We start from the raw sequence: 115,343 nt of genomic DNA on the forward strand, positions 1-115,343 counted from the left end.
TATACATCGGACACAGCCCGCTCAGGCAGTCGACGGGCCGGAAGTCAGCCCCTTCCTCAGAAGGCTCAGGCCTCCGTCTCCTCCGAGTCGTCGTCCAGCAGGCTCTTCTGGAGTGCGAGCTTCTCGCCCGGGGCCAGCGTGCTCAGAATGCGCTCAAGGTCTTCCGTGGACGCGAACTCGACAGTGATCTTGCCCTTCTTCTGACCCAGATCGATCTTCACCCGGGTCTCGAACCGATCGGAAAGCCGGGTAGCGAGTTCGCCCAGCGCCGGAGAGGGCACGGAGCCGGCACGAGGGCCCTTGGACCGCGTCGAGGCCTTCGGATGCGACCCCATCAGGGTGACGATCTCTTCCACTGCTCGGACCGAGAGTCCCTCGGCCACGATCCGGTGAGCCAGCTTGTCCTGCTCCTCCGAGTCCTCGACGGAGAGCAGCGCCCGAGCGTGCCCCGCGGAGAGAACACCGGCGGCCACCCGACGCTGGACCGCCGGTGAGAGCTTCAGCAGGCGCAGCGTGTTGGAGACCTGGGGACGGGACCGACCGATACGGTCCGCCAGCTGGTCGTGCGTGCAGTTGAAGTCCTTGAGCAACTGGTCGTAGGCGAATGCCTCTTCCAGCGGGTTCAGCTGGGCACGGTGAAGGTTCTCCAGAAGCGCGTCCAGAAGCAGCTTCTCGTCGTCCGTCGCCCGCACGATCGCCGGGATCGCTTCCAGGTCGGCCTCATGGCAGGCTCGCCAGCGCCGCTCGCCCATGATCAGCTCGTAGCGAGCCGGCCCCACCTGCCGAACGACAATGGGCTGGAGAAGACCGACCTCCTTGATGGAGGTGACGAGTTCCTGGAGAAGATCCTCGTCGAAGACCTCGCGCGGCTGACGCGGGTTCGGAGTGATGGAGTCGAGAGGCAGCTCAGCGAAGTAGGCGCCGACGGGTGCGGCAGGCAGTTCCGCCGTGCCGATCGGCGACAGCTCCTCTGTTTCACGTGAAACAGGCTGGAGTGTCGCCACCTGCGAGGCTCCCACCCCACGCTCCGGGCTGAAGACGGATGGCACCGCCGATGCCGTGGATGGGGACGTTCCCGCTGCCGGAGCATCCTTCTCTCCTGTCGCAGCCGCTGGGATCAGTGCGGCGAGGCCACGGCCCAACCCCCTCCGTCGATCACTCACTGGATGCCCTCCACCACACTCGTATTGTTCTGAGCACCGATATGGGCGTGCGTCGGGTCGTACCCCACGCCCACGCCCCTCAGTGCGATTTCTCGTGCCGCCTCAAGATAGGAGAGGGCACCACTCGATCCTGGATCGTAGGTCAGCACCGTCTGCCCATAGCTCGGCGCCTCGGAGATACGGACCGAACGGGGAATGCTCGTCCGCAGCACCTCCTCACCGAAGTGGGTGCGCACCTCGTCGGCGACCTGGGAGGCCAGACGCGTCCGGCCGTCGTACATGGTGAGCAGGATGGTCGACACATGAAGGATGGGGTTGAGGTGCCCGCGTACCAGGTCGACATTGCGGAGCAGCTGACCAAGGCCCTCCAGCGCGTAGTACTCGCACTGGATCGGGATGAGCACCTCCTGGCCGGCGACCATCGCGTTCACCGTCAGCAGGCCGAGCGAGGGAGGGCAGTCGATGAGAATGTAGTCCAGCGGCTGCTCGTACGCCTGAATCGCTCGCTGCAGTCGACTTTCCCGTGCCACGAGGGAGACCAGCTCGATCTCCGCACCGGCGAGATCGATCGTGGCAGGAGCGCAGAAGAGGCCCTCTACGTCAGGAACGGGCTGGACGACTTCTGCCAGAGGCTTGCTGTCGATCAGCACGTCGTAGATGGAGGGCACCTCGGCGTGATGGTCGATCCCCAGCGCGGTGGACGCGTTGCCCTGGGGGTCGAGGTCGATCACCAGAACGCGGGCGCCGTGCAGAGCCAGTGAAGCGGCAAGGTTGACGGTCGTCGTGGTCTTGCCGACGCCACCCTTCTGGTTGGCGACGACCATGACTCTGGTCTGCTCGGGCCGAGGCAGGCCTTCGCCGGCCCGGCCCAGAGCCTCTACCGCCAGCTGGGCAGCACGACCGATGGGAGTGTCGTCCATCGGGGGCGGTGTTTCACGTGAAACATCTTCCCCCATCGACTCGGTACGGGGACCGGGGACCGGATCGGTCATCGGTCCCGCGATGTTGGCGTCGGACCGCAAGGATTCACTCTCCTCGACTTCAGGCTCGCAATGAACAGAGCCTCCCATGCCTTCGGGGTCGTGAACCAGTGAGGCCTGGTCTTCTGTGGAGAATTCCACCTCTGTGGAAAACTCCGTTACCCCTCCGAGTGACCCGAGAGGCTTCCGGTCGCGCGGTTCGGCCGCAGCGCGGCCCCGACTGATGATGCCGTGCAGCAGTGAGCGACGTTTCACGTGAAACACGATGCCCAGCGGCACAGGCCACGCTCGCGCGACACTCCGAGACGCGTAGGTTTGGCAGCTTGTGTGGAGTACGAGCGTCGTCAGGACGGATCAGCGAACGTCCTGGATCCCGTAGCTAGCGGCGTCGGCGGGCACGCCCTGTCCGGGCCGCCTTGGCCCTCTTCGCGGCGAAGCGCACGCCCCCCGGGCTCTCCCCGACCTCCACCCGGACCACCGTGGACAGAGGATCGACCACGCCCTCGCCGACGTGGAGGACCGAGGTCTCCACCGCGCCGAGCTTGCTCAGGGCCGAGGCAGCGCTCTTGAGCTCCTCCTCCGCGGTGTCGCCCTTGAGAGCGAGCATCTCTCCGTACGGACGCAGCAGCGGAATGCCCCAGGCGGCCAATCGGTCCAATGGAGCCACGGCCCGGGCCGTCACCACATGGACCGGCTGCAAGGTCCCGAGGACCTCTTCGGCTCGGCCGCGGACGACGGTCACATGGTCGAGGCCCAGGAGCTCGACGACCTCGGTCAGGAAGTTCGTGCGCCGCAGCAGTGGCTCCAGCAGCGTGATCTTCAGGTCCTCGCGGACGAGGGCCAGCGGAATGCCGGGCAGTCCGGCACCGGACCCGACATCGCACACCGTGACCCCCTCGGGCACGACCTCGGAGAGCACCGCGCAGTTCAGTAGATGCCTCTCCCACAGACGGGGCACCTCACGCGGGCCGATGAGCCCTCGCTGCACCCCCGCCTCGGCCAGGAGCTCGGCGTACCGGACCGCGTCCGCGTAGCGATCACCGAATACGTCGCGTGCCTGCTCGGGCGCAGGGGGGAGCTCCGCTGACTCCGTCACGGGGACCGTCCTTCCGTACCGCAAGAGCGCACTGGGCGCTGACATCAGAACAACAGGCTGACAAAGTTCGGCCCCGCCTGCGGGCAGACGGGGCCGGAAAACGTACGTACCGAATCAGGCGGGCAGCACGACGACGAAGCGCTGCGGCTCCTCGCCCTCGGACTCGCTGCGCAGGCCCGCCGACTTGACCGCGTCGTGGACGACCTTGCGCTCGAACGGGGTCATCGGCTTCAGCTTGACAGGCTCGCCGGTGCTCCTGGCCTCGGCCGCCGCCTTGGCGCCCAGCTCGGAGAGCTCGGCGCGCTTCTGGGCGCGGTAGCCCGCGATGTCCAGCATCAGACGGCTGCGGTCACCGGTCTCGCGGTGCACGGCCAGGCGCGTGAGCTCTTGAAGCGCCTCGAGCACCTCGCCCTCCCGGCCGACGAGCTTGTTCAGGTCGCGGCCACCGGAGTCGCTGATGATCGAGACAGAGGCACGGTCGGCCTCGACGTCCATGTCGATGTCGCCGTCGAGATCTGCGATGTCCAGCAGACCTTCCAGGTAGTCCGCCGCGATCTCACCCTCCTGCTCCAGGCGGGTCAGGGTGTCGCCACCCTCGGAGGCGGTGGAGGTGGTGCCTTCCGTCACGGGAGGAACTCCTTCTTACTTCTTGGACGGGGACTTGGGGCGCTGCTGGCCCTTGCGCTGACCGGACTGGGCCTTGCTGCGACCACCGGTGCCGGGCTTGGGCGAGGCCTTCTTGGCAGCGGCCGCCGGCTTGGCGTCCTCCGGCTGGTCGGACTTGCTCAGCGAGGTGGGCTCGGACTGCTCGTCGTCGTCGACGCTCTTCGCGCCGCCGGACTGACGCTGGGCCTTGCTCTGGCGCTTGGGCTGCTGGCGCTTGGGCGTGCCGGGCGTGGGCGTACCGTCCTCTGCCGTGACCGCGGCGGAGACCTCGCTCTTGACCACGGTGCCGTCGGTCTGGGCCGCGAGGCCCTCCTTGCCGAGGCCGGTGATGAACTTCCGCTCGTGCTCGTTGCGATCGCGGCCCTTGGCGACGATGGCCTTCACGATGGCGCGCTCGCGGCGGTTGCGGGTCTTGCCGTGCCGCGTGACGTGCTTGAAGAGGCGCTCCAGGTAGGCGGCCTGCGCCTTGGAACCCGGGGTCGGGTTGTTGTGGATGACGTACATCTGCTGGCCCATGGTCCACACGTTGGTGGTCAGCCAGTAGACGAGGACACCGACCGGGAAGTTGATACCGAAGACGGCGAACATGACCGGGAAGACGTACATCAGCATCTTCTGCTGCTGCATGAACGGCGTCTTCACCGTGGTGTCGACGTTCTTCGTCATCAACTGGCGCTGCGTGTAGAACTGCGAGCCCGACATCAGAACGATCATGACCGCAGTCACGATGCGGACCGTGGTCAACGAGGCGTCGAGTGCGGCGACGTCCGCGGAGCTGTCGGTGAACTTCGCGGCCAGCGGAGCACCGAAGATGTGCGCCTTCTGCGCGCTCTGCAGCAGGCTCTGGTTGATGACACCGATGGTGTCGTTGTTCGCGATGCTGTTGAGCACGTGATACAGGGCGAAGAAGAACGGGGACTGCGCCAGGATGGGAAGGCACGAGGAGAGCGGGTTGGTACCCGTCTCCTTGTACAGCTTCATCATCTCTTCGGACTGACGCTGTTTGTCGTTCTTGTAGCGCTCCTGGATCTTCTTCATCTCGGGCTGGAGCGTCTGCATCGCCCGGGTCGCCTTGATCTGCTTCACGAAGAGCGGGATCAGGCAGATACGGATCAGGATCACCAGGGACACGATGGACAGGCCCCAGGCCCACCCGGTGTCAGCGCCGAAGAGGGCGCCGTACACCTTGTGGAACTGGACGATGACCCAGGAGACAGGTGTCGTGATGAAGCTGAAGAGGCTGGCAATCGTGTCCACTAATCATGCTCCTTGGGCATGGGACGGGCTCTCGGCGGCCGGGCTCGAAGGAACGTGCCCCTCGGTGGCCGGTTCGGCGGCGGAGGACCCGCCCTTGCGTGCGCGCCACGTGCCACGCACCATCTCGTGCCACCGTGGACGCTTGCGCGGCGGGACGTGGTCCACACCGCCGAGCGACCACGGATTGCACCGCAGGATGCGCCAGGCGGTGAGTGCCGTTCCCTTGATCGCACCGTGCCGGTCGATGGCCGTGTAGCCGTAGTGGGAGCACGACGGGTAGTACTTGCACACCGGCCCGAGCAGTGGACTGATCGTCCACTGGTACAGCTTGATCAGCGCCAGCAGCGGGTACTTCATCGCGCGCCCCCTCCCAGCAGCCGCCCCAGGGCGGCATCCAGGTCTTGGGCCAGTTGTACGTGGTCGGCGTCACCCGCTCCGGGCAGCGCTCGTACTACTACCAGGCTACCGGGGGGCAACAGGGCGACTCGATCGCGCATCAGATGGCGAAGTCTGCGCTTCACCCTGTTACGGACGACCGAGCCACCGACGGCTTTGCTCACGACGAAACCCGCACGCGTCGGGGGAGCGCTCTCCCCAGGCGCGTGCGGGTCCGTGGCACCGCTACGTAGGTGAACGACGAGGAGTGGGCGGCCGGCCCGGCGTCCTCGTCGTACCGCGGTCGCGAAGTCCTCGCGCCGCCTCAGCCGATGCTCGGTAGGCAGCACGACGTCATGACCTGATCGGGATCAGGCGGACAGGCTGGCGCGACCCTTGCTGCGACGGTTCGCGAGAATCGCGCGACCGGCACGGGTACGCATCCGCAGGCGGAAGCCGTGGGTCTTGGCGCGACGACGGTTGTTCGGCTGGAAGGTGCGCTTGCTCACTCGGGGGCTCCAGAAAGAAATCGGTGTTTGCGGGTGCCGTCCTGGCTGTCACCGTGCGCCCACGAGTAGCTCGTATAAACGCCCGAGTGCACCGCTGTCCGATCACCTGACGCGATCTGTGCCCATCGGAGGCAGGCGGCAGCAGCCATCGACAACTCGACCTGGTTACGGTACGCGCGGCTACGCCATCCGGTCAAACCGGAGGTCGCAGGGAGACACTATCCACAGGCTGGGGACAACAACTTGAACCGTACCGGTCGCCGTGACTACCGTGACTGAACTCCGATTCGTTCCTTTTCCTTTGGCTGCTGGGACCCGACCCACCCATCAGCTCCTCGTCTCGAGTGCTCCACCCGAGTTCCGAACCGACCTGTCCCTGAACCACACGTTCGTGGGACCTGTGAGAGAGCGTGCCCTGTGGCTGACGTACCTGCCGATCTTGCCGCAGTGTGGCCACGAGTACTGGAGAAGCTCCTCGGTGAGGGCCATGGTCAGGGCGTCGAGGTGAAGGACGAGCGCTGGATCAAGCGCTGCCAGCCCCTCGCCCTGGTCGCGGACACGGCGCTTCTCGCCGTCCCGAACGAGTTCGCCAAGGGCGTACTGGAAGGCCGTCTCGCGCCGATCGTCAGCGAGACCCTGAGCCGGGAGTGCGGCCGCCCGATCCGTATCGCGATCACCGTCGACAGTTCCGTCGGCGAGCAGCCCCCGCCGGTCCAGCACCGCTTCGAGGAACCGGAGCCGCCTTCCGTCCCGGCCCAGAACCGCGACGGCTACGAGGGCAGGACCGCCTACGACGGCCAGGGCCGCGACGCGCGCGGTGGGTACGACAACCAGAACCCGTACGACAATCAGAACCCGTACGAGAAGCGGAACGGATACGACGGCCAGGCCCGCGCCCCCTACGAGGGGTACGGCCGTCACCGGGCCGAGGACCGTGGTCCCGGACGCGGCGAGCAGATGGGCGGCGGGCCCGGCGACCAGTTGCCGCCGCCCCGCTCGGAGCACCCCGCCGGCCGCTCGGACCAGCTTCCGACCGCGCGCCCCGCATATCCGTCCGAGTACCAGCGCCCCGAGCCGGGCGCCTGGCCGCGACCGTCACAGGACGACTACGGCTGGCAGCAGCAACGGCTCGGATTCCCGGAACGGGATCCGTACGCCTCGCCGTCGTCGGACTACCGCTCGCAGTCGAGCGACCGGCCGCCGTACGACCAGCACCGCGGCGACTACGACCGGCCGAACGCCGACTCCGACTATCGCCAGGACCGGCGTGAGCTTCCCGATCCGCCGCCTGGCTCCGGCCATGTCCACCGGGGCGGCCCGGCGAGCAGCGCGCCCGGCCCGCTGGCGGCGCAGCCCGCGCCGGCGTCCGGCCCCGGGGAGCCGACGGCACGCCTGAACCCGAAGTACCTCTTCGACACCTTCGTCATCGGTGCCTCGAACCGTTTCGCGCACGCGGCCGCGGTGGCCGTCGCCGAGGCTCCGGCCAAGGCGTACAACCCCCTCTTCATCTACGGGGAGTCCGGACTCGGCAAGACGCACCTGCTGCACGCGATCGGGCACTACGCGCGCAGCCTCTACCCGGGCACGCGGGTGCGGTACGTGAGCTCGGAGGAGTTCACCAACGAGTTCATCAACTCCATCCGCGACGGCAAGGGCGACAGCTTCCGCAAGCGGTACCGGGAGATGGACATCCTGCTCGTGGACGACATCCAGTTCCTGGCGGACAAGGAGTCGACGCAGGAGGAGTTCTTCCACACCTTCAATACGCTCCACAACGCGAACAAGCAGATCGTCCTCTCCAGCGACCGGCCGCCCAAGCAGCTGGTGACACTGGAGGACCGGCTGCGGAACCGTTTCGAGTGGGGTCTGATCACCGACGTCCAGCCGCCCGAGCTGGAGACGCGGATCGCGATCCTCCGCAAGAAGGCGGTGCAGGAACAGCTCAACGCCCCGCCGGAGGTGCTGGAGTTCATCGCGTCCCGCATCTCGCGCAACATCCGTGAGCTGGAGGGCGCGCTGATCCGGGTGACGGCGTTCGCGTCGCTCAACCGGCAGCCGGTGGACCTGGGGCTGACGGAGATCGTCCTCAAGGATCTGATCCCGGGCGGCGAGAACGCCTCCCCCGAGATCACGGCCACCGCGATCATGGGCGCTACGGCCGACTACTTCGGGCTCACGGTCGAGGACCTGTGCGGCACCTCGCGCGGCCGCGCCCTGGTGACCGCCCGGCAGATCGCCATGTACCTGTGCCGGGAGCTGACCGACCTGTCGCTGCCCAAGATCGGCGCGCAGTTCGGCAACCGTGACCACACCACCGTCATGCACGCCGACCGCAAGATCCGCGCACTGATGGCGGAGAGGCGCTCCATCTACAACCAGGTGACGGAGCTGACGAACCGCATCAAGAACGGCTGACACAGGGCCGTCGTACGACGCCGAGGGCGCCCCGGGACGAGTTCCCGAGGGCGCCTTCGGCGTTCCGAGGGGTCTCGGGCCGTCGCCGGGGGGTCTCGGGCCGTCGCCGGACCGACATCGGGTGTTCGAATACCAGCCGCGTTACGGCCTCCCTCCACAGATTCGGGAACTTTCTTCCGTCCACACCCTGGGGACCGGGAAGTTATGCAGATCGTGTCCACAGGGGCGACTGTTGAGGGATCATCAGGCCAGGTCAGTCCCCTGTGGATTCGTGGACGAAAGATGTCCACAGGCTGTGGACGAAGTGGTGATCCACAGACTGTGGACGGGGTTGTCCACCGACGGCCCACAGGCTGAGCCGTGTTGTCCCCAGTGATCGACGGCTTCTCCACATGCCTGTCCACTGTTCGGCAAGCCAACGCGCCTCCTCACTGTGTCGAGTGAAAGGCGTCACACGAAGTTGCCTGGTTGGGCTGTGGGAAAGACGGGTAAACCTGGGGACGCCGTTGGGGAGAAGTGCCCCGAGGCTGTGCACGGTGTGTGCAGAACTTTCCGTTCTCCACAGACACCCCCGGTTGTCCACCGCCTCCGCCCACAGGCCCGGTGGACAAAATTTGCCGTCTGAGCTGCGAAAACGGGGTTATCCACGGTTTCCACAGGCCCTACTACTACTCCCAACTAGAGAGAGCTGGGAATCCGTTTCGAAGTGGGTCCTGTGCACAACTCGCTCCGAGCTGCCTGACCGCGCCTCGTCACGACTTGACCCCGAGAGGCTCCGAGTGTCAGTGGTGTGCGTCAGACTGGTCCCCGGTGTCCTTCCCGTCACAGGGACCACCGACACCGAGACAGACGACGAAGCCAGGCAGGGCGAGAAGCGCCGGCAACAGCAGGAGGCGGCAACAGTGAAGATCCGGGTGGAACGCGACGTACTCGCGGAGGCCGTGGCCTGGGCGGCGCGCAGCCTCCCGGCCCGGCCGCCGGCGCCTGTCCTCGCCGGCCTCCTTCTGAAGGCCGAGGAAGGCCAGCTGAGCCTCTCCGGCTTCGACTACGAGGTCTCCGCCCGGGTCTCCGTGGAGGCGGAGGTCGACGAGGAGGGCACGGTGCTCGTCTCCGGCCGACTGCTCGCCGACATCTGCCGTGCCCTTCCCAACCGCCCGGTGGAGATCTCCACAGACGGTGTACGGGCCACGGTGGTCTGCGGCTCCTCGCGCTTCACACTCCACACACTGCCTGTGGAGGAATACCCGACCCTGCCGCAGATGCCGAACGCCACGGGCACCGTTCCCGGTGAGGTCTTCGCCTCCGCCGCCGCGCAGGTGGCCATCGCCGCCGGGCGCGACGACACGCTGCCCGTCCTCACCGGTGTGCGCATCGAGATCGAGGGCGACACGGTCACGCTGGCCTCCACCGACCGCTACCGCTTCGCGGTCCGCGAGTTCCTGTGGAAGCCGGAGAACCCCGAGGCGTCCGCGGTCGCCCTGGTGCCCGCCAAGACGCTCCTGGACACCGCCAAGGCCCTCACGAGCGGCGACAGCGTCATCCTGGCGCTCTCCGGTTCCGGCTCGGGCGAAGGCCTGATCGGCTTCGAGGGCGCGGGCCGGCGTACGACCACGCGGCTGCTGGAGGGCGACCTCCCGAAGTACCGCACGCTGTTCCCGACGGAGTTCAACAGCGTGGCCGTCATCGAGACCGCCCCCTTCGTCGAGGCCGTCAAGCGCGTCGCCCTGGTCGCCGAGCGGAACACCCCGGTGCGGCTGAGCTTCGAGCAGGGTGTGCTGATCCTGGAGGCCGGCTCCAGCGACGACGCACAGGCTGTGGAGAGGGTCGACGCCCAGCTGGAGGGTGACGACATCTCGATCGCCTTCAACCCGACGTTCCTGCTGGACGGCCTGAGCGCCATCGACTCCCCGGTCGCCCAGCTGTCGTTCACCACGTCCACCAAGCCCGCGCTGCTCAGCGGCAAGCCGGCGGTGGACGCTGAGGCGGACGAGGCCTACAAGTACCTGATCATGCCGGTGCGACTCAGCGGCTGACCGGCGGACACCGCCGACGGCTCGGCCGCGGCGGTGCCCCTACCGCCGCGGGCCGGGCGGAGCGGTGGGCACTCAGTGCGAAGCCGCAGGTCGGGGGCCACTTATGAGCGGGTATGCCCACAGGTGTGCGTGAGCGTCCGGGTCTAGGCTCGTGGGTGGGTACGCAAGTGCCCTCATGCCACGTCGCAACCTAAGGAACAACTGATGGAGCTCGGTCTCGTCGGCCTCGGCAAGATGGGCGGGAACATGCGCGAGCGGATCCGCCGCGCAGGCCACACCGTCATCGGATACGACCGGAACCCGGATCTCGCCGATGTCCACAGTCTCGAGGAGCTTGTGGGCAGGCTCAGCGGCCCGCGGGTCGTGTGGGTGATGGTCCCGGCCGGTGCGGCCACCCAGTCGACGGTCGACGAGCTGGCGGAGCTGCTCCAGCCCGGTGACGTCGTGGTGGACGGCGGCAACTCCCGCTGGACGGACGACGAGAAGCACGCCGAGGAGCTGGCCGCCAAGGGCATCGGCTTCGTCGACTGCGGTGTCTCCGGCGGTGTCTGGGGCCTGGAGAACGGCTACGCGCTGATGTACGGCGGTGACGCGGAGAATGTCGCCAAGGTGCAGCCGGTCTTCGACGCGCTGAAGCCCGAGGGCGACCTCGGGGCGGTGCACGCCGGCAAGGTCGGCGCCGGGCACTTCGCGAAGATGGTCCACAACGGCATCGAGTACGCGATGATGCAGGCGTACGCCGAGGGCTGGGAGCTGCTGGAGAAGGCCGACTCGGTGACGGACGTCCGTGAGGTCTTCCGTTCCTGGCAGGACGGCACGGTCATCCGTTCCTGGCTGCTCGACCTGGCGGTGAACGCCCTCGACGAGGACGAGCACCTGGACCGGCTCAAGGGCTACGCGCAGGACTCCGGCGAGGGCCGGTGGACCGTGGAGGCCGCCATCGACCACGCCGTGCCGTTGCCCGCGATCACGGCCTCGCTCTTCGCGCGGTTCGCGTCGCGCCAGGAGGACTCTCCGCAGATGAAGATGATCGCGGCGCTGCGGAACCAGTTCGGCGGGCACGCGGTCGAGACGAAGTAGCCCGCGGCACCGAAGAGGTAACGAACACCCGAACGTCGACGAGAAGTCGTCCACAGGGCCGCACGGTGGTCCACAACCCTGGGGGAGGTCGGCACCCGACCATGCACGTCACGCATCTGTCGCTGGCCGACTTCCGCTCGTACGCCCGGGTCGAGGTCCCGCTCGACCCGGGCGTCACCGCGTTCGTGGGTCCCAACGGGCAGGGCAAGACGAACCTGGTCGAGGCGGTCGGCTATCTCGCGACCCTGGGCAGCCACCGGGTGTCGTCGGACGCGCCCCTGGTCCGCATGGGCGCCGACCGCGCGGTGATCCGGGCCCAGGTGCGGCAGGGCGAGCGGCAGCAGCTGGTCGAGCTGGAGCTGAATCCCGGCCGGGCGAACCGCGCCCGCATCAACAGGTCGTCCCAGGTCAGGCCGCGCGACGTGCTCGGCATCGTGCGGACGGTGCTGTTCGCTCCGGAGGACCTGGCCCTGGTCAAGGGCGACCCGGGTGAGCGGCGGCGTTTCCTCGACGAGCTGATCACCGCGCGGACACCGCGCATGGCGGGCGTGCGCTCCGACTACGAGCGGGTGCTCAAGCAGCGCAACACGCTGCTCAAGTCGGCCGCGCTGGCCCGCAGGCACGGCGGCCGCACCATGGACCTGTCCACGCTCGACGTGTGGGACCAGCACCTCGCGCGCGTGGGCGCCGAACTGCTCGCCCAGCGCCTGGACCTGGTCGCCGCGATCCAGCCCCTCGCCGACAAGGCCTACGAGCAGCTGGCACCGGGGGGCGGGCCGGTGAGTCTGGAATACAAACCCTCCTCTCCCGGTCTCGTCGGCCACGCGCGCGAGGAGCTGTACGAGCAGCTGACGGCCGCCCTGGCCGAGAGTCGCAAGCAGGAGATCGAGCGGGGCGTCACCCTGGTGGGACCCCACCGGGACGATGTGAATCTCAAACTCGGTGAGCTGCCCGCCAAGGGGTACGCCTCGCACGGCGAGTCCTGGTCCTACGCCCTGGCGCTGCGGCTGGCCTCGTACGATCTGCTGCGGGCCGAGGGGAACGAGCCCGTGCTGATCCTCGACGACGTCTTCGCCGAGCTGGACACCCGTCGGCGGGAGCGGCTGGCGGAGCTGGTCGCGCCGGGCGAGCAGGTCCTGGTGACCGCCGCGGTCGACGACGACGTACCGGACGTACTGACAGGGACGCGGTACGTCGTGTCCGACGGGACGGTGGAGCGCGTATGAGCGGATCCGAGGGGATCCCGACACCGCCCGAGCCCTCCGGCGTGGACCTCGCGCGCGTGGCGCTGCGGGCCGCGAAGGAGGCCGCCCGCGCGCGTGGCGAGGCCACCCAGCAGAAGAAGCAGGCCAGGCGCGGCGGTGGACTGCGCTCCGGCGCCCGTGCCGACGGCCGTGATCCGATGCCGCTCGGTCCCGCCATCAACCGTCTGATCACCGAGCGGGGCTGGGAGACGCCGGCCGCCGTCGGCGGGGTCATGGGCCGGTGGCCGCAGATCGTCGGCGACGACCTGGCCCGACGATGCGTACCGGAGCGGTACGACGAGGACGAGCGGGTCCTGCACGTGCGGTGCGACTCGACGGCCTGGGCGACGAACGTGCGGCTGCTGGCTCCGCAACTGGTCGCCCGGCTCAACGAGGATCTCGGGCACGGCACCGTACAGCTGCTGAAGGTCCATGGTCCCGCCGGCTCCACCCGTCGCTACGGGCCCCTGCGGGCTCCGGGCAGTACCGGGCCCGGCGATACCTACGGGTGACCGTAGTCACATTTTCGGGTGCTCCCGCGCCCCTCACCGGGGGGTTCGCGCCGCCCTGTGAGCACCCGTGCGCTCCGGTGTGTGTCGTCGCGTGCGGTTGCGAACGTGGACGTGACCCGGGAGTAGCAAAGGGTTGACACCCGGAAGCGCTGAGTGCCGCTGTGAGCCTCTTGGAGCCCCGCTCCCCATATGGGGAGTCGGGAGAGACCGGTTCAGGGCGGCACATGCGGACTCAGGTACCGGCAAACCCCCATCACTGTCGGCGCTACCGGTAGACTGGAGAAGAATCCCGCCCCATACGTGGGGACGCTTCGGAAACACCGTTCACCCCAGACAAAGGCTTCCACCGCAACGCCGCAGCCGGCCCGGCAAACCCGCCGGGAGCCTGGCTTGTGCTGTGCCAGAAAGGGCGCTTCGTGGCCGATTCCGGCAACCCCAACGAGAACATCCTGTCCACCGAGGCCCCGGCCGGAGTCGCCGAGGCCTCGACCACGGCGTACGACGCCAGCGCCATCACCGTCCTCGAAGGCCTGGACGCGGTCCGCAAGCGGCCCGGTATGTACATCGGTTCCACCGGTGAGCGCGGACTTCACCACCTGGTGCAAGAGGTCGTCGACAACTCGGTCGACGAGGCACTGGCCGGCCACGCGGACACCATCGACGTCACGATCCTCGCCGACGGCGGCGTGCGGGTTGTCGACAACGGCCGTGGCATCCCGGTCGGCATCGTCCCCTCCGAGGGCAAGCCGGCCGTCGAGGTCGTGCTGACGGTCCTGCACGCGGGCGGCAAGTTCGGCGGCGGCGGTTACGCGGTCTCCGGCGGTCTGCACGGCGTGGGTGTCTCCGTCGTGAACGCCCTGTCGACCAGGGTGTCCGTCGAGATCAAGACCGATGGCCACCGCTGGACCCAGGACTACAAGTTGGGCGTCCCGACGGCCCCGCTTGCCCAGCACGAGGCCACGGACGAGCACGGCACCACGGTCACCTTCTGGGCCGACCCGGACATCTTCGAGACGACCGAGTACTCCTTCGAGACGCTCTCACGGCGCTTCCAGGAGATGGCGTTCCTCAACAAGGGTCTGCGGATCAACCTCGCCGACGAGCGCGAGTCGGCGAAGGCCACGGCCGGGGCGGACGAGGCGGGCGAGGACGAGAAGCACGAGGTCAAGAGCGTCTCGTACCACTACGAGGGCGGCATCGTCGACTTCGTGAAGTACCTCAACTCCCGCAAGGGGGACGTGGTGCACCCCACCGTGATCGACCTGGAGGCCGAGGACAAGGACAGGAGCCTGTCCCTCGAACTCGCGATGCAGTGGAACAGCGGTTACAGCGAGGGTGTCTACTCCTTCGCGAACATCATCCACACGCACGAGGGCGGTACGCACGAAGAGGGCTTCCGCGCGGCGCTGACGAACCTGGTCAACAAGTACGCGCGCGAGAAGAAGCTCCTGCGGGAGAAGGACGACAACCTCACGGGCGACGACATCCGCGAGGGCCTGACGGCGATCATCTCGGTGAAGCTGAGCGAGCCGCAGTTCGAGGGCCAGACCAAGACCAAGCTGGGCAACACCGAGGTGAAGACCTTCGTCCAGAAGGTCGTCTACGAGCACCTGAACGACTGGCTGGACCGCAACCCGGTCGAGGCGGCGGACATCGTCCGCAAGGGCATCCAGGCGGCCACCGCGCGCGTGGCGGCCCGCAAGGCCCGGGACCTCACCCGGCGCAAGGGCCTGCTGGAGACGGCGTCCCTGCCGGGCAAGCTCTCCGACTGCCAGTCGAACGACCCCATCAAGTGCGAGATCTTCATCGTCGAGGGTGACTCCGCCGGCGGCTCGGCCAAGTCCGGCCGGAACCCCGAGTACCAGGCGATCCTCCCGATCCGCGGCAAGATCCTCAACGTGGAGAAGGCCAGGATCGACAAGATCCTGCAGAACCAGGAGATCCAGGCGCTGATCTCGGCCTTCGGCACCGGAGTCCACGAGGACTTCGACATCGAGAAGCTGCGCTATCACAAGATCATCCTGATGGCGGACGCCGACGTCGACGGCCAGCACATCAACACCCTGCTGCTGACCTTCCTGTTCCGCTTCATGCGGCCGCTGGTCGAGGCCGGGCACGTGTTCCTGTCCCGCCCGCCGCTCTACAAGATCAAGTGGGGACGCGAGGACATCGAGTACGCGTACTCCGACCGCGAGCGCGACGCGCTGATCGAGATGGGTCGGCAGCGCGGCAAGCGCATCCGGGAGGACTCGATCCAGCGCTTCAAGGGCCTCGGCGAGATGAACGCCGAGGAACTGCGCATCACGACGATGGACCAGGAGCACCGCGTCCTCGGCCAGGTCACGCTCGACGACGCCGCCCAGGCCGACGACCTCTTCTCGGTCCTGATGGGCGAGGACGTCGAGGCCCGTCGCGCGTTCATCCAGCGCAACGCCAAGGACGTCCGCTTCCTCGACATCTGAGTCGGTCTCAGCTGACCGCACCAGGAAGGATCTTCACCGGCCATGGCCGACCAGAACACTCCAGTGACGCCCGAAGAGAGCGGCGAGACCGTTCAGCGTGTCGAGCCCGTCGGGCTCGAGACCGAGATGCAGCGCTCGTACCTCGACTACGCGATGTCCGTCATCGTGTCCCGCGCGCTGCCCGACGTGCGTGACGGTCTCAAGCCCGTCCACCGCCGTGTCCTGTACGCGATGTACGACGGCGGCTACCGGCCCGAGAAGGGCTTCTACAAGTGCGCCCGTGTCGTCGGCGACGTCATGGGCAACTACCACCCGCACGGTGACTCCTCGATCTACGACGCGCTGGTCCGCCTCGCGCAGCCGTGGTCGATGCGGATGCCGCTGGTGGACTCCAACGGCAACTTCGGTTCTCCGGGCAACGACCCGGCGGCGGCCATGCGCTACACCGAGTGCAAGATGGCGCCGCTGTCGATGGAGATGGTCCGTGACATCGACGAGGAGACCGTCGACTTCACGGACAACTACGACGGGCGCTCCCAGGAGCCGACCGTCCTGCCGGCCCGCTTCCCGAACTTGCTGATCAACGGCTCGGCCGGTATCGCGGTCGGCATGGCGACCAACATCCCGCCGCACAACCTCCGCGAGGTCGCGGCCGGCGCCCAGTGGTACCTGGAGAACCCCGAGGCCTCCCACGAGGAGCTCCTGGACGCGCTGATCGAGCGCATCAAGGGCCCCGACTTCCCGACCGGCGCCCTGGTGGTCGGCCGCAAGGGCATCGAGGAGGCGTACCGCACGGGCCGTGGCTCCATCACGATGCGCGCGGTCGTCGAGGTCGAGGAGATCCAGAACCGCCAGTGCCTGGTGGTCACGGAGCTGCCGTACCAGACCAACCCGGACAACCTCGCGCAGAAGATCGCCGACCTCGTGAAGGACGGCAAGATCGGCGGCATCGCGGACGTCCGTGACGAGACGTCGTCCCGCACGGGACAGCGTCTGGTCATCGTCCTGAAGCGCGACGCCGTCGCCAAGGTCGTGCTGAACAACCTGTACAAGCACACCGATCTGCAGACCAACTTCGGCGCCAACATGCTGGCGCTGGTCGACGGCGTGCCGCGCACCCTCTCCCTGGACGCGTTCATCCGCCACTGGGTGACGCACCAGATCGAGGTCATCGTCCGCCGTACGAAGTTCCGGCTGCGCAAGGCCGAGGAGCGGGCGCACATCCTGCGCGGCCTGCTGAAGGCCCTGGACGCCATCGACGAGGTCATCGCGCTGATCCGGCGCAGCGACACCGTCGACATCGCGCGCACGGGCCTGATGGACCTCCTGGAGATCGACGAGATCCAGGCCAACGCCATCCTCGAGATGCAGCTGCGCCGCCTCGCCGCCCTGGAACGCCAGAAGATCATCCAGGAGCACGACGAACTTCAGGCCAAGATCCGCGAGTACAACGAGATCCTCGCGTCCCCGGTCCGCCAGCGCGGCATCGTCAGCGCCGAACTCGCCGCGATCGTCGAGAAGTTCGGCGACGACCGCAAGACGATGCTGGTGCCCTACGACGGTGACATGTCCATCGAGGACCTCATCGCCGAGGAGGACATCGTCGTCACCGTCTCGCGCGGCGGTTACGTCAAGCGCACCAAGGCGGTCGACTACCGCGCCCAGAAGCGCGGCGGCAAGGGCGTACGCGGCACGAAGCTCAAGGAAGACGACATCGTCGACCACTTCTTCGTGTCCACGACCCACCACTGGCTGCTGTTCTTCACCAACAAGGGCCGTGTCTACCGGGCCAAGGCGTACGAGCTGCCGGACGCCGGACGTGACGCGCGTGGACAGCACGTCGCCAACCTGCTGGCCTTCCAGCCGGACGAGGCGATCGCCGAGATCCTCGCGATCCGCGACTACGAGGCCACGCCCTATCTGGTGCTCGCCACCAAGGGCGGTCTTGTGAAGAAGACGCCTCTGAAAGATTACGATTCGCCCCGTTCCGGTGGTGTCATCGCCATCAACCTCCGTGAGAAAGAGGACGGTTCGGACGATGAACTGATCGGAGCTGAACTTGTATCGGCAGAAGATGACATCCTTCTGATCAGCAAGAAGGCACAATCGATCCGCTTCACCGCGACGGACGAGGCACTGCGGCCCATGGGCCGTGCCACCTCGGGTGTCAAGGGCATGAGTTTCCGCGAGGGCGACGAGCTGCTCTCGATGAATGTTGTTCGACCCGGTACGTTCGTGTTCACTGCCACAGACGGCGGGTACGCGAAGCGGACCGGCGTCGACGAGTACCGCGTCCAGGGTCGCGGTGGCCTCGGTATCAAGGCCGCCAAGATCGTCGAGGACCGCGGTTCGCTCGTCGGCGCGCTGGTGGTCGAGGAGACCGACGAGATCCTCGCCATCACGCTGTCGGGCGGTGTGATTCGTACGCGAGTCAACGAGATCAGGGAAACCGGCCGTGACACCATGGGCGTCCAACTGATCAACCTGGGCAAGCGCGATGCCGTGGTCGGCATCGCTCGTAACGCCGAGGCGGGGCGGGAGGCGGAGGAGGTCGACGGCGACGAGGCCGTCGACGAGTCCGCCGAGGGTGCCGCGACGACCGGTACGGACGAGGGTGAGGCGCCCTCGTCCGAGTAGCACGAGGAGTGAGTCAGCGTGAGCGGAGCCACGGGCGCCGGGTCGTCCGGTACTTCGGCCGGCACTTCGACCGGGTCGGAGGCGGACGGCGGCGGCCGTGGCTCCGCCGCGCGTGCGATGGACACGCACACGACCCAGCTGAAAGCGATCAAGACGGGCGCGACGGACTCGGCCGCGCCCGCGCCGTCGGCCGAGAAGGCTGGATCCCAGGGGGGAACCGTGACGGACACACGTGGTCCGCAGGCCCAGCAGCCGGCGCCGGCGGGCCCGTCCACGCCCGCGGCCGGGTCCGCCCGCCCGGCTCCGCCGCAGCCCCAGCCTGCCGCCCAGGCGCAGTCCGGCGGCTCCGCGCTGCCGGGTGAGCGGCAGTCGCAGCAGCAGTCCGGCCCGTACCACCCGCCGCAGGCGTACCAGCCGGCGCCGGAGGGTTCGTCCCGCCAGCCGCGCACGGGGGCGCGCACGACGCCGCGTACACGCAAGGCACGGCTGAGAGTGGCCAAGGCCGACCCGTGGTCCGTGATGAAGGTCAGCTTCCTGCTCTCCATCGCCCTCGGCATCTGCACGGTCGTCGCGGCCGCGGTCCTGTGGATGGTCATGAACGCGATGGGCGTGTTCTCCTCGGTGGGCGCCACCATCTCCGAGGCCACCGGCTCGAACGAATCCAACGGTTTCGACCTGCAGTCGTTCCTGTCGCTGCCCAACGTGCTGGTCTTCACCACGATCATCGCGGTCATCGACGTCGTCCTCGCGACCGCCCTGGCCACCCTCGGCGCCTTCATCTACAACATCTCCGCGGGCTTCGTCGGCGGCATCGAGCTGACGCTCGCCGAGGACGAGTGAGCACGGCGACTCCCTAGGGACGGCTGACGGGAACGGTCTACGGGGACGGTGTCGAACACCGTCCCCGCCACGTTCCCCACCGCCTCGCGAGCCCCCTCCGGGTATCGATTTTGGGACTCCCCACGTCGTGCGCTAATCTTCAGGAGTCAGCGCGCGGGACACACACCGCAGAGCGCGGCGGGGCTATAGCTCAGTTGGTTAGAGCGCATCCCTGATAAGGATGAGGCCACAGGTTCAAATCCTGTTAGCCCCACCAGCCTGAAGACCCTCAACCGATAACGGTTGAGGGTCTTCGTCGTTCGAGACGCCGGCCGATGAGTGGTGACGCGGAAGCCCCCGGCCATGTCGGCCGGGGGCTTCCGTTGTTCTGTCGCGGTCGTTCTCTGTGGTCGTTCTCCGCGCGTGTTCTGTGTGCGTGTTCTGTGTGCTTGGGCTTGCGCCGTCTGCTTGTGCTGTCCGCTCGTGCTGCGAGGCGTCGTACGCAAGATCGCCACGGGGTGGTGCGTTCTGTTGCCTGGGTCGGATCAGCGCTGGAGGGGTGCGACGGGTCGCTCGGCCTGTGAGAGGGAGGGCTCCAGGACGGTGGCGTCCGTGGCTGCCGATTCGAGGAGCGCGCGGTGGCGGCAGGAGGGGGAGGAGCCGTGGGCCTCGGCGCGGATGCGTTGCTTCATCGTGGGAGGCAGGGCGCGGTCATGGGGCCGGGCCGGTAGGGACATCGCGGGTGTCGTCGTGGGGGCCGCGCAGTTGCGAGTGGTCCCGGTCTGCGGTACCGCGGCCGACGCCGTCGTCGTGATCAGTCCGAGCGCCGTGCACAGCGCCAGGACGGCGGTGACGATGGCGGTCCACAGCTTCATGACCTTGTTCTGGGCCACGGCCCCTCACTTTCGGGTTGGGCGATTTGCGTACTTTCCTCATGATGTGTATGTGGGCTCCGAAATCGTGTACCGACGCCCATGGCGCGTGGATCGTCGGATGAACACCACTCGGATGGGCGCAAGGGCCTCGCAAAGCTCCAGGGAGCCTGTATGCGGCCGCAGAGCTACGTAGGGGCCGCGGGAAGGCGCGGGGTGGGGTGGGCCGAGGGGTGCCCGCGGGGTTCGTCGCGGTGTGCGAGAGGTGGGGGACCTGTGTGATGAACCTGCGATCGGAACAGCTGAATCCGGTTGTACTGCGGTCTTCCCGGCGGCAGTTGAGGGGCGGACGCAGGTCACCGATCGGTATCGGTCGGTGTGTATAGTCGGGCGCCAGAGGTCCCCTACGTCAAGGAAAGACGAGGTCGCGCGGTGAAGAAGCTTCTCCTGGTCGCACTGGCCGCCATCGGCGGGCTCCTCGTGTACCGCCAGATCCAGGCGGATCGCGCCGAGCAGGACCTGTGGACGGAGGCTACTGACTCCGTGCCCACGGGTTCGTGAACATCGACATCAGTCTCAGAGCAGACCCCGGCCGCGCTCGCGGTCGGGGTTTTGTGTCGCCCGGGTGCATCGCCCCTCTCTTCGCGGACATTCGTGAGCATTTCGTCGTGGCCGGATTCGCGTAGGCGAACGATGTGATTGCCCAGGCGAAGCAGGGAGTCGAGCAGAGGCCGTTTTCGGCCGCTCCTTCCCAGGAACGAGGGCGCCGACGGGTACGGCCCGGCAGGATGGGCGCATTCACTCCAGGCTTTCTTCCGGGCGGTTCTTCCGGCCTTTCCTGCGGCCTTCGACTTCGGAGCCGCGACTTCGGTCTACGACGAGGGGTGGCGCGTGATGAGGCGGCGCACGGGCTGGTGGCGAACCGCGGCAGCCGTGGGAGCGGCCCTGTGCGCGGCGACCATGTCGGCCGGACCCGCGGCTGCCGCTGACGCGCCCGCTCCGTACGGCTATGCCGACGGTGCGAGGACGGTCGAGGGAGCCACGAGCAGCACGGGCGCCGTGCGGCTGGCGGCCGGCGGGACATACCGCAGCTCCATCGGGCCGGGCGGGAAGCTCTACTACCGCCTCGATCTCGGTGCCGCCGCCAACGCGTACGTCTCGGCCACGGTCGTACCCGACGCCGGAGCGGCGGTCGCCTCGGCGGACGGCATCAGGGTCTCTCTGCAGGACGCGGACGCCCATCGCTGCTCGTACGAGACCGCCCGCTTCGGTCCGACCCGCAGTGCGCACCCCGTCACCGCCTGGGCCTCGCGTGAGATCGGCAGCGACGAGTACATGTGTCAGGAGGCGGGGACGTACTACGTCGTCGTCGAACGGGTCGGCGGCGCGGTTTCTGGAAGCGATGCGGGGACGGGTCCGGGCTCGGCGTCCGGCTCGGCGTCCGGCTCGGTGTCGGGTTCGCCCTCGGCCGGCGCGTCGGAGGAATGGGGGCTGGAGCTCGGCTTCGTGTCGGAGCCCGCTGTGACGAAGGGGGGTTCGACGCGTGCTCCCGACAGCTTCGACTCCGCACCGCCCGAAAACCTGTCCGGCGACCCCGAGCGCCGAAGGGGCGGAAGCGGCTTCGCCACGGCGAGCCCGGTGGGGCAGGGCGTCTGGCAGGACGAGGCCGGCATCAGGGCCGGGGAGACGCTCTTCTACAAGGTGCCCGTCGGCTGGGGACAACAGCTCCACGTCACTGCCGAACTGGGCAGCACGACCGGCGGCGACGGGTACGTGGGCAACGCGTTCGTCCTGTCGCTCTACAACCCCGTACGTGGCTTCGTGGACGACAGAACCGCCAACTACGGGGGCGAACAACGGTCCACCGCCCTCGACCCGCTGCCGCCCGTCGCGTACGAGAACCGTTTCTCCCTCGACGACGAAGTGAGCGGGATGCGGTTCGCCGGCTGGTACTACCTGGCCCTGCACCTGGGGACATCGGTCGCCGACCGGTACGGCGACAAGCCCCTGGGGCTGACCCTGCGGGTGCGGCTGGGGGGCAAGGCCGAGGCCGGGCCGGGATATCTCGGCGCCTCCGAGCCTCGTGGCGTCTTCGAGGTCACCGCGGAGGACCGGGAGGCCGCGGAGAGCGGGGCCACGGGGGAGACCTTGGACGGTGCGGGGGACAGCGGTGGCCGAGAGGACGCGCAGACGTCCGACGGCGGGGAGGGTTCGGGCAACACCTCCGGAGGAAACCGCCGTCTCGCCATGACGGTGGTCGCGGCGGGTGGCATCGGTACGGGGAGCCTGCTGGTGTTCGGACTCGTGGTGTGGACTCTCGTGGCGCGCAGGCGGGCGTCCGCCGACGTGAGGACGGAGGCGGAGCGACCCAAGGCGAGCACGGCACCGCGGGGGCGGCACGGTGCGTCCCGGGGCTGGTGAGGCGCTCCGGGGGCCGTTCCGTGGGTCGTCCCGTGGGCTGTTCCGGGAGTGGCGGGGCGCTCAGTCGCGTCGCGGAGGCGGATCAGAGCTGGCCCAGGGCCCAGAAACCCACGGCGAAGCAGGCCAGCGCGAGCAGCAGGACCGGGAGGACCACCTTGAGGGGAGGACCCGGACGGCGTCGTGGAAGCGCCCTCGATCGCCGTGGAACCTGAGGCGGTCGAGCGGTGTATGAACCAGTAGAGGCGTAATCGTGCTGCTGCACCGCCGCGGTCGGGGCCTGAGCGAGGCCCAGCGGCGAGTGCGACTGGGGGGAGGGCACATGCGCGGGTTCGACGTTCTGCGCCGGGGCGACCTGCACGGGCGTCGCGGCAGAGGGAGTGGCCTGCTGCTCGTGGTGGTGCTCTGGGTAGCCCGGGTCGGTGCTGCGCTGCTGCTCCGCCTGTCGCAGCGGTGCGTGGGCGGTGAGTACCTGGGGCGGCGGCAGATGGAAACTGCCGGTGTCCGACATCGAGGACGCTCGCGGGGGCACGGGATCGCGTTCGGGCCGCGGGGGTACGGGGGTAGGGGGCGCCTCGGGCGATATGTGACCGGTCTGCGGCGGAGACGCCGGAGAGGCGGGGGGCGAGGAGGCGGCATTGTGAAACCGATGCTCGGTGCCGGTGCCGGTGCCGGTGCCGGACCCAGAAGTGGCGGAGTCGGTCTGGGGCGGAGCAGCCGCGGGCATGGGCGGCGGCGATATGGGTCCCGTGTGCCGGGGCTGGAGTCCGGAAGCTGTGGACGGTGCGGGTAGCGCGGTGCCTGAGCCGGGCGGGAGCGGCGGGCTCAGGAACGGCGGTGTGTAGGCCGGCGGATTGTGGGGTGGCGGCGGGGTCGCTTCGGCGCCGGATGGCAAGTTGCCACGCGTGGCCGGTCCTGGGGGCCAGGACGGAGACGCCGAGGACGAGGAGGACGGTGCAGCCGGATAGGGAGGTGCAGCAGCGGGCGGAAGGGAGACGGGTGCCGACGGGACGGCAGGCGCGGAAGGAGACGCAGGGATCTGTCGGCCGAGAGGGTTGGAAGAAGCAGCCGAATCCGCATCCGCGCCCGCGCCTGGGCCGGGAGTCGGTGAGGACGTACCACCGTCCCTCCCTGTAGCGCCGGTATCGGTACCTGTTCCGGTCTTGTCCAGTCCCGATGCCCTCTGTAGGGGTCCCTCGGGGACGAACCCTGCGGGCAGCGGGCCGAGTTGGTCGAATACCTCCACCACCTCGTCGTCGGGCCCAGGCTCGGGCAGGAGCTCGGTGGCCGCGGCGAGGGCCTTTCGGGCGCCCGTGGCGGTGCGGAAGCGGGAGTCGGGGTCGGGCTGGAGCAGCGTGGCGATGACCTGCCACAGAGGCTCGGGGACGCCTCGTGGGGCCTTCGGTGTGCCGTGGGCGGCGAAGTGTTCGATGAGGGCCTTGGAGTCGGGTTTCGCGCCTTCCAGGAGGTACAGGGCGACGAGGCCCACCGCGAAGAGGTCGGCCGGGAAATCCGGATCGGCACCGAGCATCTGCTCGGGAGCGAAGTAACCGGGCGTTCCCACCACGTAGTTGGTCTCGGTCAGGCGCGGTTCGCCCAGGCGCATGGCGATGCCGAAGTCGGACAGGCGCAGTCGGGGCCGGGCCGTGCCGGTGGCCTCCAGCAGCACGTTGGCGGGTTTGATGTCGCGGTGGATGATGCCCTCGGCGTGCACGGCGGCGAGGCCGGACAGCAGCTGATCGAGCAGGCCGCAGACGTAGACGGGCGGGAGGGGACCGTAGTCGTTGATGAGGTTGATCAGGGAGCCCCCGGCCACCAGGTCCATGGTGAACAGGACCTGGTCGTCGTCGGCGGCCCAGCTGGCGGGCGCGAGCACATGGGGATGGTCGATCCGGACGGCCTGCTCGCGGACGAAGCGCAGCAGGGCGTGCGCGTCACGCTGTTGCAGGACCTTGGCGGCCACATAGCGGCGGCGGCGGTGGTCCCAGGTGCGCCAGACCGCGCCGACTCCCCCGCGTCCGATCGGGTCGACCAGTTCGTACCGGCCGGCGAAGACCTCACCCATGGCTGTGCGTCGTTCCCCCTTCGGCTCCCCCGTGGCTGCCCGTCGACGGAGGACACGGCCATTCCGCCGCCCTCCGTAGAACCGGCTCGCACGTGCCCGGCCTTCTCCGGAGCTTGATTCCGCGCCTCTGTCTCCCTGCCGCCTTCCGCTGTGTCCACCGGCTCTCCTGGAGCCTACGTCCACGTCTCCAGGGCTCAAGAGGGCCCTACAGAACCCTCGTCCCCTTTTCGGCCTCGGCCCGGCCGCCGAACCCCCTTTCGGGGACCGGGCCTTGGGCTCAGCTCTGGTGGGACTGGTAGTGCGCCACCGCGTCCGAGGTGCGGCCCGCGCCGTACACCCGGAGGAACTCTGCCAGTTCCGGGTGGGTCGGGGCGAGGGTGTCCGCCGCCTCGATGATGTCGCCCGCTGCCGCCACGGAGCGAAGCAGCGACTGGATCTCGCGGACGACCCGCTTGACCGTGGGCGCCCCCGAACTCGTCGTCGACTGCGTGGTGTTGCTGAGCACCGATCCCCCCTGTGACTTCTTGATCTCGTCCATGCGCTCGGTCGCCTCGGCGGCACTGACGCTGCCGTCCGCGACCTGACCCGCCAGGTCCTGCAGCAACTGCACCCGCTGGACCACCGCCGGGTTGCCGATCTTGGCACGCTGACCGCTCATCAGCTGCGACAGCATCGGTGCGGACAGGCCCAGCACCCCCGCGAGACGGGCCTGGTTGAGCCCCAGGTCCTCGATGAGCCTACGGAAGAGCGCCCCCAGCGGCTCTCCGTACCAGTTCCGCTGCAGCTCCCGGGCTCTTGCGGTCGCTTCCTGCTGTGCGGCGTCCATTGCGTCTCCCCATCGCTTCCCCAAATACCGTGGTTCGCTGTAGCGAACCACGACGAGCATCTTACGGAGAGTGGTCGTCCACGGGGACCCCCAATCTTTTTGCGAGATCCCGGGGGTGACCCGGTACTCTGGTCTGCGAAGCCCCCCGGTGGTCGGTTGCTCCGGGTGGATGCTTCGCCTCCGGGGCCTTAGCTCAGTTGGTAGAGCGCTGTCTTTGCATGGCAGATGTCAGGGGTTCGACTCCCCTAGGCTCCACAGCGGATTGACCGGGCCGGATGTCGTAGGACATTCGGCCCGGTCTTTTTGTTGCCCTCCGTGAGGGGCTCGTCGGTGCTGTTCCGGGCGAGGGTCGTCGCGATCGCTATCTGTGCACTGAGCCGGGAAGGCGCCGCTGGAACGGGGTGACGCACGTCGGCGGGTGCTGGTGTGCGCATATGCGAAAACGGTGCTCTGCGTCACAAGCAGGTGCGGTGGAATGTGTGCCTCACCCTTTGCAACCGGATCAATACATTCCGGCCGACGGGTTCCTGGGTCGCCGACGCCAGGGATGTTTCACGTGAAACAGCCCTGTGGGGCAGAAGACCTGCAAGTCTTCTGCCCCACAGGGCTGTTGGACGGTGCCCCGCCAAACGGGCTTCCGGGCAGAGCCGGGCCACGAGGAAAGCGTCGTGGCCCGGCCGGTGGCCTGTGAAAAATGAAGTCGTCCGCCGGTACGTCGCCCGCCGGTCCTCAGGGGCGCTTGTCGCGGTCGGCGGCTTCCTCCTCGGCCTGCTTGGCCTGGACCTCCGGGTCGAGGACGGACTGACCGCTGCCGTCGACGGAGGACAGGCGACCGGAGTCGGAGACCTCGGTGGCGGCGGGCGGCTCGACCAGCCAGTCGGGGTTGGCCTGCTTGTCCCACCACTTCCATGCGGCGAAGGCGCCGCCGGCCAGAACGCCCATCACGGCCAGGCCCTTGACGGCGCGGCCGAGCCGTGCGCGGCGCTGCTGCCTGCGGACCAGCCTCTGGATCTGCTGGGGCGAGACCTGTCCACGCAGTGCGGCCAGCGCCGCGACGCTCCGGGCGGTGGCTTCCTCACGGACCGGGCCGGCGGCGGCCACGGCCTGCTCGATGCGGGGACGGGAGTAGTCGGCGGCCTGACGAGCCGCCTTACGGGTGCGGACGGCGGCTTCATGGGCTGCCTGATCGACTTTCGGCGGTACATGCGTGCGGGCCTGCTCAAGACGCGGGACGACCAGGGCGCCGTACTGGACGCGTGCCTGCTCCGCGGCCTGCGACACCTTCGGCGCGATCAGCACGCGTGCCTCGTGCGCGTAGTGCGAAGCCTTGTCCTTGGCTGTGTCGGCGTAGGGCGCCACCACTTCCGCGGCGTGCAGCACGCTGTCCTTTGCCGAGCCGGTCGCGGCGCGCACGCTCTCGATGCGGGTCACGGGATCCTCCTCCTCGGTGGCGTACGTAATTCGACTTTCCACCCTTTTGGGGATCATGCCTCTCGGAGCGATCCGGGGCATGTGCGGGCGGGCATCCGGGTCATGAGCGCTGACTCAGGCTGATCATCGAGCGGGAGCCGTTCTGAACCGGTCCGTGCAACAGAGTCGTGCAAGAGAGGATGAATACGGGACAACGGGAACTTGTCCACGACAGTGCCGACAATGCCACGGATCGCCGCGAAGCGCGCCGCTACCGGGGGTACTCGACCGGTTTTCCGCGTCCCTCCCCGTACGAGAGCGCGGGCGTCGGGGGACGCAAGGCGTCGTCCGTGCGAGGATCGAGGGAGTCACAAAGGACAACGGAAGGCAGATCGTGGCAGAGCAGCTGTACGCCACCCTGAAGACCAACCATGGCGACATCGAGGTACGGCTGCTGCCGAACCACGCGCCCAAGACGGTCCGTAACTTCGTCGAGCTCGCTCAGGGCGAGCGTGAGTGGACCAATCCGGCCACCGGCCAGAAGTCCACGGACAGGCTCTACGACGGCACGGTCTTCCACCGGGTGATCAGTGGATTCATGATCCAGGGCGGTGACCCGCTGGGCAACGGCACCGGTGGGCCCGGCTACCAGTTCGCGGACGAGTTCCACCCGGACCTCGCCTTCGACAAGCCGTACCTGCTGGCCATGGCCAACGCCGGTCCGGGCACCAACGGCTCGCAGTTCTTCATCACCGTCTCCCCGACGGCATGGCTGACCCGCAAGCACACCATCTTCGGTGAAGTGGTCGACGCGGCCAGCCAGAAGATCGTGGACGCCATCGCCGGCGCCCAGACGAACCCGCGCACCGACCGCCCGGTCAACGACGTCGTCATCGAGTCGGTCGTCGTCGAGACCCGCCAGGGCTGATTCCGTCGGCATTCACCGCGACGGCGGAACGCGCAGGGGTCGGGAGGCCGGAGCCGAAAGGTTCGCAAGGTCCCCGAAGGGAACCAATCGCCCCGCTCATCCGTAGGGATGGGCGGGGCGACGCGCTCCACACACGCGCAAGGGAGGGGACCCCGATGGACCAGGTGCCGAGCAGTCCGCAGGACGCGCAGAGCCTGCCCACCTGCTACCGGCACCCGGACCGCGAGACGGGCATCCGCTGCACCCGCTGTGAGCGTCCGATCTGCCCCGAGTGCATGGTGAGCGCCTCCGTGGGCTTCCAGTGCCCGGACTGCGTCCGCGGCGGCTCCGGCACCGGCCACGCGCCCTCCGCATCCGCCCCGCGCACCCTCGCGGGCGGCACCGTCGCCGCCGACCCCCGGCTCCTCACCAAGATCCTGATCGGCGCGAACCTGTTGCTCTTCCTGGTCCAACAGGCCGTGGGCGAGACCTTCGAAGACCGGTTCGACCTCCTCGGAAGGGCGTGGGACCCGGAGCTCGGTTCCTCGCTCCAGGGCGTCGCCGAAGGGCAGTGGTATCGGCTGGTGACGTCGATGTTCCTGCACGGCAGCGTCACCCACATCCTGTTCAACATGCTCAGCCTGTGGTGGATCGGCGGCCCTCTGGAGGCGGCTCTCGGCCGAGCCCGCTATCTGACGCTCTACTTCTGCTCCGGCCTCGCCGGCAGCGCGCTCACCTATCTGCTCGCAGCGCCGAACCAACCGTCGCTCGGTGCCTCCGGTGCCATCTTCGGCCTCTTCGGTGCGACAGGCGTACTCATGCGCCGTCTCAGGTACGACATGCGTCCGTTGATCATCCTGCTGGTGATCAACCTGATCTTCACCTTCAGCCCGATGTTCAACATCGCCTGGGAAGCCCACGTCGGCGGCCTCGTCGGCGGTGTGCTGATCGGTTACGCGATGGTGCACGCACCGCGTGAGCGGAGGGCACTGATCCAGTACGGCGCGTGTGCTCTGGTGCTCGCCGCCGTGGTGATCATGTCGGTGATCCGGACGGCACAGCTGACCTGAGGTGATGTCGGAACGTCACCGTTCCACCGCACCTCGGGCACCATGACGGCACTGTTGTCCACAGAACGTGGCGGATCTTGTGCATAGGGTGCGGGCACAGGTGTGCCCCCTGCCGCTCACCTGCGTTCCCGCAGGTCAGACAGGGGGCGAACACGTGCACGGAAGCCGGTAGGTCAGTCATACCGGCGTCAACGCCCGGTGAGTTATCCACAGATCGTCGTTCTTTTTCCCCACTGTGGAAAACACCTGTGGATAACTCGGTGGATAGCTCTGGGGAGAGCTACTTCCGCCGGGCGGAGACCGCTACTTCCACTGGGTCGAGACGCCGAATCCCGCGGCGATGAAGCCGAAGCCGACCACGATGTTCCAGTTGCCGAGCGCGTCGATCGGCAACGAGCCGTCGGTCACATAGAAAACCACGATCCAGGCCAGCCCGATGAGGAACATGGCCAGCATGACCGGAGCCACCCAGCCTCGGCTGTTCAGCTTGATGTTCGTGGCCTGCTTGGACGGCGGCGGCGTGTAGTCGGCCTTCTTGCGGATACGTGACTTCGGCACGAGGGTCTCTCCTGTCGATGCGCTGCGTGGCCGCGCAGGGAACTGTGGCGGGCTCCGGGGCAGCGTACAAGGGGACACAGAATGCTCCCCCGGGCGTCCGTTAGCGTAGTGCTTCCGTGGCGCCTAAGGAGATAAGGGTACGTTGAGCAATTCAGCCGACTCCCCCGAGGCCGGTTCCGGCACCTCCCCCGAGGCCGGGTCCGGCGGCTCACCCGGCACGGGCCCCGATCCCGCCGACCGGAACGACGCCCCCTCCCCCCGAGGCGGGTTCCGCCCCGTGCGCGTGCTCACCGTCGGCGTCTTCGCCCTGGCCGGGCTGATCTTCTTCACCAGCTTCGACACCGCCAAGGGCACCGACATCCGCACGGACGCTTCGCTGCTGAAGCTCTCCGACCTGATCCAGGAGCGCAGTCACAAGAACGGGCAGCTCGACGAGTCCAACGCGGTCCTCCGTGACGACGTCGAGGCGCTCGCCGAGCGCGACGACGGCAGCACCGAGGCCGAGGACGCCAAGCTCAAGGCCCTGGAGAAGAACGCCGGCACCCAGAAGCTCAGGGGCGAGGCCCTCACCGTCACCCTGAACGACGCCCCGCCGGACGCCACCGCCAAGCTTCCCGGCTACCCCGAGCCGCAGCCCGACTATCTGGTCATCCACCAGCAGGACCTGCAGGCCGTGGTGAACGCCCTGTGGCTGGGCGGCGCCGAGGGCATCAAGGTGATGGACCAGCGGCTGATCTCCACCAGCGCGGTCCGCTGCGTCGGCAACACCCTGATCCTCCAGGGCCGCGTCTACTCGCCTCCGTACAAGATCCAGGCGGTCGGTGACCCGGAGAAGCTGCAGAAGGCGCTCGCCGCGAGCGAGGCGATCCAGAACTACATGGTGTACGTCAACGTCTACGGGCTGGGCTGGAAGGTCACCGAGGACGGGCCGGTGACTCTGCCCGGGTACTCGGGCACAGTGGATCTGAAGTACGCCAAGCCCGTGGAGTGACGGCAGCCGGGGGACCCGTGTCGGTGCGCGTGATCGTGAGGACCGTCAGCGAACTCTGCATCACCGTCGGCACCCTGATCGTGCTGTTCGTCGTCTACGTGCTGTTCTGGACGGGCGTGAAGGCGGACACCGAGATGGACCGTCAGGTCGACCTGTTGCAGGACCAGTGGGCGAAGCAGCCGGTGAGGCCGACGTCCGGTCCGGGCGCCTCGGCGGCTCCGGAGCGGCCCGCCCCGTACACGGACGCCAAGCCCTTCGCGCTCATGTACATCCCCCGCCTCGGTTCCACGTGGAACAAGCCCGTCCTGGAGGGCACGAAGACGGACACTCTCGAAAAAGGGCTCGGGCACTACGCGAACACCACGCAGCTGGGGCAGAAGGGGAACTTCGCGGTCGCCGGCCACCGCCGCACCTACGGAGATCCCTTCAAAGATTTTCCCAAGCTGCGTCCCGGTGACGCGGTCGTCCTGTCCGACGGCGCGGACTGGTTCACGTACGTCATCGACAAGGGTCCCTTTCGGACATTGCCCACGGACGTCCAGGTCATCGACCCCGTGCCGACAAAATCCGGGTACACGCGCGCGGGGCGCTATCTGACGCTCACGACGTGCGACCCGGAGTGGGGACACAGCCACCGGCTCGTCGTCTGGGGCCATCTGGATTCCACACAGCCTGTGGAGTCAGGGAAACCGGAGGCACTACGCCGTTAGTCTGGTGGCGGTACGGCGTGAGTCCGGTGCCGTGGTGTGAAGGAAGGGACGGCATGTACGGCTGGATCTGGCGGCATCTGCCGGGTAACGCGTGGCTGAAGGCGCTGATCTCCCTCGTGCTGACCCTGGCCGTCGTCTATGTCCTCTTCCAGTACGTCTTTCCCTGGGCGGAGCCCCTGCTCCCCTTCAACGATGTGACGGTGAACGACCAGTGAGTGCCGCCCGACCCGCCCGGGTCCTCGTCGTCGACAACTACGACAGCTTCGTCTTCAACCTGGTCCAGTACCTCTACCAGCTGGGCGCCGAGTGCGAGGTGCTGCGCAACGACGAGGTGGCGACCGCCCACGCCCAGGACGGCTTCGACGGTGTGCTCCTGTCCCCCGGGCCCGGCACCCCCGAGGAGGCCGGCGTCTGCGTCGACATGGTCCGCCACTGCGCCGCGACCGGAGTGCCCGTCTTCGGCGTCTGCCTCGGCATGCAGTCCATGCAGGTGGCGTACGGCGGTGTCGTGAACCGCGCTCCCGAACTGCTGCACGGCAAGACCTCGCTGGTGGAGCACGAGGGCACGGGCGTCTTCGCGGGCCTGCCCACCCCCTTCACGGCGACCCGCTACCACTCCCTGGCCGCCGAGCCGACGACCGTACCGGCCGAACTGCAGGTCACCGCGCGTACCCACGACGGGATCATCATGGGCCTCAGGCACCGCGAACTGCCCGTCGAGGGCGTGCAGTTCCACCCCGAGTCGGTGCTCACCGAGCACGGCCACCGCATGCTCGCCAACTGGCTGGCGGAATGCGGCGACCAAGGGGCCGTGGCGCGGTCGACGGGGCTCGCCCCCGTGGTGGGCAGGGCCACGGCGTGACAGCACTGCGTCCCGAGCGCGAGAGTGCCCCCTACGGCGGCGAGGCCGCGTACGGGGGCGCCGAGTCGTTCGAGGCGGAGGCATTCGACCCCGGATCGTCCTACCGTGACACGGCCGAACCCCAGCAGTGGGCCGCCCAGCAGGCCCCTCCCTACGTCCAGGGCCAGGGCGACTGGTACGGGCAGCAGCCGTACACGGAGCCCTCGTTCGAGCCGTACGGGACCTACGAGCAGCGTCCGCAGGCTCCGTACGACGGCAGCTACGACGCCTATGCGCCGACTGGCGTCCAGGGGGAACTCCCGGCGGACACCGCCCAGGAGCACCCTCCGATCGACGAGGAGACCGTGGCGCTCCGGGTGGAGGAGGCCCGGCGGATAGCGGCGACGGCCGAGTCCATATCCCCCTCCGCCGTCACGGCCGGCCGTGCGGCCCGCCGTAAGGCCGCCAGACGGCACGGGAGGCACGGAGGCTCCCCGGGCGCCCACGGGGCTTCCAGGGCCGCTCAGGGGCCCGACCAGCCCTTAGACGCGGCCCCGCAGGCGTCGGCGCCCCTCTCCAGGATCGAGGCGCGGCGGGCGGCGCGGGCGCAGAAGCCCAGCGTGGGTGTGATCGCGAGCCGTGTCATCGGCGAGGTGTTCATCACCACGGGTGTGGTGATGCTGCTGTTCGTCACGTACCAGCTGTGGTGGTCGAACATCCGGGCCCACCAGCAGGCGGGCAGGGAGGCGACGAGCCTCCAGGAGGAGTGGAAGAGCGGGAAGCGCGCGCCGGGAGCCTTCGAGCCGGGGCAGGGCTTCGCCATCCTGCACATCCCGAAGCTGGACGTCGTCGTGCCGATCGCCGAGGGCATCAGCAAGTCGAAGGTGCTGGACCGCGGGATGGTCGGCCACTACGACGCGAACAGCATCAAGACGGCCATGCCCGAGGCCAAGACGGGCAACTTCGGCGTCGCCGGCCACCGCAACACCCATGGTGAACCGTTCCGCTACATCAACCGGCTGAAGCCGGGTGACCCCATCGTCGTGGAGACGCAGGACACGTACTACGTCTACGACATGGCCTCGATCCTGCCGGTGACACCGCCGTCGAACGTCAGCGTGCTCAACGCCGTGCCCCCGGGGTCGGGTTTCACCGAGCCGGGCCGGTACATCACTCTGACCACCTGCACGCCGGAGTTCACGAGCAAGTACCGCATGATCGTGTGGGGCAAGATGGTGGAGGAACGGCCGCGCAGCGAGGGGAAGCCCGACGCGCTCGTCCAGTAGGGGCTCGACCGAGGGCGGAAGAATAACTGTGGCAGTGACCACCGACGAGACCGAAGACAAGACGAGCGCGCCCGAGGCCGCGCCCCGCCGCCGTATGAGCCGGCTCGCCATGGCGGTCAGCGTCTTCGGTGAACTCCTCATCACAGCGGGCCTGGTGCTCGGACTGTTCGTCGTCTACTCGCTGTGGTGGACGAACGTCCTCGCCGACCGCGAGGCGGACAAGGAAGCGAACAAGGTTCGCGACAACTGGGCCGCGGAGAACGGCCCGGGCGCCCTGGACACCAAGGACGGCATCGGCTTCCTGCACGTCCCCGCCATGGACAACGGCGAGGTGCTGGTGAAGAAGGGCACCTCCGCCAAGATCCTCAACGGTGGTGTCGCCGGGTACTACACCGACCCCGTCAAGGCGACCCTCCCCAGTTCCGAGAAGGACGGCAACTTCACCCTCGCCGCCCACCGGGACGGCCACGGCGCGAAGTTCCACAACATCGACAAGCTCGGCAAGGGCGACGCGATCGTCTTCGAGACCCGCGACAACTGGTACGTCTACAAGGTCTACGACACCCTCACCGAGACCTCGAAGTACAACGTCAAGGTCCTGTCGAACATCCCCAAGGAGTCCGGCAGGAAGAAGGCCGGCAAGTACATCACCCTCACCACCTGCACGCCCGTCTACACGTCCCGGTACCGGTTCATCGTATGGGGCGAGCTGGAGCGCGTGGAGCGGGTGAACGCGGAACGCACCCTGCCGAAGGAACTGCGGTAGGCAGCTGTCCCGCCGACCGTCCGGCCGATACCCCATCGCGATGTTTCACGTGAAACGTCCGGTTTCACGTGAAACATCGCTGACAACGAAGAGTCCCGGCCCCCACAGAGGGGACCGGGACTCTTCGTTTGCGGAACCGAGGGGGCTAGCCGAAGAAGCCGCCGCCGTCGCCCCCGCCATTGTTGTTGTTTCCGTTGTTTCCGCCGAAGCCGACCGAGGCGAGGGTGATCGTCGTCTGGGCCGGGTCGGCGTCGTTGCCGCCGTCGGGGTCCTGGTCGGTGACGAGCGCGGTGTCGCTCTGGTCACTGCCGTTGGCGAACTGGATGTTGGTGAAGCCGGCCGCCTGCAGGATCTGCTTGGCCTGGCCCACGGTCCGTCCCACGACGTTCGGGACCTTGGCCTTCGGCTCCTCCTTCTCGGCCGCCTTGCCGATCTGGATGGTGACCGTGTCGCCCTTGTTCAGCTCGGAACCCGCCTCAGGGTTCGTCGCGACGACCTTCCCGACGAGGCTCTGGTCGTCGGTCTCGACCTCGGTGCAGGTACCGACCAGGTTGTTGGCCGCCATCTGGTTCTTGGCGGCGTCACAGCTCTGTCGGGCCACATCCGGGACGGTCTCCTTGTCCGGAGCCTTGGCGACCGTCAGCGTGACCGTGGAGCCCTTCTCGATCTTGCCGCCGTCAGGGTCCTGGCCGATCACGACCCCTGCCGTGCGGTCGGACTCCTCGTTCTTCCGCTCGACCTCGAAGCCCTTGTCTTCGAGCTGGGCCTTGGCCTCGTCGAACTTGATGCCCTGGACATCTGGGACCAAGACCTTCGGAGCGCCCGTCGAGATCACCAGGGCGATGGTGTCGCCCTTCTTGACCTTGGTGTCGGCCTTCGGTGTCTGGTCGCAGACGTTTCCGGTCTTCTCCTTCTCGCACTCGGCCTTGGTGACCGTCACGTTGAGGTCGACGTTCTCGGCCGACGCTCTCGCCTCGGCCTCCGTCTGGCCGACGAAGTTCGGCGCCTTGAGGGTGTCGTTGCCCGCGTCGTTCCCCGAGAACATCCACTGCCCGATGAGGACCGCGCCGATCAGCACCAGCACACCCGCGACCACCAGGAGGATCGTCGAGGTGTTGTTCTTCTTCTGCTGGCGGCGGCGGCCCTGGCGGTCGTCGTAACCGCCGTAGCCGTCGTCCGGGCCGACCGGAGGCAGCATCGTCGTGGCACCGGCGTCGGAACGCAGGGCCGTGGTCGGCTGGTCGTCGGGGTAGCCGCCGTAGCCGACCGAACCCATGGCAGCCGTGGCCGCGACGGGCTGGCCGTCGAGGCAGGCCTCGATGTCGGCGCGCATCTCGTCGGCGGACTGATAGCGGTAGTCCGGGTCCTTGACCAGGGCACGCAGAACGATGGCGTCCATCTCCGGCGTGATCTCCGGGTCGAAGACGCTCGGTGGCTGGGGCTCCTCCCGCACGTGCTGATAGGCGACCGCCACGGGGGAGTCACCGATGAACGGCGGGCGGACCGTCAGCAGCTCGTAGAGCAGACAGCCCGTCGAGTACAGGTCGGACCGGGCGTCCACCTGCTCGCCCTTGGCCTGTTCCGGGGAGAGGTACTGGGCGGTGCCGATGACCGCGGACGTCTGCGTCATCGTCATGCCGGAGTCGCCCATGGCGCGGGCGATGCCGAAGTCCATGACCTTGACCTGGCCGTTGCGCGTCAGCATGACGTTGGCCGGCTTGATGTCGCGGTGGACGATCTGGTTGCGGTGGGCGTACTCCAGGCCCTGGAGGATGCCGATGGTCATCTCCATGGCCCGCTCCGGCAGCAGCTTGCGGCCGCTGTGGAGAAGCTCACGGAGGGTGGAACCCTCGACGTACTCCATGACGATGTACGGGATCGAGACCCCGTCGATGTAGTCCTCGCCCGTGTCGTAGACCGCCACGATCGCGGGGTGGTTGAGTGAGGCGGCCGACTGGGCCTCCCGGCGGAACCTGGCCTGGAAGGTGGGGTCGCGCGCGAGGTCCGCTCGCAGCGTCTTCACCGCCACGGTGCGGCCGAGGCGGGTGTCCATCGCGAGGTAGACCTCCGCCATGCCACCACGGCCGAGCACCTGGCCCAGCTCGTACCGGCCGCCGAGGCGACGCGGCTCTTCCATAGCTTCCTACCAGCCCTCTCCGTCGGATCCCGACCGCACCGATGTGTGGTCCGGCGGCTGTGCTCCGGGCATACGGTACCCGGCTCGCCTTCTGTGACCTGGCCAACCGCGTCACCCGATACAGGACCGGTATCGCAACGTGCACCGATGTGAAGGCGACGTGAGCGGGGTCACTTCTTGCTGTTGATCACTGCCTGCATCACGCTCTTCGCGATCGGGGCGGCGAGACCGCCACCGGAGATGTCACCGCGATCGGCCGCACCGTCCTCGACGACCACGGCCACGGCGACCGGCGAGCTGCCATCGCTGAGCTTGGCGTACGAGATGAACCAGGCGTACGGCTTCTCCTTGTTGTTCACGCCGTGCTGCGCGGTACCGGTCTTGCCGCCGACGGTGACGCCGCCGATCTTCGCCCTGCCGCCCGTGCCCTGGGGGTCGTTGACGACGGTTTCCATCATGTCCTGGAGCTTCTGGGCGGTCTCCGACGAGACGGCCTGGGACAGGGTCTCGGGCTCGTGCGTCTCGATGATGTCGAGGTTGGAGGCGCGCAGCTGGTCGACCATGTACGGCTTCATCAGCTCACCGTCGTTGGCGACGGCGGAGGCGACCATGGCCATCTGCAGCGGGGTGGTGCGGTTGGAGGCCTGACCGATGCCATCCATGGCGTTCTGCGGATCGTTGTCCTTGGGGTAGACGCTCTCGGCGGCGCGGACCGGGACGTCCATCTCGGCCTCGTTGAAGCCGAACTTCTCGGCCTGCTCGATCATCTTCTCGTTGCCGACGTTGTCCGACATCTTCGCGAACACGGTGTTGCAGGAGACCATCAGCGCGTAGCGCAGGGTGGCGTTCTTGCACACGCCGTGCTCGTTGGTGAGGTCGGTCTTCGTGCCGGGCAGCTGGTACGGGTCGGGGGTCTTCGTCTTGTCGTCGATGCCCGAGACGATGCTGTTCTCCAGCGCCGCGGCGGCCGTGACGACCTTGAAGGTGGAGCCCGGCGGGTAGGTCTCGCGCAGCGCGCGGTTCAGCATCGGCTTGTCGGGGTCCTTCTCCAGCTTCGAGAAGGTCTTGCTGTCCTTGGTGCTGACCCCGGCGAACGTGGACGGGTCGTAGGACGGCGTAGAGGCCAGGGCAAGGATGGCGCCGGTCTTGGGGTCGAGCGCGGCGACGGCGCCCTTCTTGTCGCCGAGGCCCTCGAAGGCCGCCTTCTGCGCGGCGGCGTTGAGGGTGGTGACGACGCTGCCGCCCTCCTTCTTCTTGCCGGTGACCATGTCCAACGTGTTCCGGAAGAAGAGCCGGTCGTCGTTCCCGGTCAGGATGCCGTCCTCAAGGCTCTCCAGCTGGGTGGCGCCGATGATCTGGGACGAGTACCCGGTGACCGGCGCCCACATCTCGCCGTTCTTCCAGGTGCGCTTGTACTTGTAGTCGAGCCCTTCGGAGGCGACGGACCCAGTGATGGCCTTGCCGTCGACGATGATGTCCCCGCGAGGCGTGGCGTAGCGCTCGATGGAGACGCGACGGTTGTACTTGTCGGTGGCGAGAGAATCCGCCTGGACGTACTGGAGCCAGTTGCTGCGGACGAGCAGGGCGAGAACCAGGAGCCCGCAGAAGATCGCGATGCGGCGCAGGGGCTTGTTCATGACGGGCGGACCACCTGGGTCATCTCGGCGTCGGGGTTGGGTGCGGGGGCGGGAGCCGGCCTGCGCGCGGTGTCGCTGATTCTGATCAGGATGCCGATGAGTGCCCAGTTCGCGATGACCGAGGAGCCGCCGTACGCCAGGAAAGGCATCGTCATACCGGTGAGGGGAATGAGGCCCATCACACCGCCCGCGACGACGAAGACCTGGAGGGCGAACGCGCCGGACAGACCGACGGCGAGCAGCTTGCCGAACGGGTCGCGCGCGGCGAGGGCGGTCCGGATGCCGCGCTCCACGATCAGACCGTAGATCAGCAGGATCGCCATCACGCCGGTCAGTCCCAGTTCCTCACCGAAGGTGGCGAGGATGAAGTCGGAGTTCGCGGCGAAGCGGATGAGTTCGGAGTGGCCCTGGCCCCAGCCGGTGCCGAGGGTGCCGCCGGAGCCGAAGGCCCACAGAGCCTCCATGGACTGCGCGGAGTGGCCGACCACGGTCTTGGAAAGCTCCCACTCGCCCATGGGGTCCAGCCAGGCCTGCACACGCTGCTGGACGTGGATCTCGAACGAGGCCACGCCGACCGCGCCCGCGGCGGACATCAGCAGACCGAAGACGATCCAGCTGGTCCGCTCGGTGGCGACGTACAGCATGATCACGAACATGCCGAAGAACAGCAGCGACGTACCGAGGTCGGTCTCGAAGACCAGGATGAGGATCGACATCGCCCAGACGACGATGATGGGGCCGAGGTCGCGGCCGCGCGGGAGGTACAGGCCCATGAAGCGGCGGCTGGCCAGCGCGAGCGCGTCGCGCTTCACCATCAGGTAGCCGGCGAAGAAGATCGCCAGCACGATCTTGGCGAACTCGCCGGGCTGGATGGTGAAGCTGCCGACCTGGATCCAGATCTTGGCGCCGTAGGTGAGTTCGGCGCCGAGGCCCGGCACCAAGGGGAGCAGCAGCAGGACCAGCGCGCCGGCCATGGAGATGTAGGTGTAGCGCTGGAGGGTGCGGTGGTCCTTGAGGAAGATCAGCACGGCGATGAGGAGCGCGATGCCCATCGCTGTGTAGACCAGCTGATTGGTCGCCTTTCCGCCCGCCTGCCCGATCTGCTGGAGCAGTTTCGACTGGTCCAGTCGCCAGATCGCCACCAGCCCCAACCCGTTCAGCAACGTGGCCAGGGGCAGCAGCAGCGGGTCCGCGTACGGCGCGAATTTGCGCACGACGAGATGGCCGATGCCGGCCATCACGCCGAGACCGATGCCATAGGCGGCCAGCCCTGCCGGGATCTCGTCGTTCAGGGCGAGACCCACGTTGACGTAGGCGAACACCGGGATGACGACCGCGAACGCCAGCAGTGCCAGCTCGGTGTTGCGTCGGCTCGGGGTGCCGATCGCGCCGATCGTGGACGTGTGCTGCGTCGACGGGTTGGTAGTACTGCTCATCGTGTGACTGGGCCCCTCGCGGCTTGCCTACTGCTCACCGCACCGTGAGACCAGTTCCTGCTCCTCCTCCGAGAGGCTGGGGCCGGTCGACGGTGTGGGTGCGGTCTGGGTCGGGGTGGGGGACGTCGACGGTTTCGACGTCGGGGACGGTGTGGCCTTGGACGTGAGGGAGGTCTTCGTGGTTCCCGTGACTCCGCCGGCCTCGCCCGCGCCGGTCTTGGCGTTGCTGTCCGCCGCCTCGCGGCGCTCGGCGTTCTTCTTGCACGCCGACGCCTGGGTGGACAGCTCCGTGATCTTCTTCTCGGCGTTGCTCAGACCGCCCTCGGCGATCGTGGCCTCGACCAGCTTCTGCTGGTAGGGCGGGAGGTACTTGAGTTCGATCTCGGGGTGGTCCTTCTGCACCTTCGAGAGCGAGATCCACGCCAGGTCCTGGCTGATGCCCCGGTACAGCGCCACATGGTCGTCGTTGGCGCCGACGTAGTACTGCGTCTGGGTCCAGCGGTAGCCGCCGTACAGGCCCCCGCCGACCACGGCGAGGGCGAGGACGCCGAAGAAGGATCTCTTCAGCCACCTGCGCTTCCTGCGCGGCTTGACGAAGTCGTCGTCCGAGTAGTCGTCGAAGCTGCCCGCGGCCGGCATGTACCCGGTGGCGTCGCCGGAGCCGGGCGGGCCGAACTCGCCGCCACCCTGCCCGTGCCCCTGACGGCCTAGGCCCGAGGCACGGCCGGCCGGGGTCTGCATGATGCCGTTGTCCTGCAGGTGGAGCTGGTTCTCGGCGACCGCGCCGACCACGACCGGGGTGTCGGAGAGCTGCCCGGCGAGGGTGTCCCCGGTGTCGAGGTCGAGGACGTCGGCGATGATCACCGTGATGTTGTCCGGGCCGCCGCCGCGCAGCGCGAGCTGGATCAGCTCCTGCACGGTCTCCTGCGGGCCCTGATAGCTGGCGAGGGTGTCCTCCATCGTCTGGTGGGACACGACGCCGGACAGCCCGTCGGAGCAGATCAGGTACCGGTCGCCGGCCCGCACCTCACGGATGGAGAGGTCGGGCTCGACGTGGTCGCCGCTGCCCAGCGCGCGCATCAGCAGGGAGCGCTGCGGGTGGGTGGTGGCCTCCTCCTCGGTGATGCGGCCCTCGTCGACCAGACGCTGCACCCAGGTGTGGTCCTGGGTGATCTGGGTGAGGACGCCGTCCCTGAGGAGGTACGCGCGGGAGTCGCCGACGTGCACGAGGCCGAGTCGCTGGCCGGTCCACAGCAGGGCGGTGAGCGTGGTGCCCATGCCCTCCAGCTGGGGGTCCTCCTCGACCATGGAGCGCAGCTGGTCGTTGGCGCGCTGTACGGCGGTGCCGAGCGAGGTGAGGATGTCGGAGCCGGGGACGTCGTCGTCGAGCGTGACGAGGGTGGAGATCACCTCCGAGGAGGCCACCTCGCCGGCCGCCTGGCCGCCCATGCCGTCGGCGATCGCGAGCAGTCGGGGACCGGCGTAGCCCGAGTCCTCGTTGCCCTCGCGGATCATGCCTTTGTGCGATCCGGCGGCGAAGCGCAGTGACAGACTCATGCGCACCTCGCCCGTCGGCTCCGGGTACATCCGCACGGTGCCCACCCTCCGGTCGGGAGCGCGCCGGAGCCCCTGGTGGGGGACTCCGCTGCGTGCTCGCTCCGCTCGCGCCTATTCATGATGTAGCACTACTTCCGCAGCTCGATGACGGTCTTGCCGATGCGGATCGGCGCGCCGAGCGGAATCGGCGTGGGAGTCGTCAGTCGGTTCCGGTCGAGATACGTGCCGTTGGTGGACCCCAGGTCCTCGACGATCCACTGGCCGTCGCGGTCCGGGTAGATCCGGGCGTGCCTGCTGGAGGCGTAGTCGTCGTCCAGCACGATCGTGGAGTCGTGCGCGCGGCCCAGCGTGATGGTCTGGCCCTGCAGCGCCACGGTGGTGCCTGTCAGCGTGCCCTCGCTGACGACGAGTTTGGTCGGGGCGTTGCGCCCGCGGCGGCCGCCGCCGCCCGTGGCGGGCGCGGGCTGCTGGCCGCGCTGCTGCGGTGGGGCGGCCTGGCGGGCGGCCGCAGCCGGCCGCGCGCTCTCTCGGCGCGACCCCCGCTGGGTGACGCGCGTACCGAACAGGTCGCTGCGGATGACCTGCACGGCCACGATCACGAACAGCCACAGTACGGCCAGGAAACCCAGCCGCATGACCGTGAGGGTCAGCTCTGACATTGCCCCCGCTTCACCCTTCGGCTTGCCGGTAAATGATGGTGCTGCTGCCCACGACGATCCGCGAGCCGTCGCGGAGCGTAGCGCGGGTGGTGTGCTGCCCGTCCACCACGATGCCGTTGGTGGATCCGAGATCCTGGATCGTCGAGGGCGTTCCGGTCCGGATCTCGCAGTGCCGACGGGAGACGCCGGGGTCGTCGATCCGCACGTCGGCTTCGGTGCTGCGTCCCAGCACCAGCGTCGGGCGGGAGATCTGATGGCGGGTGCCGTTGATCTCGATCCAGTAGCGCATGCGCCCGCCGGCCGCCGGAGCGCCGGGCGGCCGCTGGCCGAGCGGGGCGACGCCGGGGCGGCCACCGCCGGGCGGCGGCGCGGCCGGCATGGGCGGGGCGCCCGCGGGTGCCGCGGTGGGCGGGTAGCCGTAGCCGCCGGGGCGGCCGGCGGCGGGGCTCGCCGGGGCGCCGGAGGGCGCCTGCTGGTCCGTGGATCCGGCGAGCGTACGGCTGCGCACCCGGTACAGACCGGTGTCGAGGTCGTCGGCCTTCTCCAGATGGACCTTGATGGGGCCCATGAAGGTGTAGCGCTGCTGCTTGGCGTAGTCGCGCACCATGCCGGCGAGCTCGTCGCCGAGCTGGCCGGAGTAGGGGCTGAGGCGCTCGAAGTCGGGCGTGCTCAGTTCCACGATGAAGTCGTTGGGGACGACCGTGCGGTCGCGGTTCCAGATGGTCGCGTTGTTGTCGCACTCCCGCTGGAGTGCTCCCGCGATCTCCACGGGCTGGACCTCGGACTTGAACACCTTGGCGAAGGTGCCGTTGACCAGACCTTCGAGACGTTGCTCGAACTTCTTCAGGACTCCCATGGGGCACCTCCTCCGTCGTCACCGCTCTGCGTACCGTGTCGGTACTGCTTACTGATCGTATCCACGCGCCGGGAAATCGGCTGGTTCCCCCGGTCGGCCCGGTCGACCGGTGTCACCCGGTATCGGCGCCCACTGGAGTCCCCCTGCCGGATTCCCACCGGAGCTCCTCTTCGAACTACCTCGTCCGAACTCTGCCAAGGATCGTAGAGGCGGTGCGAGACCAGTGTCCCGCACCGGACTGTGCGCCCCGTCCCTCTCCTGTGGAGATGGCCGGGACCGGTACGAGGTTGATACGTGAACCAGCACTCGTTGATACGTGGCCGGAGGGGCCGTGTGTTCGGTCCGTGCCGGTCGGCCCTGGCACGTCGCCGCGCGGCGGGGCCGGCCGTGCAGAAGGGATGTGAAGCCACCGTCCCCAGCGTGCTAATCTTCTCGATGTCGGAAGGCGCCGAAACCGCAAGGAACGGGGCCTGAGGACACACCCAATGCGCGGGTGGCGGAATAGGCAGACGCGCTGGATTCAGGTTCCAGTGCCCGCAAGGGCGTGGGGGTTCAACTCCCCCCTCGCGCACAGCGAAGCGGTCCCATCGTAATCACGATGGGACCGCTTCTTTTTGTGCGCTCGCCAACCGCTTGGCAGGGCTGGATGCACGATTGCGTGGCTGTGAAGTGTGAGGAGTCTCTCAGGGGCCCGGTAAGGGCTTTCGGCTTCCGGTGGTGCGGAACGGTACGGGGGCGTGCCGAGCTTGGCGTGCGCGGTCGCGGGTGGTGTTCGGGTCAGCGTCACAGGAATCGTCGTAGGTGTTGCAGATAGGGATACCTGCGATGTTTCACGTGAAACGGTGCCGAGTGGGGCATCGGTCGCTCTCTCTCGGTGCCGGTTCTGTGAAGCCGGTCAGCACCGTTGACGCTCGCCTGTCCCACACCTATCTTCTGGTCGACAATTCGCACAACGTTCGTATTTTCGAACGGGTTTCTCGCTTCTCCCCCACCTCTGCCAGAGACGAGGCGTACATGGCACCGCCGCTCTCCCGACGCTTTCTCCTCCAGTCCGCGTTGCTCAGCGCGGCCGTACCCGGAGTCTCCTTCGCGACGGGTGGCGGACGGGCGGTCGCCGCCCCTGTCCCGACGCCGTCCACGTGGTCGGTGCGGCCGTTCGAGCTGAGGGACGTGACGCTCGGCCGGGGCCTGTTCGCCGACAAGCGCCAACTGATGCTCGACCACGGGCGTGGCTACGACGTCGACCGTCTGTTGCAGGTCTTCCGGGCGAACGCGGGACTCTCCACCAAGGGCGCGGTCGCTCCCGGCGGCTGGGAGGGCCTCGACGGCGAGGCCAACGGCAACCTCCGTGGCCACTACACCGGGCACTTCCTGACGATGCTCGCCCAGGCCTACGCCGGCACGGGGGACACGACCTACTCCGACAAGATCCATTACATGATCGGCGCCCTGACCGAGGTGCGCGAGGCGCTGCGCGCCGACCCGCGCATGCTCGCCGTGGCCGGGAAGTTCGGCACCGCGCACGAGAACGTCCGGGGCTCCTACCAGTACGTCGACCTGCCGGACAGCATGCTCGGGGGTGCCTCCGCGATCACCTTGTCGGCCTGGGTGAAGCCCACGCACAACTCCGACTGGGCCCGCGTCTTCGACTTCGGCGACAACAGCACCCGCTACCTGTACCTGGCCGCGCGCAACGCGAGCGGCTTCCCGCGCTTCGCCGTCACCACCAGCGGGCCCGGCGGGGAGCAGGGGCTCAACGGCACCGCCGCCCTGCCGCTCGACCGGTGGAGTCATCTCGCGGTGACGATCGGCGGTGGCACCGGCACGCTCTACGTCGACGGCACGGCCGTAGCGCGGAACACCTCGATGTCGCTCACCCCTGCGGCTCTCGGCACCCTGGCGAACAACTGGCTCGGTCGGTCCAACTTCCCCACCGACCCCGTCTTCGCGGGCGCGTTCGACGAGTTCAACGTCTGGTCACGGGCGCTGACGGCCGCCGAGATCACCTCGCTCCAGAGCGACCGCGCCCCGGACTCGTCGGCGGGCCGGGGCGACCTGGCCTCGTACGACTTCGTCGAGACCGACGGCGGCACGTTCGCCGACGGTTCCGGGCGGGGGCTGACCGCCACCCTGCGCCGCACCTGGGGCGCACCCAGCCATGACGGATTCCTGGCGGCGTACCCGGAGACGCAGTTCATCGAGCTGGAGTCGATGACCAGCGGCGACTACACGCGCGTGTGGGCGCCGTACTACACCGCGCACAAGATCCTGCGCGGGCTGCTGGACGCGTACCTCCACGTCGACGACGCGCGGGCGCTCGACCTGGCGGCGGGCCTGTGCGACTGGATGTACTCCAGGCTGTCGAAACTGCCGGACGCCACCCTGCAGCGGATGTGGGGCATCTTCTCCAGCGGCGAGTACGGGGGCCTGGTCGAGGCGATCGTCGATCTGTACGCGATCACCGGCGAGGCTGAGCATCTCGCCCTGGCCAGGCTGTTCGACCTGGACAAGCTCATCGACGCCTGTGCCGCGAACACGGACACGCTCGACGGTCTGCACGCCAACCAGCACATCCCGATCTTCACCGGGCTGATCCGCCTGTACGACGTCACGGGCGAGGCGCGCTATCTGACCGCGGCCAAGAACTTCTGGGGCATGGTGATCCCCCAGCGGATGTACGGCATCGGCGGCACCAGCACGGCCGAGTTCTGGAAGGCTCGCGGGGTCGTCGCGGGAACGATCAGCGACACCAACGCCGAGACCTGCTGTGCGTACAACCTGCTCAAGCTGAGCCGGAGCCTGTTCTTCCACGAGCAGGACCCGACGTACATGGACTACTACGAGCGGGCGCTGCTCAACCAGGTCCTCGGGTCCAAGCAGGACAAGGCCGACGCGGAGAAGCCGCTGGTGACGTACTTCATCGGGCTGAAGCCCGGCCAGGTGCGCGACTACACCCCCAAGCAGGGCACCACCTGCTGCGAGGGGACGGGCATGGAGAGCGCCACCAAGTACCAGGACTCGGTGTACTTCGCCCGGGCCGACGGAAGCGCGCTGTACGTCAACCTGTACACCGCCGCGACGCTGGACTGGTCCGAGAAGGGGGTGACGGTCGCCCAGAGCACCGACTACCCCCGTGAGCAGGGCACCACGATCACCGTCGGGGGCGGCAGCGCGGCCTTCGAGTTGCGGCTGAGGGTGCCGTCCTGGGCGAGTGCCGGTTTCCGGGTGACCGTCAACGGGAGCGCGGTGAGCGGCACTCCGGTGCCGGGGAGCTACTTCACGATCCCCTCCCGCACCTGGAGCGGCGGGGACGTCGTACGCGTGGCGATCCCGTTCCGGCTGCGGGTGGAGAAGGCCCTCGACGACCCGTCGCTCCAGACGCTGTTCTACGGGCCGGTCAACCTGGTCGGCAGGAACAGCGCCACCACCCACCTGTCGGTCGGGCTGTACCGCAACGCCGGGCTCTCCGGCGATCTGCTGCCCTCCCTCACCCCGGTGGACGGGGAGCCGCTGCACTACACGCTGGACGGCACCGCATTCGCTCCCTTCCACGAAGGGAGCGAGGACCCGACCCACGCCTATGTGAAGCGTGCCGAACCGAAGGTGGTCCTCGGCGGCGCCGACTCGGGCGTCACCAACCCCGCGAAGTCCGACGGCACGACACTGCTGGACGAGATCTGGGCCGGGGCGCCGTTCGCCGACAAGGACGCCCTGGTGGCGCGGGTGCGGTCGGCCGTCACCTCCTGGGTGTCCGCCGGACTGCTGAGTCAGGCCGACGGACAGCAGGTGGTGACCACCGCGCGGAACGCCACGTACGCGGCCTAGCGGCACGGGCGGCCGTTCCCCGGGAGGGGGGCGGCCGTCCTGCGCGTTCCGCCTTCCGCGCGGCTACGCGGCGAGGCGCGCGGCCAGGGTCTTGGCCTTGACGGCCGCGTCCTCGAAAGCCTTGGCCCGGGAAGCTTCCGCGAGGGGGATCAGCTCGCTCATCGCGGGGTTGTGCGGGGCCATCGTGAGCTCCGGGACGATGAAGTCGACCTCCAGGCCGAGGGCTTCGGACAGGACCGCCGTCAGGTAGTTCTGCACGTACTCCAGGGGTTCGCGGGGCGTGCCCGGGGCGTAGGAGCCGCCGCGGCTGGCGACGACCGTGGCCGGGGTGCCCTTGATCTTCGAGCCCTCGGTCATGGCGGTGCGGCCGATGAGGACGACGTTGTCCAGCCACGCCTTGAGGGTGGACGGGATCGAGAAGTTGTACATGGGGGCGCCGATCAGGATCGCGTCCGCCTGCTCCAGCTCCACGATGAGCTTCTCGCGCTCGGCGAAGGCCGCGGCCTGCTCGGGGGTGTGCGTCGCCGGGTCGGCGAAGCCGGCGGTGTGCGCGGCGGCGCTGATGTGCGGCACGGGATCGGCGTGCAGGTCGCGGTAGACGACCGTGCCGTCCGGATGCTGGTCCTCCCAGGCCTTGCGGTAGGCCTCCGTCACCGCGCGCGATGACGAGGCGCCGGCGGGAAACGCGGACGAGTCCAGGTGCAGCAGCGTGGCCATGGAGAACTCCAGAGGAAGTGGCTTCGTTTTCGTACTCGACTATGAATAACACAGTCACTTACTTTTTTTCATCCCCGTACTTCAGGCCAGTACTCTTGCTCTCATGGCGGAGCAGCAGCAGGGCATCCATGGCGCCGGGCCGTGTCAGCGGGTCGACGAGGGCATCACCCGTGTGTTCGCCCTGCTCGGCAAGCGGTGGACGGGTCTGATCGTGGCCGTCCTGATGCCGCATCCCGCACATTTCGTCGATCTGCGCAGGGCGATTCCCGGCATCAGCGAGCGCATGCTCTCCGACCGGCTCACCGAACTCGGCGCGGCCGGACTGGTGGTGCGCGAGGTCGACGACGGGCCGCCGCTGCGCGTCACCTACCGGCTGACCGAGGCGGGGGAGGCGCTGGAACCGGCGCTGCGGGAACTCAAGGACTGGTCCGAGAGCCATCTGCCGCAGAGCGGGCCGTGTCCGGGGGTGGCGCGGACGTCGTAGCGCGGACGTCCTGGCGCGGCCGGCCAAGGGGTGCCCAGTGCTTCGCGGGTCGGCTCGGCGATGGGTGGACGACCGGGGTTTTCGCAGGTGCGGGCGGGTCCGACACGGAGTTTTCCACAGGGTCTGACGCGTTTCGGCCACCGGCTGTAACGTCAGCACGAGTTGATGTTCGTGCGTGGACGTGTACGGGGGAGGCGGTCGTGATGACCGAGGCCGGTACGACGGCAGGGCCGGTGGCCGACGCGGAGTCGGCGCCGTCGCGGGTGGCCGAGGTGGAGGCGGCGGTGTCGCCGTCGGCCGCCGCGCGGGTGCCGGGGGTGAGCGGGTTCGCCCGGTGGCCGTCGGTGGAGTCGCCCAAGGACGAGGGCAAGGCGCTGCGCACGAGGGTGCCCCGCAGCGCGCACGCGGACCTGACGCTCACCACCGACCGGCCGGACGCGGTGTCCGCGGTCGAGGAGTCCAACCGCGGCCGGATCGCCGCCCTCACCCCGATAAGGGTGGGCAGGATGGCGGCCACCCCCTTCGCGTTCCTGCGCGGCTCGGCGGGCCTCATGGCCCACGACCTCGCCCGTACGCCGATGACCGGCATCGGCGCCCAGCTCTGCGGCGACGCCCACGCGGCCAACTTCGGCCTGTACGGGGACGCCCGCGGCGGACTGGTCATGGACCTCAACGACTTCGACGAGACCGTGCACGGCCCCTGGGAGTGGGACCTCAAGCGCCTCGCCTCCTCCCTGGTGCTCGCCGGCCGTGAGGCGGGTGCCGACGAGGACGTCTGCCGCAAGGCGGCCTACGACGCGACGGGTGCCTACCGGCGCACGATGCGCCTCCTCGCCAAGCTCTCGGCGCTCGACGCGTGGAACGCCATCGCGGACGAGGAACTGGTCTCCCACACCGACGCCCACGACCTGCTCGGCACACTGGAGCGGGTCTCGGAGAAGGCGCGTGCCAACACCAGCGGGCGCTTCGCGGCCAAGGCGACCCGGGCGGTGGAGGGCGGCGGCCGCCACTTCGTGGACGCCCCGCCGGTGCTGCGCCGCGTGGAGGACGCTGAGGCGGCCGCCGTGGCCACCTCCCTGGAGCAGTACCTGACCACGCTGACGGAGGACCGCCACCCGCTGCTCGCCCGGTACGCCGTGCACGATGTGGCGTTCCGCGTGGTCGGCACCGGCAGCGTGGGCACCCGCTCGTACGTCGTCCTGCTCCTGGACCACCGCGGTGAGCCGCTCGTCCTCCAGGTGAAGGAGGCCCGCCCCTCGGCGCTGGAACCGCACCTCGCGACAGCCGGCTTCGAGGTGCCGGAGGTGGACCACGAGGGCCGCCGGGTGGTGCTCGGCCAGAAGCGCATGCAGGTCGTCAGCGACATGCTGCTCGGCTGGACCTCGGTCGACGGACTCCCCTTCCAGGTACGTCAGTTCCGCAACCGCAAGGGCAGCGTCGATCCCGCGGCCCTGGCCGCCGACCAGATCGACGACTACGGCCGCATGACCGGCGCCCTCCTCGCCCGCGCCCACGCCCACAGCGCCGACCCGCGCCTCATCGCCGGCTACTGCGGCAAGAACGACGAACTGGACGAGGCGACGGCCACGTTCGCCGTGACCTACGCGGACCGTACCGAGGCGGATCACGCGGACCTGGTGACGGCGGTGCGGGCGGGACGCGTCGCGGCGGAGACGGGGGTCTGAGCGAGGGCCGGTGGAGGGTGCCCGGGTGCACCGAGCGGGCCGAGCGCGGCCGGCCGGGCGGCCGACCGGTGCGGGCCTCGTCGCTCCGTTCGCCGTCCTCGGCGGCTTTCGCCGGGGGCCGCAGCCGTGGCCTAGGCTGGGTCGGGTGACGACCCCGGAAGCCGAGCAGACACCGTCCGAGCGCCCCACCGAGCCCGGGCGGCCCGATGGGGGCACCGAGCCCGTCGAAGGCGCGGCACCGACCGAGGGCGCCGGGGGCACGGCGTCCGCCGGGAGTGGGGCCTCCGCCGAGGGCGGCTCGGGGCGGCCCGAGGAGCGGCTGGAGCGGGCCGTGCGGGCGGCCGAGCAGGCGCTGATCGAGTACGAGATCGCCGTCGAGACCTTCCGGGTCGAGGTGGAGAACTTCTCCCGGTTGCACCACCAGAAGCTCGGTCCCGTGTACGCGCGGCTCGACGAGCTGGACGCCCGGATCGCCGAGGCGAAGGCCGCGCGCACCGGTGACCCCGAGGATGTGCGCAAGGCCCAGGAGGCGCGGGCCCGGGTCATGCCCATGCCGGGCGTGGAGGAGCTGTTCCACGGCTGGATGGACTCGGAGGGCCTGTTCCCCGAGGCCGCGGCCATGCTCACCGATCAGCCCGTACGGTCGCCGGAGCGGGTGCGACCGAGCGACGAGGCTCGCCGGCTCTACCGGGAACTGGTCCGCAAGGCCCACCCCGACCTGGCCCAGGACGACAAGGAGCGGGTGCGCCGGGACGAGTTCATCGCCCGTGTGAACGCGGCGTACGGCCGGGGCGACGAGGTGCTGCTGCGGGAGCTGTCCGCGGAGTGGGCGGCCGGGCCCGTGGAGCAGGAGCGCAGGCCGAGCCGGGCCGAGGAGCTGTACGCCCGGCTCGAATGGCTCGCCCAGCGCAAGGAGTTGCTCGCCCTCGTGGCCAAGGAGCTGGAGGAGGGGGCCATCGGGTCGATGCTCCGTCTCGCCCCGGAGGACCCCGACCGGCTCCTCGAAGAGATCGCCGACCAGTTGCTGGCGGAGGTCGAACAGCGGGAGACCGAGCTGGCCGAGCTGCTCGGCCGGGACGATTAGCCGGGGGCGGGTCGGGTAGCGTCGTGCGCATGCAATCCGGATCTGGTGTGCCCACGGTCGAGGTCGGAGACCTCAAGGACGACGACTTCCTGCTGGACGTCCGGGAGGACGACGAGTGGCAGGCGGGTCATGCCGAAGGGGCACTGCACGTCCCCATCAGTGAGTTCGTGTCGCGCTACGGCGAGGTGACCGAGGCGGCTCCGCAGGACGGCAGGATTCATGTGATCTGCCGTTCGGGCGGTCGTTCGGCGCAGGTCACCATGTATCTCGTCCAGCAGGGCATCGACGCCGTGAACGTGGACGGCGGCATGCAGCTGTGGGCGGCAGCCGGCCGTCCGGTGGTGGACGACAAGGGCGGGGCCGGGTTCGTTCTCTAGGGGAGGCCTGGGGGTAGGCCTGGGAGACGTCTCCCTGGGGGCAGGTGCCGGACCGCATGCGCGTGGGGCGCGCGGGCAGGACATACGCGCCCCAGGGTGTGGTGTGCGCGGCCCTCAGCCCAGGGGGTGGGCCGCCAGAAGGTCGCCCAGTGCCTCTTCGTGGGCCGCCGCGGGGCCGAGCGACAGTTCCAGGTGCTTGGCCCAGGCGTGATAGCGGTGCAGGGGGTAGTCGACGTCCGCGCCGAAACCCCCGTGCAGATGCTGTGCGGTCTGCACGACCCGCCGTACGCCCTCCGAGGCCCAGATCTTGGCCACCGAGACGTCTCCGGCGGCGGGTAGCGCACCCCCCGCCCCGGAAGTGATCCGCCAGGCGGCCTGCCACAGCGTCGCCTCCATCGCGCGCAGGTCGATGAAGCGGTCGGCGGCCTGGACGGCGACGGCCTGGAACGAGGCGATCGGGAACCCGAACTGTTCGCGCTTTCCGGCGTATTCGCTGGTCATTCCGAGTACGGCCTCACCCAGACCGAGCGCCAGCGCGCAGGTGCCGGTGGCGAGCAGCTCCCGCAGCCGCTCCCACGCCCCCTCCGCGTCGATGACGTCCCGCGCGGCGATCCGTGCCGAGTCCAACCGCAGCTCCGCGAGGCGTTCACCGCTGGTGGAGATCTGCTCGGCGAGCGTCACGCCCGGGTGGACGCGGGGAACGAGGGCGAGCACGGCCCGTCCGTCGGCGGCGGCCGTGTCCTGTCCGGTCCCGTCGGGCGAGAGGCCGGGGACGACCGACTCCGGCGCGACCGTGGCGGGGACGACCACGAAGTCCGCGTGGTGCGCCCAGGGCACCGCCGTCTGCACGCCGTCCAGGACCCAGCCGTCCTCGCCGTCCCGCCGCGCGGTCACGGCGAGTTCGGCGGGGTCGTGGCCGGTGCGGCCGTGCGCGGCTACGGTGAGGACGATCTCGCCCCGGCCGACGCGGGCGAGCAGATCCTCCTTCAGCCCCTCGCTCCCGTGCGCCTGGACGGCCACGGCGGCGGCAGTGGTTTCCAGCAGAGGGCCCCTGGCCAGCACCTTCGCCGATTCGCGCAGCACCAGGCACAGCGCGATGGGGTCGAGCCCCGAACCGCCGTACGCCGGGTCCAGCAACAGGCTGAGGAGATCCGCGCCCGCGAGCTTCGTCCACAGGGGCCGGTCGAAGTCGTCGGCCACGGCCCCCGGTACGAGCGACGGGCTCGGGACGCCGTCCGGTGCGACCCCGGCGAACACCGCCCGCGCCGCCTCGGCCGCCGCCTGCTGCTCCTCGGTGAAGGTGAAGTCCACGGTTCCGCCCTTCCGTGTCGCCGATGACAGGGCGTCAAGATAGAACAGGTTCTAGAAGAGGGGAATGGTGCGGAGCCGGCCGTCGGTCGCGCGACGGGCGAGGCGGGCGGCTGAGCGGCCGAAGCGGCTTTGGGGGAGAGGCGGACCACACCGCGCCGTAAGGTGTCCCCCGCTGTGGATAACCTCAGGGGTGCCGTGCGAGCGGTGTGACGATGTGACTGCTGTGACCATCGGGGCTGTGCCGGACGGATACGGCTGAGTAAGTTCCGGTGGGGAAGCGGACCGGGTCCGTAGGAATCGGGGAGCGGGGCGGAATGGACGCGAACGACGAGGTCTCGAACGCCCGGCGGGGGCCGGACGAGCCCGAGGGCTCCGACTCCGCGAGCGAGGCGGACCCGCAGGTGCGGCCGTCCCGGCAGACCCCGGATCCCGCCTCGTCCCCGGCTCCGGATCCCGCCTCGCCTTCGGCTGCGGACCCCACGGATCCCGCCTTGCTGTCGGCTCCGGACGCCGCCTCGCCGTCGGCTCCGGACCCCGCCTCGCCCTCGACGGCAGACCCCGGCGCGGCTTCGACGCCGGTCACCGCTCCGGACCCGTCCCCGGGCCCGGCAGCCTCCGGTATGGCCGCGCTCACCCTGCCGTACCAGATCGCCGTGGCGCTGGTGCTCGCGGTCGTGGCGGTGGTGACCTGCGTCCACCTCGGGCTGGTGTTCCTCCATATCGCGCCCTCGAACACGCTGACGAAGCAGCACGGCCGGGCGGTGGACGAATGGGTGTACCCGGAGTTCGAGCAGAACTGGAAACTGTTCGCGCCGAACCCGTTGCAGCAGAACATCGCCGTGCAGGCGCGCGCCGAGGTCCGCACCGCCGACGGTGAGACACGCGAGACCGGCTGGTACGACCTGTCCGCGCTGGACGGCGCCGCGATCGACAGGAACCCGGTGCCGAGCCACACCCAGCAGAACGAACTGCGCCGGGCCTGGGACTTCTACGTCGCCACGCACGACAACGACCACCGCGCCACCACCTCGCGCGGCGACCTGTCCGAGCGCTATGTGCGCCGGATCGTGGTGATGCGCCTGGACCGCGAGCGGGCCGGCGAGCCGGGCGGTGTGATCGAGCGGATCCAGCTCCGGTCCCGTACCACCAACGTGCCGGCGCCCGAGTGGAGCGAGGAAAAGGTGTCCGACAAGCCAGTCGTCCGTGAGCTGCCCTGGTGGCAGGTGACCGACGACGACCGGACGGACGCCGCCGCCAACGCGGGTGGGGTCGGCCGGGCCACCACCGGCCGGACGGAGGCGAGCGCCGAATGAGCGGCTCCGTGACTGCGACCGACCCGGTCCGCCGGGGGAGCCCCCTGGTGCGTCTGACCGCCGCGATAGGCAACGGGATCACCCGCGTGACGGATCGCGCGCTGGGCCCGTACCAGAGCGCGATCGTCCGCATCGGCTTCTCCGCGACCTGGCTGCTGTTCCTGCTGCGCGAGTTCCCGCACCGACGCGAGCTCTACGGCCCCGACGGGCCCTGGAGCTGGGAACTGGCCCAGCAGCTGACCGCGAGCAACGACGCGTTCACGGTGCTGATGTGGTCCGACAGCATGGTGTGGTTCGAGATCGTCTACGCCGTCGCCGTCCTGTCCACCTTCCTGCTGCTGCTCGGCTGGCGCACCCGCGCCATGAGCGTGCTCTTCATGATGGGCGTGCTCTCGCTGCAGAACCGCAGCGTCTTCATGGGCGACGGCGGCGACAACGTCCTCCACCTCATGGCGATCTACCTCGTCTTCGTCCGCTGCGCCCAGGTCTGGTCGCTGGACGCGCGGCGCGCACGGCGTGGGCGCGAGCGCCTGGAGCTGGACGGCGGGGCACCGGAGGACCGGGTCGGCCCCGCGCTGTGGTGCGTGTTCGGGTTCGGGCTGCTGCTGGCGACGTTCGGCGGTCTGATCCCCGGCGGTCTGCTCGGCGGGTGGCTGACGTTCTTCTGGGGGCTCTGGGCGGTGCACGCCCTGTGGTGGGCCGCCGGGCGCATCGCGTCGGACACCAAGCCGCGCGCGCTGCTCGACGTCGTCGGCAACCTGACGCACAACGCCGCCCTCGTCGTGATCATGGCCGAGGCCTGTCTGATCTACGCGGCGGCGGGCTGGTACAAGATCCAGGGTGGGCGCTGGCAGGACGGCACGGCGGCCTACTACCCGTTCCACCTGGACTACTTCTCGCCCTGGGCCTCGCTCTCCGACCTGCTGTCGTCCAGCGGCACGATGGTGATGCTGGTGACGTACGGGACGGTGATCGTGCAGGTCGCCTTCCCGTTCACGCTGTTCAACCGGCGCGTCAAGAACGTCCTGCTGGCGGTGATGATGACCGAGCACGCCGTGATCGCCGTCGTGCTGGGGCTGCCCTTCTTCTCGCTCGCGATGATCGCCGCCGACGCCGTCTTCCTGCCCACGCCCTTCCTGAAGCGCCTCGGCGCACTGGTGGCACGCGCGCGTGAGCGCGTCGTGCGTCGCGTCCTGCCGGGGCGCGCCCTCACGATCCCGGGCCCGCGCCGGCCACCGGTCCCCGACGAGGCGGAGGCGGCCGAGCAGGCGCGCGTAGGCTTCAGGGCATGAACGATCCGGTGAGCGGACCAGCGGGCGAACCGGCGGCGCGACCCGCGGCCGGCCCGGCGGAAGATGCCGAGACCGGACGTGCGACCGCTGAGGCCGCCCGGCCGCCGGGCGGTCCCGTGGGGGCATGGCACCGCCTCGCCGACGCCTCCGTCCTGCTCGACGGTTTCCACGCGCTGAAGCACGCCGTGCGCTTCGGCGCGCAGGTGCCGGTGGCCGTCACCGCCGACCGCACGGCGGCCCTCGCCCTCGCCGACGACCTGGCCCCGGACGTACGGGACCGGCTCGCGGACCTCCTCCAGGAGGTTCCGGAGGAGACGTACCGGGCCCTCGTGCCGCGCCCGCACCCCACCGCCGTCGCCGCCCTGGCCGTACGCCCCCCGCGCGCGGTCCATCTGGCGGCTCTCGCCCGTCTCCCGCGCGCCGCCCCCGTGGTCGTCCTCGACAACCCGCGCAACCTGGGCAACGCGGGCGCCGTGATCCGGCTGGCCGCCGGATTCGGGGCGACCGGCGTGGTCACCACGGGCACCCTGGACCCCTGGCACCCCACGGTCGTGCGCGGCGGGGCGGGTCTGCACTTCGCCACGGCCGTCGAGCGCCTGGAGGTGGCCGATCTGCCTCCCGGCCCGCTCTTCGCGCTCGACCCCGAGGGCGATGACATCCGGGGACTGAAGCTCCCGGACGACGCCGTCCTCGCGTTCGGCTCCGAGCGCAGCGGCCTGTCGACCGACCTGCGTGCCCGCGCCGACCACCTGCTGTCCCTCCCGATGCGCCCCCAGGTCTCCAGCTACAACCTGGCGACGAGCGTGGCGATGACGCTGTACCACTGGAGCGCGGGTTCCGTCCGAGGGGCGAGCTGAGGGAACCGAGCCGAGGGAGCGAGGAGGGAGCGCGCCCCTAGCGGAGCGCCTCGCTGCGGACCTCGACCACCCGGAAGCGGTTGGCGACGAAGGCTCCGTCGCACAGGGCCGCGTTCGCCGCCGGGTTGCCGCCGGACCCGTGGAAGTCCGAGAACGCCGCCGTCTGGTTCACGTACACCCCACCCGTGAGGTTCAGCGACAGCTGCGCGCACTCCTCCAGGCAGACCTCCTCGACGGCCTCGGCCACCTCCTCGGAGGTCGTGTACGCGCCGACGGTCATCGCGCCCTTCTCGCCGATGGTCCGGCGCAGCAGCTCCAGCCCCTCCGCGGCCGAGTCGACGGCCACGGCGAACGACACCGGCCCGAAGCACTCGCTCAGGTAGGCGGCCTCGTCCTCCGCGCCCTCCCAGTACTTCCGCGCGCCGTCGAGCTTCACGATCACCGGTGTGCGGACGACGGCGTCCGGGAACTCGGGGTTGGTGATCTCCCGTGAGGGCAGCGCGACTTCGCCGAGCGACGCGGCCGCTTCGAGGCGGGACTTGACGTCGGGGTTCACGATCGCGCCGAGCAGCGCGTTCGCGCGCGCGTCGTCGCCCAGCAGACCGCCGACCGACCGGGCGAGGTCGGCGACGACCTCGTCGTAGGACTTGGCGCCCTGGTCGGTGGTGATGCCGTCGCGGGGGATGAGCAGGTTCTGCGGGGTGGTGCACATCTGGCCGCTGTACAGGGACAGGGAGAAGGCCAGGTTGGAGAGCATGCCCTTGTAGTCGGCGGTGGAGTCGATCAGCACCGTGTTGACGCCGGCCTTCTCCGTGTAGACCTCCGCCTGGCGGGCGTTGGCCTCCAGCCAGTCGCCGAAGGACGTCGAGCCGGTGTAGTCGATGATGCGGATCTCGGGGCGGGTGGCCAGGTCCTTGGCGATGCCCTCGCCGGGGCGTTCGGCGGCCAGCGCGACCAGGTTGGGGTCGAAGCCGGTCTCGGCGAGGACCTCGCGGGCGACCTGGACGGTGAGGGCGAGCGGCAGCACCGCGCGCGGGTGGGGCTTCACGAGGACCGCGTTGCCGGTGGCGAGGGAGGCGAACAGGCCCGGGTAGCCGTTCCACGTGGGGAAGGTGTTGCAGCCGATGACGAGGGCGGTGCCGCGCGGCACCGGCTTGAACTTCTTGGTGAGCGCGAGCGGGTCGCGCTTGCCCTGGGGCTTGGTCCACTCCGCGTCGTCCGGGGTGCGGACCTGCTCCGCGTACGCGTACGCCACCGCCTCGAGGCCCCGGTCCTGGGCGTGCGGGCCGCCGGCCTGGAAGGCCATCATGAAGGCCTGGCCGCTGGTGTGCATGACGGCGTGGGCGAACTCGTGGGTGCGGTCGCTGATGCGCTTGAGGATCTCCATGCACACCGCGGCACGCGCCTCCGCTCCCGCGTCGCGCCACGCGCGCCGGCCCGCCTTCATGGCGGGCAGCAGCGTGTCGAGGTCGGCGTGCGGATAGGTGACGCCCAGCTCGATGCCGTACGGCGAGACCTCGCCGCCCACCCAGTCGTCGGTGCCGGGTTGGCCGAGGTCGAGACGGGTGCCGAGGAGGGCGTCGAAGGCTGCCCTGCCCTCGGCCATCCCCAGGCTTCCGTTCTCGCCGTAGGCCTTGGGGTGCTCGGGGTGGGGCGACCAGTACGCGCGGGTGCGGATCGCTTCCAGCGCCTGGTCGAGGGTGGGCCGGTGCTTGGCGATCAGGGCGTGCGCGGACGGTTCGGCGGCCATGCTTGACCAACTCCTCACGTCAGACACTCTTCTTCGAGCTCTGACCTGGGCAGGAACAGGCGGACAGAGTTAGAGTAACCGAACGATCGGTCGGGACAAGGGGGTCCGCCGCATCTGTGGACAACCCCGTGCGGGAGGATCGCGCACATGACAGGACTCGACCCCGGCAGCCCCGTGGCCGTCGTAGGCACCGGCACCATGGGCCAGGGCATCGCCCAGGTCGCGCTGACCGCGGGCCACCTCGTACGACTGTTCGATGCCGCGCCCGGCCGTGCGCGGGAGGCCGCCGAGGCGATCGGGGCCCGGCTCGACCGGCTCGTCGCCAAGGACCGCATGACCGGCGCCGACCGGGACGCCGCGCGCGCCCGGCTGCACGCCGCCGAGGATCTCGCCGACCTCGCGGACTGCGGTCTGGTCGTCGAGGCGATCCTGGAGCGGCTGGACGCCAAGCAGGAGCTGTTCCGCGCGCTGGAGGACGTCGTCGGCGAGGACTGCCTGCTCGCCACCAACACCTCGTCCCTGTCCGTCACGGCCGTCGGCGGCGCCCTGCGCAACCCGGGCCGCTTCGTGGGCCTGCACTTCTTCAACCCCGCGCCGCTGCTGCCCCTCGTCGAGGTGGTGTCGGGCTTCGCCACCGACGTGACGTCGGCCACGCGCGCGTACGAGACGGCCCGCGCCTGGGGCAAGACGCCCGTCGCCTGCGCCGACACCCCCGGCTTCATCGTCAACCGCATCGCACGGCCGTTCTACGCCGAGGCCTTCGCGGTGTACGAGTCGCAGGCCGCCGAGCCCGTCACCATCGACGCGATCCTGCGCGAGTGCGGCGGCTTCCGGATGGGCGCCTTCGAGCTGACCGACCTGATCGGGCAGGACGTCAACGAGTCCGTCACCCACTCCGTGTGGCAGGCCTTCTTCCAGGACGTGCGCTTCACGCCCTCGCTGGCCCAGCGCCGACTCGTCGAGTCCGGCCGGCTCGGCCGCAAGACCGGCCAGGGCTGGTACGACCACACCGACGACGCCGAGCGACCCGAGCCGCACACCGCCGACCCGGTCCCGCCGCCCGCGTACGTCGTCGTCGAGGGCGATCTCGGCCCCGCCGGCGACCTGCTCCCGCTCTTCCGGGAGGCGGGCATCCCGGTCCGCGAGGACGAGGAGGACCACGGCACCCGGCTCGTCCTGCCGAGCGGCGGCCAGCTGGCCCTCGCCGACGGGCAGACCTCCGTGGAGTTCCGGGACGTCGTCTACTTCGACCTCGCGCTCGACTACCGCAGGGCCACCCGGATCGCCCTGTCCGCCTCCCAGGACACCTCGCCGCAGACCCTCACGGAGGCCGTCGGTCTCTTCCAGGCGCTCGGCAAGGACGTCAGCGTCATCGGGGACGCCCCCGGCATGATCGTCGCCCGCACGGTCGCACGGATCATCGACCTCGCGCACGACGCCGTCGCCAAGGGGGTGGCCACCAAGGAGGACATCGACACGGCGATGCGCCTGGGCGTCAACTACCCGCTGGGGCCCTTCGAATGGAGCCGCAGGCTGGGCCGCAACTGGGCGTACGCCCTCCTGGACGACCTGCACCTGCGCGACCCCTCCGGGCGCTACGCGCCCTCGCTGGCGCTCTACCGCCACGCCTACGCCTCCGACAAGCGGGAGGGCACGTCCTCATGACGACCGCCAAGCGCGACACGTACACCCCCGAGACGCTGCTGTCGGTCGCGGTCCGGGTCTTCAACGAACGCGGCTACGACGGCACCTCCATGGAGCACCTCTCCAAGGCGGCCGGTATCTCCAAGTCGTCGATATACCACCACGTCACGGGCAAGGAGGAGCTGCTGCGCCGGGCCGTCAGCCGGGCGCTGGAGGGTCTCTTCCAGATCCTCGACGAGGAGCCCGCGCGCGCGGGGCGCGCGGTGGAGCGCTTGGAGCACGTCGTGCGGCGCATGGTCGAGGTGCTGCTCGACGAGCTTCCCTATGTGACCCTGCTGCTGCGGGTGCGCGGCAACACCGACACCGAGCGCTGGGCGCTGGAGCGGCGCCGCGACTTCGACCACCGGGTCGCCGAGCTGCTCAAGGCCGCGGCCGCCGAGGGCGACGTGCGCCGGGACGTGGAGGTGCGGCTCGCGACGCGGCTCGTCTTCGGCATGATCAACTCGATCGTCGAGTGGTACCGGCCGGAAGGCCGGGGCATGGGCGAGCGGGAAGTGTCCGAAGCCGTGGCCCATCTGGTCTTCTCGGGACTGCGGGCCCAGGACTGACGGGCTGCGGGCGCAGGAGTGCGGGGCCGGTGTTGCGGGGCTCAGGGCTGACGGGCTGCGGCTCAGGTCTGAAGGGTCGTGGACTCAGGGCTGAGTGGGCCTGGTGTGCGGCCGTGTGGGCGGCGCGCGGGCTGCAGGCCCGGGACTGACGGGACCGCGTGCCGGGACCGGTCGTGGGAGGTCCGGTCCCCGCCGCCGCCTGATGCCGCCGTCCGCCGCTGGTCCCGCCGCGCCCGCCGGCCCCGCTGCCCGGGGACGATTCACCCCTCCGGTTCCACGTCCTCCTCCTCGAACACCAGCAGGGTCCGGGTGCTGAGCACCTCCGGGATGGCCTGGAGCTTGGTGAGGACGACCTCGCGCAGGGCCCTGTTGTCCGAGGTGTGCACCAGGAGCAGGACGTCGTAGTCGCCGCCCACCAGCGCGATGTGGGCGGCGCCGGAGAGCTGGCGCAGCTGGTCGCGGACCGTTCGCCAGGAGTTCTGCACGATCTTGAGGGTGATGTAGGCCGAGGTGCCCTTTCCGGCGCGCTCGTGGTTCACGCGTGCCCCGAAGCCACGGATCACGCCGTCCTCGACGAGGCGGTTGATGCGGGCGTAGGCGTTGGCGCGGGAGACGTGGACGCGTTCGGCGACGGACCGTATCGAGGCGCGGCCGTCGGCCTGCAGCATGCGCAGGATGTCCTGGTCTATGGCGTCCAGCGGTCGAGGGGGCGGCAGGGCCGGGCCGTGCTCCGGCGGCTCGGCCATTTGTTCAGGTGCCATGTGCCCCTGCCTCCCTGCCATGGACGGACTGCGTTCATTCCAGGCTGTGCAGAACCGTTTGTCCACAGCCTGAGGGTGCCTGTAGCCAAAATGCGTCAGCGACCGAACAATCGGTAGGTGAGGCGTGTCACAACCCGTGCCACGCCCCTGAGCCACTCCCACGAGGAGGTGCCGTATGACGGTCATGGAGCAGCGGGGCGCGTACCGCCCGACACCGCCGCCCGCCTGGCAGCCCCGCACGGACCCCGCGCCGCTGCTGCCCGACGCGCTGCCGTACCGCGTGCTCGGCACGGACGCGGCGGCCGACGCCGACCCCGCGCTGCTGCGCCGGCTCTACGCCGAGCTGGTGCGCGGCCGCCGCTACAACACGCAGGCCACCGCCCTGACCAAGCAGGGCAGGCTCGCCGTCTACCCCTCCAGCACCGGTCAGGAGGCGTGCGAGGTCGCCGCCGCGCTCGTCCTCGAAGAGCGGGACTGGCTCTTTCCCAGCTACCGCGACACGCTCGCCGCCGTCGCCCGTGGCCTCGACCCCGTGCAGGCGCTCACGCTGCTGCGCGGCGACTGGCACACCGGCTACGACCCGCACGAGCACCGGGTCGCCCCCCTGTGCACCCCGCTCGCCACCCAGCTCCCGCACGCCGTGGGCCTCGCGCACGCCGCCCGTCTCAAGGGCGACGACGTGGTCGCGCTCGCCCTGGTCGGCGACGGCGGCACCAGCGAGGGCGACTTCCACGAGGCGCTGAACTTCGCCGCCGTCTGGCAGGCGCCGGTCGTCTTCCTCGTCCAGAACAACGGCTTCGCGATCTCCGTCCCGCTGGCCAAGCAGACCGCCGCCCCGTCGCTGGCCCACAAGGCCGTCGGCTACGGGATGCCGGGCCGCCTGGTCGACGGCAACGACGCGGCGGCCGTGCACCAGGTGCTCGCCGAAGCCGTGGCCCACGCGCGCGCGGGCGGCGGTCCCACGCTGGTCGAGGCGGTGACGTACCGCATCGACGCCCACACCAACGCCGACGACGCGACCCGCTACCGGGGCGACGCCGAGGTCGAGACCTGGCGCGCGCACGATCCGATCACCCTCCTGGAGCACGAGCTGACCGAGCGCGGCCTCCTCGACGAGGACGGCATCCAGGCGGCCCGCGACGCCGCCGAGGCGATGGCGGCCGACCTGCGCGAGCGCATGAACCAGGACCCGGTCCTCGATCCCATGGACCTCTTCGCCCACGTCTACGCCGAGCCCACCCCCCAACTGCGCGAACAGGAAGCCCTGCTCAGGGCCGAGCTGGCGGCGGAACACGAAGGGGCGCACCGATGACCACCGTCGCCGTCAAGCCCGCCACCATGGCGCAGGCGCTCAACCGCGCGCTGCGCGACGCCATGACCGCCGACCCCACCGTGCATGTCATGGGTGAGGACGTCGGCGCCCTCGGCGGTGTCTTCCGGGTCACCGACGGGCTCGCGAAGGAGTTCGGCGAGGACCGGGTCACCGACACCCCGCTCGCCGAGGCGGGCATCCTCGGCACGGCCGTCGGCATGGCCATGTACGGGCTCAGGCCGGTCGTGGAGATGCAGTTCGACGCGTTCGCCTACCCGGCGTTCGAGCAGCTCATCAGCCATGTCGCCCGCATGCGCAACCGCACGCGCGGAGCGATGCCGCTGCCGATCACCATCCGGGTCCCGTACGGCGGCGGCATCGGCGGTGTCGAGCACCACAGCGACTCCTCCGAGGCGTACTACATGGCGACTCCGGGCCTCCATGTCGTCACACCCGCCACGGTCGCCGACGCCTACGGGCTGCTGCGCGCCGCCATCGCCTCCGACGACCCGGTCGTCCTCCTGGAGCCCAAGCGCCTGTACTGGTCGAAGGACTCCTGGAACCCCGAGGAACCGCAGGCCGTCGACCCGATCGGGCGAGCGGTCGTGCGCCGCCCCGGCCGCAGCGCCACCCTCATCACCTACGGGCCGTCCGTGCCCGTCTGTCTGGAGGCCGCCGAGGCGGCCACGGCCGAGGGCTGGGACCTCGAAGTCGTCGACCTGCGCTCCCTGGTGCCCTTCGACGACGAGACCGTCGCCGCGTCGGTGCGCAGGACCGGCCGGGCCGTCGTCGTGCACGAGTCCGGCTCCTACGGCGGGCCGGGCGGCGAGATCGCGGCCCGTGTCACCGAGCGCTGCTTCCACCACCTGGAGGCGCCCGTGCTGCGCGTCGCCGGGTTCGACATCCCGTACCCCCCGCCCATGCTGGAGCGGCACCATCTGCCCGGCGTCGACCGGATCCTGGACGCCGTGGGGCGCCTGCAGTGGGAGGCGGGGAACTGATGGCCCAGGTGCTGGAGTTCAAGCTGCCCGACCTCGGTGAGGGGCTGACCGAGGCCGAGATCGTGCGCTGGCTGGTCCAGGTCGGGGACGTCGTCGCGATCGACCAGCCGGTCGTGGAGGTCGAGACGGCCAAGGCCATGGTCGAGGTCCCCTGCCCCTACGGCGGTGTCGTCACCGCTCGCTTCGGCGAGGAGGGCACGGAACTGCCCGTGGGCGCGCCGCTGTTGACGGTGGCCGTGGGGGCGCCCGCCTCGGACGCCACCGCCGACGAGGGCTCCGGCAACGTGCTGGTCGGATACGGCACCGGGGCACCGCCGGCGCGACGCAGGCGGGTGCGGCCCGGGGAGCCGGTCCGGCCCGCCGCCCCCGCCGAGCCGTCGGCTCCGCGCACCACCGTCGACGCGGCCCCCGTCGCGGTCGCCGCTCCCGCGTGCCCGGACGGACCCGTGCCGGTCATCTCCCCGCTCGTCCGCCGTCTCGCCCGCGAGAACGGCCTGGACCTGCGGAAGCTGCACGGCTCGGGCCCCGAGGGACTGATCCTGCGGGCGGACGTGGAGCACGCGCTGCGGGCCGCCACGGCCCCCGCTCCGGCGCCGAGCGCCATGACCGCGCAGCCGGTCGCCGCGCCCGCACCCGCCGAAGCCCCCGCCGCCATCCGGATCCCCCTACGCGGTGTCCGGGGCGCCGTCGCCGACAAGCTCTCCCGGAGTCGGCGCGAGATCCCCGACGCGACCTGCTGGGTGGACGCCGACGCGACGGAACTGATGCGTGCCCGTACGGCGCTGAACGCGGCCGGCGGCCCGAAGATCTCCGTCCTCGCGCTCCTCGCCCGGATCTGCACCGCCGCGCTGGCCCGTTTCCCGGAGCTGAACTCGACCGTCGACATGGAGGCCCGCGAGGTCGTCCGGCTCGACCGGGTGCACCTCGGGTTCGCCGCGCAGACGGAACGGGGCCTGGTCGTGCCCGTGGTCCGGGACGCGCACACCAGGAACGCGGAGTCGCTCGCCACCGAGTTCGCCCGGCTGACAGAGGCGGCGCGGACCGGGACACTGACCCCCGGCCAGCTGACCGGCGGGACCTTCACCCTGAACAACTACGGCGTCTTCGGCGTCGACGGCTCCACCCCGATCATCAACCACCCCGAGGCCGCCATGCTCGGCGTCGGCCGCATCGTCCCCAAACCGTGGGTGCACGAGGGCGAGCTGGCGGTACGGCAGGTCGTGCAGCTCTCGCTCACCTTCGACCACCGGGTGTGCGACGGCGGCACGGCGGGCGGCTTCCTGCGCTTCGTGGCGGACTGCGTCGAACAACCGGCGGTGCTGCTGCGCACGCTCTGAGCAGCGGAGGTACCCGGTCGGGGCCGATCGTCCAGCACTGGCGGACCCGACCGGCCCTGATCGCGCCGTCTCCCCCGCGTTCCCTGTGATCGTCTCGGCCCGCATACTCGGGGAGTGACCGCGTATGAGCCTCCGGGCGACCCCGGTACCGAGGCGTTCGACGCCGTCGTGCTCGCCGGAGGCGCCGCCCGGCGGCTCGGCGGCGCCGACAAGCCCGCCGTGCGCGTGGGCGGACGGGCGCTCCTCGACCGTGTGCTGACCGCCTGCGCCGGGGCGGCGACGACCGTCGTCGTCGCCGAACCCCGTCCCACCGCGCGGCCCGTGCGGTGGGCCCGTGAGGAACCCCCGGGCGGCGGCCCGCTCGCCGCGCTGGGCGCCGGACTCCGGCACACCACCGCGCGTCACGTCCTCGTGCTCTCCGCCGACCTGCCGTTCCTGGAGGAGGCGACGGTACGGCGGCTGCTGCGCGCCCTCGCGGACACCGAGGACAGCGCGGACACCGCCGACGGCGCGCTGGTCACCGACCCCGACGGCCATGACCAGCCTCTCGTGGCCGCCTACCGGGCCGAGCCCCTGCGCCGCGAGCTGGCCCGGCTCGCCGCCGGGCACGACGGCCTCACCGGGCTCCCCCTGCGACGGCTGACCGCCGCGCTGCGCCTCACCCGCATCACCGACCCGGTCGCGTCCTTCGACTGCGACACCTGGGACGACATCGCCGCCGCCCGCGCACGGATCAGGGAGCATGGCCACGTGTTGGATGAATGGATTTCCGCAGTCAAGGACGAGCTGGGGATCGACCTCGACGTCGACATCGCCGAACTGCTCGACCTCGCCCGTGACGCCGCCCACAGCGTGGCCCGGCCCGCCGCTCCGCTGACCACCTTCCTGATCGGCTACGCCGCCGCCAGGGCCGGGGGAGGCCCCGAGGCGGTCACCGAGGCCGCCCGCAAGGCGTCCGCCCTGGCCCTGCGCTGGGCCGACGAGGCAACGCCCGACGCCGAGCCGGGTGCCCCCTCGGGTCCAGGACACGGTGCCGGGCCCGCCGCCGGATCCGGCGGCGGCGAAGACACCGGGTCCGGCCCCGACACCGGGCCGGCCGCCGGATGACCGCCCAGGACGCCGAGGAACTCGACGTGGAGGAGGCACTGGCCGTGGCCAACGACAGGGCCGTGCAGGGACCGAAGGAGCCCCGCTCCTCCCGCGAGACCTCCACGACGGGCCGGCCCGACACGCACGGGTCCCAGGGCGACGCCCACCCAGCCAAGGGCGATGCGCACCACAGGGCCACCTCCTGGCCCGAGGCCCGGGCCGTCGCCGAGCGTGCCGCCCGCTCGGCCGGCCGCCGGGCCCCCGTCTCGGTCACCGTGGACAAGGCCCTCGGACTCGTTCTCGCCGCGCCCCTGACCGCCCTCACCGACCTCCCCTCCTTCGACACCTCCGCGATGGACGGCTGGGCGGTGGCGGGTCCCGGTCCCTGGGCCATGCGGGAGGACGGTGTGCTGGCCGGACACGCCGATCCCGGGCGGCTCACGGACGGGGAGGCGGTCCGGATCGCCACCGGCGCCCGTATTCCGCCCGACACGACGGCCGTGCTGCGCAGCGAGCACGGCCGCACCGACGACCAGGGACGGCTGCACCCGACCCGGGACGTCTCCCACGGGCAGGACATCCGCCCACGGGGTCAGGAGTGCCGCCACGGCGACCAACTGCTGCCGCTCGGTACGCAGATCACCCCGGCAGCGCTCGGGCTCGCGGCGGCCGCCGGGTACGACACGGTGAGCGTGCTCCCCCGCCCGCGCGTCGAACTGCTGGTCCTGGGCGACGAACTGCTCACCGACGGGCTTCCGCGCGAGGGCCTCATCCGCGATGCTCTCGGCCCGATGCTGCCGTCCTGGCTGCGGGCACTCGGCGCCGAGGTGACCGCCGTACGCCGCCTCGGGGACGACGCCGACGCCCTGTACCGGGCCGTGAAGAAGTCCTCCGCCGACCTCGTCGTGACCACGGGCGGCACGGCCGCCGGACCCGTCGACCACGTCCACCCCATCCTGCGCCGCCTCGGGGCCGAACTCCTCGTCGACGGCGTGAAGGTGCGCCCGGGGCATCCCATGCTGCTGGCCCGCACCAAGCAGGACCAGCATCTCGTCGGGCTGCCCGGCAACCCGCTGGCCGCTGTCTCCGGGCTGTTCACGCTCGCCGAGCCTCTGCTGCGAACTCTCGCCGGACGTCCCGCCCCGGAGCCGTACGCGGTGCCGCTGCGGGAGGGGGTGCACGGGCATCCGTACGACACTCGGCTGGTTCCCGTCGGTCTGCGCGGTGACGACGCCGTGCCGCTGCACTACAACGGCCCCGCTATGCTCCGCGGAATCGCCACCGCCGATGCCCTTGCCGTCGTACCGCCCGGCGGTGCCCGCCCCGGTCAGCAGCTGGAGTTGCTCGACCTGCCCTGGGCGACCGCCGGGATCCAGGTGTGTTTCACGTGAAACATCGATACGGCCGACCAGCCGTAGGACCACGGTGTTTCACGTGAAACAACGGGCTGTCGGGGGCGAGGTACAGCCAGGGGATGTACGTCGAAACGGGGAGTGTTTCACGTGAAACTGCCGGGCCAGGACGCGATCGCCCGCAACGCGGACGAGCGTCTGGTGACCCACCAGGTGAGGCTGCCGAGACGGGAGGTCGAGCGGCCGATCCGGCAGGTCGCCAAGCGGCTGGCGATGGCCTTGTTCGTGCTGGTCGCGACCGCGTTCATCGTCTATGCCGACCATGAGGGGTACAACGACAACTCCGACGGGTCGGTGGACCTGCTGGACGCGTTCTACTACGCCACCGTCACCCTCTCCACCACCGGGTACGGCGACATCACCCCGGTCAGTGACGCGGCGCGGTTCACCAATATCTTCGTGATCACGCCGCTGCGTGTGCTGTTCCTGATCATCCTGGTCGGCACCACGCTGGAGGTCCTCACGGAACGCACCCGTGAGGAATGGCGAGAGAACCGCTGGAGGGCGGCCTTGAGGGAGCACACCGTTGTCGTCGGCTGGGGGACCAAGGGGCGGTCGGCGATCCAGACCGTCTGCGCGACCGGGCTGAAGAAGGAGCAGGTGGTCGTCGTGGACCCCAGCTCCAAGGTCATCGAGGCCGCCACCGCCGAGGGGTACACGGGGGTCATCGGTGACGCGACCCGCAGTGATGTGCTGCTGCGGGCCGAGGCGCAGAAGGCGCGCCAGATCATCATCTCCACCGCGCGGGACGACACCGCCGTCCTGGTCACGCTGACCGCCCGCCAGCTCAACCGCCAGGCCAAGATCGTGGCCGCCGTGCGGGAGGAGGAGAACGCGCCACTGCTGAAGCAGTCCGGGGCGGACGTCGTCATCACCAGTGCCAGCGCGGCCGGACGGCTGCTCGGGCTCTCCGTGCTCAGCCCCGCCGCCGGCATGGTGATGGAGGACCTCATTCAGCAGGGCAGCGGCCTCGACATCGCCGAGCGGCCGGTCATAAAGGCCGAGGTGGGGCGCGGGGTGCGGGAGACGGAGGACCTGGTGGTCAGCGTGCTGCGCGGACATCGGGTGCTCGGCTACGACGATCCGTCCATCGGTGAACTCCAACTGACGGACCGGCTGATCACCATCGTCCGGGCCACCCCGAGCACGAAGATCACCCCCGAGACCAAGCACCTGCCGTAGCGGGAGCGAGAGGTGGCCCCGGGGCGCAGCGCCCCGGGGCCACCTTTTTCGTGATGCTCGCCTACTTGCGGTTGTAGAGCCGCATCGTGATCGGTCCGAAGACCAGCACGAACAGGGCGGACCAGCCCAGCGTCCAGGCGATCTCCGCGGTGGGCCACTCGCCCGCCATCAACGCGCGGACCGCCGACGCCAGATGCGTGACCGGGCTGTTGTTGACGAACGCCTGGAGCCAGCCCGGCATCGTGCCCGGGTCGACGAAGACGTTGGACAGGAAGGTCAGCGGGAAGATCACCATCATGCTGACGCCCATCACGGACTTCTCGGTGCGCAGCATCAGGCCGAACATCGTCCAGATCCACGAGAACGCGAATGAGAAGACGATGAGCAGCGCGACCCCGGCGACCACGCCCAGCACCCCGCCGTCCGGGCGGTAGCCGAGGATCATGCCGACGGTGAGCATCACCGCGGACGCGATCGCGTACCGCAGGGCGTCGCCCAGCAGATAGCCGACCATCGTCGACGGCCGCCAGATCGGCAGCGAGCGGAAGCGGTCGAAGACGCCCTTCTCGATGTCCGTGTTGACGGAGACACCGGTGTACATCGTGATCATCACGACCGACATCACCAGGATGCCCGGCAGCAGGAACTGGATGTACTCCTCCGGTGAGCCGGCCAGCGCACCGCCGAAGAGGTACGTGTACATCAGCACCATCATGATCGGGAAGGCGGTCACGTCGAAGAGCTGCTCCGGCACGTGCTTGATCTTCAGCATGGCCCGCCAGCCGAAGGTCAGGGACGCCGACAGCGCGCTGGGCCGCGGTGGCCGTTCCCTGGAGATGAGCAGCGCGGCGAGCGACTCGGCGCTGACGGGAGCGAGTTCCTGGTTCTCGGTGGTGGTCGCGGTGCTCATACCGCCGCCTCGTCCTTCGTCTCGGGGGCGTCGTCGGCCTGCGTGGCCGCCGCCTTGGTGTCGTGTCCGGTGAGGGCGAGGAAGACCTCGTCCAGGCTGGGCTGCCCCAGCGAGAAGTTGTCGACGGTGATGCCGGTGCGGGCCAGTTCGGCCAGTGCCCGGGCGGCCGCCTCGGTGGCGCCCCGCCCGTTGGCGGAGCCGCCGCCCACGCGCGCGGTCAGGGCCACGGGGTCCGGCTCCCGCTGCACCTCGGCGTCCAGGGCGAGGCGCAGCACCTCCTCGGCCTGCGGCCGCTGGGCCGCGTCGCGCAGCCGCAGATGGACGGAACCGGCGCCCACGGACGCCTTCAGCTCGCCCTTCGTGCCCTCCGCGATCACCTTCCCCTGGTCGATGACCGCGATCCTGGACGCCAGCTGGTCCGCCTCGTCCAGATACTGCGTGGTCAGCAGCACCGTCGTGCCCTGGGCGACCACCGCGCGCACGATGTCCCACACCTGGTTGCGGCTGCGCGGGTCGAGGCCGGTCGTGGGCTCGTCGAGGAACAGCAGATCGGGTGTGTTCAGGATGGACGCGGCGATGTCGATACGGCGCCGCATGCCGCCCGAGTAGTGCTTGACCTGCTTCCCGGCGGCCTCGCTCAGCCCGAAGGCCTCCAGCAGCTGTCCGGCGCGGAGCCGTGCCGCCTGTTTGCCGTGGCCGAGGAGGCGGGCGAGCAGCACCAGGTTCTCGGTGCCGGTCAGGTCCTCGTCCACGGAGGCGTACTGCCCGGTCAGGCTCACCCGGCCGCGGACCTCGTCGGCCTCCCGGACGACGTCGTGACCGAAGACGTGCGCCTCGCCCCCGTCGGGGCGCAGCAGGGTGGCGAGCATCTTCACCGTGGTCGTCTTGCCGGCGCCGTTCGGGCCGAGGACGCCGTAGACCGTGCCGGCCGGCACGGCCAGGTCGACGCCGTCGACGGCCCGGGTCTCGCCGAAGGTCTTCACCAGACCCGCGGTCTCGATCGCGAGGCCGGACGTCTGTGCGCTCATGTCTGAGATCCTTCCGCGTACGGGGCCCTTGTCCTGGGCTACGCAAGGGGAGACCGCGGGTGCCGCCGAAACTCATCGGTCGCCGCGCGGAAAGTCGCCACGGCTTCGCACTCGGGGCCGACGCGTGTCGTCGTGCGTCCGCACGGCGATGGAGTTTTCACGATCTCGCCGATGGGCTGTGAACGCATCCCTGTGACGACCAGGGGTTCAGGATCGGCGGTGCGGGACGGTCGGGGAGCGGGCCGTCCGCCGAGAGCGACCAAGGTCGGGCGGAGGCCGGGCGGGGTCGGCGGCGGAGGCGTGAAGGTGTGGGTGCCAAGGGCGTGACGCCGAGGTCGGGGAGTAGCGTCCCCCTCATGCATGCGATCACGATTCCCGAACCCGGTGGACCCGAGGCCCTGGTGTGGGACGAGGTCCCCGACCCGGTGCCCGGCGAGGGCGACGTGCTCATCGAGGTGGCGGCGAGCGCGGTGAACCGCGCCGACCTGCTCCAGCGACAGGGCTTCTACGACCCCCCGCCCGGCGCCTCCCCCTACCCCGGCCTGGAGTGTTCCGGGCGGATCGCGGAGATCGGGCCCGGTGTGGCCGGGTGGAACGTCGGCGACGAGGTGTGCGCGCTGCTCTCGGGCGGCGGCTACGCGCAGAAGGTCGTCGCCCCGGCCGCCCAGCTGCTGCCCGTGCCCGCCGGGGTCGGCCTGACCCGGGCGGCCGCGCTGCCCGAGGTGGTCTGCACGGTCTGGTCGAACGTCTTCATGATCGCCCACCTGCGCCCCGGTGAGACCCTCCTCGTCCACGGCGGCTCCAGCGGCATCGGCACCATGGCCATCCAGCTCGCCAAGGCCGTGGGCGCGAAGGTCGCGGTCACGGCGGGTACCGAGGAGAAGCTCGAACAGTGCGCCGCCCTGGGGGCGGATATCCTGATCAACTACCGGGAGCAGGACTTCGTCGAGGAGGTCCGCAAGGCCACGGACGGCAAGGGCGCGGACGTGGTCCTCGACAACATGGGCGCCAAGTACCTCGACCGCAACGTCCGGGTCCTCGCCGTCAACGGCCGCCTCGCGATCATCGGCATGCAGGGCGGCGTCAAGGGCGAGCTGAACATCGGCGCCCTCCTCGCCAAGCGAGCCGCGATCAGCGCGACCTCGCTGCGCGCCCGCCCCCGGGAGGAGAAGGCCGCGATCGTCGCCGCCGTACGCGAGCACGTGTGGCCGCTCGTCGACGGCGGCCATGTGCGCCCCGTCGTGGACCGTGAGATCCCCATGGACGACGCGGCCACGGCCCACCGGGTGCTGGAGGAGAGCGGTCACATCGGCAAGGTTCTGCTGGTCGTGCCGTAGCGGACCGGCCCCGTAGCGGACCGGCCCCGTAGCGGACCGGGCCTGTACCGAGCCGGCCTGCACCGAGCCGGGGTGCGACCCGGCTCAGTACCGCCTTATCCGCAGTCCGACGAAGGCCAGGCCGAGGCCCACGCCCATCAGGATGAGGCCGCTGCCGAGGGTGAGGACCCGCAGGACGGGTTCCTCGCCGGTCGCGCCGTCGGTTCCGGGCGGCGCGACCGGAACCGGCAGGGCCGCGTCCGGGTCGTCCGGCTCGGGGGCGGGGTCCTCCGGAGGCACGTACGTCTCGTCCCGCGGTGCCACCGGCCAGGCCTCCTGCCGCCCCGGCCGCTCCCGTCCCTCGCCGGCGCGACTGCCGGCCCAGGAGGTCGCGGGGTCGGGCTCGGCCGCGTGCGCGGCCGGCACGGTCCCCGCCACCAGGACCATGAACAGTCCCGCGACGAGGACGAGTCCCGTCAGGCGTGCCGTGCGAAGCGTAGGAGCCACGCCCTCAGGCTCACACGCCCCCCGCCCCCCGGCATCTCGGCCCGGGCCGCCACCTCCCCGCCGGGCAATCGCCGTGTGCACGGTGGATCACCCAGGGTGGGGGGCTCCGGCCCGGTGCGGTGCGGGCGTGGGAGAGAATGGCGGCATGGAGATGCCGAGGAACGAACGGTCGCCCGAACAGCCCCAGATCCTGGTCGTGGGCCAGGACGGAACGGCGGTGGGCGGCGCAGGAGACGAGGACTCCCGCGAGGTCCCGGTGACGGAGATGGTGGAACAGCCGGCCAAGGTCATGCGCATCGGCAGCATGATCAAGCAGCTGCTCGAAGAGGTACGGGTCGCCCCCCTCGACGAGGCCAGCCGGGCCCGGCTGAAGGAGATCCACGCCAGCTCGGTCAAGGAACTGGAGGACGGCCTGGCGCCCGAGCTGGTCGAGGAGCTGGAGCGGCTCTCCCTGCCCTTCATGGACGAGGTGATCCCGAGCGACGCGGAGCTGCGGATCGCGCAGGCCCAGCTGGTCGGCTGGCTCGAAGGCCTCTTCCACGGGATCCAGACGACGCTGTTCGCCCAGCAGATGGCCGCCCGGGCCCAGCTGGAGCAGATGCGCCGCGCGCTGCCGCCCGGCGTCGGCGGCCACGAGGGCGACGACGACCCGCGGACGATCGGCCGCTCGGGAGGCCCGTACCTCTAGCCCCCGGGCGCCCCCGCCCGGCGCGACACCCCACCCCTTCGTACACAAAGGGCCCGGCACCTCAGGTGCCGGGCCCTCCCGTATGCCAGGGGCGCGGGCGTCAGGAGGGGTTGCCCGTGGAGACCTTGAGGACGACCGAGGGCATGTCCTTGGGGTCGACGTCCTCGTCGGCCGACGGGTACTGCTCCATCACGGTGCCCTCGCCGTACGTGTTCTCGTCGACCTTCTGGACGTCGTACTCCCAGCCCGCCGCCTGGAAGCACTTCTTCACCGAGTCGATGTTCTTGAAGGTGAAGTCCGGCAGCTCGATCTTGTCCGGGTCGTTGTACGACTCCACGGGGTCCGTGCACTCGGTCGTCTCGATGACCTTCGAGGTGTCCGGGCCCTTGTGCCCCTCGACCACGGTGGGCGAGGAGGACGCGGTCGTGCCCTCGTCGCCGCCCTCGGTCTCGCTGCCCGAGTTCAGAGAGAGCGCCACGATCAGACCGCCGACCGCGAGGACCGACACGGCGATCGCCCCCACGATCACGCCCTTGCTGCTCTTCCCGCCCCCGGGACCTCCCGCCGACGGCGAGGACTGGTGGGGCGCGATGTTGTACGGGGGCGGGGTGGCCGCCCCCGGCTGCGGCGCGTAGGCGGCGGTCTGCGGCGGCGTCGCGTAGCCGCCCTGCTGCGGGTATCCGTAGGACGGGGCGGGCGCGGGCGTCGGCGGGCCGTATCCGCCCGTCCCGTGCGGCTGGTACGGCGTCTGGACGCTGCCCGACTGTGGTGTGCCCGTGTGGTCGATGGGCGGGAAGACCGCGGAGGAGACCCCTGCGCCGCTGGGCGTCTGCGCGCCCGGCACGATGCTCGGCGCGACGGGCTGGAGCGACGCGGCGACCCGCAGGCACTCGTCCCGCATCGCCTCCGCGCTCGGGAACCGCTCGTTCGGGTTCTTCTTCAGCGCGCGGGCGACGATGGCGTCGACGGCCGGCGGCAGGGAACGGTTGATCGAGGAGGGAGCGACCGGCTCCTCCTGGACATGGGCGTACGCGATGGCCAGCGGCGAGTCCGCCTCGAAGGGCAGCCGCCCGGTGGTCAGCTGGAACAGCATGACGCCGACCGAGTACAGGTCGGAGCGGGCGTCCACGCCACGGCCGAGGGCCTGCTCGGGCGAGAGGTACTGGGGGGTGCCGACGACCATGCCGGTCTGCGTCATCGACGTGACGCCCGACTGCATGGCGCGGGCGATGCCGAAGTCCATGACCTTCACGACGTCGCGCTTGGTCATCATCACGTTGCCCGGCTTGATGTCCCGGTGGACCAGGCCCATCTCGTGGCTGATCTCCAGCGCCGCCAGCACGTCCGCGGTGATCTTCAGCGCCTTGTCGGAGGGCATCGCGCCCTGCTGGGCGACGTCCGCGTCGAGCGCCGAGCCGAGCGGCTTGCCCTCGATGTACTCCATGACGATGTACGGCGTCGTCATGCCGTCCATCTCGTCCTCGCCGGTGTCGAAGACGGAGACGATGTTCGTGTGGGTGAGCTTCGCCACGGCCTGCGCCTCACGACGGAAGCGCTCACGGAAGGCCTGTTCGCGGCCCAGTTCGGTGTGGAGTGTCTTGATCGCGACCTGCCGGTCGAGCACCGAGTCGTACGCGAGGTGGACGGAGGCCATACCGCCCTCGCCGAGCAGGTCACGCAGCTGATAGCGGCCACCGGCTAGCGACCGCCCCGCGTACCGGCCCTGTGCGGCGTCCTGGCTCATCGTCCTGCGTCCCCCATCGGCGCGCGGAAGCTGCTGGCGTGGCTCCCGCGATCGGTGATCCCCGCTGCTGCCGGTGATCCTTTGAGCTATTCCCGGCCAAGTCTGCCGCAGGTCACTGACACGTCAAGCGCGGTGCCCGATCCGTGACCGTACGAGAAAGAAGCGTCGCGGAAGCGTTACAGGGGGCGTACGCCCGGTACACAGAACTTGCACGAGTGCGCGCGCTGCGGGTTTCATGGCCGACTCAACCTTTGAATCCACCTTGAACCCGTCGTGAACCCCGTCGCGCATCCAACCCGGACCGGCCCCTTGCGTGAAGGCTGTAGCGTGGCCGACGGAGACCGTAACAAGTACCGCGCGGACCGCGGGCAGAAACGACGGCGAGGACTGATGGCACAGCAGCAGCGCTCTCAGGGCCCGTCCGACCCCGAGGCGACTGGCGGCGGCATGTCGGACGCGCCGGAGTTGTGGGGCAACGGCGGGCTGGTCGGTGACGGTCGGTACCGGATGACCCACAGACTCGGCCGGGGCGGCATGGCCGAGGTGTTCGCGGCGGAGGACGTGCGCCTCGGTCGCACGGTGGCGGTCAAACTGCTCCGCTCCGACCTTGCCGAGGACCCCATCTCCAAGGCCCGCTTCACGCGTGAGGCCCAGGCGGTGGCCGGTCTCAACCACCACTCGATCGTGGCGGTCTACGACTCCGGCGAGGACGTCGTGAACGGCACGCCCGTGCCGTACATCGTCATGGAGCTGGTCGAGGGCCGCACGATCCGCGATCTGCTGATCAACGCGGAGGCGCCCGGCCCCGAGCAGGCGCTGATCATCGTCTCCGGTGTGCTGGAGGCGCTCGCCTACTCCCACCAGCACGGCATCGTGCACCGCGACATCAAGCCGGCGAACGTCATCATCACCGACAACGGCGCCGTGAAGGTGATGGACTTCGGCATCGCCCGAGCCCTGCACGGGGCGTCGACGACGATGACGCAGACCGGCATGGTGATGGGCACGCCCCAGTACCTCTCCCCGGAGCAGGCCCTCGGCAAGGCCGTCGACCACCGCTCCGACCTGTACGCCACCGGCTGTCTGCTCTACGAACTCCTCGCGCTGAGGCCGCCGTTCATCGGCGAGACCCCGCTGTCGGTGGTCTACCAGCACGTCCAGGACATCCCGGTGCCCCCCTCCCAGTCCTCGGAGGGGGCGGCGCCGCCGGAGCTCGACGGCCTCGTCATGCGCTCCCTCGCCAAGGAGCCGGACGACCGGTTCCAGACGGCCGAGGAGATGCGCGGCCTCGTCCAGTACGGCCTGCAGATGCTGTACGACCAGGGCGGCCACACCGGCACCTGGAACACCGGGCCCGTCGCCGTGCACGACGGCCGGCAGACGCCGCCGGGCGGTATGTCCGGTACGACGGTCATGCCCCACCCCGGGGAGCCGGGCACCTCGCAGATCCCGCAGCCGATCCTGCCCGGATACGGCGGCGGTGGCCGGGACGACGGCGGCTTCGAGGGCCGCGGCAACCGGGGCAGCGGCCGCGGCAAGCTGTGGATCCTCGCCGTTCTCGCGGTGATCGCCATCACGGCGGGTGTCGCGCTGGCGCTGAACACCAAGAAGGACGGCGGCAGCGGCGGCACCGAGACCACGAAGTCGCCGACGACCTCGACGTCCAGCAAGGACAAGGACCCCACCGAGACGCCGAGCGACGACGTGACCGAGGAGGAGACCGAGGACAGCAACGGCACGGGCGACCAGCCCGACTACACGCCGTCGTACACACGGTCCCCGTCCTTCAGCCAGTCGCCGACGCCGAGTCAGCCGACGGCCAAGCCGACGACGGAGGACCCGCCGACGGAGGAGCCGACGGTCTCGGAGGAGCCGGAGCCCCCGGTGAGCGAGAGCCCCGACGACGGCACCAGCGGGGACACCGCCGGTCTGCCGGGAGGCGTCGGCGGCGGCGACGACGAGGAGTGATCCCGAGGCGTGACCGGAGTGGCCCCGGCCGGGTCACTCCACGAACGCCTCGCACACCGCGTCGTACTCCCTCGTCCACCACACCGCCAGCGCCGATGCCGCGGGGAACTGCGGATCGGCGCGGGTGTCGCCGCGCTCGTAGTGCCAGCGCAGCATCCAGAAGTCGTTGAGCCGCTCCCACCACACGCGGTGCACGGCGGCCGCGAGTTCGGCCGGGCCCGCCCCCGCGGAACGCCGGTACGCGCGCGCGTAGGACCGCACCCGCGCCAGATCCAGGGCGCCGACGGGACGCACGAAGAAGATCACCGCCGCCCGGACCGCCTCCTCCGCGCGCGGCCGCACCCCGAGCCGGTCCCAGTCGAGGATCGCGGCGGGCACCTCGGGGGCGTCGTCGCGGTAGAGCACGTTCAACGGGTGGAAGTCCCCGTGCACCCATCCCACCGGGCCGCCCCCGGGCGGCCGCCGCCGCGCGTGCCGCTCCAGCAGTTCCCGCCGCTCCAGCAGCCGGTGCCGGGCGAGCGCGTCGAAGGCGTCGGCCGGCCGGTGGCGCCCCACCCGGTCGAGCAGCGCGTCGATGAGGGCGAAGGTCTCCACGGGATCCGCGCTCTCGGACCCAGGGGTCTCCGCACCGCCGGGATCCCGTAGGGCTTCGCCGGGATCCCGTACGGCTCCCGCGCCGCCCGCCGCGGCCTCGGCGCCGCGCGGCGCCGAGGCCGCCCTCCTCGGGATCCGGCGCCGGGCCTGGAGCAGCCGTTCGCGCACCGGAACCATCGGTTCCACCGGTGCCGCCGACGACGACACCACCGGGAACGCCGGCTGCCGCGCCGGCATCACCCGCTCCAAGGACGCGTGCACGACACCCAGGAGTGCCCCCAGGCGGCCGCACTGCCCGGGGGTGAGCTGGCCACCGTGCCGGTGGCGTCCCTCGATCCAGGGGTGCAGGGCGTAGGCGTGGCCGCCGACCACGGCGACCGTGTCGCCGTCGCGCCCGGCCAGGGGCGGGGCCACCGGTACGCCCAGCTCGGCCAGGCGCTGCGTGGCCCGGTGCTGGCGGACGATCGCGGCCGGAGCGGCGGTCTCGGGGTCGAAGTGGTGCTTCAGGAAGAACCGGCCGCGGGTGGTGGAGAGCCGGTAGCCGCGGTTGAGGAGCCCTTCGTCGACGGGTTCGCAGGAGAGGGCGGATCCGGCGGAGAACCGCTTCAGGAGGGGGCCCAGCGGGGGCGCGTGGAGCACAGAGGGTGGTACAGATGAGCGCGGCACGCGCCAGATGTTAGGGCACGCGCCCTGCCTCCTGAGCTGCCGCTTGTCACACACAGTCGTTACCGGTCACACCGTGCTCAGAACCGAACTGTGGCTCGACGCGCAGACATACGGGCCGGACGGCCGCCGTGTCCGCGAGGGCCGTGGCGGGATCGCGCGGCAGCACGGATGGAGCAACTTCGGCAGTCGATCTCGATGCCCGCCCCCGGTGAAGTCTTCCCGTGGCCGGGGTGACCGGGATAACGTGCCCGTGTTCCGGCCCCCTGCCAGGCTGTTAACCAGTGCTGTGACCAGCGACTGTTCCCGACGGACGCGACATTCTTGGACCCCCTGGTACCGAATTACTTGGAAATCCAAGGAAAATCGCAGGTCAGTAGGGGTTTCACAGGAATGTGGAGCACTGGGTAACGTGCCTCGTGCAGGGCGCTCGCCGGGGCACCTGTCACGTCTGTTCCCGGCCAAGGGCACCCACCCCGTGCACGGGCACCGGGATCAGGCGAGCCGCACTGGTCACCCGGCAACCCCGGGGGCCGGACCGACGGAGGAGCACACGTGACCGTGGAGAGCACTGCCGCGCGCAAGCCGCGACGCAGCGCCGCAGGCAAGACCGGCACCACCGGCAGCAAGGCGGCCGGCACCACCGGCACCAGGCGCGCCGCCACTGCCAAGAAGCCGACCGACGCCCAGCCCGAACTCGTTCAGCTGCTGACGCCCGAGGGCAAGCGCGTCAGGAACGCCGAGTACGACCCGTTCGTCGCGGACATCACCGCCGACGAGCTGCGCGGCCTGTACCGCGACATGGTCCTGACCCGTCGCTTCGACGCCGAGGCCACCTCCCTGCAGCGCCAGGGCGAGCTGGGCCTGTGGGCCTCGCTGCTCGGCCAGGAGGCCGCCCAGATCGGCTCCGGACGGGCCACCCGCGAGGACGACTACGTCTTCCCGACCTACCGCGAGCACGGCGTCGCCTGGTGCCGCGGCGTCGACCCGACCAACCTGCTCGGCATGTTCCGCGGCGTGAACAACGGCGGCTGGGACCCGAACAGCAACAACTTCCACCTGTACACGATCGTCATCGGCTCCCAGACGCTGCACGCCACCGGCTACGCCATGGGCATCGCCAAGGACGGCGCCGACTCGGCGGTCGTCGCCTACTTCGGTGACGGCGCCTCCAGCCAGGGCGACGTCGCCGAGGCGTTCACCTTCTCCGCGGTCTACAACGCGCCGGTCGTGTTCTTCTGCCAGAACAACCAGTGGGCGATCTCGGAGCCCACCGAGAAGCAGACCCGCGTCCCGCTGTACCAGCGCGCCCAGGGCTTCGGCTTCCCGGGCGTCCGCGTCGACGGCAACGACGTGCTGGCCTGTCTCGCGGTCACCAAGTGGGCGCTGGAGCGCGCCCGCCGGGGCGAGGGTCCCACACTGGTGGAGGCGTACACGTACCGCATGGGTGCCCACACCACCTCCGACGACCCCACCCGCTACCGGCACGACGACGAGCGGGTGGCCTGGGAGGCCAAGGACCCGATCGCGCGCCTGCGCGGATACCTGGAGTCCCAAACCGACACGAACGAGGGATTCTTCGCGGAACTCGAAGCGGAGAGCGAGGCGTTGGGAAGGCGAGTGCGCGAAGTGGTGCGTGCCATGCCCGACCCGGACCACTTCGCCATCTTCGAGAACGCGTACGCGGACGGACACGCGCTCGTGGACGAGGAGCGCGCCCAGTTCGCCGCGTACCAGGCGTCGTTCGCCGATGTGGACGTAGAGGAGGGCAAGTAGCGATGACCACGCAGACAGCCGCGCAGACGGCAGGGCAGGACGCCGGGCGTTCCGCCCCGAAGAGCATGGCGATCGCCAAGGCGATCAACGAATCGCTGCGCAGGGCCCTCGAAGCCGACCCGAAGGTCCTCGTCATGGGCGAGGACGTCGGCAAGCTCGGCGGCGTGTTCCGGGTGACGGACGGCCTGCAGAAGGACTTCGGCGAGGACCGGGTGATCGACACCCCGCTCGCCGAGTCGGGCATCGTCGGCACCGCCATCGGCCTCGCCCTGCGCGGGTACCGGCCGGTGGTCGAGATCCAGTTCGACGGTTTCGTCTTCCCCGCGTACGACCAGATCGTCACCCAGCTCGCCAAGATGCACGCGCGCTCGCTGGGCAAGGTCAAGCTTCCCGTCGTCGTCCGCATCCCCTACGGCGGCGGCATCGGCGCGGTCGAGCACCACTCCGAGTCCCCGGAGGCGCTGTTCGCGCACGTGGCGGGCCTGAAGGTGGTCAGCCCCTCCAACGCCTCGGACGCCTACTGGATGATGCAGCAGGCCATCCAGAGCGACGATCCGGTGATCTTCTTCGAGCCCAAGCGACGCTACTGGGACAAGGCCGAGGTCAACCCGGAGGCCATCCCCGGTCCGCTGCACAAGGCCCGGGTCGTCCGCGAGGGCACCGCCCTCACGCTCGCCGCGTACGGCCCGATGGTGAAGCTCTGCCAGGAGGTCGCCGACGCGGCCGCCGAGGAGGGCCGCGCCCTGGAGGTCCTGGACCTGCGGTCGGTGTCCCCGCTGGACTTCGACTCCATCCAGGCGTCCGTGGAGCGGACCGGCCGGCTGATCGTGGTCCACGAGGCTCCGGTGTTCTTCGGCTCGGGCGCGGAGATCGCCGCCCGCATCACCGAGCGGTGCTTCTACCACCTGGAGGCCCCCGTCCTCCGCGTCGGCGGGTACCACACCCCCTATCCGCCGGCCCGGCTGGAGGAGGAGTACCTGCCGAATCTGGACCGGGTGCTCGACGCCGTCGACCGCTCGCTGGCGTACTGAGGGAGAGGTCCGTGACGACGATGACAGACACGTCTCCGCGCGAGTTCAAGATGCCCGATGTGGGCGAGGGACTCACCGAGGCCGAGATCCTCAAGTGGTACGTCCAGCCCGGTGACACCGTCACCGACGGCCAGGTCGTCTGCGAGGTCGAGACGGCCAAGGCCGCCGTCGAACTGCCCATCCCGTACGACGGTGTCGTACGCGCCCTGCACTTCCCCGAGGGCACCACGGTCGACGTCGGCACGTCGATCATCGCGGTGGACGTGGCGGGCGGGGCCCCGGCGCCCGCGTCGGCGCCGGCCGCGACCGCTGCCCCGGCCGAGGCAGCCGCGCCCGCCCGGCCCGCCGCGAAGCCCGAGCCGGTGGCCAAGAAGCCCGAGCGCAAGCCGGTCCTCGTCGGCTACGGGGTCGCCGAGTCATCCACGAAGCGCCGCCCCCGCAAGGGAGTTCCGGCCGCGGCGGTGCCCGCCGAGGACACCCTGTACGCGGCCACCGCGATCCAGGGCGTCCAGGGCGAGCTGAACGGACACGGTCACGCCGTCGGCGGGCAGCGTCCGCTGGCGAAGCCGCCGGTCCGCAAGCTGGCCAAGGACCTCGGTGTGGACCTGGCGACGATCACTCCGTCCGGCCCGGACGGGGTGATCACCCGCGAGGACGTCCACGCGGCCGTCGCCCCGCCGAAGGCTCCCGAGCCGGTGGCCCAGGCGGCGGTGGCCCAGGCCGCTCCGGCCGCCTCCGCCCCGGCCCCGGTGGCGTCGTCCGACGGCGTGCGCGAGACCCGGATCCCGGTCAAGGGGGTCCGGAAGGCGACGGCGGCCGCGATGGTCGGCTCGGCCTTCACCGCGCCGCACGTCACCGAGTTCGTGACGGTCGACGTGACGCGCACGATGAAGCTGGTCGAGGAGCTGAAGCAGGACAAGGAGCTGGCGGGCCTGCGGGTCAATCCGCTGCTGTTGATCGCCAAGGCACTGCTCGTGGCGATCAGGCGCCACCCGGACATCAACGCCTCCTGGGACGAGGCCGCCCAGGAGATCGTGGTCAAGCACTACGTGAACCTGGGCATCGCGGCGGCCACCCCGCGCGGTCTGATCGTCCCGAACATCAAGGACGCCCACGCGAAGACGCTGCCGCAGCTGGCGGAGTCGCTGGGCGAGCTGGTCTCGACGGCGAAGGAGGGCCGCACCAGCCCCGCCGCGATGCAGGGCGGCACGGTCACCATCACCAACGTCGGAGTCTTCGGCATCGACACCGGCACGCCGATCCTCAACCCCGGTGAGTCCGCGATCCTCGCGGTCGGTTCGATCAAGCCGCAGCCGTGGGTCCACAAGGGCAAGGTGAAGCCCCGTCAGGTCACCACCCTGGCGCTCTCCTTCGACCACCGGCTGGTGGACGGGGAGCTGGGGTCCAAGGTGCTGGCGGATGTGGCGGCGATTCTGGAGCAGCCGAAGAGGCTGATCACGTGGGCGTGAAGCCCCCGACTGAGTAGGCTGATGGGTACGGGCCGGTCGCAAGTTGCTTTTGCGACCGGCCCTTCTCCTCAACTCCGCTCAGGAGCCGTCAGCGGCGGCTGAGCACATACACCGGCGCCCCGTCCTCCGCCGCGCCCATGGGGTGGATGCAGGCGTGCTTGCGCAGCAGCCGCAGACATTCGTTGACGCGGTGCACGGACAGCCCCGTACGGGCCGCGATCGCCTCCAACGGCTGCCGCAGCTCGCCCTTCTCGACCAGCACCGGGGCGATCACGACGGCCACCGTCCACACGTCCTCCGTCACCGACAACCGCTCCCGCCAGTCGGCCAGCACGGTCTCCGTGGTGGGCTGCTTCGGGACCGTCATGGTGTCGGGCACCGGCCGGGCGAGAGTCAGGGCGTCGAGCCGGTCCGCGATGCGCTCCATGGCCTGGGCCATGGCCTGCTGGGCGGCGAGGGTGGCGGTCTGCAGCTCCACCATCTGCTCCTGCAGGGCGATCGACCTCTGCTGTGCCACCGCGAGCTGTTCGTCCGCCTGGAGGTTGCGCTCCTCCAGCCGGACGATGGCCTCGGCGACCTGCTCGGGCATGGCGTAGGCGACGGGCGCGCCCGGCTCGGAGGGCTGCACCTCGGCCTCCTCCAGGGTGTAGGAGCCCTCGCGCTGAACGGTCTCGATCACCTCGGCGACCCACCGTTTGAAGGGAGCGCACTCCGGCTTGGTGCAGGCGCTGACGAGAAGGATCAGACCCTGGAGATCGATGAGATTCATGTCTCGGCGCCACTCCCGACCTGCGGGAACGCTGAGACCGTAACCTCCAGTTACAGTCTCGAGAATCTCTCGGTGCCTCTCTGGCACATGGTCGGAGAGCGCCTTCCGAGAGTTGGCGTGCCCCAACTCCTTGCAGACATCCACCGCCGGGAACCAGTGCGTCCCGTCCGGCATCGTCAGCCGGCGGACCTGGGCTCCGGTAGCCGCGTAGACCAAGTCACCGACATCGAGTGCGTCCTGCTGACGCATGCGGGGGTCGGGCTGGTGCTTGCTGGGTTCGATCATGTGAACCACCTCCGCTGCGGAACGTATGGCGGAGGAAATCGAATATGCCAGTTGGATTAACCGTATTCACTAATGCGAGGTAAGTAGGCCTGATTGGCTTGCGCAAAGAAGCGGGAAGGGGCCACCGCGGTGAGCGGTGGCCCCTTCCCGTGCGATGCCCGGGTCGCCTAGAGCGTGGCGAACCCGTAGTCCATGAGCTTCTTCACGTCCGCCATCCGGTTGGCCTCGGAGGAGGACGTGAGGACGGTGCCCATGATTGTCTTGCCGTTGCGGGTCGCGGCGAAGACGAGGCAGTACCTGGACTCGGTGCCGGAGCCGGTCTTGATGCCGATGGTGCCCTTCCAGCCGAGAAGCTTGTTGGTGTTTTCCCACGTCGTCAGGCGGGTGCCGCCGGTCTTGGTGATGGTCTTCGCCGTGTACGACTTCGTCGCCACGATCTTCTTGAAGGTCGCGTTCTTCATGACGTCGCGCGCGAGCTTGGTGAGGTCGCGCGGGGTCGAGGCGTTCGATCCCTTGCTGATGCCGTCGAACGAGTCGAACTTGGTGTTCGTCATGCCGAGCTTCTTGGCCGTGGTGTTCATCTTGGCGATGAAGTTCTTGGTGCGGGCCGAGATCGTCGAGCCGGAACCGTACTTGTCGGCCAGGGCCATGGCGGCCTCGCAACCCGACTTCAGCATCATCCCGTGCAGCAACTGACGGACAGTCACCTGGTCGCCCACGATCAGCCCGGCTGACGAGGCTTGGTTCTTGACGATGTAGTCGCTGTAGGCGCCCTTGATCGTCACCTTGGCGTCGAGGTTCAGGTTCGACTGCGCCAGTACGACCTTGGCGGTCATGATCTTCGTGGTGGAGGCGGTGAGCCTCTTGGTGTCAGGGGCCTTGCTGAAGAGGGTCTTGCCGTTGGCGCTGTTCATCACGAACCCGCCCTTGGCGGTGATCGTGGGCTTCGCGGGCGCGGCCTGCGCAGGAGCGGAGCCGGCGACGCCGGTCGCGATCATCGCGCCGGTGGTCACGACGACTGCAGCGGCTCTGCGGACACGTACGCCCTTTATGGCGGTAATCAAGTTAAATACCCCGATTGCGTCAAATGTCTGTGGAGCGCGGCCACTTGGGCTCCGGGTTTCGGGCAAGCGGGGCCGCTTCTCGTGTGACAAGTGAGTAGCACAAAAGGTTGTGCTCCGGGTGGCGCGGGGGTCAATTCAGGTTCACCTCACACTCCTCCGACTGGTTCATGGTGGGTTTTCGTCCGGATCGTGGACGGGAGCGGCGATGAGTACGTGTTGTATCTATGCTGTCGACATGCCCTCCGCCCCCGCACCCGTCGTGAAGCAGCCCCCCGCCGCCGACCGTGTCTACACGCACGTCAAACAGGGTGTCCTGGAGCGTCGTTACGAGGGTGGCACGCTGCTCACCGAGGGCGAGCTGGCCGAGGCGGTCGGCGTGTCCCGGACGCCGGTGCGGGAGGCGCTGCTGCGGCTGGAGGTGGAGGGGCTGATCAGGCTCTACCCGAAGAAGGGCGCCCTGGTGCTGCCCGTCTCCGCGCAGGAGATCGCCGACGTCGTCGAGACCCGGCAGCTTGTCGAGGAGCACGCGGTCCGCAAGACGGTGCCGGCCTCGCCGCGGCTCATCGCCCGGCTGGAGGAGCTGCTCGACCAGCAGAAGGCCCAGGCCGCGGCCGGGGATCTGGCCGCCGCGGCCGTGACCGACCGCTGTTTCCACGCCGAGATCGTCCGCAGCGGGGGGAACGAGATCCTCTCCCGCCTCTACGACCAACTCCGCGACCGGCAGCTGCGGATGGGCGTCGCCGTGATGCACGCCCACCCCGACCGCATCACCAAGGCTCTCCACGAGCACGAGGAGATTCTCCGGGCGCTGCGCGCGGGTGACGCGGAGGCGGCCGTGGCGCTCGTGCACCAGCACGTCAACTGGTTCTCCAACCTGGCGCGGGGGGAACTCCGTTGAGCCGCCCCGCCATTTCGTCGTCCGCCGGGTCCCTGCCCGGGGACCCGCCCGGCGGCCGCCGCGCCCTCGCCGTGTGGGGCGTGGGCGTCTCCGTGTACTTCGTCGCCGTCATCTTCCGTACGTCGTTGGGCGTGGCAGGCCTGGACGCCGCGGAGCGCTTCCAGGTGGGCGCCTCCGCCCTGTCGACCTTCTCGATCCTCCAGCTGCTGGTCTACGCGGGCATGCAGATCCCCGTCGGCCTGCTGGTCGACCGGCTCGGCACGAAGAAGGTGCTGACGCTGGGGGTCCTGCTGTTCACGGCCGGCCAGATCGGCTTCGCGCTGTCGCCGTCGTACGGCACGGCGCTGGCTTCGCGGGCGCTGCTGGGCTGCGGTGACGCGATGACGTTCATCAGCGTGCTGCGGCTGGGCAGCCGCTGGTTCCCGGCCCGGCGCGGACCGATGATCGCGCAGATGGCGGGCCTGGTCGGCATGGCGGGCAACCTGGTCTCCACGCTGCTGCTGGCCCGCCTGCTGCACGGGGTGGGCTGGACGGCGGCGTTCGCGGGCAGTTCGGTCGCCGGCCTCGTCGTCCTGGTCCTGACCCTGCTGTTCCTGAAGGACCACCCCGACGGGCACGAGCCGGAGCCCTTTCCGCACCACGGGGCCGCGTACGTGCGGCGGCAGATCGCGGCGTCCTGGCGGGAGCCCGGCACCCGGCTCGGCATGTGGGTGCACTTCACCACCCAGTTCCCGGCGATGGTGTTCCTGCTGCTGTGGGGGCTGCCGTTCCTGGTCCAGGCGCAGGGTCTCAGCCGTGGCACCGCCGGTGAACTGCTCACCCTCGTCGTCCTGTCCAACATGGTCGTCGGACTGGTGTACGGCCAGATCGTCGCCCGGCACCACACGGCGCGGCTGCCGCTGGCGCTCGGCACGGTCCTCGCGACGGCGGCGGTGTGGGCGACCACGATCCTGTACCCCGGGGGGCACGCGCCGATGTGGCTCCTGCTCGTCCTGTGCGGGGTGCTCGGCGCCTGTGGGCCCGCCTCGATGCTCGGCTTCGACTTCGCCCGCCCGGCGAACCCGCCGGAGCGTCAGGGAACCGCCTCCGGGATCACCAACATGGGTGGTTTCGTCGCCTCCATGACCACTCTCTTCGCGGTCGGCGTTCTCCTGGACGCGACCGGGGACGACTACCGCATCGCCTTCTCCGCCGTCTTCGTCCTGCAGGCCCTCGGCCTGACGCAGATCCTCCGCCTGCGCGGCCGCGCGGCCCGCCGCGAACGGGAACGCCTGGTGGCGAGCCGGGTGGAGACGGTGCACGTCCCGGCCTGAGGGCCGGTCGGCGGCGAGTCCCCGGACGCGGTGGCTAGACGGTGACCGCGAACGCGCGCAGGATCGCCGCGATCAGATGGGGGTCGCCCTCGGCCTTGACGCGGTCGGCGACGAGGTCGGCGCTCACGCGGCCGCAGGCGAGGCGGACGTAGGTCTCCCAGTCGAGGGTGAAGCTGGCGGCGGGGCCGAGGGCGGGGGCGGTCTCCAGGGTGCCGCGGCCCTGCATGTCGACGCGGACGGTGCGGATGAACTCCACCGGGCCGTGCACGTCGAAGACGACCGCCGAACTGCGGGGCGCCTGCGCGTCCTCGGCGACGACCTTCGGCAGGACGGACAGCAGCTCGTCACGGACGACGTACGCGCCCGGCGAGTCCAGGTTCCCCGGCTGTCCCAGCGCGGCGCGCAGGTCCTGTTCGTGGACCCATACGTCGAACGCGCGGTTGCGCATGGCCTGTTCCAGGGTCACTTCCGTGCTGAGGGGGCCGCGGATCTTGTGCCCGGGGTCCCGCGACTCGTTCCGCAGCTGGCGGTTGCGCCGGATGATCGTGTACTCCAGCTCGGAGGTCATCTCCGGCGCGGTGTGGTGACGGCGGGCGTCGACCTGCATCTCCATGTACCGCTGGTGCTCGGTCCGCACGTGGTACAGGTCGCGCGGGAGGGTGTGGATGGGCCGCGGGTCGCCGAGCATCTCGCAGTCCAGGCCGATGACATGCGAGACCACATCGCGCACCGACCAGGCGGGGCACGGCGTGCGCCGGTTCCACTCACCTTCCACGAGCGGTGTCACCAGCTCGGATATCGCGTCCACGGAGTGGGTCCAGGCGTCGGCGTAGGGCTGAAGAGTGGGATGCAGACTCACGGAAACGGGACCCCTCGGGCGGTCGGTACCTGTCAGTACGGTCGGTGCGTACGGGTATGTGGGTGGCGGTTTCGGTGGGGGCGTCGGCGTTGACGGCGGTGAGTGGGCGTCGGCGGCTGTCGGTGGGTGTTCTGGAACGTTAAGTTACGCTGCGGGGAGGCACCCCGGCAGTGCTTTGGTGTGACGATCGTAGGCCGGTGTGGACGTCTCGAATGCCAGGACGGTGGTAGTGTGCGCGCCTCGCTCATCCAGATCGGTGTAGACGAGGACGAATCGGTCGATTCACGCAGGCGGCGTGCGGCCTCGCTGGTGCGGGACCAGGCCGGTGCCGATCTCGTCGTCCTCCCGGAGCTGTGGACCACCGGCGCTTTCGCGTTCGAATCCTTCACCACGGAGGCCGAGCCGCTGAAGGGGCCGACGTACGAGGCGATGGCCAAGGCGGCGAGCGACGCGGGCGTATGGCTGCACGCGGGCTCGATCCCCGAACGCGCTGCTTCCGACAGCGGCTCCGCCACCGGCGACGGGCCGCTCTACAACACCTCCCTCGTCTTCTCACCGTCCGGCGACCTCGCCGCCGCCTACCGCAAGATCCACCGCTTCGGCTTCGACAAGGGTGAGGCGGTGCTGATGGGCGCGGGCTCGGAACTGGTGACGCTCCGCCTCCCCGAGACGACCGTCGGCCTCGCCACCTGCTACGACCTCCGCTTCCCCGAGCTGTTCCGCGGGCTCGTCGACGCGGGCGCCGAGACGCTTGTGCTCTCGGCGGGCTGGCCCGAGCGGCGGCGCGCGCACTGGACCCTGCTGGCGCGGGCGCGGGCCGTGGAGAACCAGGCGTACGTCCTCGCCTGCGGAACGGCCGGTACGCACGCGGGAGTTCCCCAGGCCGGTCACTCGATCGTGGTCGACCCCTGGGGCGAGGTCCTGGCGGAGGCGGGTGCCGACGAGGAGGTCCTCACGGTGGAGTTCGACCCGGCGAAGGTCGCGACCACGCGGGAACAGTTCCCGGCGCTGAAGGACCGCCTCCTGGGCTTGGAGCCACCGCGCCGCTGAACCTCCGCTCAGCCCTGCGGCGGGGTTCGGGGGCCGTCCCGCAGGGCTGTGAGGAGCGCGTGCAGGGCGGTGGGGGTGGGCGACAGGATGGTGGTGGGGCTGTCGCTCTCGCGGAGGTGGAGGGTGGTGGGGGCGGTGGATATCTCTACGCAGGAGGTGTCTCCGCCTCCCCCGGAGAACGACGACTTCTGCCAGTGGAGTCCTTCGGGCACAGGGAGATCCTTCACAGTTCCTGGGCGATACGGCGGATGAGGTCAAGGGAAGCATTCTGCGTGAGCGCTGCCTTGTCGATACTTTCGAAGAGAGCCCGGTATCGGTTCAGCCGCGCTGTGGCGTTGATGAATTCGGCGCCGTGTGTGGTGTCGATCTGCACGGTGTCGAGTGGGGATACCGGCCCGCCCACGTACTGCATGGCGTACCCGGCGCCTGCGAAGCCCTCGGCGGTGAAGGGGACGACGCGGAGGGTGAGAGAGGCCCTGTCGGCTGCCTGAAGAAGGTGTCCGAGCTGGGCGCGGGTGACCTGGGAACCGCCGACGCGCATGCGCAGCGCGGCCTCGTGGATGACGACGTCGTACGGTGTGCCTGCCTCCAGTACCTGCTGTCGCCGCATCCGGAACGAGACACGGGTCTCGCGGGCCTCTTCCGAAAGGCTCGGTTCGCAGAAGACTGAGGCGGCGCGCACGTGTTCCTCGATCTGGAGGACTCCCGGGATGTGCACCACTTCGAATACGCGTACGTATGACGCGTCATGCTCGAGTTCGGCCAGGTCGAGCGCCTGCGGTGGCATCGCGCCCCTGTACTCCTCCCACCAGTTGCCGAGGCGGGGTACTGACATCTCGACCAGCGCGTCAACGAGGGCGGTGTCGTCGCAGTCGTAGAACTCCGCCATCCTGCGGAGTCGTTCAGTGCTGAGGCCGAACCGTCCGGACTCGATGTGGCTGATCTGGGTCGGGCTGACTCCCAGTTGCGCGGCGGCCTTCCGGTTCGAGACGCCCGATGCCTCGCGCAGTTTCCGCAACTCTGCGCCCAATCGAGCCTGTCGGGCGGTCGGGGTGGGCCTCGATGTCATGCCTTCTCCTCGATCGAGTGACGAGCTTCCCTGAAACGTTGAGCCTGCTCAACGTTTACCGCTACGGTTGCCACTGTACTCACGGAGAGTGCCCGTGTGGTCGCCCATCCGCAACTCCCGCACGCCCATGCCCCGTTGGAAGCGCCACCCCGACCATCGACACCGGGGCGCCGGACAGCAACGCGGACAGGCGCGTGCAACCCCCTCACCTCCACCGGAGTTGATGCCCCATGCCCTCGTACACCCTCATCTGCCCACCCGTCGAAACCTCCCCCCACATCGCCCGCGATTTCGTCGCCACCGTCCTGCACGCGCTGCACCTGGACCGCACCCTCGTCGACGACGCGGTCCTCTGCGCCTCCGAACTCGTCACCAACGCCTGCGTGCACGCCAAGGGCGGTGACGGCACCGTGCTGTGGCTGGACGTGCAGGAGGGGCGGCTGCGGGTGGTGGTGTACGACGGGGACGAGAACCCGCCGGTCATAAGGGAACTGACGACTGAGACCTGGGAGCGGGGCGGCGGCCGGGGGCTGTATCTGGTCGACGCCCTCACCGAGGGCCGCTGGGGGCACGGCCCGGACCTCCCGTACGGCGGCCCGACGCACCCGGTGGGCAAGGCGGTGTGGTTCGACCTGCCCGTACGGCGAAGGGCGCTGCCGTGTTGACCGACGAGCCGCGAACACCCGACAGCCGTCAGCGGCAACTCGAATCGGCGGCCGTTGTCCTGGGCCTCGCGCGGCCGATGGTCGACGACGGCGCGTGCCTCACCGCCGACCAACTGCGCTGGATCGCCAGCCGCCTGGTCGCGTCCCTGGCGGACGTGCTCAGGATCGCCGCCGGTCGGTGCGATCTCCCGCCTGAACCGGGTGGAGGAGGTGGGTACGACACCTCCCGCCACTCGATCACCCGCCCCTAGGATGACCGGCATGGCTATGGACGGCGCGCAGACGACCCCTGACGTGGTGGAGGACGTGTTCGAGGGACACGCCACTGACATCGAGGTCGAGGACCCCGGTGAGGAGACCGAGCGGATCCAACGGCCGTGGAACCCCGACCAGATCCGGGTGAACACCAGCCAGTTCTCCCTGCGCAACATCCTCGACCAGATCGACGAGGGCTCCATCGAACTCGCGCCGGACTTCCAGCGTCTCCAGGTCTGGCGCGCCGACCAGAAGTCCCTGCTCGTCGAGTCCCTGCTGCTCCAGATCCCGCTGCCCGCCTTCTACTTCGCAGAGGACGCGGACGGGTCGTTCCGGGTCGTCGACGGACTTCAGCGGCTCTCCACGCTGCACGCGTTCGTCCGGGGCGGCGAGAACGGCTTCGCCCTCGGGAAGCTGGAGCATCTGAACGATCTGAAGGACTTGCGCTTCACCGATCTCCCCGTGCCGTTCCAGCGGCGGATCAACAACACCCAGCTGATCGTCAACGTGATCGACCCGACGACACCGCGCGGAGTGACGTACGAGATCTTCAAGCGGATCAACACCGGCGGGACTCCGCTGAACGCGCAGGAGATCCGACACTGCATGAGCAGCCCGCGCAGCAGGGACATCCTGCATCGGATGACCCACACGGACGCCTTCGCCAAGGCCACCGGGGGTCGCCTGACCAACCACATCCGGATGAACGACCGGGAGATGGCCCTGCGGTTCGCCGCGTTCTGGCTGAAGGACATCGAGGCCTACCAGGAGCGGCCCATGATGGAGCTGTTCCTGATGGACGCCACCGAGATGCTCGACGATCCGAAGCAGGTCCCTGACGAGCGGGTGGCGGCGCTGGAGGCTGCCTTCGACCGGGCGATGACCCACGCGTACCTCGTCTTCGGGGAGCACGCCTTTCGCAAGTGGCCGAAGGGCGATGACTACCGTCGTCCGATCAACCGAGCCATGTTTGAGAGCTGGTCGCTCGCCCTTGCCGATCCCGACCACACCACCGCCGATCTGCGAGCGCGCAGGAAGGCGATCGTGCAGGCCGCGCGGGAGCGGATGACCACGGACGTCACCTACCTCAACGCCATCACCTCCTCCACCACCGACCGTCATCGCGTCGACTACCGCTTCAAGGCCGCCGTCGCGGACGCCGGAGCCGGCCGGTGATCACTTCCCTGGAGATCCGCGGCTTCAAGCGGTTCGAGTCGGAGTCGTTCGAACTGCGCCCCCTGACCGTCCTGACCGGGGTCAACGGCGGTGGCAAGAGCACCATGCTCCAGTCCCTGCTGCTGGCGCGGCTGGCCGAGACGGCGCGCGGCGTGGCGGGCGACGCCGTGCGGCTGAACGGTCCGCTGCGGCTGGCCCTCGGTGAGGCCCGGGACGTGCTGAACTGGGCGACCGACGCACGCGAGATCACCGTACGGCTGGGCGGCCCGAACGGTGAGCAATGGGTGTACGTCCTCGGCCTGCCCGACTCGGAACAGGCACTGCACCTGAACGCGCTGCGGCTGCCGGTGCAGTCCGTGCCCGGCATCGGGCGGGATGTCGTCGACCCCGCGTTCACATATCTGTGCGCTGAGCGTCTTGGACCACGCGACACGCTGTCGGTGTCCGCCGAGGAACCTGACCGGATCGGGGTGGGGGTGCAAGGTGAGTTCACCGCACAGGTGCTGGCACTGCGCGAGTCCCGTGCGGTCAGCCACCGCGGCCCCCGCGGGGAGGTCCGAGGCTCGCTGCACCACCCGGACGCTGCCGGTCCGCAACTCCGCCTCCAGACCGAGGCCTGGGCCTCGGAGATCATCCGCCCTCTGCAGATCACCGCACGGGTGGCCGTGGGCATCTTGGCCGGGACGATCCGCTTCAGCGAGCCCGGCCTGAGCGGTGAGGAGATCCGCCCCGTCAACACCGGCTTCGGTGTCTCCTACGCCCTTCCCGTCATCGTCGCCGGTCTGCTCACCGAGCCGGGCGACCTGTTGATCGTCGAGAACCCCGAGGCCCATCTGCATCCGGCGGGGCAGTCCCGGCTCGGCCGCTTCCTCGCGCGCGTGGCGGGCAGCGGGGTACAGGTCCTGGTCGAGACGCACAGCGACCACGTCCTCAACGGAGCCCGACTCGCCGTCGCCCAGGACGGCTCCCTCCTGGCGCAGGACATGATCACGCACTACTTCGACCACGACCGGACCCTGCCCATCGACATCAACGACAAGGGCGAACTCAGCCACTGGCCGAGTGGCTTCTTCGACCAGATCGAGACCGACCTGGGGAGGCTGGCCCGTGCCGGACGCAGCAGGTGATGGCGACGACTACCGCGTGGTCGTCGGCGAGGAGTCCTTCGACTGGCGGGAGCTGGCGGACGCCGATCTGCCCGAGGCCCTCGGCATGCTCGCGAAGTTATTGGAGCCCCTGGCCGACGGCCGCAAAGCGGCGTTCATGAACGCCGCGTACGACGTGGAGTGCCGGCCCTCGGTCTCGCTGATCGACGCCCTGTACTCGCCCGACGGCGGGCTGCCCCGTGACGTGCGGGCCCGCCTGCAGACGCTGCTGGGCAAGTGCAAGCGCCTGGATCCCGACGAGGCGGACCTGCCCCAGCCCGTCCGGGTGGCCGACGGACCCTGGCGCGAGCCGTCCTGGGGCACCGCACACGCCCTGGCCAGAGCGGCGGAAGGCCGCGCGATGTCCTGTCTCCTGGCGCCGTACGCCGAGGAACCCGACTGGCCGTCCGGATGGGTCACCTTCACCCGGACGACGGAGACGGGCCAGGACGAGGTGAAGGCACACGTCCTGCGCTCACCGAAGGACGCGCCGGACTTCTGGCGAGGCGTGTTCACCCACGAACCCGTTTCGGCCGAGCACTTCTTCACCCTCACTGAGGACGCCTTTCCCCGGCTGCTCTTCGCGGAGACTCTGCGTCTGCACCACTTCAAGGGCTCCTACGCCGAGGTCCTGCCCTGGCTGGTGAAGCTGCTCGGTGCGCTCAACGACCACTTCGCCCGGACCCTGGCCGACTGTTGCGGCGACCAGAACCAGGTCATGGCCAGATTCTCCGCCCTGGGCCTGGACATTTCCCCCGAGAGCTCGAACACGAAGAAGAACGCGAAGGCGTGGGAGCAGCGCAAGGTGGTCCACGGCGACGCCGTCTACCGCTGCGAGTGGCACGGCAAGCGCCTGTGGGACCGCGACCGGGTGCACTTCTCCCTGCCGCTCGCCGAGCAGGGCGACCGCGTGCTCATCGGGATCTTCGTGGAGCATCTGGCGACCTGACGAGTCGTCTCAGTCGTCCCGCTCCTTCTCCGCCAGGTTGATCACGCACACCGTGACGGCGATGAGCAGCGCCGGGTCCGCGTCGTCGCGTACGACGTCGAGGCCGTAGGTCTCGCGGACCCGCAGCCATCTGCGGGAGATGTGGGCGAGGAGTTCGCCGTCGTACTCGACCACGAACTCACGGTCGAGGATCTTGCCGCTGACGTCGAGTTCGGTGCCGTCCGCCAGGGAGACGCGGTAGTGGTTGCGCAGCAGGGACAGGCGTTTGCGGCGGACGGTGGCGAGGGGCTCGCCGTCCCGTTCGACGACCATGGTGTCGCGCACGGCGAACATCTTGCGGCGGATGTCGATCAGCACCCGGCCCTGGGTGTCCTTCAGCTCGAAGGTGTCCCGCAGCCGCATGGCCTTGCCGTCGACGAGGAAGGCCTTCCGGCCGTGCTCGTCCTCGATCCAGTAGTCGTCACCGATGCCGAGGAGCCGGTCGCGTACGAGGAATCTCATGCCTACAGGCGTTCCCCGCGACCCGCCCCGAAACGTCCTGTGTAGGCCGAAGGGCCGAGGCCGGCCCCGTTTCCGGCACGGGCGCGCACGGAGGTCCGCGCCGGAAACGGGGCCTCGGCTGCGGGCGGGCCCAGCCCTTCGGCCGGGCGCGGGCCGGTCCGGCTCACGGGGAGCGGGACGGACCGGCCGCCGCCGGGGCCGACGGGACGGACGGGAGTTGTTGTGACGGAGCCGGCCGTTCTAGTAGCCCTGGTAGCCGCCCCGCTGCCGGTCGTCGTCGATCACCGGGGTCGTGGGCGGTACCACCACCCGCCTGCGCCTGGCGATGCTGCTGAAGGTGGCGACACCGATCAGCCCGACGATCATGAAGATGATGCCGACCAGGTCGAGGTTGACCCCCTGCATGTCCCAGTCGGTGGCGAACGTGAGGATGGCCCCCACGGCGATCAGGATGATGCACCCGCCCAGGCCCATGGTGTTCCCTCCAGTGTCCGGTTGGGTCGGCCGGTCGTTCCGGTCGTTCGGTCCTACCGGTTGACATCGGGTACCCGGACTGGCCCCTCCGTAACAGCCGTTGAGGGCCTGACTGGTGCTCAGCCCTCCAGGAAGGCTGTCAGAGCGTTCGCCAGGAGGTAGGGGTCCTTCGCGCCGCACAGCTCACGGACGCTGTGCATCGAGAGGATGGCGACGCCGATGTCGACGGTGCGGATGCCGTGGCGGGCGGCCGTGATGGGGCCGATGGTGGTGCCGCAGGGCATGGAGTTGTTGGAGACGAACGTCTGGAACGGCACACCGGCCTTCTCGCAGGCGGCGGCGAAGACGGCGCGCCCCGAACCGTCGGTGGCGTAGCGGTTGTTGACGTTGACCTTCAGGATCGGGCCGGCGTCCGCGCGGGGGTGGTGCGTGGGGTCGTGGCGCTCCGCGTAGTTGGGGTGCACGGCGTGCCCGGTGTCGGAGGAGAGACAGACCGTGCCGGCGAAGGCGCGCGCCCGGTCCTCGTAGGAGCCGCCGCGCGCGAAGACCGAGCGCTCCAGCACCCCGCCGAGCAGCGGGCCGTCCGCGCCGGTGTCGGACTGGGAGCCGTTCTCCTCGTGGTCGAAGGCGGCGAGGACGGGGATGTACGGGAGGTCGTCGGCGGCACCGGCGACCGAGACGAGCGCGGCCGTACCGGCGTGCACGGAGAGGAGGTTGTCCATGCGGGGACCGGCGAGCAGGTCGTTGTCGCGGCCCAGGTACGCGGGGGGCTCGACGGAGTGGGTCATCAGGTCCCAGCCGGTGACCTCGCCGGCGGGGATGCCCGCCTCCTCCTCCAGGAAGGCGATCAGGTCGCCGTCGCGGACGTCGTCGCCGAGGCCCCAGACGGGCTGGAGGTGACGCTGCTTGTCGAGCTTCAGTCCGTCGGAGGTGACGTTGCGGTCCAGGTGGATGGCCAGTTGAGGGACGCGGAGAAGGGGTCTGTCGACGTTGACGAGGCGGGTGGTGCCGTCGCGCAGGGAGAGCCGGCCGGCGAGGCCGAGGTCGCGGTCGAGCCAGGAGTTGAGCAGCGGGCCGCCGTAGATCTCCACGGCGATCTGGCGCCAGCCGTGCGCGCCGCTGTCGGGGCGGGGTTTGACCCGGAGGTTGGGGGAGTCGGTGTGAGCGCCGACGATGCGGAAGGGGGTGTGGGCGTCGGCGCCCTCCGGCACGTACCAGGCGATGATCGCGCCGCCGCGCAGGACGTACTTCCCGCCCAGCGAGCCGTCCCACGCGTCGGTCTCCGAGACCTGCCGGAAGCCGGCCTTCTCCAGCCGCTCCGCGGCGCTCGCGACCGCGTGGTACGGGGTCGGGCTGCTCGCCAGGAAGGTCATGAGGTCGTCGGTGTGGCCGCGATCGAAGCGTGGGGGTGTGCGCATGGGGTTCACCTTAACGACGTACGAGGGCCCGCTCCCGGGGGATGGGAGCGGGCCCTCGTGGTGGGCGTGCGAAGGAGGGGCGCCGGACGGACGGGCAGGGTCCGTCCGGCGCCACGACCGGGTACGGCCGGGATGCGGCCGGGAGCCACGGGCGGGACACGCCCGCGATCGCACCTGCGATCACGTCCGAGGTGAGGCGGGACGCGGCAGCGGGTGAGGCCGGCCGGAGTCGCCTAGAACGCCGCCTCGTCCAGCTCCATCAGGTCCAGCTCGACACCCTCGGCGATCTTGCGGGCGAGGGTGACGCCCGGGAGGACGTCGGCCGCGAAGAACTTCGCCGCCGCGATCTTGCCGGTGTAGAAGGCCTTGTCCCTGGCGGAGGCCGTCTCCAGCTTCTCGGCGGCGACGGCCGCGCCCCGCAGGAGCAGGTAGCCGACGACCACGTCACCGGAGGCGAGGAGCAGGCGGGTGGTGTTGAGGCCCACCTTGTAGATGTTCTTGACGTCCTGCTCGGTGGCGGCGAGGTCGGTGAGGAGCAGGCCGACGATGGCCTCCAGCTCGACGGCGGCCTTGGCCAGGTGCTCGCGGGCGCCGGACAGCTGCTCGCCGCCCTCGCCGAGCGCCAGGAACTTCTTGATCTCCTCGGCGAGGGTGTTCAGCGCGGCGCCCTGGTTGCGGACGATCTTCCGGAAGAAGAAGTCCTGGCCCTGGATCGCGGTGGTGCCCTCGTACAGGGTGTCGATCTTGGCGTCGCGGATGTACTGCTCGATCGGGTACTCCTGCAGGAAGCCGGAGCCGCCGAAGGTCTGCAGCGACTGGGCGAGCTGCTCGTAGCCCTTCTCGGAGCCGTAGCCCTTGACGATGGGCAGGAGCAGGTCGTTCAGGGCCTCCAGGGCGGAGGCGTCCTCGCCCGCGGCCTCCTTGACCTGGATCTCGTCCTGGATGGAGGCCGTGTAGAGGACGAGGGCGCGCATGCCCTCCGCGTACGCCTTCTGCGTCATCAGCGAGCGGCGGACGTCGGGGTGGTGGGTGATGGTGACCTTGGGCGCGGTCTTGTCCATGAAGTTCGCCAGGTCGGTGCCCTGGACGCGCTCCTTGGCGTACTCCAGCGCGTTGAGGTAGCCCGTCGACAGCGTGGAGATCGCCTTCGTGCCGACCATCATGCGGGCGAACTCGATGATGCGGAACATCTGGCGGATGCCGTCGTGCTTGTCGCCGATCAGCCAGCCCTTGGCCGGGTGACGGTCGCCGAAGGTCATCTCGCAGGTGTTGGAGGCCTTCAGGCCCATCTTGTGCTCGACGTTGGTGGCGTAGACGCCGTTGCGCTCGCCCAGCTCGCCGGTCTCGAAGTCGAAGAGGTACTTCGGGACGAGGAAGAGGGACAGGCCCTTGGTGCCGGGGCCGTGGCCCTCGGGGCGCGCGAGGACGTAGTGGAGGATGTTCTCCTCCATGTCGTGCTCACCGGAGGTGATGAAGCGCTTCACGCCCTCGATGTGCCAGGAGCCGTCCTCCTGCTGGACCGCCTTGGTGCGCCCGGCGCCGACGTCCGAGCCGGCGTCCGGCTCGGTGAGCACCATGGTGGAGCCCCAGGTCCTGTCGACCGCGATCTGGGCGATCTTCTTCTGGACGTCGTTGCCCTCGTCGAAGAGGATGCCGGCGAAGGCCGGGCCGGAGGCGTACATCCACACGGCCGGGTTCGAGCCGAGCACCAGCTCCGCGTAGGACCAGATCAGGGAGCGGGGGGCGGTGGTGCCGCCGATCTCCTCGGGCAGGCCGAGACGCCAGTACTCGGAGTCCATGAAGGCCTTGTAGCTGTTCTTGAAGGAGGCCGGTACCGGAGCGGTGTTGGTCTCCGGGTCGAAGACCGGCGGGTTGCGGTCGGCGTCCGTGAAGGACTCCGCCAGCTCGTTCTCCGCGAGACGGGCCAGCTCCTCCAGGATGCTCTTCGCGGTGTCCGTGTCCATCTCCGCGAACGGGCCGGTGCCGTACAGCTTGTCGCGCCCGAGCACCTCGAAGAGGTTGAACTCGATGTCGCGGAGATTCGACTTGTAGTGCCCCATGGCGACGGCTCCGTAAGAGAGATCGGCGAGGCACTGGCTCCTCGCGCTAGTTCACGTACCAACAAGTAGCTTCTATGTCGATGATGCTACCCATCGGTAATAAGAAGCAACCCCGAGCGGTCCATCTGTGACTCGTTACGCTTTGCCGCATGTACGGCTACGACCAGAGCGCCGGCCCCCAGCAGCAGTACGCCCCGCCGCCGCAGCAGCAGATGCCCGGGCAGATGCCCGGCGGCCAGATGGGGGGCGGATACGGGCAGCAGCCACCGCTGTACCCGGAGCCGTCCCCGCCCTCCCTCGCGGACGCGGTCCGCGCCTTCACCACCGGCCAGCTGGCGGCGGAGGACTTCCAGCAGGTCTTCGCGACCTCCAAGGTGTACTGCCCGCGCGGCGACAACCCCGGGTTCCTCGCGCTGCACAACACCCAGCAGCCGGTGATCCCGATGTTCACCTCGCTCAAGGAGCTGCGCCGGTACGCCGGCAAGGAGTCCAAGTACTTCGTGATCACGGGCGCGGAGGTGATCGACCTGCTGCCGACCGGGTACGGCTTCGTCCTCGACATGGAGGGCGAGCACCGGATGGTGTTCGACGCGAAGGCCGTGGAGCAGATGGTGGAGTTCGCGATGCGGCGGATGTATGGCTAGACGCCATTGCTTCGCAGGCGGGTGACTCCGTCGGGCGCGCCGTGATCCGGGTTCGGGGTGGGGGTGCGGTTCGTTGCGGGGTGCGGGGCTGTGGGGGTTGTTCGCGCGGTTCTCCGCGCCCCCTAGGGGAGCTGGTGCTTGGCCGTGGTGGTTTGCTGAACCGTTTCTTCCGGTCTCTCGACTCCTCTACTGTTCGCCGGTGACCCGGATCGTCACCTCGCCGTTGGTCCTCTGGGGCCAACGGCGTTCTGCTGCCCGGGGTCGGGGTTGCGAGGGAATGGGATGAGGTTCGTGCGCTGTTAGGGCTGGCAGAAAGTTCAACAATCAACTAAAGTGAGCGCACAAGGAGGTACCGACATGCCCGCAGTGACCGTCGAGAACCCGCTGACCCTGCCCCGTGTGGCCGCACCGGCCGACGCGGTGGCCCGCCCGGTGCTCACCGTGACGACCGCGCCCAGTGGTTTCGAGGGCGAGGGTTTCCCGGTCCGCCGTGCGTTCGCCGGGATCAACTACCGCCACCTCGACCCGTTCATCATGATGGACCAGATGGGCGAGGTGGACTACGCGCCGGGAGAGCCGAAGGGCACCCCCTGGCACCCGCACCGCGGCTTCGAGACCGTCACTTACATCATCGACGGGATCTTCGACCACCAGGACAGCCAGGGCGGTGGCGGCACCATCACCAACGGTGACACCCAGTGGATGACGGCCGGCTCGGGCCTCCTCCACATCGAGGCGCCGCCGGAGTCCCTCGTCATGTCCGGCGGCCTCTTCCACGGCATCCAGCTGTGGGTGAACCTCCCGGCCAAGGACAAGATGATGGCCCCGAGGTACCAGGACATCCGCGGCGGCCAGGTCCAGCTGCTCACCACCCCCGACGGCGGCGCGCTCCTGCGCGTCATCGCCGGTGAGCTGGACGGTCACGAGGGGCCGGGCATCACCCACACCCCGATCACGCTGCTCCACGCGACGGTCGCGCCGGGCGCGGAGATCACCCTGCCGTGGCGTGAGGACTTCAACGCCCTCGCGTACGTCCTCGCCGGGCGCGGCAGCGTCGGTGCGGACCGGCGCCCGATCCACCTCGGCCAGACGGCCGTCTTCGGTGCGGGCTCCTCGATCACCTTCCGCGCGGACGAGCAGCAGGACTCCCACGCTCCCGACCTGGAGATCGTCCTCCTCGGCGGACAGCCGATCCGGGAGCCCATGGCCCACTACGGCCCGTTCGTCATGAACACCCGCGACGAGCTGCAGCAGGCGGTCGATGACTTCCAGAAGGGGCGGCTGGGCACGATCCCGGCGGTTCACGGGATGACCGCCGAGGGGTTGTAGGCCCGCGCGGTCCGTTCGCCGGAGTTCCGGTGCGCCTGTCGTCCTCGGGTGCGTCGAGTCGTTCGGCGGCGGTGGGTGGGTAAAACCCGGTATTGTACGACAAGGCCCGAAGCCGCAACTTCGTTTTGCGACTTCGGGCCTGTCTGTTGCCGGGCTGCTGCCGGGCCCGTGTCAGGGCCGCGCGTTTCCACGGCAGGACGTAGACCGGTGCGCCGGTCGGGGTGCAGCCCGTCTGCCGGACGCATCCCCGCTTGACGAGCATCCTGAGACTGTCGTTGACGCGCTCCTGGAACAGCCCCGTACGGGTGGAGATCTCCTCCATGCGGTAGCGGGCCTCGCCGCGCACCAGCGCCGGGGCGAGGTAGGCCGCGACCGCGTGGACGTCCTCGGTGACCACGAGGTTCTTCGCCTTCCACGTGGCGACGAGGTCCTGGGCGGTCAACTCCGGCTCCGGGGCGGTGCGGTCGTAGCGGTGCCTGAGGGTTGCGGCGATGTCCCGCAGGGCGTCGGCCATGATGCTCTGGCTGCGGGCGATCCGGTGCAGCAGGCCGTTCCGCTCGTCCTGGAACGCCGTCAGCATCTCCTCGGCCCGGATGTTGCGTTCTTCGAGCCGGACGAGGGCGTCCGCGACCGGCTGGGGCATGGCGTAGGCGGTGCCGCCGGTGGGGGCGGGCTGGACGGGGGCCGGGGCGAGGGCGTAGGAGCCGTCGCGCTGGATGGGGGCGATGACTTCGGAGACCCAGGTCTTGAAGGGCTCCGCTGCGGGTTTGGTACTGCTGTTGACCAGCCGGATCAGGCCATGGAGGTTGACGAGGTTCATGTCTCGTCGCCACTCTCGACCTGCGGGAACGCTGAGACTGTGCTGGCTGAGCACAGTCTCGGCGCTTCCGGAATTGGCCGTGTCGGCCATGTTCCGCAGAGCGGAGCCGACATGGGCGAAGCCCAGGTTTCTGCAGATGTCCACCGCCGGGAACCAGTACGTCCCGTCCGGCAGTGTGAGTCTGCGGACCCGGGCGCCGGTCGCCGCGAACACGAAGTCGTTGATGTCGATCGCGTCCCGGTGTGCCGTCGGTTCCGCCTGCGGCGTGTGCGTGTTCCTCTGCTCGTCCATCGAGCCTCACCTCCGCCTCGGATGCTCGTCCATCGAGCCTCACCTCCGCCTCGGAAGCTGGGCAGGCGGAGGTGTGACTCGTGTCCGCAAGGATGTTCACCCGATAGGGGACAGAGGCGTCGATTCTGCCGTGAAAGCGGCGTGCGGACGGCTTCGCCTTCTCGCCGCGTCCGTGGCTAGTCGACCGGCCCTCCGTTCGAGCCGTCCGGTGGTGCCGCTTCGTTCAGCTCGAACCAGATGCTCTTGCCGTCGCCCCGGGGGTCCACGCCCCACGCGTCCGCGAGCACGTCCATGAGGACGAGGCCGCGGCCGGAGGAGGCGAGTTCGCCGGGGTGGCGCTTGTGGGGGAGGTCGTCGCTGGCGTCGGTGACCTCGATACGCATCCGGCGCTTGCCGCCGTCGCCGGTCATCTCGGCGACGAGGAGCGCGTCGGCGTCCGTGTGGACGAGGACGTTGGTCAGCGTCTCGGAGACGAGGAGGACCGCGGAGTCGACCTGGTCGCGGCAGTTCCAGTCGTGGAGCAGTTCGCGCACCTGTTGGCGGGCGCCGGCGATCCGCTCGGGCTCCGCCTGGGCCACGGTGAGCGCGGTGCGCCGTACGGCGGTGCCGTCGCTCCGGTCGCGTACCTCGCTCTCCCGGCACAGCAGCAGCATCGCTATGTCGTCCTCCCGGCGGTCGGCGAGCGGTCCGGGCGTGTGATGCGAGGAGGGGCCGTGCACCCCCTGCACGAGCGCGTCCGCCAGCGCCTCCAGCCGCCCCGGCGCCAGGCCGGCCGGCTGCGGACGGGGGACGGCGGGGGCTGTCGTGTCGGGGCGGGTGGGCGTGGGCGTCGGCCGCGAGCCGCCGGTGGCGCTTGACCAGCTGGGGAGCGCCGGTTCGCCGACGGTAGGCCGGTCGGCTGCCGGTGGGTCGGCCTTCGGTCGGCCGTCGGCCGGTTCCTCGGCCAGCGGCCCGTCGGCGGTGAGCACGTCGGTTTCCGTGCCGGGACCTTCCGGCCCGCTGACGTTCAGCCCGCCGACGGCCGGCCGGTCGGCCGTCGACCTGTCGGCAGTCAGTGCGGCGGCGTCTGACCCGGAGCCTTCCAGCCCGGCGGTCTTCGAGGCGTCGACGGCGGGTGTGTCGGCCTCCGTCCCGGGACTCGCCAGCCGGTCGGCCTTCGGCCTGCCGGCAGTCGGTGCGCCGGCCTTCGAACCGGCACCCTCCGACCCACCGACGGTTAACTCCCGCGCCGTCGGCCGCCCCTCCCCCGAAGCCCCCGCACTCTCGTCCTCGTCCCCGGGGGACACCGTGTCGAAGGATTCCAGGATCGTGCGGATGCGGCGCCAGCCCGTGTCGAGGTCATGGCCGCCTGTTTCGATGAGGCCGTCGGTGCAGAGGAGCATCGTCTCGCCGGGTTCGAGGACGAGGCGGGTCGTCGGGTAGTCGGCGTCGGGGTCGATGCCCAGGGGGAGGCCGCCCGGGGTCGGGCGGACCAGGACCGTGCCGTCGGCCATGCGGACCACCGGGTCGGGGTGCCCGGCGCGGGCGATGTCGAGCACGCCGGAGACCGGGTCGACCTCGACGTAGAGACAGGTCGCGAAGCGCAGGTCTGCGAAGTGGGCGGCGGAGTCGTTGGTGACGCCGTGCAGGAAGCGGGAGGCGCGGGAGAGGACGGCGTCCGGGGGGTGCCCCTCGGAGGCGTAGGCGCGCAGGGCGATGCGGAGCTGGCCCATGAGCCCGGCGGCGCGCACGTCGTGGCCCTGGACGTCGCCGATGACCAGGGCGAAGCGGCCGTTCGGCAGGGCGATCATGTCGTACCAGTCGCCGCCGACCTGGAGTCCGCCGCCGGTGGGGACGTACCGCGCGGCGACGCTCATCCCGGGTATCTCCGGGCCCAGTGTGGGGAGCATCGTGCGCTGGAGGCCGTCGGTCAGCTCGCGTTCGGTCTCGGCGGCGCCGGCGCGGGAGAGCGCCTGGGCGAGCATCCGGGCGACGGTGGTCAGCACCGAGCGCTCGTCGGGGGTGAAGGTGACGGGGTGGGTGAAGCCCGCCATCCAGGCGCCCATCGTGCGCCCGGCGACGGTCAGCGGCAGGAACGCCCACGACTGCCGGGCGAACTGTTCGGCGAGCGGCCAGGCCGTGGGGTAGCGCGCCTTGTAGTCCTCGGGGGAGGAGAGGTAGACGGCGCGGCCGGTGCGGACCACCTCGGCCGCCGGGTAGTCCGTCTCCAGCGGCATGTGGGTGAAGGGGCCCTCGTCGCCCTGGCTGTGCCCGTGGTGCCCGATGACGGTGAGGCGGTCGGCCTCCACCCCGAACACGGCGAGCCCGTCCGGGGAGAAGCCCGGCATCGCCAGGCCCGCCGCGACCCGCAGCACCTCCTCCGTGGACCGTGCCTCGGCCAGCGCACGGCCCGCGTCCAGCAGGAACGCCTCACGTGAACGCCGCCAGTCACCGGTGACGGACGGGGCGCGGGCGGCGGTCGCGGGCGAGGGCTCGGTGACCTCCTGGAGGGTGCCGATCAGCTCGAAGGACTTGCGCACCGGGTCGAAGGTCGGCTTGGAACGGCTGCGGACCGTGCGGACCACCCGGCCGCGTTCGTCCATGATCCTTATTCGCACCTCGGCGAGGGTGTCCTCGGCGACGGCGAGCTGCACGACCGACACGATCTCGTTCCAGTCGACGGGGTGCAGACGTGCTCGCGCCCCGGCCTGGGTGAGGGTCGTCGGCTCCGCGGGCAGCCCCAGAAGACGGGCGGCCTCGGCGTCCACCGTGACGGTTTCGGCAGCGCTGTCCCAGGTCCACAGTCCCGTCGCGAGGGCGGACAGGACGTCCCCCACAGTGGGCGGGGGCTCACCAGTGCGCATTGACCCACTCTAAGAACAGCTGATCGGACCGTGCCACCGGCGCTGCGCCGGGCTCCGATCGGGACCGGGGGCACGGCAAGCGACCACGACCGGTGGCGACGGAGGTGACGGCAATCGACGCTAGCGACAGTAACCGCTTACGGTCCTGCCCATGGCTATGACCGTGCGTATCCGGTCAGAGGTGTGGTCGTCGCGGAGGCGGGGAGCCTGCTCCACGGTGCCCGCCGCTCGTAAATGGTGGGGAGGTGATCTCGGGGTGCCCGGTACCCTTGGGTTTGTTTCACGTGAAACATCGGCCGTGAGACACCGGCCGTGAGGCACCGCCCAGATCCCCGATCAGCGAAGGCTGGATGAACGACGATGCATCGGTACAGGTCCCACACCTGCGGCGAGCTCCGCGCCTCTGACGTCGGCACCGACGTCCGGCTGAGCGGCTGGCTGCACAATCGGCGCGACCTGGGCGGCATCCTCTTCATCGATCTCCGCGATCACTACGGCATCACGCAGCTGGTGGCCCGTCCGGGCACCCCGGCCTACGAGGCGCTGGACAAGATCTCCAAGGAGTCGACCGTCCGCGTCGACGGCAAGGTCGTCTCGCGAGGCACCGAGAACGTCAACCCGGACCTGCCCACCGGTGAGATCGAGGTCGAGGTCGGCGAGGTCGAGCTGCTCGGCGCGGCCGCCCCGCTCCCCTTCACGATCAACGCCGAGGACGGGGTCAACGAGGAGCGGCGTCTGGAGTACCGCTTCCTCGACCTGCGCCGCGAGCGCATGCACCGCAACATCATGCTGCGTACGGCCGTGATCAGCGCCATCCGTCACAAGATGACGGCCCTCGGCTTCAACGAGATGGCGACCCCGATCCTGTCCGCCACCTCCCCCGAGGGTGCCCGCGACTTCGTCGTGCCGTCGCGCCTCAACCCGGGCAAGTTCTACGCGCTCCCCCAGGCCCCGCAGCAGTTCAAGCAGCTGCTGATGATCTCGGGCTTCGACCGGTACTTCCAGATCGCGCCCTGCTTCCGTGACGAGGACGCGCGCGCGGACCGTTCGCCGGGCGAGTTCTACCAGCTCGACGTGGAGATGTCCTTCGTCGAGCAGGAGGACGTGTTCCAGCCCATCGAGAAGCTCATGACCGAGCTGTTCGAGGAGTTCGGCAAGGGCCGGCACGTCACCTCGCCCTTCCCGCGCATCCCCTTCCGCGAGGCGATGCTGAAGTACGGCTCCGACAAGCCGGACCTGCGGGCCCAGCTGGAGCTGGTGGACATCACCGACGTCTTCGAGGGCTCGGAGTTCAAGGCGTTCGCCGGCAAGCACGTGCGCGCGCTCGCGGTGCCGGACGTCTCGGCCCAGCCGCGCAAGTTCTTCGACCAGCTCGGCGAGTACGCGATCGAGCAGGGCGCGAAGGGCCTGGCCTGGGTGCGGGTCGCCGAGGACGGTTCGCTGTCCGGCCCGATCGCCAAGTTCCTCACCGAGGACAACGTCGCCGAGCTGACCAAGCGGCTCTCCCTGGCCGCCGGTCACGCCGTGTTCTTCGGCGCGGGCGAGTTCGAGGAAGTCTCGAAGATCATGGGCGCGGTGCGGGTTGAGGCCGCCAAGCGGGCCGGGCACTTCGAGGAGGGCGTCTTCCGCTTCTGCTGGATCGTCGACTTCCCGATGTACGAGAAGGACGAGGAGACCGGCAAGATCGACTTCTCGCACAACCCCTTCTCCATGCCGCAGGGGGGCCTGGAGGCCCTGGAGTCGCAGGACCCGCTGGACATCCTCGGCTGGCAGTACGACATCGTCTGCAACGGCGTCGAGCTGTCCTCCGGCGCGATCCGGAACCACGAGCCCGAGATCATGCTCAAGGCCTTCGAGATCGCGGGCTACGACCGTGACACCGTCGAGGAGCAGTTCGCGGGCATGCTGCGCGCGTTCCGCTTCGGCGCGCCGCCGCACGGCGGCATCGCGCCGGGCGTCGACCGCATCGTCATGCTCCTCGCGGACGAGCCCAACATCCGCGAGACCATCGCCTTCCCGCTCAACGGCAACGCCCAGGACCTGATGATGGGCGCGCCGACGGAGCTGGAGGAAGCGCGGCTGCGCGAGCTGCACCTGTCGGTGCGCATGCCCCAGCCGAAGTAAGGCAAGGCTTTTCTCCGGCCTTTCCGTGAAGGGGCCTGGAATCGTTCGTCGATTTCGGGCCCCTTTCGTTCGTGCGGAGCGGGGAGAGGAAGCCGTTTTTCTCGGCGCACGGGCGTGCGTCAGGTGCCGCGCAGACGGCGGGTGTCGTCCGTCGGCTCCTGGTGGCAGCCGCCCGGGGGCGGTCCGGAGGAGTGCCCGCTCGGGGGCGCGCCGCTCGGGGACGAACGCGAGCCTCACCGAAGCCTCTGGCGAAAAAGGGAGCCGGAAACAGGCGGGCTGTTTCGGGCCCCTTTCCTTGTGCGGGGGAATCCGCGCGGGAATGCGAGGCACAGCACAGTCCTTTCTCACGGTATTGACAGGCGGCCTCCCTAATTTCGTGGCCATGACGGGAAACCAGACCGGAGACGAGAAGGCCCACGGGCCGAGGCACAAGCGGGATCTGACGCGCCGCAAGGTCGTTGTGGCGGGGGCGGGCGCCGTGGCCGCCGTGGGTGTGGGCGGGGCGGTCGTCGCCACCGCGAGCGCGGGCACGAACGCCGGCAAGGGAAGCGGAAGCGGTGAGCCCCTCGCCGCCACGAGCGCCGGCGCCGGCGCCGGCGAGGACTGCTACAAGCTGACCTCGGAGACCACCGAAGGCCCGTACTACATCGACGCGGACAAGCTCCGCCAGGACATCACGGAGGACAAGGAGGGCATCCCCTTCACGCTCCGCCTCAAGGTGATCGACGCCGAGACCTGCAAGCCGCTCCGCAACGCGGCCGTCGACATCTGGCACTGCGACGCGCTCGGTCTCTACTCGGGCTACGAGAGCTTCTCCGAGGGCGGCGGCACCCCGCCCACCGACGCCCCCTCGGGCACCCCCACGGACGTGCCGACCGGTGAGCCGCCGGCCGGTGGTGGCGGTGGCGGGGGCGGACACGAGGAACCCACCAGCGACACCCGCTATCTGCGCGGGACCTGGAAGACCGACAGGCAGGGCCTCGTCACCTTCGAGACGATCTTCCCGGGCTGGTACCGGGGCCGCTGTGTGCACATCCACACGAAGGTGCACGTCGACGGCGAGTGGACGGATGCCGGTTACGAGGGCGGCACCACCTGCCACACCGGTCAGTTCTTCTTCGACGAGGAGGCCGTGCTCGACTCCGCCGAGGTCGAGCCGTACTCGACCTCCACGACCGAGCGCACGACCCTCGACGACGACACGATCTACGACGGCAGCGGCGTCCAGGGTGGTCTGCTCAAGCTGAAGTACAGGAAGAAGAACGACATCGCCCGCGGTGTCGTCGGCTCCATCACGGTCGGCGTCGACCCGGAGGCCACGCACACCGGCACGGACGACTCCGTCCAGCCGGGTGCCTCGGCCACCGCGTCGGAGTCCGCCTCGGCGGGCTGACCCCGGCCGAACCGGCGTACGGCAGGCCCGGAACCCCTCCCCAGGGTTCCGGGCCTTCGGCGTGCGCTCGTGCCGGGCCGGGTACCCGCCGGGGGACTCATCAGGGGACGCACAGGTTTCTCGACGGATGAGCACAGCGGGAAGGGGTGTCATGGGACGTACAGGGTGAGGGAACCCGTACGAAGCGTACGGGGGCGTACCAGCCGTACGGGACGAAGTGGCCGTACGGGACGAAACGTCGGAGCTGGAGGAGGCCATGAAGCTGGCAGTGCTGGTGGCGGTGTTGCTGATCGTCGGGGCGGTGGTCGCGATCGTCGCGCGGCGGCGGTCCGTGGACGACCCCGGTCCGTCGTCCGACCTGGACGCGGAGGCGGACGCCAACCGCTGGGTCGTACGGCTGGGCGGCGGCCTGGCCGGTATCGACGTACGCGCGCAGGCCGGGGCGGGCGGCGCCGCCGGGGAGTCCCTGACCGAGGCGACCGAGTGCCTGCGCACCGCCCGCGCCCAGCTGACCCGGGCCCGCACGCCCGACGAGTACGCGAGGGTGACGCGCACGGCGGTCGAGGGGCTGCGCCATGTGGGGGCGGCCCGCGCCGCGCTGGGCATGGACACGGTGCCGGGGGTGGACGGCCGGGCCGAGGAGCCGTCGACGGTCCGCAGCGCGATCAGCAGGCCGCTCGACCCGGCCGGCCGGAGCGGGCCGCCCCAGCGGGGTTCGCGGGACAGGGTGGACCCGGCGGCAGGGGCCTCCGGCCGCCTGTTCGCAACTGGCGGTCTCCCCCCGGCGTCGTACTGATCATGACCACGTCGACCGCGTCCACGTCCGCCTCCCTCCCCACCGCCGCGACTCTCGGGGAGGAGATCCTCCTTCTCTCCCTCGACGACTCCTCCGGTGAGGCCCGGCTCCCCCTGCGGACGCCCTACGCGATCGCGACGGCCGCCCTGCTGGAGCGGACCCTGTCCCACGACGCGGCGGACGCGGAGTTCCCCGAGGACATCGGGAAGTGGATCCACGAGCACAGCGAGAGGGAGTACGAGACCGCGCTGCGGGGCGTGCTGGACAAGGGCCTGATCCGGGAGGAGAAGCACCGTGTCCTGCTCGTCTTCCGGACGACCCGTTACCCGGAGGCCGACGGCACGGTGGAGGCCGCGCTGCGCGGGCGACTGGCCCGGGTGGTCCTGGAGGGTGCCGAGCCGGACCCCCGCACCGCCGCCCTGATCAGCCTCCTCCACCACGGCGATCTGCACACCCTCGCCTTCCCGGACGCCGGCACCGAGAAGTCCCCGGCGAGGCGGCGGATGGCCGAGATCGCCGGACGGCACTGGGCCGATCCCGCGCTGCGCCGCATGGCCGAGACCGCGGCGGCCGCGGCGGCGGCGCTCGCGGCGGCGGCGATGGTGACGACGGTGGTGATCCTGACGGTGACGTGACACCGGGGCGGGGGCGGCTACCGCCGCTCGGCCCGGTACCGCTTCATCAGCGCGCTCAGCCGCCGCGGGTCCTTCCCGGCGTTCAGCTCGGTCAGGAGGTCGTCGGGGCAGAGTTCGTAGAGGTCGCCCCACCAGCCCCGGCGGCGGTTGTCGTAGACGCGGTAGCCGCCGGGGACGCCTCGGGCGACGTAACGGCGTCTGCTCACTCGGGGTCCTCCTCCGGCGGGGATGCCAGGGCCTCCTCTTCCAGGAGGCGTTCGGCGATGTCGTCGGCCCAGGCCTGGGCCCAGCGGCGCAGGCCAAGGATGGCCTCGGCGTCCAGGCCGTGGCGAGTGAATTCCCGGTCGTCGAGCCACTCGGTGCCCTCCAGCCGTGACTGGAGGTCGGTGAGGTCGAAGGTGGTGGACGTGGCGGAGGTGTGGCGGCGGGCCAGCTCCTCCAGTTCGGCGACGGTCCAGTGGGCGGTGGCCGCGTGCACGGCGATCAGGTCGCGGGCGGTGCCCCGGTCGGCCACGGCCCGGACCTTGGTGCCGACCACGTCCTCCAATGAGAGTGTCGGGCCCCACGGTGTCCGGACCGGCGGGTGCCAGAGGGTCTCCTTGAGCAGGTCGAGGGTGCGTTCCTCGGCAGTGACGGGATCGGTGACGAGGAGACGGGCGGAGAGCGGGGCGGTCTCCACCGCATGCACCAGCCAGCCGTGCTCCGCCAGGCCGACCCGGACCGCGGCGGCGATCTGCTCCATCGGGGCCGCGTGTTCCGTCGCCACCTCCAGGTCCCGGCCGGGCGGCCGCGCCTCGACCAGTCCGTGTGCCTGCGCCGCGTGATCGCCGGTGAGGGCGAGGGCGTACGGGACACCGGTCTCCAGCACGTCGTCCAGGAGGCGGCGGAGCTGGTCGGGGAGGTCGGTCACGGGTGCGCCTCGAAGGCGGCGGGGCGGGGGAGCGACGGGCGTGGGGCCATGGAGGGATTATCACGGCCCCCGCCGGACTTTCCCCGGTCAGTACGGCCGTCGGCCCAGCCGGTTGCCGGGCGGATCGAAGTGCGCCACCACATACGTCCAGCCGTTCCGGCATCTGGCCCCGGCCGCGCCGACCCGTGTCGAGGTGCGCCAGACCAGCTGGGTGTAGTGCAGGCATTCCCGGTCGTTCACGCAGGCGTTGGAGGGGCGGTCGTAGTCGTCCTTCTCGTCGAGCCAGAGGCGGGCCGCGTCGGCCAGGGAGTACCGGGGGTTCGACCCTTTGGCCAGGTTCTCGCCGTACCGGCTGTTCGAGTGGACCAGCTCGCAGTCGGCGACCCGCACCCGCGCCCAGTGCCGGGCGTGCCCGGCGAGGGACTCGTCCCAGACGAGCGGGGGAACGCCGACGTCGGCTCGCGCCTTGTTGACGATCGTCAGGAAGCCGCCGATCTCCGGTGGCCGGGCCGCCGAGGCCACCGACCCGGCGGTGGTCGCCCCGGTCGTCGTCCCCGTCTCCGTCCCGGCCGTCGTCGTCCCCGCCGTCGCCGTCGTCCCCGCCGTCGCCGTCGCCGTCGCCGTCGCCGTGACCGTGTCCACGGCCGGGGGCCGGGGGCCCACCGCCTCGGCCACGCCCGGCGCGAGTGCCAGCAGGGCCGCCGCCACGGCCGCCGTCGCCCGCATCCTGTTCCGTCCCGCCACTGGACCTTGTCCCGCCATCGGACCTCGTCCCACCACTGGCCCCGTCCCCCTCTTCCCGTCAACTTCCTTGCTGCCGCCGACACTTGTACGGCAGGCGCCGGAGCGCGCGACGGCCCAAGGAGCGCTCTGCCACCCCATCGGGGGAAACCGGGGCGGCACGGGTTTGGGGGCGCGCGTCCGGCGGGCCCCGCATCCGACGGTACGGTCGCTCGGCGCTGCGCGCTCGCGCCGGGGTGCGCAGGGGGCGCGGACCGGGAGCGGGATCCCGCACACGCGGACCGCCCGCGACCCCGAGGGGTGCGGGCGGTCCGGGCGCCGGGAGCGGCGGCTCACGACGATCACGGCGGGCGAGGCGCCGGAGGGTGGTTTCGGGGGGCCTGGTGGGGGCGGCGGGGGCCGGGGCCAGGAGGGGGCGGGCTCAGCGTCAGCCCGAGGCCTCCGCCGTATGGTCGGTGAACAGGTCCTCCGCGCGCTCGACCGTCCCCGGGCGGTCGAGCCAGGCGCTGATTAGGGTGAGGTCGGCGCAGGTGGTGATGCGTTCACGGACGTCGTCGGAGACGGCGATGCCTCGCACCTCCAGAACACGCAGCACACCCTTGGCCGCGCCCTCGGCCTTGCCTTCGAGGTAGGCCGTCTCGCGAACTGTCCCGCGGCCGGGGAAGTAGCTGACGAAGCTCATGATGCCCCTCCATGTGTCTCCGGCGGGAGTGCCCTGCAGGTTGATCTCCAGGAACTCGAGGAAGTAGTCGGCTGCCTTCCCGTCCGTTGCCTGGAGGGCGCGGCCCATCGCGTCCAGTATGTCGTTGATCTGAGTGTTTTTGGCGTGAGTCAAGGCGGAGAAGGCGGCCATGGCGAGGTTGTTCGCCGCGGTCCTCGCGTCGGTGATCACCGGGAGGTTGTCCGGTCCGACGACCATGGGGTGGGTGCGCTGAGTGATCCAGCCCTGGGCGCCGCAGTCGAAGGGGCCTGCCGCCCACTGGGCGGTTACGCGGGCGTGCCGAAGTCCTGGGTCCAGTAGTTGCCCGGGCCCGCCAGGCCGATGCCTATCTCCTTGAAGCCGCAGTTGAGGATGTTGGCCTTGTGGCCGGGGCTGTTCATCCAGCCGTCCATGACGCTGTCGGCGGTGCCGTACCCGGCGGCGACGTTCTCGCCCGCCGATCTGTACGCGTACCCGACGCGGGCGAGGCGGTCGGTCATGGAGGAGCCGTCGGAGCCGGTGTGGGACATGTTCGTGTGGTCGGCCATGTCCTGGCTGTGGTTCTGCGCGGCCTTGGTGAGTTTGGCGTCCACGGTCACCGGTGAGCAACCCGCCTTCGCCCGCTCGGCGTTGACCAGTTCCAGGACGCGGTCCGTGGGACCGGAGTTGGCGCTGGTCGCGGCGGGGGCGGGAGTGCTCTCGGCCTTCGCGGGGTTCGGGGTCTTCGCGGGCTCGGCCCGCTTGTCGACGGTGTCCGCGGGCTTCTCGGCGGGCGGGGTGGTCTTCTTCTTCGAGGGGGACGCGCTCGGGGTGGGGCTGGCACGGCGTTTGCTCGGCGTGCGGGACGGGGTGGCGGTCGCCGGGGCGTCCGCGACGGCGGTGCGCTCACGTTCCGAGGGTGTACTCGACGGTGTGGCGTCGGGCGCGGGGCCGGACTCCTGCCCGCCCCACCAGGAGGAGGCCACATCGCGCCAGCCGCCCGGTCCGTCACCGCCCGCCTGGAGGACGGCGGCGGTGCCCACGGCTCCCACGGCCACCACGACGGCCGCGGCGACGACCGCCTTGCGGCGTCCCGCTCCCGGGCGCCCCGCCTTCGAGGCTTTCCTCTTCCGGCGGTGACTGCTCATGCGTGGCCTCACTGACTGGTCCGACTGCGGTCCGACGGTGTCGCGACCTCGGCGGCCGTGCCGTGGCCCTGGCGAGCCCGGTCATTATGGGGACCCTCGAACACGCCAGGCAACGAACGTGTGTGCTACTGCAGGTGACGTTCCTGTGACGCTTCGCAGGCGCGTGAGGGCGTGCGGATCCGGCTTTCGGCGCCCCCGTCCGGACGTCACCACCCGCCCGGGACCAGGCACAAGGCTGGTCGGCCTCGACGGCCGGAGCTGTCGGCACGGATCCCGGCGGTGGGTTCGATTAGCCACCTCGTGGCCGAAATGGCCGATAGATGCGAGGAAGTGCGCTGTTGTCGCCCCGGGAAAGCGGGCGATCGACAGCATCGGGGCGCAATTCGGCCGTGACGCATGTCACCCCCGATGGGAGGTGAGTGAAGGGCGGCCGCAGACTGGAAGTGGCGGGGCTCCTCAGAGAGCGGATCCTCGTACGGAGGTTCCCGAGGCCCCGCGGTGGATCGGCCGTGGAGGAACCATGACGGCAGTCACGCGCACGGAAGCCCCCGTCGAGATCGAGGGCGACGGCCTGGAGGTACGCATCCAGGAACTGGGCGGCGGCATGAGCGTCGCCTTCCTCAAGCTCCCCCGGGGCACCGACATGGCCCCGGCCCTCAAGGGCCTCCCCGACGACCTGTGCCAGTGCCCCCACTGGGGCTTCGTCGTCGGCGGCCGGCTGCGGATGCGCACCAAGGAGGGCGAGGAGTACTACGAAGCGGGACAGGCTTACTACTGGGGCCCCGGCCACTCCCCGGAGGCGCTGGAGGACGTCGAACTCATGGAGTTCTCCCCGACGAAGGAGTTCCAGGAGGTGCTGGACCACATCAGGTGACCGGCGGGCGACACCTGGCGATCAGCGACCGGCACCCGGCGACACCGCGGTGACCGTCCCCAAGTGACAGCGGAGAAAGTTCAGTTCGGCGGCAACCTATCCCGGCGCCGCGACCACACATGAGTCGGAACCCCCTCCACAGGGGCTCCACACGCACCACGTGTTCCCCCGAACCACGTACGTTACGTAAGGACTCATCCGTGGCCTCTGCCTCCCCGCGCCCGTCCCACCGCCGGTCCCTCCGCACGCGCCGGGCCCTCGTGGTCTCCGCCGCCGCCGTGGCCGCCGCGGTCGGCGCCGGCGTCCTCGTGATGAACGCCAGCGCCAACCCCGTGGACCTCTCCCACCAGGTGCTGCCCGCCAAGGACGGCTGGGCGGCGTCCGGTTCCGGTACGACCGGTGGTGCGAAGGCCGACGCGGCGCACACCTTCACGGTGTCGACGCGGGCGCAGCTCGTGAAGGCGCTGGGCTCCGCCACCGACACCACGCCCCGGATCATCAAGATCAAGGGCACGATCGACGCCAACACCAACGACTCCGGCAAGAAGCTGACCTGCGCGGACTACGCCTCCGGCACCGGTTACTCGCTCTCCGCCTACCTGAAGGCCTTCGACCCCTCGACGTACGGCAAGAAGGCCCCGAAGGGCACGCAGGAGTCCGCGCGTGAGGCGGCCGAGACCAAGCAGAAGAAGAACATCGTCTTCAAGGTGCCCGCCAACACCACCCTCGTGGGCGTCCCCGGCACCAAGGCGGGCATCCTCGGTGGCAGCCTGACGGTCCAGAACGTCAAGAACGTCATCATCCGCAACCTCACCTTCGCGGACACCCAGGACTGCTTCCCGCAGTGGGACCCGACCGACGGCTCGTCGGGCGAGTGGAACTCCAACTACGACGCGGTCACGCTGCGCGGCGCGACCAACGTGTGGGCGGACCACAACACGTTCACCGACGCGCCGACCTTCGACAAGACGGAGGCGACGTACTACGGCCGCAAGTACCAGGTCCACGACGGGGCGTTGGACATCACCAACGGCTCGGACCTGGTGACCGTCGAGCGCAACCGGTTCCTCAACCACGACAAGACGATGCTGATCGGCAGCAGTGACACCGACTCCACCGGCAAGCTGCGCGTGACGATCCACCACAACCTGTGGAAGGGGATCGTGCAGCGGGCGCCCCTGGCTCGCATCGGCCAGATCCACCTCTACAACAACGTGTACGACACCGCCACGGTCAACGGCTACGCCCCCAAGTACAGCATCGACTCCCGCGCCAAGGCCCAGGTCGTCGCCGAGCGCAACGTCTGGAAGATCCCGGCCGACGCGAAGGTCGCCAAGCTGCTGAGCGGCGACGGCACGGGTTCGCTCGCCGGCACCGGCAACATCGTCAACGGCAAGGCCACCGACCTCGTCGCCGCGTACAACACCGCGAACTCGTCGAAGAAGCTCAAGACCACGGTCAACTGGACCCCGGCCCTGACCGCCGGCCTCCAGACCTCCGTGACGAACCTGCTGACCGACCTGACGGGTACGGGCACGTCGGCCACGGGCGCCGGCGTCCTGTCCTAGTCCGGACCCGAAAGACTCCTGGCTGGGGGCGCCACCCGAGGCCAGGAAGGTGTCCCGGGCCCGATCAGGAAGGGGCCCGGGACACGCGCAGAGGGGCCCGGGGGAGCGAGCACGCCTCCCGGGCCCCGACGCGCGCGGCGGCCGTCCCGCCGGTGGCGGCTACCGGGCCACGAACTGGGTGAGGATCGCCTGGACCTCGTAGATGTCCACCCCTTTGGTGAACGTCTTCTCGATCGGTTCATGGGTGCCGGACAGCCAGATCTTCAGCTCGGCGTCGAGGTCGAAGTGCCCGGCCGTCTCGACCGCGAAGTGCGTGATGCTGCGGTACGGGACGGAGTGGTACTCCACCTTCTTGCCGGTGATCCCCTGTTTGTCGATCAGGATCAGCCGACGGTCGGTGAACAGCATGGTGTCGCGGATCAGCAGGAACGCGGCCTGCACCTGCTCCCCACGCCCCAGCAGCCGCGCGTAGTCCTGCTGGGCCTTGCCGGTGTCCACGGTGTGCGCGTTTCCGAACAGTGCCATGCCCTGAAGGACGCGCACCCGGACGTACAGGGTTGCCTTTTCGGATACACCGCGCGAATTCAGGCACCTCAGCCCGTGGAAGCGCACTTCTGGTGGGCGAATTGGGCTGATATCGTCCTGGCCCACCGAACGGGCGGGCCGTGTCTCCCGTCGACGGCAGGGCGGACAGGACGAGGGGTGCTGCGCTGTGCGAGTTCTCATGGTCGGGGCGGGTGGCGTGGGCGGGGCGGTCGTCAGGATCGCGGCCCGGCGGGGGTTCTTCGAGCGCATGGTGGTCGCCGACCACGACCCCGCGCGGGCGGAGTCGGCCGTCGCGGCCGCGGGGGAGAGCGATGGGGGCCGGTTCACGGCGGTGCGGCTGGACGCGTCGGACGCCGGGGCCGTGCGGGAGGTGCTGGCCGAACACCGCTGCGATGTCCTGCTGAACGCCACCGATCCGCGGTTCGTCCTGCCGCTGTTCGACGCGGCGCTCGCGCACGGCGCGCACTACCTCGACATGGCGATGTCCCTGTCCCGGCCGCATCCGAGCCGCCCCTACGAGGAGTGCGGCGTGAAGCTGGGCGACGCGCAGTTCGAGCGGGCCGCCGAGTGGGAGGCGGCGGGCCGGCTCGCGCTGGTCGGCATGGGGGTGGAGCCCGGCCTGTCGGACGTGTTCGCCCGCTACGCCGCCGACGAACTGTTCGACGAGGGCGGGATCGAGGAGATCGGCATCCGGGACGGCGCCGATCTGGTCGTCGACGGCTACGACTTCGCGCCCTCCTTCAGCATCTGGACGACCATCGAGGAGTGCCTGAACCCGCCGGTCGTCTACGAGGAGGGGCGCGGCTGGTTCACCACACCGCCCTTCAGTGAGCCGGAGGTGTTCGACTTCCCCGAGGGCATCGGGCCGGTGGAGTGCGTCAACGTCGAGCACGAGGAGGTGCTGCTGGTCCCCCGGTGGCTGAAGGCCGAGCGGGTCACCTTCAAGTACGGCCTGGGCGACGAGTTCATCGGCGTGCTCAAGACCCTGCACAAGCTGGGGCTCGACCGGACCGACCCGGTCACCGTCGGGACGAAGGACGGCAGGGCCGCGGTCTCCCCGCGGGACG

General features: G+C 70.0%; 102 protein-coding genes and 3 tRNA genes (1 of these 105 cut by a window edge). 60 read left to right on the top strand and 45 right to left on the bottom strand.

From position 1 onward, the window contains the following. Positions 1–65: 65 nt before the first annotated feature. The 8 genes from H4687_RS23230 to rpmH form a co-directional block, all read right to left on the bottom strand. Positions 66–1,163, bottom strand: a complete 1,098-nt coding sequence (locus H4687_RS23230) for a ParB/RepB/Spo0J family partition protein (RefSeq protein ID WP_046913188.1) — start codon at positions 1,161–1,163, stop codon at positions 66–68. Continuing rightward, the gene (locus tag H4687_RS23235; RefSeq protein ID WP_079028213.1) at positions 1,160–2,233 is read right to left on the bottom strand and encodes a ParA family protein; all 1,074 of its coding nucleotides are present in this window, start codon (positions 2,231–2,233) and stop codon (positions 1,160–1,162) included. The genes H4687_RS23230 and H4687_RS23235 overlap by 4 nt, the downstream gene beginning before the upstream one ends. A gap of 289 nt (positions 2,234–2,522) precedes the next feature. Next, positions 2,523–3,239 (bottom strand): 16S rRNA (guanine(527)-N(7))-methyltransferase RsmG, encoded by a 717-nt coding sequence (gene rsmG / locus H4687_RS23240; RefSeq protein ID WP_046913190.1) that lies wholly within the window; start codon positions 3,237–3,239, stop codon positions 2,523–2,525. A 114-nt stretch (positions 3,240–3,353) separates the two neighbouring features. Continuing rightward, a complete protein-coding gene (locus H4687_RS23245) occupies positions 3,354–3,866 on the bottom strand; it encodes a Jag family protein (RefSeq protein ID WP_005482969.1) in 513 nt (170 codons plus the stop codon). A gap of 15 nt (positions 3,867–3,881) precedes the next feature. Continuing rightward, positions 3,882–5,162, bottom strand: a complete 1,281-nt coding sequence (yidC, locus tag H4687_RS23250) for a membrane protein insertase YidC (protein ID WP_046913191.1) — start codon at positions 5,160–5,162, stop codon at positions 3,882–3,884. A 3-nt stretch (positions 5,163–5,165) separates the two neighbouring features. Beyond that, on the bottom strand, positions 5,166–5,519 hold the full coding sequence (yidD, locus tag H4687_RS23255; protein WP_005482973.1) for a membrane protein insertion efficiency factor YidD: 354 nt from the start codon (positions 5,517–5,519) through the stop codon (positions 5,166–5,168). After that, positions 5,516–5,887, bottom strand: coding sequence for a ribonuclease P protein component (gene rnpA, locus H4687_RS23260; protein WP_078907221.1), 372 nt, complete (start codon positions 5,885–5,887; stop codon positions 5,516–5,518). Before rnpA ends, yidD begins: the two co-directional genes overlap by 4 nt. A 21-nt stretch (positions 5,888–5,908) precedes the next feature. Then, entirely contained in the window at positions 5,909–6,046 is a 138-nt protein-coding gene (rpmH, locus tag H4687_RS23265) for a 50S ribosomal protein L34 (RefSeq protein WP_005482975.1), read from the bottom strand. Between the two features lie 417 nt (positions 6,047–6,463). Between rpmH and dnaA the strand changes: the two genes are divergently transcribed. The 9 genes from dnaA (at position 6,464) to H4687_RS23310 (ending at position 19,525) form a co-directional block, all read left to right on the top strand. Then, positions 6,464–8,461: a chromosomal replication initiator protein DnaA gene (dnaA, locus tag H4687_RS23270; RefSeq protein ID WP_046913193.1), complete on the top strand. Its 1,998-nt coding sequence runs from the start codon at positions 6,464–6,466 to the stop codon at positions 8,459–8,461. Positions 8,462–9,363: 902 nt separating this feature from the next. Next, complete coding sequence (gene dnaN, locus H4687_RS23275) at positions 9,364–10,494, top strand: DNA polymerase III subunit beta (RefSeq protein ID WP_046913194.1); 1,131 nt, start codon at positions 9,364–9,366, stop codon at positions 10,492–10,494. A 204-nt stretch (positions 10,495–10,698) separates the two neighbouring features. Next, complete coding sequence (gene gnd, locus H4687_RS23280; RefSeq protein WP_046913195.1) at positions 10,699–11,574, top strand: phosphogluconate dehydrogenase (NAD(+)-dependent, decarboxylating); 876 nt, start codon at positions 10,699–10,701, stop codon at positions 11,572–11,574. Between the two features lie 101 nt (positions 11,575–11,675). Further along, the gene (recF, locus tag H4687_RS23285) at positions 11,676–12,800 is read left to right on the top strand and encodes a DNA replication/repair protein RecF (protein ID WP_046913196.1); all 1,125 of its coding nucleotides are present in this window, start codon (positions 11,676–11,678) and stop codon (positions 12,798–12,800) included. After that, complete coding sequence (locus tag H4687_RS23290) at positions 12,797–13,330, top strand: DUF721 domain-containing protein (RefSeq protein ID WP_179860073.1); 534 nt, start codon at positions 12,797–12,799, stop codon at positions 13,328–13,330. The genes recF and H4687_RS23290 overlap by 4 nt, the downstream gene beginning before the upstream one ends. A gap of 392 nt (positions 13,331–13,722) precedes the next feature. Beyond that, entirely contained in the window at positions 13,723–15,792 is a 2,070-nt protein-coding gene (gene gyrB, locus H4687_RS23295) for a DNA topoisomerase (ATP-hydrolyzing) subunit B (RefSeq protein ID WP_046913197.1), read from the top strand. 42 nt (positions 15,793–15,834) lie between these two features. Next, positions 15,835–18,429: a DNA gyrase subunit A gene (gene gyrA, locus H4687_RS23300; RefSeq protein ID WP_046913198.1), complete on the top strand. Its 2,595-nt coding sequence runs from the start codon at positions 15,835–15,837 to the stop codon at positions 18,427–18,429. Positions 18,430–18,447: 18 nt separating this feature from the next. Next, positions 18,448–19,269 carry a DUF3566 domain-containing protein gene (locus H4687_RS23305; RefSeq protein WP_046913199.1) on the top strand — a complete coding sequence of 274 codons (822 nt, stop codon included), beginning with the start codon at positions 18,448–18,450 and terminating at the stop codon, positions 19,267–19,269. 179 nt (positions 19,270–19,448) lie between these two features. Beyond that, positions 19,449–19,525 (top strand) — tRNA-Ile (locus H4687_RS23310). Between the two features lie 268 nt (positions 19,526–19,793). Here the strand turns inward: H4687_RS23310 and H4687_RS23315 are convergent. Continuing rightward, a complete protein-coding gene (locus H4687_RS23315) occupies positions 19,794–20,141 on the bottom strand; it encodes a DUF6344 domain-containing protein (protein ID WP_046913200.1) in 348 nt (115 codons plus the stop codon). Between the two features lie 411 nt (positions 20,142–20,552). Between H4687_RS23315 and H4687_RS46585 the strand changes: the two genes are divergently transcribed. Continuing rightward, positions 20,553–20,681 (top strand): DLW-39 family protein, encoded by a 129-nt coding sequence (locus H4687_RS46585; RefSeq protein ID WP_003999697.1) that lies wholly within the window; start codon positions 20,553–20,555, stop codon positions 20,679–20,681. Positions 20,682–21,014: 333 nt separating this feature from the next. After that, positions 21,015–22,541 (top strand): hypothetical protein, encoded by a 1,527-nt coding sequence (locus H4687_RS23325; protein WP_046918838.1) that lies wholly within the window; start codon positions 21,015–21,017, stop codon positions 22,539–22,541. Positions 22,542–22,623: 82 nt separating this feature from the next. On the opposite strand, the gene H4687_RS23330 is transcribed toward H4687_RS23325, so the two are convergent. Next, complete coding sequence (locus tag H4687_RS23330) at positions 22,624–24,603, bottom strand: serine/threonine-protein kinase (RefSeq protein ID WP_050398407.1); 1,980 nt, start codon at positions 24,601–24,603, stop codon at positions 22,624–22,626. A 277-nt stretch (positions 24,604–24,880) separates the two neighbouring features. Then, positions 24,881–25,429 carry a helix-turn-helix domain-containing protein gene (locus tag H4687_RS23335; RefSeq protein ID WP_005482990.1) on the bottom strand — a complete coding sequence of 183 codons (549 nt, stop codon included), beginning with the start codon at positions 25,427–25,429 and terminating at the stop codon, positions 24,881–24,883. A gap of 182 nt (positions 25,430–25,611) precedes the next feature. On the opposite strand from H4687_RS23335, the gene H4687_RS23340 reads away from it, so the two are divergent. After that, positions 25,612–25,684: transfer RNA gene (locus H4687_RS23340), tRNA-Ala, on the top strand. 474 nt (positions 25,685–26,158) lie between these two features. Here H4687_RS23340 and H4687_RS23345 read toward each other — a convergent pair. Beyond that, complete coding sequence (locus tag H4687_RS23345; protein WP_046915269.1) at positions 26,159–26,860, bottom strand: DUF5324 family protein; 702 nt, start codon at positions 26,858–26,860, stop codon at positions 26,159–26,161. 373 nt (positions 26,861–27,233) lie between these two features. Here H4687_RS23345 and H4687_RS23350 point away from each other — a divergent pair, with 373 nt between their 5' ends. Both H4687_RS23350 and H4687_RS23355 read left to right on the top strand, forming a co-directional pair. Beyond that, complete coding sequence (locus H4687_RS23350) at positions 27,234–27,767, top strand: peptidylprolyl isomerase (protein ID WP_046915268.1); 534 nt, start codon at positions 27,234–27,236, stop codon at positions 27,765–27,767. 155 nt (positions 27,768–27,922) lie between these two features. Then, the gene (locus H4687_RS23355) at positions 27,923–28,816 is read left to right on the top strand and encodes a rhomboid family intramembrane serine protease (protein ID WP_046915267.1); all 894 of its coding nucleotides are present in this window, start codon (positions 27,923–27,925) and stop codon (positions 28,814–28,816) included. 303 nt (positions 28,817–29,119) lie between these two features. Here the strand turns inward: H4687_RS23355 and crgA are convergent, their stop codons facing one another. After that, positions 29,120–29,374: a cell division protein CrgA gene (crgA, locus tag H4687_RS23360; protein ID WP_013002230.1), complete on the bottom strand. Its 255-nt coding sequence runs from the start codon at positions 29,372–29,374 to the stop codon at positions 29,120–29,122. 142 nt (positions 29,375–29,516) lie between these two features. Between crgA and H4687_RS23365 the strand changes: the two genes are divergently transcribed. From H4687_RS23365 to H4687_RS23390, 6 genes are read left to right on the top strand one after another with little or no spacing between them, the layout of a single operon-like run. Further along, complete coding sequence (locus H4687_RS23365) at positions 29,517–30,365, top strand: DUF881 domain-containing protein (protein ID WP_046915266.1); 849 nt, start codon at positions 29,517–29,519, stop codon at positions 30,363–30,365. Positions 30,366–30,388: 23 nt separating this feature from the next. Continuing rightward, the gene (locus H4687_RS23370; protein WP_192781709.1) at positions 30,389–31,075 is read left to right on the top strand and encodes a class E sortase; all 687 of its coding nucleotides are present in this window, start codon (positions 30,389–30,391) and stop codon (positions 31,073–31,075) included. Between the two features lie 53 nt (positions 31,076–31,128). Continuing rightward, positions 31,129–31,290, top strand: a complete 162-nt coding sequence (locus tag H4687_RS23375; RefSeq protein WP_020113582.1) for a hypothetical protein — start codon at positions 31,129–31,131, stop codon at positions 31,288–31,290. Further along, entirely contained in the window at positions 31,287–31,937 is a 651-nt protein-coding gene (locus H4687_RS23380; protein WP_046915264.1) for an aminodeoxychorismate/anthranilate synthase component II, read from the top strand. The genes H4687_RS23375 and H4687_RS23380 overlap by 4 nt, the downstream gene beginning before the upstream one ends. Next, positions 31,934–33,202 carry a class E sortase gene (locus tag H4687_RS23385; RefSeq protein WP_046915263.1) on the top strand — a complete coding sequence of 423 codons (1,269 nt, stop codon included), beginning with the start codon at positions 31,934–31,936 and terminating at the stop codon, positions 33,200–33,202. Before H4687_RS23380 ends, H4687_RS23385 begins: the two co-directional genes overlap by 4 nt. A 28-nt stretch (positions 33,203–33,230) precedes the next feature. Beyond that, complete coding sequence (locus H4687_RS23390; RefSeq protein ID WP_046915262.1) at positions 33,231–33,968, top strand: class E sortase; 738 nt, start codon at positions 33,231–33,233, stop codon at positions 33,966–33,968. A gap of 145 nt (positions 33,969–34,113) precedes the next feature. On the opposite strand, the gene pknB is transcribed toward H4687_RS23390, so the two are convergent. The 6 genes from pknB to H4687_RS23420 all read right to left on the bottom strand — a co-directional run bounded on the left by pknB (position 34,114) and on the right by H4687_RS23420 (position 42,250). After that, entirely contained in the window at positions 34,114–36,105 is a 1,992-nt protein-coding gene (gene pknB, locus H4687_RS23395) for a Stk1 family PASTA domain-containing Ser/Thr kinase (RefSeq protein WP_046915261.1), read from the bottom strand. Between the two features lie 170 nt (positions 36,106–36,275). After that, the gene (locus tag H4687_RS23400; RefSeq protein WP_046915260.1) at positions 36,276–37,742 is read right to left on the bottom strand and encodes a penicillin-binding transpeptidase domain-containing protein; all 1,467 of its coding nucleotides are present in this window, start codon (positions 37,740–37,742) and stop codon (positions 36,276–36,278) included. Continuing rightward, positions 37,739–39,178, bottom strand: coding sequence for an FtsW/RodA/SpoVE family cell cycle protein (locus H4687_RS23405; RefSeq protein ID WP_046915259.1), 1,440 nt, complete (start codon positions 39,176–39,178; stop codon positions 37,739–37,741). The genes H4687_RS23400 and H4687_RS23405 overlap by 4 nt, the downstream gene beginning before the upstream one ends. 27 nt (positions 39,179–39,205) lie before the next feature. Further along, entirely contained in the window at positions 39,206–40,735 is a 1,530-nt protein-coding gene (locus H4687_RS23410) for a Stp1/IreP family PP2C-type Ser/Thr phosphatase (protein WP_179860070.1), read from the bottom strand. Positions 40,736–40,863: 128 nt separating this feature from the next. Continuing rightward, positions 40,864–41,394: an FHA domain-containing protein FhaB/FipA gene (locus H4687_RS23415; RefSeq protein ID WP_046915257.1), complete on the bottom strand. Its 531-nt coding sequence runs from the start codon at positions 41,392–41,394 to the stop codon at positions 40,864–40,866. 10 nt (positions 41,395–41,404) lie between these two features. After that, entirely contained in the window at positions 41,405–42,250 is an 846-nt protein-coding gene (locus tag H4687_RS23420; protein ID WP_005483038.1) for an FhaA domain-containing protein, read from the bottom strand. Positions 42,251–42,737: 487 nt separating this feature from the next. Here H4687_RS23420 and H4687_RS23425 point away from each other — a divergent pair. Next, a tRNA-Leu gene (locus H4687_RS23425) sits at positions 42,738–42,821 on the top strand. A gap of 443 nt (positions 42,822–43,264) precedes the next feature. After that, positions 43,265–46,075 (top strand): beta-L-arabinofuranosidase domain-containing protein, encoded by a 2,811-nt coding sequence (locus H4687_RS23430; protein ID WP_046915256.1) that lies wholly within the window; start codon positions 43,265–43,267, stop codon positions 46,073–46,075. A gap of 63 nt (positions 46,076–46,138) precedes the next feature. Here H4687_RS23430 and H4687_RS23435 read toward each other — a convergent pair whose 3' ends face one another. Beyond that, positions 46,139–46,792, bottom strand: a complete 654-nt coding sequence (locus H4687_RS23435; protein WP_046915255.1) for an FMN-dependent NADH-azoreductase — start codon at positions 46,790–46,792, stop codon at positions 46,139–46,141. A gap of 103 nt (positions 46,793–46,895) precedes the next feature. Here H4687_RS23435 and H4687_RS23440 point away from each other — a divergent pair, with 103 nt between their 5' ends. The 4 genes from H4687_RS23440 (at position 46,896) to H4687_RS23455 (ending at position 50,422) form a co-directional block, all read left to right on the top strand. Next, positions 46,896–47,276, top strand: a complete 381-nt coding sequence (locus tag H4687_RS23440) for a winged helix-turn-helix transcriptional regulator (protein WP_046915254.1) — start codon at positions 46,896–46,898, stop codon at positions 47,274–47,276. A 203-nt stretch (positions 47,277–47,479) separates the two neighbouring features. Further along, positions 47,480–48,961, top strand: coding sequence for a DUF2252 domain-containing protein (locus tag H4687_RS23445; RefSeq protein ID WP_046915253.1), 1,482 nt, complete (start codon positions 47,480–47,482; stop codon positions 48,959–48,961). A 145-nt stretch (positions 48,962–49,106) separates the two neighbouring features. Continuing rightward, positions 49,107–50,045, top strand: a complete 939-nt coding sequence (locus H4687_RS23450; RefSeq protein ID WP_046915252.1) for a J domain-containing protein — start codon at positions 49,107–49,109, stop codon at positions 50,043–50,045. A gap of 47 nt (positions 50,046–50,092) precedes the next feature. After that, a complete protein-coding gene (locus H4687_RS23455; RefSeq protein ID WP_046915251.1) occupies positions 50,093–50,422 on the top strand; it encodes a rhodanese-like domain-containing protein in 330 nt (109 codons plus the stop codon). A gap of 114 nt (positions 50,423–50,536) precedes the next feature. Here H4687_RS23455 and H4687_RS23460 read toward each other — a convergent pair whose 3' ends face one another. After that, positions 50,537–51,733 (bottom strand): acyl-CoA dehydrogenase family protein, encoded by a 1,197-nt coding sequence (locus H4687_RS23460; RefSeq protein ID WP_046915250.1) that lies wholly within the window; start codon positions 51,731–51,733, stop codon positions 50,537–50,539. Positions 51,734–52,047: 314 nt separating this feature from the next. Here H4687_RS23460 and H4687_RS23465 point away from each other — a divergent pair, with 314 nt between their 5' ends. Genes H4687_RS23465 through H4687_RS23475 form a run of 3 tightly spaced genes read left to right on the top strand, consistent with a single transcriptional unit; the run spans position 52,048 to position 55,195 of the window. After that, a complete protein-coding gene (locus H4687_RS23465; RefSeq protein WP_046915249.1) occupies positions 52,048–53,046 on the top strand; it encodes a DUF5819 family protein in 999 nt (332 codons plus the stop codon). A 47-nt stretch (positions 53,047–53,093) separates the two neighbouring features. Beyond that, complete coding sequence (locus H4687_RS23470; RefSeq protein ID WP_046915271.1) at positions 53,094–54,338, top strand: HTTM domain-containing protein; 1,245 nt, start codon at positions 53,094–53,096, stop codon at positions 54,336–54,338. Beyond that, the gene (locus tag H4687_RS23475) at positions 54,335–55,195 is read left to right on the top strand and encodes a TrmH family RNA methyltransferase (protein ID WP_046915248.1); all 861 of its coding nucleotides are present in this window, start codon (positions 54,335–54,337) and stop codon (positions 55,193–55,195) included. Before H4687_RS23470 ends, H4687_RS23475 begins: the two co-directional genes overlap by 4 nt. Before the next feature lie 37 nt (positions 55,196–55,232). Here the strand turns inward: H4687_RS23475 and paaN are convergent, their stop codons facing one another. Further along, on the bottom strand, positions 55,233–56,945 hold the full coding sequence (gene paaN / locus H4687_RS23480; RefSeq protein ID WP_046915247.1) for a phenylacetic acid degradation protein PaaN: 1,713 nt from the start codon (positions 56,943–56,945) through the stop codon (positions 55,233–55,235). A gap of 147 nt (positions 56,946–57,092) precedes the next feature. Between paaN and H4687_RS23485 the strand changes: the two genes are divergently transcribed. Together H4687_RS23485 and H4687_RS23490 are read left to right on the top strand one after the other, a co-directional pair. After that, complete coding sequence (locus tag H4687_RS23485; protein WP_046915246.1) at positions 57,093–58,610, top strand: 3-hydroxyacyl-CoA dehydrogenase; 1,518 nt, start codon at positions 57,093–57,095, stop codon at positions 58,608–58,610. Next, the gene (locus H4687_RS23490) at positions 58,607–59,197 is read left to right on the top strand and encodes a TetR/AcrR family transcriptional regulator (protein ID WP_046915245.1); all 591 of its coding nucleotides are present in this window, start codon (positions 58,607–58,609) and stop codon (positions 59,195–59,197) included. Before H4687_RS23485 ends, H4687_RS23490 begins: the two co-directional genes overlap by 4 nt. 260 nt (positions 59,198–59,457) lie before the next feature. Here the strand turns inward: H4687_RS23490 and H4687_RS23495 are convergent, their stop codons facing one another. Next, complete coding sequence (locus tag H4687_RS23495) at positions 59,458–59,943, bottom strand: Lrp/AsnC family transcriptional regulator (RefSeq protein WP_005483056.1); 486 nt, start codon at positions 59,941–59,943, stop codon at positions 59,458–59,460. A gap of 190 nt (positions 59,944–60,133) precedes the next feature. On the opposite strand from H4687_RS23495, the gene pdhA (H4687_RS23500) reads away from it, so the two are divergent. The 6 genes from pdhA (H4687_RS23500) to H4687_RS23525 all read left to right on the top strand — a co-directional run bounded on the left by pdhA (H4687_RS23500) (position 60,134) and on the right by H4687_RS23525 (position 67,291). Further along, complete coding sequence (gene pdhA / locus H4687_RS23500; protein ID WP_046915244.1) at positions 60,134–61,270, top strand: pyruvate dehydrogenase (acetyl-transferring) E1 component subunit alpha; 1,137 nt, start codon at positions 60,134–60,136, stop codon at positions 61,268–61,270. Continuing rightward, positions 61,267–62,271 carry an alpha-ketoacid dehydrogenase subunit beta gene (locus H4687_RS23505; protein ID WP_046915243.1) on the top strand — a complete coding sequence of 335 codons (1,005 nt, stop codon included), beginning with the start codon at positions 61,267–61,269 and terminating at the stop codon, positions 62,269–62,271. The genes pdhA (H4687_RS23500) and H4687_RS23505 overlap by 4 nt, the downstream gene beginning before the upstream one ends. Next, positions 62,271–63,608, top strand: coding sequence for a dihydrolipoamide acetyltransferase family protein (locus H4687_RS23510; protein ID WP_046915242.1), 1,338 nt, complete (start codon positions 62,271–62,273; stop codon positions 63,606–63,608). The genes H4687_RS23505 and H4687_RS23510 overlap by 1 nt, the downstream gene beginning before the upstream one ends. Positions 63,609–63,722: 114 nt before the next feature. Further along, the gene (locus H4687_RS23515; protein ID WP_046915241.1) at positions 63,723–64,715 is read left to right on the top strand and encodes an NTP transferase domain-containing protein; all 993 of its coding nucleotides are present in this window, start codon (positions 63,723–63,725) and stop codon (positions 64,713–64,715) included. Next, complete coding sequence (locus H4687_RS23520; RefSeq protein WP_046915240.1) at positions 64,712–66,088, top strand: molybdopterin molybdotransferase MoeA; 1,377 nt, start codon at positions 64,712–64,714, stop codon at positions 66,086–66,088. The genes H4687_RS23515 and H4687_RS23520 overlap by 4 nt, the downstream gene beginning before the upstream one ends. Before the next feature lie 111 nt (positions 66,089–66,199). Further along, complete coding sequence (locus H4687_RS23525; protein ID WP_046915239.1) at positions 66,200–67,291, top strand: potassium channel family protein; 1,092 nt, start codon at positions 66,200–66,202, stop codon at positions 67,289–67,291. A gap of 61 nt (positions 67,292–67,352) precedes the next feature. Here the strand turns inward: H4687_RS23525 and H4687_RS23530 are convergent, their stop codons facing one another. Then, complete coding sequence (locus H4687_RS23530; RefSeq protein ID WP_046915238.1) at positions 67,353–68,201, bottom strand: ABC transporter permease; 849 nt, start codon at positions 68,199–68,201, stop codon at positions 67,353–67,355. Beyond that, on the bottom strand, positions 68,198–69,229 hold the full coding sequence (locus tag H4687_RS23535; RefSeq protein ID WP_046915237.1) for an ATP-binding cassette domain-containing protein: 1,032 nt from the start codon (positions 69,227–69,229) through the stop codon (positions 68,198–68,200). The genes H4687_RS23530 and H4687_RS23535 overlap by 4 nt, the downstream gene beginning before the upstream one ends. Positions 69,230–69,585: 356 nt before the next feature. Here H4687_RS23535 and H4687_RS23540 point away from each other — a divergent pair, with 356 nt between their 5' ends. Then, positions 69,586–70,566, top strand: coding sequence for an NAD(P)H-quinone oxidoreductase (locus tag H4687_RS23540; protein ID WP_046915236.1), 981 nt, complete (start codon positions 69,586–69,588; stop codon positions 70,564–70,566). 84 nt (positions 70,567–70,650) lie between these two features. Here H4687_RS23540 and H4687_RS23545 read toward each other — a convergent pair whose 3' ends face one another. Then, positions 70,651–71,052, bottom strand: a complete 402-nt coding sequence (locus tag H4687_RS23545) for a hypothetical protein (RefSeq protein WP_046915235.1) — start codon at positions 71,050–71,052, stop codon at positions 70,651–70,653. Positions 71,053–71,197: 145 nt separating this feature from the next. Between H4687_RS23545 and H4687_RS23550 the strand changes: the two genes are divergently transcribed. Further along, positions 71,198–71,740, top strand: coding sequence for a bacterial proteasome activator family protein (locus tag H4687_RS23550; protein ID WP_050398408.1), 543 nt, complete (start codon positions 71,198–71,200; stop codon positions 71,738–71,740). A 100-nt stretch (positions 71,741–71,840) separates the two neighbouring features. Here the strand turns inward: H4687_RS23550 and H4687_RS23555 are convergent, their stop codons facing one another. Next, entirely contained in the window at positions 71,841–73,484 is a 1,644-nt protein-coding gene (locus H4687_RS23555) for a protein kinase domain-containing protein (protein ID WP_046917823.1), read from the bottom strand. Positions 73,485–73,874: 390 nt separating this feature from the next. Here H4687_RS23555 and H4687_RS23560 point away from each other — a divergent pair, with 390 nt between their 5' ends. Further along, on the top strand, positions 73,875–75,452 hold the full coding sequence (locus H4687_RS23560; RefSeq protein WP_046917824.1) for a protein kinase domain-containing protein: 1,578 nt from the start codon (positions 73,875–73,877) through the stop codon (positions 75,450–75,452). A 33-nt stretch (positions 75,453–75,485) separates the two neighbouring features. On the opposite strand, the gene H4687_RS23565 is transcribed toward H4687_RS23560, so the two are convergent. Then, positions 75,486–76,712: a phosphotransferase gene (locus H4687_RS23565; RefSeq protein ID WP_046917825.1), complete on the bottom strand. Its 1,227-nt coding sequence runs from the start codon at positions 76,710–76,712 to the stop codon at positions 75,486–75,488. Positions 76,713–77,264: 552 nt separating this feature from the next. Here H4687_RS23565 and pdhA (H4687_RS23570) point away from each other — a divergent pair. From pdhA (H4687_RS23570) to H4687_RS23580, 3 genes are read left to right on the top strand one after another with little or no spacing between them, the layout of a single operon-like run. Continuing rightward, complete coding sequence (pdhA, locus tag H4687_RS23570; protein WP_046917826.1) at positions 77,265–78,485, top strand: pyruvate dehydrogenase (acetyl-transferring) E1 component subunit alpha; 1,221 nt, start codon at positions 77,265–77,267, stop codon at positions 78,483–78,485. A 2-nt stretch (positions 78,486–78,487) separates the two neighbouring features. Continuing rightward, entirely contained in the window at positions 78,488–79,516 is a 1,029-nt protein-coding gene (locus H4687_RS23575; protein WP_046917827.1) for an alpha-ketoacid dehydrogenase subunit beta, read from the top strand. Positions 79,517–79,527: 11 nt separating this feature from the next. Next, positions 79,528–80,985, top strand: coding sequence for a dihydrolipoamide acetyltransferase family protein (locus tag H4687_RS23580; RefSeq protein ID WP_046917828.1), 1,458 nt, complete (start codon positions 79,528–79,530; stop codon positions 80,983–80,985). Between the two features lie 88 nt (positions 80,986–81,073). Here the strand turns inward: H4687_RS23580 and H4687_RS23585 are convergent, their stop codons facing one another. After that, positions 81,074–82,039 carry a BRO-N domain-containing protein gene (locus H4687_RS23585; protein ID WP_046917829.1) on the bottom strand — a complete coding sequence of 322 codons (966 nt, stop codon included), beginning with the start codon at positions 82,037–82,039 and terminating at the stop codon, positions 81,074–81,076. Between the two features lie 167 nt (positions 82,040–82,206). Further along, positions 82,207–83,052, bottom strand: coding sequence for a D-alanyl-D-alanine carboxypeptidase family protein (locus tag H4687_RS23590; RefSeq protein ID WP_046917830.1), 846 nt, complete (start codon positions 83,050–83,052; stop codon positions 82,207–82,209). A gap of 286 nt (positions 83,053–83,338) precedes the next feature. Here H4687_RS23590 and H4687_RS23595 point away from each other — a divergent pair, with 286 nt between their 5' ends. Then, the gene (locus H4687_RS23595; RefSeq protein ID WP_046917831.1) at positions 83,339–84,001 is read left to right on the top strand and encodes a GntR family transcriptional regulator; all 663 of its coding nucleotides are present in this window, start codon (positions 83,339–83,341) and stop codon (positions 83,999–84,001) included. Then, a complete protein-coding gene (locus H4687_RS23600; RefSeq protein ID WP_046917832.1) occupies positions 83,998–85,314 on the top strand; it encodes an MFS transporter in 1,317 nt (438 codons plus the stop codon). Before H4687_RS23595 ends, H4687_RS23600 begins: the two co-directional genes overlap by 4 nt. 34 nt (positions 85,315–85,348) lie before the next feature. On the opposite strand, the gene H4687_RS23605 is transcribed toward H4687_RS23600, so the two are convergent. Continuing rightward, the gene (locus H4687_RS23605) at positions 85,349–86,173 is read right to left on the bottom strand and encodes a maleylpyruvate isomerase family mycothiol-dependent enzyme (RefSeq protein WP_020113592.1); all 825 of its coding nucleotides are present in this window, start codon (positions 86,171–86,173) and stop codon (positions 85,349–85,351) included. 231 nt (positions 86,174–86,404) lie between these two features. Between H4687_RS23605 and H4687_RS23610 the strand changes: the two genes are divergently transcribed. Continuing rightward, positions 86,405–87,223, top strand: coding sequence for a carbon-nitrogen family hydrolase (locus H4687_RS23610; RefSeq protein WP_046917833.1), 819 nt, complete (start codon positions 86,405–86,407; stop codon positions 87,221–87,223). An 8-nt stretch (positions 87,224–87,231) separates the two neighbouring features. On the opposite strand, the gene H4687_RS23615 is transcribed toward H4687_RS23610, so the two are convergent. Beyond that, the gene (locus tag H4687_RS23615) at positions 87,232–87,435 is read right to left on the bottom strand and encodes a DUF397 domain-containing protein (RefSeq protein WP_020113593.1); all 204 of its coding nucleotides are present in this window, start codon (positions 87,433–87,435) and stop codon (positions 87,232–87,234) included. A gap of 11 nt (positions 87,436–87,446) precedes the next feature. Then, complete coding sequence (locus H4687_RS23620; RefSeq protein ID WP_028796396.1) at positions 87,447–88,292, bottom strand: helix-turn-helix domain-containing protein; 846 nt, start codon at positions 88,290–88,292, stop codon at positions 87,447–87,449. A 230-nt stretch (positions 88,293–88,522) separates the two neighbouring features. Here H4687_RS23620 and H4687_RS23625 point away from each other — a divergent pair, with 230 nt between their 5' ends. The 5 genes from H4687_RS23625 to H4687_RS23645 are packed head-to-tail and all read left to right on the top strand — an operon-like array spanning position 88,523 to position 92,482. Then, positions 88,523–88,957 carry an ATP-binding protein gene (locus H4687_RS23625; RefSeq protein WP_005483099.1) on the top strand — a complete coding sequence of 145 codons (435 nt, stop codon included), beginning with the start codon at positions 88,523–88,525 and terminating at the stop codon, positions 88,955–88,957. Then, positions 88,951–89,208, top strand: a complete 258-nt coding sequence (locus H4687_RS23630; protein ID WP_046919014.1) for a hypothetical protein — start codon at positions 88,951–88,953, stop codon at positions 89,206–89,208. Before H4687_RS23625 ends, H4687_RS23630 begins: the two co-directional genes overlap by 7 nt. Positions 89,209–89,218: 10 nt before the next feature. Further along, entirely contained in the window at positions 89,219–90,388 is a 1,170-nt protein-coding gene (locus H4687_RS23635) for a DUF262 domain-containing protein (protein ID WP_225966789.1), read from the top strand. Next, a complete protein-coding gene (locus tag H4687_RS23640; protein ID WP_046919016.1) occupies positions 90,385–91,515 on the top strand; it encodes an AAA family ATPase in 1,131 nt (376 codons plus the stop codon). The genes H4687_RS23635 and H4687_RS23640 overlap by 4 nt, the downstream gene beginning before the upstream one ends. Continuing rightward, positions 91,496–92,482: a hypothetical protein gene (locus tag H4687_RS23645; protein ID WP_046919017.1), complete on the top strand. Its 987-nt coding sequence runs from the start codon at positions 91,496–91,498 to the stop codon at positions 92,480–92,482. The genes H4687_RS23640 and H4687_RS23645 overlap by 20 nt, the downstream gene beginning before the upstream one ends. A 9-nt stretch (positions 92,483–92,491) precedes the next feature. On the opposite strand, the gene H4687_RS23650 is transcribed toward H4687_RS23645, so the two are convergent. From H4687_RS23650 to H4687_RS23665, 4 genes are all read right to left on the bottom strand, one after another. Further along, a complete protein-coding gene (locus H4687_RS23650) occupies positions 92,492–92,983 on the bottom strand; it encodes an LURP-one-related/scramblase family protein (protein WP_005483108.1) in 492 nt (163 codons plus the stop codon). 240 nt (positions 92,984–93,223) lie between these two features. Continuing rightward, complete coding sequence (locus H4687_RS23655) at positions 93,224–93,457, bottom strand: DUF6458 family protein (protein ID WP_046919018.1); 234 nt, start codon at positions 93,455–93,457, stop codon at positions 93,224–93,226. A gap of 119 nt (positions 93,458–93,576) precedes the next feature. Continuing rightward, positions 93,577–94,875: a M18 family aminopeptidase gene (locus tag H4687_RS23660; RefSeq protein ID WP_046919019.1), complete on the bottom strand. Its 1,299-nt coding sequence runs from the start codon at positions 94,873–94,875 to the stop codon at positions 93,577–93,579. Positions 94,876–95,108: 233 nt separating this feature from the next. Continuing rightward, positions 95,109–96,935, bottom strand: coding sequence for an acyl-CoA dehydrogenase (locus H4687_RS23665; RefSeq protein WP_046919020.1), 1,827 nt, complete (start codon positions 96,933–96,935; stop codon positions 95,109–95,111). A 149-nt stretch (positions 96,936–97,084) separates the two neighbouring features. Between H4687_RS23665 and H4687_RS23670 the strand changes: the two genes are divergently transcribed. Both H4687_RS23670 and H4687_RS23675 read left to right on the top strand, forming a co-directional pair. Beyond that, positions 97,085–97,579: an SseB family protein gene (locus H4687_RS23670; protein WP_005483119.1), complete on the top strand. Its 495-nt coding sequence runs from the start codon at positions 97,085–97,087 to the stop codon at positions 97,577–97,579. 357 nt (positions 97,580–97,936) lie between these two features. Then, positions 97,937–98,908: a pirin family protein gene (locus H4687_RS23675; RefSeq protein WP_046919021.1), complete on the top strand. Its 972-nt coding sequence runs from the start codon at positions 97,937–97,939 to the stop codon at positions 98,906–98,908. On the opposite strand, the gene H4687_RS23680 is transcribed toward H4687_RS23675, so the two are convergent. Together H4687_RS23680 and H4687_RS23685 are read right to left on the bottom strand one after the other, a co-directional pair. After that, complete coding sequence (locus H4687_RS23680) at positions 98,805–100,019, bottom strand: BRO-N domain-containing protein (RefSeq protein ID WP_063784585.1); 1,215 nt, start codon at positions 100,017–100,019, stop codon at positions 98,805–98,807. The genes H4687_RS23675 and H4687_RS23680 overlap by 104 nt on opposite strands. 176 nt (positions 100,020–100,195) lie before the next feature. Then, entirely contained in the window at positions 100,196–102,862 is a 2,667-nt protein-coding gene (locus H4687_RS23685; RefSeq protein WP_225966790.1) for a SpoIIE family protein phosphatase, read from the bottom strand. A 360-nt stretch (positions 102,863–103,222) separates the two neighbouring features. Between H4687_RS23685 and aspS the strand changes: the two genes are divergently transcribed. The 4 genes from aspS (at position 103,223) to H4687_RS23705 (ending at position 107,810) form a co-directional block, all read left to right on the top strand. Next, complete coding sequence (gene aspS, locus H4687_RS23690) at positions 103,223–104,986, top strand: aspartate--tRNA ligase (RefSeq protein WP_046919447.1); 1,764 nt, start codon at positions 103,223–103,225, stop codon at positions 104,984–104,986. Positions 104,987–105,368: 382 nt separating this feature from the next. After that, on the top strand, positions 105,369–106,379 hold the full coding sequence (locus tag H4687_RS23695) for an intradiol ring-cleavage dioxygenase (RefSeq protein WP_046919448.1): 1,011 nt from the start codon (positions 105,369–105,371) through the stop codon (positions 106,377–106,379). A 256-nt stretch (positions 106,380–106,635) separates the two neighbouring features. Then, on the top strand, positions 106,636–107,175 hold the full coding sequence (locus H4687_RS23700) for a hypothetical protein (RefSeq protein ID WP_225966791.1): 540 nt from the start codon (positions 106,636–106,638) through the stop codon (positions 107,173–107,175). Positions 107,176–107,177: 2 nt separating this feature from the next. Continuing rightward, positions 107,178–107,810 (top strand): GOLPH3/VPS74 family protein, encoded by a 633-nt coding sequence (locus H4687_RS23705; protein ID WP_046919450.1) that lies wholly within the window; start codon positions 107,178–107,180, stop codon positions 107,808–107,810. 17 nt (positions 107,811–107,827) lie between these two features. On the opposite strand, the gene H4687_RS23710 is transcribed toward H4687_RS23705, so the two are convergent. From H4687_RS23710 to H4687_RS23730, 5 genes are all read right to left on the bottom strand, one after another. Continuing rightward, positions 107,828–108,016: a hypothetical protein gene (locus H4687_RS23710; RefSeq protein ID WP_046919451.1), complete on the bottom strand. Its 189-nt coding sequence runs from the start codon at positions 108,014–108,016 to the stop codon at positions 107,828–107,830. Then, positions 108,013–108,720 carry a hypothetical protein gene (locus H4687_RS23715; RefSeq protein ID WP_046919452.1) on the bottom strand — a complete coding sequence of 236 codons (708 nt, stop codon included), beginning with the start codon at positions 108,718–108,720 and terminating at the stop codon, positions 108,013–108,015. Before H4687_RS23715 ends, H4687_RS23710 begins: the two co-directional genes overlap by 4 nt. Before the next feature lie 87 nt (positions 108,721–108,807). After that, a complete protein-coding gene (locus H4687_RS23720) occupies positions 108,808–109,446 on the bottom strand; it encodes a pathogenesis-related family 1 protein (protein ID WP_225966792.1) in 639 nt (212 codons plus the stop codon). Between the two features lie 442 nt (positions 109,447–109,888). After that, positions 109,889–110,353 (bottom strand): hypothetical protein, encoded by a 465-nt coding sequence (locus tag H4687_RS23725; protein WP_192781710.1) that lies wholly within the window; start codon positions 110,351–110,353, stop codon positions 109,889–109,891. A 95-nt stretch (positions 110,354–110,448) separates the two neighbouring features. Beyond that, complete coding sequence (locus tag H4687_RS23730) at positions 110,449–111,288, bottom strand: CAP domain-containing protein (RefSeq protein ID WP_050398412.1); 840 nt, start codon at positions 111,286–111,288, stop codon at positions 110,449–110,451. Positions 111,289–111,808: 520 nt separating this feature from the next. Between H4687_RS23730 and H4687_RS23735 the strand changes: the two genes are divergently transcribed. After that, a complete protein-coding gene (locus tag H4687_RS23735; RefSeq protein ID WP_046917166.1) occupies positions 111,809–112,162 on the top strand; it encodes a cupin domain-containing protein in 354 nt (117 codons plus the stop codon). 200 nt (positions 112,163–112,362) lie between these two features. Further along, on the top strand, positions 112,363–113,730 hold the full coding sequence (locus tag H4687_RS23740; protein ID WP_046917165.1) for a pectate lyase family protein: 1,368 nt from the start codon (positions 112,363–112,365) through the stop codon (positions 113,728–113,730). A 159-nt stretch (positions 113,731–113,889) separates the two neighbouring features. On the opposite strand, the gene H4687_RS23745 is transcribed toward H4687_RS23740, so the two are convergent. Further along, on the bottom strand, positions 113,890–114,255 hold the full coding sequence (locus H4687_RS23745; protein ID WP_046917164.1) for a PH domain-containing protein: 366 nt from the start codon (positions 114,253–114,255) through the stop codon (positions 113,890–113,892). A gap of 187 nt (positions 114,256–114,442) precedes the next feature. Between H4687_RS23745 and H4687_RS23750 the strand changes: the two genes are divergently transcribed. Continuing rightward, positions 114,443–115,343, top strand: partial view of a saccharopine dehydrogenase family protein gene (locus H4687_RS23750; protein WP_046917163.1) — the 5' portion only. Its footprint extends 347 nt past the window's final position; only the first 901 of its 1,248 coding nucleotides appear in the window; its start codon is at positions 114,443–114,445; its stop codon lies off the right edge, out of view.

This window comes from Streptomyces stelliscabiei, assembly GCF_014873495.1.
Lineage (GTDB): Bacteria > Actinomycetota > Actinomycetes > Streptomycetales > Streptomycetaceae > Streptomyces > Streptomyces bottropensis.

Excerpts from the sequence above, each read along its gene's own strand:
- H4687_RS23235 (WP_079028213.1), bottom strand. The coding sequence starts at position 2,233 with ATGGGAGGCTCTGTTCATTGCGAGCCTGAAGTCGAGGAGAGTGAATCC.
- yidD (WP_005482973.1), bottom strand. The coding sequence starts at position 5,519 with ATGAAGTACCCGCTGCTGGCGCTGATCAAGCTGTACCAGTGGACGATC.
- gnd (WP_046913195.1), top strand. The coding sequence starts at position 10,699 with ATGGAGCTCGGTCTCGTCGGCCTCGGCAAGATGGGCGGGAACATGCGC.
- recF (WP_046913196.1), top strand. The coding sequence starts at position 11,676 with ATGCACGTCACGCATCTGTCGCTGGCCGACTTCCGCTCGTACGCCCGG.
- H4687_RS23290 (WP_179860073.1), top strand. The coding sequence starts at position 12,797 with ATGAGCGGATCCGAGGGGATCCCGACACCGCCCGAGCCCTCCGGCGTG.
- gyrA (WP_046913198.1), top strand. The coding sequence starts at position 15,835 with ATGGCCGACCAGAACACTCCAGTGACGCCCGAAGAGAGCGGCGAGACC.
- H4687_RS23325 (WP_046918838.1), top strand. The coding sequence starts at position 21,015 with ATGAGGCGGCGCACGGGCTGGTGGCGAACCGCGGCAGCCGTGGGAGCG.
- H4687_RS23330 (WP_050398407.1), bottom strand. The coding sequence starts at position 24,603 with ATGGGTGAGGTCTTCGCCGGCCGGTACGAACTGGTCGACCCGATCGGA.
- H4687_RS23335 (WP_005482990.1), bottom strand. The coding sequence starts at position 25,429 with ATGGACGCCGCACAGCAGGAAGCGACCGCAAGAGCCCGGGAGCTGCAG.
- H4687_RS23355 (WP_046915267.1), top strand. The coding sequence starts at position 27,923 with ATGGACCAGGTGCCGAGCAGTCCGCAGGACGCGCAGAGCCTGCCCACC.
- H4687_RS23375 (WP_020113582.1), top strand. The coding sequence starts at position 31,129 with ATGTACGGCTGGATCTGGCGGCATCTGCCGGGTAACGCGTGGCTGAAG.
- pknB (WP_046915261.1), bottom strand. The coding sequence starts at position 36,105 with ATGGAAGAGCCGCGTCGCCTCGGCGGCCGGTACGAGCTGGGCCAGGTG.
- H4687_RS23400 (WP_046915260.1), bottom strand. The coding sequence starts at position 37,742 with ATGAACAAGCCCCTGCGCCGCATCGCGATCTTCTGCGGGCTCCTGGTT.
- H4687_RS23405 (WP_046915259.1), bottom strand. The coding sequence starts at position 39,178 with ATGAGCAGTACTACCAACCCGTCGACGCAGCACACGTCCACGATCGGC.
- H4687_RS23410 (WP_179860070.1), bottom strand. The coding sequence starts at position 40,735 with ATGAGTCTGTCACTGCGCTTCGCCGCCGGATCGCACAAAGGCATGATC.
- H4687_RS23415 (WP_046915257.1), bottom strand. The coding sequence starts at position 41,394 with ATGTCAGAGCTGACCCTCACGGTCATGCGGCTGGGTTTCCTGGCCGTA.
- H4687_RS23420 (WP_005483038.1), bottom strand. The coding sequence starts at position 42,250 with ATGGGAGTCCTGAAGAAGTTCGAGCAACGTCTCGAAGGTCTGGTCAAC.
- H4687_RS23430 (WP_046915256.1), top strand. The coding sequence starts at position 43,265 with ATGGCACCGCCGCTCTCCCGACGCTTTCTCCTCCAGTCCGCGTTGCTC.
- H4687_RS23435 (WP_046915255.1), bottom strand. The coding sequence starts at position 46,792 with ATGGCCACGCTGCTGCACCTGGACTCGTCCGCGTTTCCCGCCGGCGCC.
- H4687_RS23440 (WP_046915254.1), top strand. The coding sequence starts at position 46,896 with ATGGCGGAGCAGCAGCAGGGCATCCATGGCGCCGGGCCGTGTCAGCGG.
- H4687_RS23445 (WP_046915253.1), top strand. The coding sequence starts at position 47,480 with ATGACCGAGGCCGGTACGACGGCAGGGCCGGTGGCCGACGCGGAGTCG.
- H4687_RS23465 (WP_046915249.1), top strand. The coding sequence starts at position 52,048 with ATGGACGCGAACGACGAGGTCTCGAACGCCCGGCGGGGGCCGGACGAG.
- H4687_RS23475 (WP_046915248.1), top strand. The coding sequence starts at position 54,335 with ATGAACGATCCGGTGAGCGGACCAGCGGGCGAACCGGCGGCGCGACCC.
- paaN (WP_046915247.1), bottom strand. The coding sequence starts at position 56,945 with ATGGCCGCCGAACCGTCCGCGCACGCCCTGATCGCCAAGCACCGGCCC.
- H4687_RS23485 (WP_046915246.1), top strand. The coding sequence starts at position 57,093 with ATGACAGGACTCGACCCCGGCAGCCCCGTGGCCGTCGTAGGCACCGGC.
- H4687_RS23490 (WP_046915245.1), top strand. The coding sequence starts at position 58,607 with ATGACGACCGCCAAGCGCGACACGTACACCCCCGAGACGCTGCTGTCG.
- H4687_RS23495 (WP_005483056.1), bottom strand. The coding sequence starts at position 59,943 with ATGGCCGAGCCGCCGGAGCACGGCCCGGCCCTGCCGCCCCCTCGACCG.
- pdhA (WP_046915244.1), top strand. The coding sequence starts at position 60,134 with ATGACGGTCATGGAGCAGCGGGGCGCGTACCGCCCGACACCGCCGCCC.
- H4687_RS23505 (WP_046915243.1), top strand. The coding sequence starts at position 61,267 with ATGACCACCGTCGCCGTCAAGCCCGCCACCATGGCGCAGGCGCTCAAC.
- H4687_RS23510 (WP_046915242.1), top strand. The coding sequence starts at position 62,271 with ATGGCCCAGGTGCTGGAGTTCAAGCTGCCCGACCTCGGTGAGGGGCTG.
- H4687_RS23520 (WP_046915240.1), top strand. The coding sequence starts at position 64,712 with ATGACCGCCCAGGACGCCGAGGAACTCGACGTGGAGGAGGCACTGGCC.
- H4687_RS23530 (WP_046915238.1), bottom strand. The coding sequence starts at position 68,201 with ATGAGCACCGCGACCACCACCGAGAACCAGGAACTCGCTCCCGTCAGC.
- H4687_RS23535 (WP_046915237.1), bottom strand. The coding sequence starts at position 69,229 with ATGAGCGCACAGACGTCCGGCCTCGCGATCGAGACCGCGGGTCTGGTG.
- H4687_RS23540 (WP_046915236.1), top strand. The coding sequence starts at position 69,586 with ATGCATGCGATCACGATTCCCGAACCCGGTGGACCCGAGGCCCTGGTG.
- H4687_RS23550 (WP_050398408.1), top strand. The coding sequence starts at position 71,198 with ATGGAGATGCCGAGGAACGAACGGTCGCCCGAACAGCCCCAGATCCTG.
- H4687_RS23555 (WP_046917823.1), bottom strand. The coding sequence starts at position 73,484 with ATGAGCCAGGACGCCGCACAGGGCCGGTACGCGGGGCGGTCGCTAGCC.
- H4687_RS23560 (WP_046917824.1), top strand. The coding sequence starts at position 73,875 with ATGGCACAGCAGCAGCGCTCTCAGGGCCCGTCCGACCCCGAGGCGACT.
- H4687_RS23575 (WP_046917827.1), top strand. The coding sequence starts at position 78,488 with ATGACCACGCAGACAGCCGCGCAGACGGCAGGGCAGGACGCCGGGCGT.
- H4687_RS23585 (WP_046917829.1), bottom strand. The coding sequence starts at position 82,039 with ATGATCGAACCCAGCAAGCACCAGCCCGACCCCCGCATGCGTCAGCAG.
- H4687_RS23595 (WP_046917831.1), top strand. The coding sequence starts at position 83,339 with ATGCCCTCCGCCCCCGCACCCGTCGTGAAGCAGCCCCCCGCCGCCGAC.
- H4687_RS23620 (WP_028796396.1), bottom strand. The coding sequence starts at position 88,292 with ATGACATCGAGGCCCACCCCGACCGCCCGACAGGCTCGATTGGGCGCA.
- H4687_RS23625 (WP_005483099.1), top strand. The coding sequence starts at position 88,523 with ATGCCCTCGTACACCCTCATCTGCCCACCCGTCGAAACCTCCCCCCAC.
- H4687_RS23635 (WP_225966789.1), top strand. The coding sequence starts at position 89,219 with ATGGCTATGGACGGCGCGCAGACGACCCCTGACGTGGTGGAGGACGTG.
- H4687_RS23650 (WP_005483108.1), bottom strand. The coding sequence starts at position 92,983 with ATGAGATTCCTCGTACGCGACCGGCTCCTCGGCATCGGTGACGACTAC.
- H4687_RS23655 (WP_046919018.1), bottom strand. The coding sequence starts at position 93,457 with ATGGGCCTGGGCGGGTGCATCATCCTGATCGCCGTGGGGGCCATCCTC.
- H4687_RS23660 (WP_046919019.1), bottom strand. The coding sequence starts at position 94,875 with ATGCGCACACCCCCACGCTTCGATCGCGGCCACACCGACGACCTCATG.
- H4687_RS23665 (WP_046919020.1), bottom strand. The coding sequence starts at position 96,935 with ATGGGGCACTACAAGTCGAATCTCCGCGACATCGAGTTCAACCTCTTC.
- H4687_RS23670 (WP_005483119.1), top strand. The coding sequence starts at position 97,085 with ATGTACGGCTACGACCAGAGCGCCGGCCCCCAGCAGCAGTACGCCCCG.
- H4687_RS23675 (WP_046919021.1), top strand. The coding sequence starts at position 97,937 with ATGCCCGCAGTGACCGTCGAGAACCCGCTGACCCTGCCCCGTGTGGCC.
- H4687_RS23680 (WP_063784585.1), bottom strand. The coding sequence starts at position 100,019 with ATGGACGAGCAGAGGAACACGCACACGCCGCAGGCGGAACCGACGGCA.
- H4687_RS23685 (WP_225966790.1), bottom strand. The coding sequence starts at position 102,862 with ATGCGCACTGGTGAGCCCCCGCCCACTGTGGGGGACGTCCTGTCCGCC.
- aspS (WP_046919447.1), top strand. The coding sequence starts at position 103,223 with ATGCATCGGTACAGGTCCCACACCTGCGGCGAGCTCCGCGCCTCTGAC.
- H4687_RS23695 (WP_046919448.1), top strand. The coding sequence starts at position 105,369 with ATGACGGGAAACCAGACCGGAGACGAGAAGGCCCACGGGCCGAGGCAC.
- H4687_RS23700 (WP_225966791.1), top strand. The coding sequence starts at position 106,636 with ATGAAGCTGGCAGTGCTGGTGGCGGTGTTGCTGATCGTCGGGGCGGTG.
- H4687_RS23705 (WP_046919450.1), top strand. The coding sequence starts at position 107,178 with ATGACCACGTCGACCGCGTCCACGTCCGCCTCCCTCCCCACCGCCGCG.
- H4687_RS23720 (WP_225966792.1), bottom strand. The coding sequence starts at position 109,446 with ATGCGGGCGACGGCGGCCGTGGCGGCGGCCCTGCTGGCACTCGCGCCG.
- H4687_RS23730 (WP_050398412.1), bottom strand. The coding sequence starts at position 111,288 with ATGAGCAGTCACCGCCGGAAGAGGAAAGCCTCGAAGGCGGGGCGCCCG.
- H4687_RS23735 (WP_046917166.1), top strand. The coding sequence starts at position 111,809 with ATGACGGCAGTCACGCGCACGGAAGCCCCCGTCGAGATCGAGGGCGAC.
- H4687_RS23745 (WP_046917164.1), bottom strand. The coding sequence starts at position 114,255 with ATGGCACTGTTCGGAAACGCGCACACCGTGGACACCGGCAAGGCCCAG.